Annotated in this window: 94 protein-coding genes and 2 tRNA genes (2 of these 96 running past the window's edge); 47 read left to right on the top strand and 49 right to left on the bottom strand. The window is 45.3% G+C overall.

The annotated features are described in order from the left end of the window. From tsaA to MN210_RS10395, 3 genes are all read left to right on the top strand, one after another. Positions 1–419 carry the 3' portion of a tRNA (N6-threonylcarbamoyladenosine(37)-N6)-methyltransferase TrmO gene (gene tsaA, locus MN210_RS10405; protein WP_241878501.1) on the top strand. 373 nt of this gene lie to the left of the window's left edge, so the window shows 419 of its 792 coding nt (coding positions 374–792); the start codon falls outside the window, past its left edge; the stop codon is at positions 417–419. Between the two features lie 152 nt (positions 420–571). Next, entirely contained in the window at positions 572–1360 is a 789-nt protein-coding gene (locus tag MN210_RS10400; protein WP_338412176.1) for a TatD family hydrolase, read from the top strand. 122 nt (positions 1361–1482) lie between these two features. Further along, entirely contained in the window at positions 1483–2163 is a 681-nt protein-coding gene (locus tag MN210_RS10395) for a TetR/AcrR family transcriptional regulator (RefSeq protein WP_011961130.1), read from the top strand. A 113-nt stretch (positions 2164–2276) separates the two neighbouring features. On the opposite strand, the gene MN210_RS10390 is transcribed toward MN210_RS10395, so the two are convergent. The 6 genes from MN210_RS10390 to MN210_RS10365 all read right to left on the bottom strand — a co-directional run bounded on the left by MN210_RS10390 (position 2277) and on the right by MN210_RS10365 (position 9605). Further along, a complete protein-coding gene (locus tag MN210_RS10390) occupies positions 2277–2984 on the bottom strand; it encodes a TetR family transcriptional regulator (protein WP_338412175.1) in 708 nt (235 codons plus the stop codon). A gap of 124 nt (positions 2985–3108) precedes the next feature. Next, complete coding sequence (locus tag MN210_RS10385; protein ID WP_338412174.1) at positions 3109–4614, bottom strand: deoxyguanosinetriphosphate triphosphohydrolase; 1506 nt, start codon at positions 4612–4614, stop codon at positions 3109–3111. A gap of 151 nt (positions 4615–4765) precedes the next feature. Then, entirely contained in the window at positions 4766–5383 is a 618-nt protein-coding gene (locus MN210_RS10380; protein WP_241878498.1) for a hypothetical protein, read from the bottom strand. A gap of 237 nt (positions 5384–5620) precedes the next feature. Next, a complete protein-coding gene (gene ychF, locus MN210_RS10375; RefSeq protein ID WP_011961126.1) occupies positions 5621–6712 on the bottom strand; it encodes a redox-regulated ATPase YchF in 1092 nt (363 codons plus the stop codon). Positions 6713–6909: 197 nt separating this feature from the next. Beyond that, entirely contained in the window at positions 6910–7839 is a 930-nt protein-coding gene (locus MN210_RS10370; protein WP_338412173.1) for a phosphodiester glycosidase family protein, read from the bottom strand. A 20-nt stretch (positions 7840–7859) separates the two neighbouring features. Next, positions 7860–9605 (bottom strand): FMN-binding glutamate synthase family protein, encoded by a 1746-nt coding sequence (locus MN210_RS10365; protein WP_155587519.1) that lies wholly within the window; start codon positions 9603–9605, stop codon positions 7860–7862. A gap of 840 nt (positions 9606–10445) precedes the next feature. Here MN210_RS10365 and ndk point away from each other — a divergent pair. The 8 genes from ndk to bamB all read left to right on the top strand — a co-directional run bounded on the left by ndk (position 10446) and on the right by bamB (position 19309). Continuing rightward, positions 10446–10877 (top strand): nucleoside-diphosphate kinase, encoded by a 432-nt coding sequence (gene ndk / locus MN210_RS10360; protein ID WP_011961123.1) that lies wholly within the window; start codon positions 10446–10448, stop codon positions 10875–10877. A 298-nt stretch (positions 10878–11175) separates the two neighbouring features. Next, positions 11176–12387 carry a dual-specificity RNA methyltransferase RlmN gene (rlmN, locus tag MN210_RS10355; protein WP_425605603.1) on the top strand — a complete coding sequence of 404 codons (1212 nt, stop codon included), beginning with the start codon at positions 11176–11178 and terminating at the stop codon, positions 12385–12387. A gap of 200 nt (positions 12388–12587) precedes the next feature. Beyond that, positions 12588–13406, top strand: a complete 819-nt coding sequence (locus MN210_RS10350; RefSeq protein ID WP_338412172.1) for a tetratricopeptide repeat protein — start codon at positions 12588–12590, stop codon at positions 13404–13406. A gap of 104 nt (positions 13407–13510) precedes the next feature. Beyond that, a complete protein-coding gene (locus MN210_RS10345; RefSeq protein WP_011961120.1) occupies positions 13511–14356 on the top strand; it encodes a RodZ domain-containing protein in 846 nt (281 codons plus the stop codon). 131 nt (positions 14357–14487) lie between these two features. Next, complete coding sequence (ispG, locus tag MN210_RS10340) at positions 14488–15612, top strand: flavodoxin-dependent (E)-4-hydroxy-3-methylbut-2-enyl-diphosphate synthase (protein ID WP_041773354.1); 1125 nt, start codon at positions 14488–14490, stop codon at positions 15610–15612. Between the two features lie 104 nt (positions 15613–15716). Further along, positions 15717–17027 carry a histidine--tRNA ligase gene (gene hisS, locus MN210_RS10335; RefSeq protein ID WP_338412171.1) on the top strand — a complete coding sequence of 437 codons (1311 nt, stop codon included), beginning with the start codon at positions 15717–15719 and terminating at the stop codon, positions 17025–17027. Between the two features lie 87 nt (positions 17028–17114). Further along, entirely contained in the window at positions 17115–17957 is an 843-nt protein-coding gene (locus tag MN210_RS10330) for a YfgM family protein (RefSeq protein WP_241878496.1), read from the top strand. A 155-nt stretch (positions 17958–18112) separates the two neighbouring features. Beyond that, complete coding sequence (gene bamB, locus MN210_RS10325) at positions 18113–19309, top strand: outer membrane protein assembly factor BamB (RefSeq protein ID WP_155587523.1); 1197 nt, start codon at positions 18113–18115, stop codon at positions 19307–19309. Between the two features lie 145 nt (positions 19310–19454). Here the strand turns inward: bamB and MN210_RS10320 are convergent, their stop codons facing one another. Further along, positions 19455–20459, bottom strand: a complete 1005-nt coding sequence (locus tag MN210_RS10320) for a DUF1853 family protein (RefSeq protein WP_338412170.1) — start codon at positions 20457–20459, stop codon at positions 19455–19457. 252 nt (positions 20460–20711) lie between these two features. Beyond that, complete coding sequence (locus tag MN210_RS10315; RefSeq protein WP_264755947.1) at positions 20712–21677, bottom strand: alpha/beta hydrolase family protein; 966 nt, start codon at positions 21675–21677, stop codon at positions 20712–20714. 239 nt (positions 21678–21916) lie between these two features. Here MN210_RS10315 and MN210_RS10310 point away from each other — a divergent pair, with 239 nt between their 5' ends. After that, positions 21917–22609 (top strand): LOG family protein, encoded by a 693-nt coding sequence (locus tag MN210_RS10310; protein ID WP_227535102.1) that lies wholly within the window; start codon positions 21917–21919, stop codon positions 22607–22609. A gap of 79 nt (positions 22610–22688) precedes the next feature. On the opposite strand, the gene MN210_RS10305 is transcribed toward MN210_RS10310, so the two are convergent. Beyond that, positions 22689–24398, bottom strand: coding sequence for an FAD-dependent oxidoreductase (locus MN210_RS10305; RefSeq protein ID WP_338412169.1), 1710 nt, complete (start codon positions 24396–24398; stop codon positions 22689–22691). Between the two features lie 316 nt (positions 24399–24714). On the opposite strand from MN210_RS10305, the gene MN210_RS10300 reads away from it, so the two are divergent. Continuing rightward, positions 24715–25119, top strand: a complete 405-nt coding sequence (locus MN210_RS10300; RefSeq protein ID WP_110816914.1) for a DUF1294 domain-containing protein — start codon at positions 24715–24717, stop codon at positions 25117–25119. 120 nt (positions 25120–25239) lie between these two features. On the opposite strand, the gene lspA is transcribed toward MN210_RS10300, so the two are convergent. The 3 genes from lspA to yihA form a co-directional block, all read right to left on the bottom strand. Continuing rightward, entirely contained in the window at positions 25240–25848 is a 609-nt protein-coding gene (lspA, locus tag MN210_RS10295) for a signal peptidase II (RefSeq protein WP_338412168.1), read from the bottom strand. Further along, positions 25841–28681, bottom strand: a complete 2841-nt coding sequence (gene ileS, locus MN210_RS10290) for an isoleucine--tRNA ligase (RefSeq protein ID WP_338412167.1) — start codon at positions 28679–28681, stop codon at positions 25841–25843. Before ileS ends, lspA begins: the two co-directional genes overlap by 8 nt. 268 nt (positions 28682–28949) lie before the next feature. Beyond that, positions 28950–29648: a ribosome biogenesis GTP-binding protein YihA/YsxC gene (gene yihA / locus MN210_RS10285; RefSeq protein WP_011961108.1), complete on the bottom strand. Its 699-nt coding sequence runs from the start codon at positions 29646–29648 to the stop codon at positions 28950–28952. Positions 29649–30360: 712 nt separating this feature from the next. Between yihA and MN210_RS10280 the strand changes: the two genes are divergently transcribed. From MN210_RS10280 to MN210_RS10265, 4 genes are all read left to right on the top strand, one after another. Continuing rightward, complete coding sequence (locus tag MN210_RS10280) at positions 30361–30669, top strand: c-type cytochrome (protein WP_011961107.1); 309 nt, start codon at positions 30361–30363, stop codon at positions 30667–30669. Positions 30670–31084: 415 nt separating this feature from the next. Continuing rightward, positions 31085–31750 carry a c-type cytochrome gene (locus tag MN210_RS10275; protein ID WP_011961106.1) on the top strand — a complete coding sequence of 222 codons (666 nt, stop codon included), beginning with the start codon at positions 31085–31087 and terminating at the stop codon, positions 31748–31750. A gap of 259 nt (positions 31751–32009) precedes the next feature. Beyond that, positions 32010–33119 (top strand): hypothetical protein, encoded by a 1110-nt coding sequence (locus MN210_RS10270; protein WP_338412166.1) that lies wholly within the window; start codon positions 32010–32012, stop codon positions 33117–33119. Further along, a complete protein-coding gene (locus tag MN210_RS10265; protein WP_011961104.1) occupies positions 33116–33454 on the top strand; it encodes an RnfH family protein in 339 nt (112 codons plus the stop codon). The genes MN210_RS10270 and MN210_RS10265 overlap by 4 nt, the downstream gene beginning before the upstream one ends. A 201-nt stretch (positions 33455–33655) precedes the next feature. On the opposite strand, the gene MN210_RS10260 is transcribed toward MN210_RS10265, so the two are convergent. Further along, complete coding sequence (locus tag MN210_RS10260; protein WP_011961103.1) at positions 33656–34030, bottom strand: outer membrane protein assembly factor BamE; 375 nt, start codon at positions 34028–34030, stop codon at positions 33656–33658. A 284-nt stretch (positions 34031–34314) separates the two neighbouring features. Here MN210_RS10260 and fur point away from each other — a divergent pair, with 284 nt between their 5' ends. Further along, the gene (fur, locus tag MN210_RS10255) at positions 34315–34746 is read left to right on the top strand and encodes a ferric iron uptake transcriptional regulator (RefSeq protein ID WP_110816909.1); all 432 of its coding nucleotides are present in this window, start codon (positions 34315–34317) and stop codon (positions 34744–34746) included. Between the two features lie 94 nt (positions 34747–34840). Here fur and MN210_RS10250 read toward each other — a convergent pair whose 3' ends face one another. After that, on the bottom strand, positions 34841–36142 hold the full coding sequence (locus tag MN210_RS10250; protein WP_338412165.1) for an IS4 family transposase: 1302 nt from the start codon (positions 36140–36142) through the stop codon (positions 34841–34843). Positions 36143–36282: 140 nt separating this feature from the next. After that, complete coding sequence (locus MN210_RS10245; protein WP_338412164.1) at positions 36283–37362, bottom strand: type IV pilus twitching motility protein PilT; 1080 nt, start codon at positions 37360–37362, stop codon at positions 36283–36285. Positions 37363–37519: 157 nt separating this feature from the next. Between MN210_RS10245 and MN210_RS10240 the strand changes: the two genes are divergently transcribed. Then, complete coding sequence (locus tag MN210_RS10240) at positions 37520–38236, top strand: YggS family pyridoxal phosphate-dependent enzyme (RefSeq protein ID WP_338412163.1); 717 nt, start codon at positions 37520–37522, stop codon at positions 38234–38236. A gap of 106 nt (positions 38237–38342) precedes the next feature. Here MN210_RS10240 and MN210_RS10235 read toward each other — a convergent pair whose 3' ends face one another. Further along, positions 38343–40001, bottom strand: a complete 1659-nt coding sequence (locus tag MN210_RS10235) for an NAD+ synthase (RefSeq protein WP_241878481.1) — start codon at positions 39999–40001, stop codon at positions 38343–38345. Positions 40002–40399: 398 nt separating this feature from the next. On the opposite strand from MN210_RS10235, the gene MN210_RS10230 reads away from it, so the two are divergent. Next, positions 40400–40849: a hypothetical protein gene (locus MN210_RS10230; protein WP_338412162.1), complete on the top strand. Its 450-nt coding sequence runs from the start codon at positions 40400–40402 to the stop codon at positions 40847–40849. 6 nt (positions 40850–40855) lie between these two features. Here MN210_RS10230 and MN210_RS10225 read toward each other — a convergent pair whose 3' ends face one another. Together MN210_RS10225 and MN210_RS10220 are read right to left on the bottom strand one after the other, a co-directional pair. Next, positions 40856–41371 carry a cell division protein ZapA gene (locus tag MN210_RS10225; RefSeq protein WP_011961097.1) on the bottom strand — a complete coding sequence of 172 codons (516 nt, stop codon included), beginning with the start codon at positions 41369–41371 and terminating at the stop codon, positions 40856–40858. Positions 41372–41540: 169 nt separating this feature from the next. Next, a complete protein-coding gene (locus tag MN210_RS10220) occupies positions 41541–42014 on the bottom strand; it encodes a hypothetical protein (protein WP_241878479.1) in 474 nt (157 codons plus the stop codon). 224 nt (positions 42015–42238) lie between these two features. On the opposite strand from MN210_RS10220, the gene MN210_RS10215 reads away from it, so the two are divergent. The 3 genes from MN210_RS10215 (at position 42239) to MN210_RS10205 (ending at position 45050) form a co-directional block, all read left to right on the top strand. Then, complete coding sequence (locus MN210_RS10215; RefSeq protein WP_011961095.1) at positions 42239–42895, top strand: UPF0149 family protein; 657 nt, start codon at positions 42239–42241, stop codon at positions 42893–42895. A gap of 187 nt (positions 42896–43082) precedes the next feature. Beyond that, positions 43083–44297 carry an acetylornithine deacetylase gene (gene argE / locus MN210_RS10210; protein WP_338412161.1) on the top strand — a complete coding sequence of 405 codons (1215 nt, stop codon included), beginning with the start codon at positions 43083–43085 and terminating at the stop codon, positions 44295–44297. A 78-nt stretch (positions 44298–44375) separates the two neighbouring features. Then, a complete protein-coding gene (locus MN210_RS10205; protein WP_338412160.1) occupies positions 44376–45050 on the top strand; it encodes a LysE family translocator in 675 nt (224 codons plus the stop codon). Between the two features lie 92 nt (positions 45051–45142). Here MN210_RS10205 and miaB read toward each other — a convergent pair whose 3' ends face one another. Then, positions 45143–46615 carry a tRNA (N6-isopentenyl adenosine(37)-C2)-methylthiotransferase MiaB gene (gene miaB / locus MN210_RS10200; RefSeq protein ID WP_011961092.1) on the bottom strand — a complete coding sequence of 491 codons (1473 nt, stop codon included), beginning with the start codon at positions 46613–46615 and terminating at the stop codon, positions 45143–45145. 537 nt (positions 46616–47152) lie between these two features. Here miaB and MN210_RS10195 point away from each other — a divergent pair. The 3 genes from MN210_RS10195 to MN210_RS10185 all read left to right on the top strand — a co-directional run bounded on the left by MN210_RS10195 (position 47153) and on the right by MN210_RS10185 (position 51214). After that, entirely contained in the window at positions 47153–49243 is a 2091-nt protein-coding gene (locus MN210_RS10195; RefSeq protein ID WP_110817370.1) for a lytic transglycosylase domain-containing protein, read from the top strand. A 465-nt stretch (positions 49244–49708) separates the two neighbouring features. Beyond that, complete coding sequence (locus MN210_RS10190; RefSeq protein WP_011961090.1) at positions 49709–50692, top strand: malate dehydrogenase; 984 nt, start codon at positions 49709–49711, stop codon at positions 50690–50692. Between the two features lie 282 nt (positions 50693–50974). Further along, positions 50975–51214: a DUF2789 domain-containing protein gene (locus MN210_RS10185; RefSeq protein ID WP_110816901.1), complete on the top strand. Its 240-nt coding sequence runs from the start codon at positions 50975–50977 to the stop codon at positions 51212–51214. A gap of 133 nt (positions 51215–51347) precedes the next feature. On the opposite strand, the gene MN210_RS10180 is transcribed toward MN210_RS10185, so the two are convergent. The 4 genes from MN210_RS10180 to hflX form a co-directional block, all read right to left on the bottom strand. Next, positions 51348–52193 (bottom strand): lytic transglycosylase domain-containing protein, encoded by an 846-nt coding sequence (locus MN210_RS10180; RefSeq protein ID WP_011961088.1) that lies wholly within the window; start codon positions 52191–52193, stop codon positions 51348–51350. Positions 52194–52530: 337 nt separating this feature from the next. Beyond that, positions 52531–53235 carry an LrgB family protein gene (locus MN210_RS10175; RefSeq protein ID WP_011961087.1) on the bottom strand — a complete coding sequence of 235 codons (705 nt, stop codon included), beginning with the start codon at positions 53233–53235 and terminating at the stop codon, positions 52531–52533. 11 nt (positions 53236–53246) lie between these two features. Then, the gene (locus tag MN210_RS10170; RefSeq protein ID WP_338412159.1) at positions 53247–53687 is read right to left on the bottom strand and encodes a CidA/LrgA family protein; all 441 of its coding nucleotides are present in this window, start codon (positions 53685–53687) and stop codon (positions 53247–53249) included. A gap of 404 nt (positions 53688–54091) precedes the next feature. Beyond that, on the bottom strand, positions 54092–55537 hold the full coding sequence (gene hflX / locus MN210_RS10165; protein WP_155587537.1) for a ribosome rescue GTPase HflX: 1446 nt from the start codon (positions 55535–55537) through the stop codon (positions 54092–54094). 587 nt (positions 55538–56124) lie between these two features. Here hflX and MN210_RS10160 point away from each other — a divergent pair. Together MN210_RS10160 and MN210_RS10155 are read left to right on the top strand one after the other, a co-directional pair. Continuing rightward, positions 56125–56943 (top strand): lysophospholipid acyltransferase family protein, encoded by an 819-nt coding sequence (locus MN210_RS10160; RefSeq protein ID WP_110816899.1) that lies wholly within the window; start codon positions 56125–56127, stop codon positions 56941–56943. Between the two features lie 330 nt (positions 56944–57273). After that, on the top strand, positions 57274–58146 hold the full coding sequence (locus MN210_RS10155) for a lysophospholipid acyltransferase family protein (RefSeq protein ID WP_338412158.1): 873 nt from the start codon (positions 57274–57276) through the stop codon (positions 58144–58146). 193 nt (positions 58147–58339) lie between these two features. Here MN210_RS10155 and MN210_RS10150 read toward each other — a convergent pair whose 3' ends face one another. Then, the gene (locus tag MN210_RS10150) at positions 58340–59380 is read right to left on the bottom strand and encodes an aldo/keto reductase (protein WP_011961082.1); all 1041 of its coding nucleotides are present in this window, start codon (positions 59378–59380) and stop codon (positions 58340–58342) included. Positions 59381–59474: 94 nt separating this feature from the next. Further along, complete coding sequence (locus tag MN210_RS10145; protein WP_241878467.1) at positions 59475–59987, bottom strand: FKBP-type peptidyl-prolyl cis-trans isomerase; 513 nt, start codon at positions 59985–59987, stop codon at positions 59475–59477. Positions 59988–60584: 597 nt separating this feature from the next. Here MN210_RS10145 and rpsL point away from each other — a divergent pair. The 5 genes from rpsL (at position 60585) to MN210_RS10120 (ending at position 66702) form a co-directional block, all read left to right on the top strand. Continuing rightward, a complete protein-coding gene (gene rpsL, locus MN210_RS10140; protein ID WP_011961080.1) occupies positions 60585–60959 on the top strand; it encodes a 30S ribosomal protein S12 in 375 nt (124 codons plus the stop codon). A 153-nt stretch (positions 60960–61112) separates the two neighbouring features. After that, positions 61113–61586 carry a 30S ribosomal protein S7 gene (gene rpsG / locus MN210_RS10135; protein WP_011961079.1) on the top strand — a complete coding sequence of 158 codons (474 nt, stop codon included), beginning with the start codon at positions 61113–61115 and terminating at the stop codon, positions 61584–61586. Between the two features lie 443 nt (positions 61587–62029). After that, the gene (gene fusA, locus MN210_RS10130; RefSeq protein ID WP_110816896.1) at positions 62030–64159 is read left to right on the top strand and encodes an elongation factor G; all 2130 of its coding nucleotides are present in this window, start codon (positions 62030–62032) and stop codon (positions 64157–64159) included. Between the two features lie 295 nt (positions 64160–64454). Continuing rightward, positions 64455–65645, top strand: a complete 1191-nt coding sequence (gene tuf, locus MN210_RS10125; RefSeq protein WP_011961077.1) for an elongation factor Tu — start codon at positions 64455–64457, stop codon at positions 65643–65645. Between the two features lie 250 nt (positions 65646–65895). Beyond that, on the top strand, positions 65896–66702 hold the full coding sequence (locus tag MN210_RS10120; protein WP_338412157.1) for a 2OG-Fe(II) oxygenase: 807 nt from the start codon (positions 65896–65898) through the stop codon (positions 66700–66702). 82 nt (positions 66703–66784) lie between these two features. Here MN210_RS10120 and MN210_RS10115 read toward each other — a convergent pair whose 3' ends face one another. Next, positions 66785–67621: a TrmH family RNA methyltransferase gene (locus MN210_RS10115; protein WP_338412156.1), complete on the bottom strand. Its 837-nt coding sequence runs from the start codon at positions 67619–67621 to the stop codon at positions 66785–66787. 190 nt (positions 67622–67811) lie between these two features. Then, a complete protein-coding gene (locus tag MN210_RS10110) occupies positions 67812–68816 on the bottom strand; it encodes a class 1 fructose-bisphosphatase (protein ID WP_155587657.1) in 1005 nt (334 codons plus the stop codon). A 649-nt stretch (positions 68817–69465) separates the two neighbouring features. Here MN210_RS10110 and MN210_RS10105 point away from each other — a divergent pair. The 4 genes from MN210_RS10105 to MN210_RS10090 all read left to right on the top strand — a co-directional run bounded on the left by MN210_RS10105 (position 69466) and on the right by MN210_RS10090 (position 73542). Then, positions 69466–70539: an aspartate carbamoyltransferase catalytic subunit gene (locus MN210_RS10105; RefSeq protein WP_041773349.1), complete on the top strand. Its 1074-nt coding sequence runs from the start codon at positions 69466–69468 to the stop codon at positions 70537–70539. Positions 70540–70658: 119 nt separating this feature from the next. After that, the gene (locus MN210_RS10100) at positions 70659–71810 is read left to right on the top strand and encodes a dihydroorotase (protein ID WP_338412155.1); all 1152 of its coding nucleotides are present in this window, start codon (positions 70659–70661) and stop codon (positions 71808–71810) included. Continuing rightward, the gene (locus tag MN210_RS10095; RefSeq protein ID WP_241878463.1) at positions 71803–72273 is read left to right on the top strand and encodes a DUF2127 domain-containing protein; all 471 of its coding nucleotides are present in this window, start codon (positions 71803–71805) and stop codon (positions 72271–72273) included. Before MN210_RS10100 ends, MN210_RS10095 begins: the two co-directional genes overlap by 8 nt. A 162-nt stretch (positions 72274–72435) precedes the next feature. After that, positions 72436–73542, top strand: coding sequence for an RNA-guided endonuclease InsQ/TnpB family protein (locus tag MN210_RS10090; RefSeq protein ID WP_241878462.1), 1107 nt, complete (start codon positions 72436–72438; stop codon positions 73540–73542). A gap of 32 nt (positions 73543–73574) precedes the next feature. Here MN210_RS10090 and MN210_RS10085 read toward each other — a convergent pair whose 3' ends face one another. From MN210_RS10085 to paeA, 6 genes are all read right to left on the bottom strand, one after another. Then, positions 73575–74366: an SGNH/GDSL hydrolase family protein gene (locus tag MN210_RS10085; RefSeq protein ID WP_241878461.1), complete on the bottom strand. Its 792-nt coding sequence runs from the start codon at positions 74364–74366 to the stop codon at positions 73575–73577. Between the two features lie 280 nt (positions 74367–74646). Continuing rightward, a complete protein-coding gene (locus MN210_RS10080) occupies positions 74647–76044 on the bottom strand; it encodes a nicotinate phosphoribosyltransferase (protein WP_338412154.1) in 1398 nt (465 codons plus the stop codon). Positions 76045–76171: 127 nt separating this feature from the next. Further along, on the bottom strand, positions 76172–77260 hold the full coding sequence (locus tag MN210_RS10075) for a bifunctional nicotinamide-nucleotide adenylyltransferase/Nudix hydroxylase (RefSeq protein ID WP_338412153.1): 1089 nt from the start codon (positions 77258–77260) through the stop codon (positions 76172–76174). Positions 77261–77477: 217 nt separating this feature from the next. After that, the gene (locus MN210_RS10070; RefSeq protein WP_011961067.1) at positions 77478–78107 is read right to left on the bottom strand and encodes a glutathione S-transferase family protein; all 630 of its coding nucleotides are present in this window, start codon (positions 78105–78107) and stop codon (positions 77478–77480) included. A 177-nt stretch (positions 78108–78284) separates the two neighbouring features. Beyond that, positions 78285–79277, bottom strand: coding sequence for an EamA family transporter RarD (gene rarD, locus MN210_RS10065; protein ID WP_338412152.1), 993 nt, complete (start codon positions 79275–79277; stop codon positions 78285–78287). 120 nt (positions 79278–79397) lie between these two features. Further along, a complete protein-coding gene (gene paeA, locus MN210_RS10060) occupies positions 79398–80672 on the bottom strand; it encodes a polyamine export protein PaeA (RefSeq protein ID WP_011961065.1) in 1275 nt (424 codons plus the stop codon). Positions 80673–81053: 381 nt separating this feature from the next. On the opposite strand from paeA, the gene nfuA reads away from it, so the two are divergent. Continuing rightward, complete coding sequence (gene nfuA / locus MN210_RS10055; RefSeq protein WP_011961064.1) at positions 81054–81704, top strand: Fe-S biogenesis protein NfuA; 651 nt, start codon at positions 81054–81056, stop codon at positions 81702–81704. A 241-nt stretch (positions 81705–81945) separates the two neighbouring features. Further along, entirely contained in the window at positions 81946–83259 is a 1314-nt protein-coding gene (locus MN210_RS10050) for an O-acetylhomoserine aminocarboxypropyltransferase/cysteine synthase family protein (protein WP_338412151.1), read from the top strand. Positions 83260–83384: 125 nt separating this feature from the next. On the opposite strand, the gene MN210_RS10045 is transcribed toward MN210_RS10050, so the two are convergent. Beyond that, positions 83385–84410 carry an adenosine kinase gene (locus MN210_RS10045; RefSeq protein ID WP_338412150.1) on the bottom strand — a complete coding sequence of 342 codons (1026 nt, stop codon included), beginning with the start codon at positions 84408–84410 and terminating at the stop codon, positions 83385–83387. A 604-nt stretch (positions 84411–85014) separates the two neighbouring features. On the opposite strand from MN210_RS10045, the gene MN210_RS10040 reads away from it, so the two are divergent. From MN210_RS10040 to MN210_RS10030, 3 genes are all read left to right on the top strand, one after another. Beyond that, on the top strand, positions 85015–85695 hold the full coding sequence (locus MN210_RS10040) for a histidine phosphatase family protein (protein ID WP_241878457.1): 681 nt from the start codon (positions 85015–85017) through the stop codon (positions 85693–85695). A 231-nt stretch (positions 85696–85926) separates the two neighbouring features. Further along, positions 85927–88953, top strand: a complete 3027-nt coding sequence (locus tag MN210_RS10035; RefSeq protein ID WP_338412843.1) for an insulinase family protein — start codon at positions 85927–85929, stop codon at positions 88951–88953. A gap of 142 nt (positions 88954–89095) precedes the next feature. Continuing rightward, the gene (locus tag MN210_RS10030) at positions 89096–89599 is read left to right on the top strand and encodes a hypothetical protein (RefSeq protein WP_338412149.1); all 504 of its coding nucleotides are present in this window, start codon (positions 89096–89098) and stop codon (positions 89597–89599) included. 2 nt (positions 89600–89601) lie between these two features. Here MN210_RS10030 and MN210_RS10025 read toward each other — a convergent pair whose 3' ends face one another. The 3 genes from MN210_RS10025 to MN210_RS10015 all read right to left on the bottom strand — a co-directional run bounded on the left by MN210_RS10025 (position 89602) and on the right by MN210_RS10015 (position 93615). Beyond that, positions 89602–91062: a WS/DGAT/MGAT family O-acyltransferase gene (locus MN210_RS10025; RefSeq protein WP_338412148.1), complete on the bottom strand. Its 1461-nt coding sequence runs from the start codon at positions 91060–91062 to the stop codon at positions 89602–89604. A gap of 122 nt (positions 91063–91184) precedes the next feature. Continuing rightward, positions 91185–92570, bottom strand: a complete 1386-nt coding sequence (locus MN210_RS10020; RefSeq protein ID WP_338412147.1) for a WS/DGAT/MGAT family O-acyltransferase — start codon at positions 92568–92570, stop codon at positions 91185–91187. A gap of 196 nt (positions 92571–92766) precedes the next feature. Then, positions 92767–93615: a thiazole synthase gene (locus tag MN210_RS10015; RefSeq protein ID WP_011961056.1), complete on the bottom strand. Its 849-nt coding sequence runs from the start codon at positions 93613–93615 to the stop codon at positions 92767–92769. A 476-nt stretch (positions 93616–94091) separates the two neighbouring features. Between MN210_RS10015 and MN210_RS10010 the strand changes: the two genes are divergently transcribed. From MN210_RS10010 to MN210_RS09995, 4 genes are all read left to right on the top strand, one after another. Beyond that, positions 94092–95423: a LysM peptidoglycan-binding domain-containing protein gene (locus MN210_RS10010; RefSeq protein ID WP_011961055.1), complete on the top strand. Its 1332-nt coding sequence runs from the start codon at positions 94092–94094 to the stop codon at positions 95421–95423. Positions 95424–95660: 237 nt separating this feature from the next. Next, positions 95661–96185, top strand: a complete 525-nt coding sequence (locus MN210_RS10005; protein ID WP_011961054.1) for a DUF2726 domain-containing protein — start codon at positions 95661–95663, stop codon at positions 96183–96185. 298 nt (positions 96186–96483) lie between these two features. Beyond that, on the top strand, positions 96484–98571 hold the full coding sequence (locus MN210_RS10000; protein WP_338412146.1) for a catalase: 2088 nt from the start codon (positions 96484–96486) through the stop codon (positions 98569–98571). 167 nt (positions 98572–98738) lie between these two features. After that, positions 98739–99527, top strand: coding sequence for an MBL fold metallo-hydrolase (locus MN210_RS09995; RefSeq protein ID WP_338412145.1), 789 nt, complete (start codon positions 98739–98741; stop codon positions 99525–99527). Positions 99528–99720: 193 nt separating this feature from the next. Here the strand turns inward: MN210_RS09995 and MN210_RS09990 are convergent. The 7 genes from MN210_RS09990 to leuS all read right to left on the bottom strand — a co-directional run bounded on the left by MN210_RS09990 (position 99721) and on the right by leuS (position 108691). Next, a tRNA-Lys gene (locus MN210_RS09990) sits at positions 99721–99796 on the bottom strand. 253 nt (positions 99797–100049) lie between these two features. Next, positions 100050–100125: transfer RNA gene (locus MN210_RS09985), tRNA-Lys, on the bottom strand. 181 nt (positions 100126–100306) lie between these two features. After that, positions 100307–102316 carry a MacB family efflux pump subunit gene (locus tag MN210_RS09980; protein WP_338412842.1) on the bottom strand — a complete coding sequence of 670 codons (2010 nt, stop codon included), beginning with the start codon at positions 102314–102316 and terminating at the stop codon, positions 100307–100309. Positions 102317–102605: 289 nt separating this feature from the next. Continuing rightward, the gene (locus tag MN210_RS09975; RefSeq protein ID WP_338412144.1) at positions 102606–104000 is read right to left on the bottom strand and encodes a permuted SH3 domain-containing protein; all 1395 of its coding nucleotides are present in this window, start codon (positions 103998–104000) and stop codon (positions 102606–102608) included. Positions 104001–104269: 269 nt separating this feature from the next. Further along, positions 104270–105337 (bottom strand): DNA polymerase III subunit delta, encoded by a 1068-nt coding sequence (holA, locus tag MN210_RS09970; RefSeq protein WP_241878445.1) that lies wholly within the window; start codon positions 105335–105337, stop codon positions 104270–104272. Between the two features lie 3 nt (positions 105338–105340). Beyond that, positions 105341–106030: an LPS-assembly lipoprotein LptE gene (locus MN210_RS09965; RefSeq protein ID WP_110816876.1), complete on the bottom strand. Its 690-nt coding sequence runs from the start codon at positions 106028–106030 to the stop codon at positions 105341–105343. Between the two features lie 3 nt (positions 106031–106033). Then, the gene (gene leuS / locus MN210_RS09960; RefSeq protein WP_338412143.1) at positions 106034–108691 is read right to left on the bottom strand and encodes a leucine--tRNA ligase; all 2658 of its coding nucleotides are present in this window, start codon (positions 108689–108691) and stop codon (positions 106034–106036) included. A 262-nt stretch (positions 108692–108953) separates the two neighbouring features. Between leuS and MN210_RS09955 the strand changes: the two genes are divergently transcribed. Then, a complete protein-coding gene (locus MN210_RS09955; RefSeq protein ID WP_338412142.1) occupies positions 108954–109319 on the top strand; it encodes an arsenate reductase in 366 nt (121 codons plus the stop codon). A 135-nt stretch (positions 109320–109454) separates the two neighbouring features. On the opposite strand, the gene argB is transcribed toward MN210_RS09955, so the two are convergent. From argB to MN210_RS09930, 5 genes are all read right to left on the bottom strand, one after another. Further along, positions 109455–110366, bottom strand: a complete 912-nt coding sequence (argB, locus tag MN210_RS09950) for an acetylglutamate kinase (protein WP_011961045.1) — start codon at positions 110364–110366, stop codon at positions 109455–109457. 51 nt (positions 110367–110417) lie between these two features. Beyond that, complete coding sequence (locus tag MN210_RS09945) at positions 110418–112028, bottom strand: phosphomannomutase/phosphoglucomutase (protein ID WP_338412141.1); 1611 nt, start codon at positions 112026–112028, stop codon at positions 110418–110420. A 75-nt stretch (positions 112029–112103) separates the two neighbouring features. Continuing rightward, the gene (dut, locus tag MN210_RS09940) at positions 112104–112568 is read right to left on the bottom strand and encodes a dUTP diphosphatase (protein ID WP_011961043.1); all 465 of its coding nucleotides are present in this window, start codon (positions 112566–112568) and stop codon (positions 112104–112106) included. 174 nt (positions 112569–112742) lie between these two features. Then, complete coding sequence (gene mgtE, locus MN210_RS09935; RefSeq protein ID WP_241878440.1) at positions 112743–114134, bottom strand: magnesium transporter; 1392 nt, start codon at positions 114132–114134, stop codon at positions 112743–112745. Between the two features lie 222 nt (positions 114135–114356). Further along, positions 114357–115343, bottom strand: partial view of a UvrD-helicase domain-containing protein gene (locus tag MN210_RS09930; protein ID WP_011961041.1) — the 3' portion only. It continues 1053 nt past the right edge of the window; 987 of the gene's 2040 nt are visible here — the last part of the coding sequence; the start codon falls outside the window, past its right edge; its stop codon occupies positions 114357–114359.

Below are 115343 nucleotides of genomic sequence, written 5' to 3'. Positions count from 1 at the left end.
TGGTGAAGGTTGAGGTAGTGTCAGGGGCAGTGCGGCTGCATATAACGGGCGCTGATATGGTCGACGGCACACCAATTATCGATATTAAGCCCTATATTGCTTATAGTGACGCGCTGACAGATGCGGTCAGTGGGTTTGCGCCTGATAAACCCAAGCTAAAACCTGTCGTTTTAAGCCCTCAGGCTGAGTCACAGCTTGACGACTTATGTCAGCAAGCAGGTAGTGGGATTGACTCAGAAGACAAACTGATTATTACCGGTTTAATTGCCCAAGACCCTCGTCCAGCTTATCGTCAACAAGATACAAAGCGCATTTATTTTATGCGCTATAAGCACTATGACATTGGTTTTCAAATGCAGTCATCGACACACAACTGCTCTGACTCAACGCTGTGTATTGTGTCTATCACGCCAGCTTAAGTATCACACCGTAGTTAAAACCAACTTCAGGATGAATGAGGTTAAATTTAAACATTAGTTACTGAGGCTGCCTTGAATTTGACCTGTTAATAACGATAATAGACACTATTGGCTGCTAGAAGCCATCCCATTTTACTAAAAAAAGAGTGTATATGTTTACCGATAGTCACTGTCATTTAAACCGTTTGGATTTGACACCGCACGATGGCAAATTAGAGGGTGTTATTACGGCCATGAAGCAGGCCAATGTGAGCCGAGCTATGGCCATCATGTGCGATTTTGCAGAATATGATGAGATTTATGACATTATTACCCAGTTCGGCGATGAGCAGCTTAATCTGGGCATGAGTGTGGGCATCCATCCTTGTGAGGACTTGGAGGTGCTACAGGCTGCTACCGTTGAGCGTTTGGTTCAGATGGCAGCACCTGATCATGTGTGGGCCATCGGCGAGACGGGTCTGGATTATTACTGGAGTGATGAGAATAAAAAAGAGCAGCAAGCAAGCCTTGCGCGTCACATTGCGGCCAGTCAGCAGTTAAAAAAACCGCTTGTGGTACATACTCGTGAAGCTAAGCATGACACCTTAGATATCTTAAAAGCAGAAAAAGCTGAGCATGGTATTATCCACTGCTTTACAGAGGACTGGGAGACTGCAAAAAAAGCCTTAGACTTGGGTTTTTATATCTCATTTTCAGGAATCTTGAGCTTTAAAAATGCGCAAAGCTTGCGTGATGCGGCGTTAAAAGTGCCAAAAGATCGACTGCTTATTGAGACTGACAGCCCTTATTTGGCGCCAGTGCCAAAGCGTGGTAAGTCTAATGAGCCGGCTTATGTGCCTTATGTCGCAACTTGTTTGGGTGATTTGTTTGGGATAAGTGCAGAAGAGGTTGGCGCATTAACCACAAAAAATTTCGAGGATTTACTGGCACAATGCTCATAAAATGGGTATCCTATGAGCTTATGACCACTCAGTCATAATCATCTTGTGTTTTGGCCTATGTGATTACAGGCCGGTTCGAGTAGATATTATTCATCAAAGTTTATACAAGGTTAGGAGTTTGCATGAGTAGGCAGCAGCAATTCAAGAACCGTGAAGAGAAGATCTTGGCTACCGCTGAGCAGCTCTTACTTGAAGCAGGAAGTGGTGACATTACTTTAGACAGTCTGGCCGATCAGCTAGATTTAGCAAAGGGTACGCTGTATAAGCATTTTTCTAGTAAAGATGAGCTGTATCTGCGCATAATTATTCGTTATGAAGAGCAGTTGTTTGACATTAACAAGATTGACGACAGTGCCTCAGCGGGTGTGTCACGTATGATTTTGCAGCAGCTTATGAATCCGCAAAAAGCCCTGCTTTTTAATCAGATAGAAGAGCGTCTGGCCGCCTCTGCACAAGGCCTAAACCGTATGTTTGGTGAGTTGTATGAGATTAGACGGGCGCGTATGAAACGCCTTATTGATATTAGCAGTCAATATCTACAAACCCAAAACAGTGGTCTAAGTACCCGCGATTACTTATCGACCATTTGGGCGATAGGGCAAGGCGGGGCAAGCTTGCTTAATTCAAGCTTTTATCAACGTTATTTAGGCCGTCGTGATACGCTTCGAGTGGCATTAATACAGCAAATGCTGGATTTACCCAAACAGTATCCAAGCTTGGATGAAGAGGACGATGACATGGTCGATCTGGTCAATCAGATTGATTCAGAAAGTGAAGCTCATATGCAGTCGCAGGCCTCTTAGTGTTATAAAGTATGCGGTAAAAAAGCCCTTTAACGATTAAAGGGCTTTTTCTTGCAGGGTAGATGATCGCAGATGTCCTAACCTATCAGATATTATCGCTTACCGATTAGGCACTAATCATTAGGCAACAAGGTGGCCTCATTAGAGCGCCAATTCTCTGCACCATAGAACAGCATTTGTGCTTGGCGTGTGCATTGTCTAAGCATCAAATCTTTTTTAGCACTGACGCCTATTAAGTCGCTTTCTTCATCGTGTGCTTGTGAATAGGTCAGATCCAGCCAATCAATAATCCACGTCAAAAATAAATTGAGCCCAGCCTCAGCCAACAAGCGTCTGTCTTCGGAGTTGATATGACTAAACGCCGGCTGTATGCCTAAATCTTCGCCCATAATTTTAGCAAATAGCTTAATTTGGGCAGCAATGGCGTTGCGCACTGACTCTGAGCCACCAAAGCGCTCACTGACTAAAAACTGCCAATAGCGAGGGTGCTCATCAATCGAGGCAAAAAATAGTTGAATGCTATGGGCAATTTGACGATCAAAGCTGCGCGTGCGCCCCATTTGCAAACCATTACGTAAGGTAGATAAGGCTTCACCAAGCTCTTCTTCTACTAAGCTTCTGCCCAAATTTTCCATATCATCAAAATGACGATAAAAGGCAGTAGGCACAACCCCCACCTCACGAGTCACTTGGCGCAAACTAATGGAGGCAAAGGATTGACCCATCATACACAAATCAAGCACCGCGTTAAAAAATGCTTGTCGGGTCTGCATCTTTTTTTGTTCGCGGGTATTTAAATTAAGGGTGTTAGGGGTGGTCATGATAAAACACTCTCGTGGCTAATAAACAAAAGGTTAGGCGAGGCAAGCTGCCTCTAGTTGAACGAATAGGTACGCCTTAAAGCCAACAACAAAATCATGCAAGCGGGCAGGTTGTGTGCTTAGACTACCATACCTTATCACCAATACCATTTAAATCTTGCGCCAAACGGTAGGCTTCATGGTCATTCATTCCGGTAATAAAGTCTAAAATGTTTAATGAATTATCATATACATTTTCACTAAGCTGTCGATTTAGGGTATGTAAATGTTGGTTGAGTAGATGTAATAAATGCTTTTGCTCAAAGTGTGGTGGCTGCTGGGTTAGGGGCAGTAATGCCAATGGCATAAAGGCATCCAGTAGGGTTTGTAGGCAGCGATTGGCCATAAGCTCCATCCGAATCTTGCTGGGATGGGCGAATATTTGGGTAGAGGCCAATGCTTTGGCCTGAGCAATGCCTTCACTGACACTGGGCTCACAGTGATCAAATAAACTGCCGCGCATATCGCCGGCCAACATGGCATCGGCATGGGTAACAAAGGCTTGGGTGACCTTATCTACTAAGCGCATCATGGCCCGGCCCCGCAAGGCTGCCAGTTTTTGGCCTACAGGCGCATTGTTTAGTACTTCAGGCGGTGCCCCACGTGACCCAATCAAACCCAGCATCAGCGGCTCAACTTGCTGATAATCCACCATATTAAGATGAATGCCATCTTCTAAATCAATCAGCGCATAGCAGATATCATCAGCAGCTTCTAGCAAGTAGGCTAGGGGATGGCGGGCGTAGCCATCGTGTTCTTGTGAATAGGGCAGCCTAAGTTGTCCGGCCAACTTATCGAGTAAAGGGGCTTCACTATTAAAGCAGCCATATTTTTTGATATTTAGGGCACTGATAAAAGGGGCCGGTGGCGTAAAAGGCTCTGCACTTTGAGCAGATAAAGCAGCGCTCTGGTTATGTTGTAGCTGATTGCTGTGTTTGGCCAGCCACGGGTATTTCATAAAGGCGCCTAAGGTCGCGCAAGTCAAGCGCATGCCACCACGATCAGGGTGATGCTCATTACAAGTTAGGAGCCTAAAACCTTGAGCATTGCCTTCATAGCCTTGCAAATCTAAGCGCTCAGCCGGTGTTAAATGACTTAAGAATTGTTGCTGACTGGGCTGATTAAACCAGTCACGGATGGCATACTCGCCGGCATGGCCGAAGGGTGGATTGCCGATATCATGCGCTAAGCAGGCTGCCTGTACAATTACCCCAACATCAGCGACGCTAACCCCACGCGGCAAGCCTTCAGGTAGCTTGTCTTGCAGCTTTTCGGCAGCCATCATGCCTAAGGAGCGGCCGATACTCGACACCTCAAGTGAATGGGTAAGCCGAGTATGAATGCCCATCTGATTGGTCAGTGGGTGTACTTGAGTCTTTTGGTTGAGTTGCCGAAATGAGTGCGAAAAGATTAAGCGGTCATAGTCTTTATGAAACGGCGTGCGTGATTTTTCTTGGGAGGGGCGTTTTTGAATACTGCCCAAGCGGCGGTCGGTAAATAGGTACGACCAGCGCTTATTGGCAGAGACTCGCTCAGGCTTCGGGGTATCTACTAAGTGAGGGTGGGCAGTAAAATCAACAGGCTGGGTCATAAGTCACCAAATCAACAAAAAAAACAGTGTTAATTAGCATACCAGAAAAACCCATGCCCCGTCTTATGTGCTATTTTTTATCACCGGGCACTAAAACCACCCACCGCTCATTTTATAGCTCGCTTATCTGTGATTGTTTATCAGAGAGCGGCTACATTTGGCCGGTTTGCTGACAGTTGTATAGTTTATTTTGCTGTTCAAGATGAGCTTGGTCGTTAATTGATTTGGCTTTAGCAAGTGCGGTAGGCACTGAAAATAAGCTCGCCTGCTTATCTTGTACTTGCCACACTAAGCCGTGGCTGTCATCTAGACCAAGGCTGCTGATATAAGTCTGTGCGGGCAGGTTGCTGTCTTCAACTAAGTCATACTCTAGGCCATCTAGCAGTAGGTGGGCGGTCTTTGGCTCATCATCGTTATGATAGTAGACGCTAATGTCGCCTTCAGGCTGACACTTAAAGGTGATACGTGGCTGGTCGGCATGGTCGTGATGATGAGCGGCTGCCTCATGGTCATGCTCATCGTGTTCGTCATGAGCCTGTTCGTCATGTTCGTCATGGCCATGCTCTGCGTGATCAGTCTGATGATCGTCATGTTCAGAATGTTCATGCTGCTCTTGGGTATCGGTGTTGGGGGCATTCGAGGGCTCATTAGGCTGGCAAGCCGTCAAGCCTAGACAGGCGCTAAGTAGTAATAAACCGCTCAAACGACCACCTGTCATTTGAGTAGCAGAGGCTAAAGTCAATCGATGGTAAAAAGACAAAGGTGACATAAAAAATCCTATAAAATAGCAAACGCAAGTTAGCGATAACAGGCTGGGTTAGATCCAGCCGAAAATACAGCCACAATAGTATGTTATATTATAACAATAATATTGTAAAATAAAGCCGACCGTTGAGTTATTTACAAGGTCGGCTTTTTTTAGGTCTCAGCATTAGGGCAAAATAAAGAGTCTTTTACCCTAAGTAACGTGAGCTGCTATTTACTTTTTATCAGCGTAAAGCTAAAGCTACACATTAAATCTAAAGTGCATCACATCGCCATCTTGGACGATATAGGTCTTGCCCTCTAAGCGAGACTTACCGGCAGCAGCTGCGCCTTTTTCGCCGCCATGCTCAATGAAGTCTTCATAAGCAATCACTTCGGCACGAATGAAGCCGCGCTCAAAGTCAGTGTGGATAACCCCAGCCGCTTCAGGTGCCGTGGCGCCCACTTTCACAGTCCAAGCACGTACTTCTTTAACACCAGCGGTGAAGTAGGTTTGCATATCGAGCAGTTTGTAGCCCAAGCGAATGACTTGGTCAAGACCTGCCTCTTCCATGCCCATGCCCTCTAAGAAGTCGGCTTTATCTGCCTCATCTAATTGAGAGATTTCTGCTTCAATTTGGTTGCATAAAGGCAATACGATTGCCTCTTCTTTGGCCGCATAGTCACGAACAGCGTCAAGATAAGGATTGTTCTCAAATCCATCTTCACTGACGTTGGCAATATACATGGTGGGCTTTAAAGTAATTAGGCCATAGCTTTTAATCAGCTTTTTCTCATCTTGATCTAAGTTGGCACCGCGCGCAGCTTTGCCTTCGGCCAATAAAGGTTCGATTTTTTTGAACACATCAAGGGTGGCTTGAGCATCTTTGTCATTGCCCTTAGCCTTTTTAGTCAAGTTCACAATAGCACGCTCAACGGCTTCTAAGTCAGCCAAAGCCAGCTCAGTATTGATGGTTTCGATATCATCAATAGGGCTGACACGGCCATCTACGTGGATGACGTTGTCATCATCGAAGCAGCGTACCACGTGAGCGATCGCATCGGTCTCACGGATATTGGCTAAGAACTGGTTACCCATCCCTTCACCTTGTGATGCGCCAGCTACCAGACCAGCAATATCCACAAATTCCATAGTGGTCGGCAATACACGCTCAGGCTTTACAATTTCGGCCAGTTTGTTTAGACGTGGATCAGGTACAGGTACGATACCGACGTTAGGATCTTTGGTACAAAATGGAAAGTTTTCTGCGGCAATACCCGCTTTGGTTAACGCATTAAATAAAGTTGATTTTCCAACGTTTGGTAAGCCCACGATGCCACAATTAAAGCCCATGATTTGTCTCTCTTAATTTGATGTGATTTAAGGTAATAAAATAAAGTGGAAGATCGCTCATCAATAACAATCAATAAAAACGACCCTTGGATATGAGGTTAAGTACGACTATTAAATAGAGGGTAAAATTTAGCGCACATTGTAGCAAAAATCCATGAAGAAAGGGTGGGCTATTGCGCTTAGTTGGCCCGTGAGGGTTACTGATCATGTTGTGAGTCAGGATGGGTCTCAATAAGTCCCACCATGACCCCCATGTTTTTTTCTTCTTGAGCAGCAACATCCGGCGCGTACAAAGCGGAAGCCACCCCACCATCTAAAAACAGAGCATTATCGCAGTGCAGATCCTCTTTAAAAAAACGGGCAAACTGATAAAAGTTGACCGGCTCACGACTGGTCACAAAATGGATTTGACTGCCGTCACAGACCCCCACACCATTACGGATTTTTTTGGAGGTGCTATCATTATTAAACTTGGGATGGATATGACCATCAATCACCAGCATAGGGCCAGATTGGGTAGCATACCAAGGTTTGGCTTCGCCACTTTTTAGCATCGCATCAAGCTGTGTGCTTTCTGTGATATGCACGTGATTGGCCTTATCCCACCACAATACGCCATTGGGTAATAAATGAAAATTACCACCTCCTTGCTTTAAATTGAGCGATAATATCTGTCGGCCTTGGATGACCGTATAGCCAATAGGAGCAAAGTTGCCATCATACATACCTGCATTGGCAGCAAACTTCAGCTCGCTGTCTTTGGGCAAATCTTTAATCAGGGTATCAAACTTATAAAGCGGCTCATGAGATTTATCTTGATCGACAATGGCGGCTTGTGGCTGATTTTCACCCGCTTGCCACTGGCCAGATTTCCAAAATAAGCGCAGCGATAAAGGCGCTTGTGCTTGCGATAGCTGGCTTTGTGAAATACTGCATAAAGCATGATTAAAAGGCTGTGAGCTTGAGTGACAAAACTGCTCGTCAGAGTCAGCGGCGCCCTTGACGCTTTGAATGAAATCATCAAGCTCTTCGTGTTTGCAGCCGGTTAAGGCCAATAATGTCCCTAACACCAGGCTCATCACCAAGGAAGGTTTACGCAAGTTGAGTGTGAGCTGGGTTAGGGTCATAAAGGGGCCTTTAAACAAGATTACATATCGGTTGGGAATACTAAGTGCTCAGTGTCCACCGCCGCATTTTTATGGGTGTGACGTGAGTCTTCATTATAAGCAATATAGGCTTCGTTATCGGCTTTGAAGCTATCGGGATCTGCCATTACCCACATCTGATTATAAATCTCTGAACGGGCATTCATGGTCAATAATGCCCCTTCATCTATAAAGTAAAAGCATCTAGACAATAGCTTGATGGAGCCATCATCCATACGACGTGCCACATGATAAGGGTGTAAGTCGTAAGGATGCGATAGACCCACAGCGCCGACGAAGTTGGCCAGTGATTTTAGCGTGTTTTTATGGAAGCTTGCCACACGTTCAGACTTGCTGGGCACGTCCAGTGCTTTTTCGCGATACGGATCTTGGGTTGCCACACCGGTCGGACAGGTGTTGGTATGACAAGAGCGAGATTGGATACAGCCGACTGCGAACATAAAGCCGCGCGCCGAGTTACACCAGTCTGCCCCCAGTGCCAACATTTTGGCAATATCAAAGGCTGAGACAATCTTACCACTGACACCGATTTTTATTTTATCACGAATACCTGCGCCCACTAGGGTGTTGTGTACAAATAAAAAGCCGTCAATTAATGGCATACCCACACTGTCCATAAACTCTACAGGAGCAGCGCCCGTACCACCTTCTGCGCCATCTACCACGATAAAGTCAGGATAGTTGTCCTCTTCAATCATGGCCTTGACTATTGCCATAAACTGCCAAGGCTGACCAATACATAGCTTAAAGCCCACAGGCTTACCACCAGATAACTCACGCAGCTGCTGTAAAAAATGAACCAGCTCGCGCGGAGTACTAAAGGCTGAGTGGGTAGAGGGCGATACACAGTCTTCTCCCATTGGGATACGGCGAGTTTGGGCAATCTCTTCTGTAATCTTTTCGGCCGGTAAGACACCGCCTTTGCCTGGTTTGGCGCCTTGAGATAATTTAACCTCAATCATTTTTACCTGATCTTCTTTGGCATGCATCTCAAACAGCTCTGGATTAAAGTTACCGTGATCATCACGGCAGCCAAAGTAGCCCGTGCCCAGCTCCCAAATTAGATCGCCACCAAACTTGCGGTGATAAGGACTGATGGCGCCCTCTCCGGTATCATGAGCGAAGCCGCCCATTTTAGCGCCTTGGTTCAATGCCATAATCGCATTGCCTGATAGACTACCAAAGCTCATCGCTGAGATGTTAAATACCGACATAGAATAAGGCTGTTTACAGTGCTCATTCCCCACGATAATGCGAAAATCCTCTACATCTAGAGGGTGGCTGGTTTGAGATTGTAAAAACCACTCTTTGCCTTGAGTATATAAGTCATCTAGCGTACCAAATGCATTTGTATCACTGACATTCTTAGCACGCTGATAGACCAAGGCGCGCTGCTGGCGTGAAAAAGGCACTTCCTCTTTGTCATTTTCAATAAAGTACTGGCGAATCTCAGGGCGATAGCTTTCCAAAAAGTAGCGGATATGACCGGCAATAGGGTAGTTGTATAGCACGGCATGTTTGGATTGTAATAAGTCATAGATACCGACCATGACCAGCACACCAGCCAAAAGGGCCAACCACCAAATCGACAATAACACGGCAATAACAGTAATTAATGAGACACCTATTAATAGGCCATATCTTTTTAGTACGCCCACTTGGTATTGGCGCTCATTACGTTCAATGCTTTGTGCTTTAGTACGTGGGGCAGTTTGAGATTGTGGCATGAAATATCCTTTGTCACTTTTATTGATATGTTAGTTTAAGGGGTTAGTATTTAAGGGGTTAGTATTTAAGCGGTTAGTATTTAAGCGTTAGTATTTAAGCGTTAGTATCAAGGTTTGTAATACGTTTTTTAATCGTTAGGTTTGCATATGAGCTTTTAGTACTGACTTGTTCATTATGAATACCGGCCTTTCACCTTTATTTATTGCGCCAAAAATCATATAAATAGTCCTCCCTGCCAAGAACCAAAAGCTCTGTGCATACATATAAATAGGAGACGGGATAGAATGGGACGGATTAAATGATATGGCTAGTGCTGTTACAGGTTTTGCTATTAACTCAGTGGGTGAAATTAGGGCGGATATGCGGTTGTTCTCTCTCAACCAAATCCACTAAATCATTAGGGCAGTGATGCGTCATCAGTCAGCTTTCTCTGGGCCTTAATTATACGGCGCCAATTATAGCTAATATTTGCTCTGAAACCTAATTTTAGGCGCACTTTCGTCCCGTATTTTGGTTAAAATTTAGAGGCTATAAAATAACAGCAAGGTTAGCGCAAGATTAGCACAAGGTTATGTGATAGTTGGGTCAAAATAGTGAGGTGATTTAAACACAGCAAGACTGCAGCCAACCCCTAAAATCGGCTAAAAAATAAGACATAAAAGTTAAGTCTTGGTGTCTAATTGTTTCTATTTTGCGAACGAGATTTATTTTTTCCTATCATTTAGAAGCTGAGCCGTTATAATAAGCGCAGTTTAAAGGCATAAGTGCTACTAAAGTGGCTGTGTCTTTTATACCCTGTTTTATTTGCAATCCCTTCACTTAATTTAAGGAGCTTAATCATGGCTATCGAACGCACTTTATCTATCATCAAACCTGATGCTGTAGGCGGCAACCACATCGGCGCTATTTACAGCCGTTTTGAAGAAGCGGGTCTTAAGATTGTTGGCGCAAAAATGCTACATCTTGACGACGAAAAAGCTGGCGGTTTTTATGCTGAGCACAAAGAACGTCCATTCTACAATGACCTAGTATCTTTCATGACGTCAGGTCCTGTGGTTGTGTCTGTATTAGAGGGCGAAAACGCCATCGCTAAGCACCGTGAAATCATGGGTGCCACTAACCCAGCGGAAGCTGCTGAAGGTACAATCCGTAAAGATTTCGCTTCAAGCATTGATGAAAACGCTGTACATGGTTCAGACTCTGCTGAATCAGCAAAACGTGAAATCGCTTATTTCTTCAGCGACAACGAAGTGCTAGACCGTACTCGTTAATTTGACTTATGTTGTCAGTGTTAGACAATGCATGTATAACACCGTATTTATCACACCCGTTGGGCATTAGCCTAACAAAAAGACGGCTGAGCTGAGTGCTTAGCCGTTTTTTCATTGTTAATTCACAGCCAGTGTATGTCGGGCTTGATAACATCTTGATAACATAGAGGCTTGTATCAATATAAGTCATCAAATTAAGTTATAATACGTCAAATAGAGTGACAACCTCTTATCAATCAGCCTTGATTGATCATCTGTATACCCATCCACACATCCAACTTAGGTTAGATAAGTCATCATGACCAAAATCCCCATGCAGCCTGCAGACAGCACGCCCGCTACATTCCATCCTAATGCCCCGACCAAAACCAATATCTTGGGTATGAACCAAGAGCAATTGGGTGCGTATTTTAAACACATTGGTGAAAAGCCATTTCGTGCCACTCAGGTTATGAAATGGATTTATCAGCATGGGGTCACAGATTTTGCACAAATGACCAACTTATCCAAGGGTCTGCGTGAGAAGTTAAGCGAGCAGGCGTGTATTGAGCTGCCTGAAGTGGTGCACAAAGAGTTTAGCGAAGATGGTACACGTAAATGGGTGTTTAAAGTGGCTGGCGGCTCATTGGTTGAGACCGTATTGATTCCTGCTGATGACAGCAAGGTCAATGGGCGAAAAACCCTGTGTATCTCATCGCAAGTGGGCTGTGCGCTCGATTGCAGCTTTTGTAGTACTGGCAAACAAGGCTTTGAGCGGGATTTGACCGCTGCCGAAATCATCGGTCAGCTTTGGGTGGCCAATGCGTCGTATATGGAAGGGGTTGATAGCACCGAGTGGCAAAACAATGTGACCAACGTGGTGATGATGGGCATGGGCGAGCCGCTGTTGAACTATACGCCTGTGGTGTCCTCTATGGGTCTGATGCTCTCAGATCATGCTTATGGGTTATCAAAGCGCCGTGTGACTTTATCGACCTCAGGGGTTGTGCCCAAGATGTATGAGCTTTACAAGGATATTGATGTGGCGTTAGCCATCTCGTTGCATGCGCCCAATGATGAGCTGCGCAATGAGCTGGTGCCCATTAATAAAAAATATCCACTAAGTGAGCTTATCGCTGCGGCCAAGGCGTATGTCCATGACAACAATCCGCGCCACAAAAAACATGTGACCATTGAGTATGTGATGCTAGCGGGCGTCAATGATAGCGATGAGCATGCACAGCAGTTGGTGGCCTTATTAGACGGCCTACCCAGTAAGATTAACTTAATTCCATTTAATCCGTTCCCGCATGCGCCTTATGACCGCTCAAGTAACAATCGCATCCATGCCTTTAGCAACATCTTAAATAATGCAGGGTTTGTGTGTACTATTCGTCAAACTCGTGGCGATGACATTGATGCAGCTTGTGGTCAGCTGGTCGGGCAGGTGGCAGACAGAACCCGCCGCTCGGCAAAATGGCAGCAAAGTATTAAACAGCTTGCAGCCAATGAGCAGCAAAGCGAGGGTTAGTAGCGGCAATAGATTAACTGTCATGAGTATTTATTAGTCTTTAAGCACTTGAAACCTTAAGCCTGCTTGCATTATGATAAAAAGTTTATATGTTTTAGGTGCACAATCTAGGCTAGGTCGTTACAATACTGTTTACAGGATGGTATATTAACGCTTAGCCATTAAGGTGCAATTGGCGCAAGCCCTTTATAAGGATATCGATGACAACCAGCAGGCAGCAGTATGGCTTTAACTCATCGAGTGCCCATAGTAGGTTGCGCCTGACGCACTTTAGATTGACCCGTTTGTGTTATGCAAGCTTGCTGCTTAGCGTACTGCTTTTAATGATAGGCTGCCAGTCTATCGGCTCAGTGACAGGCGTAAATGGGCCTGCTCATAGTGCGCCAACTGCGAGTAGGCAAGTGGCCGACATAAGAACACAGATGGCGGCGCAGTATTTAAATACAGGCCAGTTAGATGCCGCACAGCGCCAGCTTAATAGAGCGCTTGAGGCGGATAAGGCTTATGCGCCCGCTTATGATATGCAGGCACTGCTACTACAGCGTGAGGGCAGTGCGCACAATTGGGCTCAGGCAGACAGATTTTTTCGTCAAGCGATCAAGCATGACCCAAGCTTTATGCCGGCGCATAATAACTATGGGGTGTATTTGTCCCAAAGTGGCCAGTATCAAGCGGCGCTGGCGCAATTTAAAATAGCTGGCTTAGCCTTAGGGTATGAGGGACGTATAAAGGCGTTACAAAACCTAGGCCTTACTGCACGGCAGCTTGGCGACACCCAATTGGCCAGCCAAGCTTGGGTGCAAGTACTTGAGCTTGATCGCGGCAATGTTAGCGCACATTTAGAGTTGGTTGATCTCTTATTAGACAGTGGTGAGGTGGCTTATGCCCAAAATTTGTATAATGAGATGCATCTGCAGCTAGGTGACGACGCCCAAACCCCTCGTATGATAAGACAAGGGGTTAGGCTTAAAGCGCTACAAGATACAATCGGAATACCTATAAAACCGGCAGTAAGATAAAAATTATCCTTATAAAGACAACATTCGCGACAGCTTTGAGCTGACTTTTCGCATAGTAAAGAAGCCAAAAAGCTAAAAGTTTGGATTCGTAACCCAGAGGCATCATGGACATAGATAAAAAAGACCCGTCAACCGCTAATTTAGACACATCCAACCAAAATGTCGGCTCATTTGGTAATCGACTCAAGCAGGCTCGCATCAACAAAAATCTGAGCATAGATGATGTGGCTGCCGAGCTATTTATTCTAAACCGTCATTTAGAAGCCATTGAAGCTGAAGATTTTAGATCGTTGCCTCAAGCAGCTTTTGCGCGTGGTTTTGTGATTAATTACGCTAAGTTTTTAGGTTTAGATCCCGACCAAATCGTTGATAGCTTTAACCGTAACTATCCCGATGAGCTAAAGAAAAAGAGTGTCGATGATATTGAGTCGCCACTTAAGCCTATGGGTACATTACAACGCGAAGGCCGACGCTCTATTCGTATCAATCCTTTATTGGTGCTGGGGGTTATCGGTCTGATTGTGTTGGCGGTATTCTTAATTCGCACCGTCTCTAATGCGCAAGATGCGACTGCTGTTGAAACCGATGACAACGCTTTGGTCGATGACCTATCAGACAGCGAACAGTCGGCAGGCGCTGCCATTAATACCGCTGTGGTCAGTGGCGGTAGTGCCTTAGATAATACAGGCTCAGCGGTGGCAAGCAACACCACTGATGCCAATTTGGATTTGACAGTCAGTGCCAATACGCAGCTAAATGTGGTAGATGCCACAGGTAATACCTTATTAAGCGGCAATCAGTCTGCAGGTAGCTACAAGCTTGCGGGTAAAGCACCCTTTAAAATTCAAATTGATCAAGTTTCAAATGTGGCCTTGAATTTAAATGGTCAGCCCATTGAGCTAAACGATTTTGCTCAAGACAATAAAGCCAACTTTAGCCTAGCGCCATAAGAGGTCTTTATCATCTTTATTTTTGGCAAGCTTTAAAAATAAAAGCGGCAGCGACATAGACGTTTATGCGCTGCTGGCCGACCTACCTTGTAATACGCTTTTTATAAATGTCCAGTCAACTGAGAAGTCTTATGTCAACTCCCTCTCCAATAAAACGTCGTCAAACCAAAAAAATCTATGTCGGTGATGTGGCAGTCGGTGGAGATGCCCCCATTAGCGTACAAAGCATGACCAATACGGACACCTGTGATGTGGATGCTACAGTCGCGCAGATTGAGCGCTGTGTGGATGCAGGAGCCGATATGATGCGTATCTCAACACCGACCATGGACACGGTAGCTGCCTTTGCCGAAATCAAAAAGCGGGTCAATATCCCTTTGATTGCTGATGTACATTTTGATTATAAGATTGCATTGGCTGTGGCGGCAGCGGGTGCAGACTGTTTGCGCATTAACCCAGGCAATATTGGTAATGATGCCAAAGTGCGCGAAGTGGTGGCCTGTGCCCGTGATTACAATATTCCCATTCGTATCGGGGTCAATGCCGGTTCATTAGAAAAAGAGATTCAGCGCAAATACACCGAGCCTACCGGTGAGGCCATGGTCGAGTCGGCCATGCGTCACATTGACATCTTAGATCGCTTAAACTTCGATCAATATAAGGTATCGGTGAAGGCCAGTAATGTGTTTTTGACCTTAGATGCTTATCGTTTGTTATCGCAACAAATTGATAATCCACTACACCTAGGCGTAACCGAGGCAGGTGTTTATCGTACCGGTACGGTCAAATCTGCCATTGCTCTAGGCGGTTTGTTATTAGACGGCATCGGCGACACCATCCGCATTTCATTGGCAGCCGAGCCTGAAGATGAAATTAAAATTGGCTTTGATATTCTAAAGTCACTTAATATTCGTGCCAACGGCATTAACTTTATTGCCTGTCCCAGCTGTTCACGCCAAGAGTTCGATGTGATTCGGGTGATGAATCAGTTAGAGGCCCGTTTAGAAGATGTACGGGTGCCGATGGATGTGTCGGTTATCGGTTGTAAGGTGAATGGGCCTGGTGAAGCCAAAGAGGCAGATATCGGGGTGGTGGGTGCATCCCCCAATTCACTGGTGTATTTGCAAGGTGAGAAGAGCCACCTCATTGATACCAACACCTTGGTAGACAATATCGAAAAAATGGTACGTGAGCGTGTGGCGGCGGCCGAAAAACAAGCTGCCAATGAAATCCTACGTGTCGATGGTAGCCAGTAGCGAGCACTTTGGGCTAATGTAACGTGGCCATTTTGCGAATGGCTGCTTTGTTCTTATAAAACGCAAGATAAGCGTTTCTCAAAAAAATAATCTGGGCAATAAGTATGATCAAATCAATCAAAGGGTTTAACGATATTTTGCAGGTAGAGACCGCCACCAGTCGCCCCAGTAGCGAGTGGCGACAACTAGAGGCGATGTTAAAACAAGCGCTAGATCAGTTCGGATACGAAGAGATTCGTTTGCCTATCGTTGAGGAGACACAGCTGTTTGCACGCGCCATTGGCGATGCCACAGACATCGTAGAAAAAGAGATGTTCAGCTTCACCGATAAGTCTGATCCGCCGACCCTCATTACCCTACGTCCAGAAGGCACCGCTGGTGCTGTCCGTGCTGTAATTGAGCATAACTTATTGCGCGGCGACAGTCCGAAGCTTTGGTACATGGGTCCGATGTTCCGCTATGAGCAGCCGCAAAAAGGCCGCTACCGTCAGTTTCACCAATTAGGGGTGGAGGCCTTTGGTAGTGAGCATGTGGATGTGGAAGCTGAGCTGATTGCCATGACCTACTTAATGTGGCAGCGCTTAGGCATTGATCATGAGCTTAGCTTAGAGATTAACAGCTTAGGGGAGCTTGATGAGCGCAAAGCCTATCGCAGCGCGTTGGTTGAGTTTTTACAGACCAAAAAAGAGCAGTTAGATGAAGACAGTCAGCGCCGATTGACCACCAATCCGCTGCGTATCTTAGACAGCAAAGATCCAAACACCCAAGCTTTATTAATGGAAGCGCCTCGCTTGGCTGACTTCTTAGGCGAAGACAGTCAAGCGCACTTTGAGCAGCTAAAGACGTATTTGACCGCCTTAGGCATCGAGTATGTAGTCAATCCAAACTTGGTTCGCGGGCTGGATTACTACAACAAAACCGTATTTGAGTGGGTCACTGACAAGCTCGGCTCGCAGGCCACAGTTTGTGCCGGTGGTCGTTATGATGGACTTATCGGTCAGCTCAAATCTATCGGTAAGTCAGAAGACAAAGCCAAAGCGGTCAAATCAGAACCCGCCGTCGGCTTTGCTATGGGTCTTGAGCGCTTATTGTTATTGGTACAAGCCGTGAACCCTATTCAAGCACAACCTGCTTGTGATGTATTCGTTGTGGTGCATCCCGACTTATACCAGCAGGGACTGTTGTATGCTCAGTCGTTAAGACAGGCACGTAGTGATCTGCGAGTGAAAATGGCCAGTGCCAGCAGTCTAAAGGCGCAAATGAAAAAAGCCGACAAATCAGGGGCTCAGTTAACTGTGATTTTAGCGCAAGATGAAGTAGAAAATGGCACCATTAGTGTCAAGACCATGCACACTGGTGAGCAGGTGAGCCAAGATAAATTATGGCTACACAGCGCCGAAAACTTTCGTCTATAATCACCAAGCAGTTATTGCTCCTTGTTTTGAGATTTCGGCAGTACGCCGCAATTTAAATATTTAGTTATTAATATATTAGGTAGATTTATGGCCAAACGTCCCACGCCCACTTCACCAGACTTGAACAACAGCGGTGAGACCCCTTCAATGGACAAGCTAAAGCAGGCTGCCGGCTATATCATAGGTGCTATTTTATTGGCATTAATTGGTTACTTTGGCTGGACCTATCTACAAAACTCGGGTCTAAAAGCCGATACTGTAGCTGCCGATAAGTACTCGGCTATTGAGACGGCCAATGATGAGCTAATGGGTGCGCCACAAGTAGATGCCGATGCCGCCGCCAGCAAAAAGCTCAACTCAGACATTGATGATCTTGTGGCCAAGCATGGTTCAACCATTTATGCTTGGCAAGCGCTGATGATTAAGTCGCGTAATGCTGTGGATGCAAAAGATTATAAAACCGCCGCTGCGGCCTTAAAAAAGGCGATGGAGATTGATGTTAAAGACCCAGGTCTTCATGCGTTAACCCAGCTTCGTTATGCCTCTGTGCTACTGAGTGATGGGGATATCGATGGCGCATTAACTCAAGCATCTACCGATGTGCCTGTGGCCTTTGAAGCGACTCAGCAAGAGCTATTGGGTGATATTTATCTGGCTCAAAAAGAAGATGAAAAAGCGCTGCGTGCCTATCAAAACGCATGGAGCCTTTTGTCTAAGCGTCATGAAGAGCGTCCGTTTTTGCGCTTAAAGCTTGAAAGCTTAGGGGTAACGCCTGAAGCCATTGAACCGACGACTCCTGTTGTGAATATGCCTGAGAATGTGGAGCAGCCTGCAGAGGGTGAATCAGATGCTGCTCTTGAAGCCGCGCTCTCGCAGCTGGCAGCCGCTCAAGCGTCGGATGCACAAGGTGAGGCAGGTCAGGCTCAGTAAGCCTGCGTTACAATAAGTAAGTACAATAATAGGCCATTGGACTTTTTGTTTACAACCGAATTTGTTATAACATACACAACAATAAGATTAGTACCAAAAACCCTAAAGCCGTTTTTTAGTGTGCTATGACTTTTAACCAATTGAGCTGATCTAATATGCAGAACAACAAAACCCCAAACTCACGAGCCGGTGTTATAGCACAAGCTTCTAAAATTAGTCTTTTATGTGTGTCTATTGCCTTGGTTTCTGCTTGTGGCAAAACCATTAAGCCTGAACAGCATAAGCCCACCAAATTGGTGCAGCTAGAGCAGTCTGTTAATGTGGTGGAGCCAGTGCTACAGACCAATGTTAGCGGCCGCTCAAAGCTTGCGGACGTCAACCGCTTTGAGGTGGGATTTGATGGTAAACAAATCGTAGCTGCTTCAAACTCAGGCAAAGTCTCCAGCTATGGTCTTAATGGTCAGGCGTTATGGAGCACTGACTTAAAAGAGGATATCGTGGGCGGCGTGGCATTTGACGGCGCCAGTCAAACTGCCGTAGTGACCACGAAATCTGCACGTGTGGTGGCCTTAAATACTGCAGATGGCAGCATCAAATGGCAAAACAAGCTAAGTGGTACCGTACTAGCACCGGCGCTTATTCACAATAATCGAGTGCTGCTTTCTGCCAATGATGGCGTGATGCATGGCTTGTCACTGCAAACCGGTGAGTCGATTTGGAAATTCACCACTCAAACACCAAGCATCAGTGTGCGTGGCAGTGCGAAGCCTACCTTGCTAGATCAGCGTACCGCGCTGCTAGGCGGTGCAGATGGCCGTTTGCACGCTGTTGATATTGAGGCCGGTATTCCGTTATGGAACCGCCGTGTGGGAATCCCTTCAGGCGCCAGTGAAATTCAGCGCATGACGGATATCGATGGTACCCCTACAGTCGATCAAGGTCAGCTATTGGCAGTCAGCTATAGTGGCCAGCTGTTGGCCGCAGACTTAGCAAGCGGTCAGGTTACTTTTTTGCAAGAGGCCGCCAGTAAAAACAGCTTGGCTGTGACGGACAGAGCAGTGATCAGCACCACTTTAGACGGTAAGGTAAAAGCTTACAACCGTCAAACTGGTGAATTATTATGGGAAAATGATGACCTAGCGTATCGTCAGCTCAGTAACCCTGAGCGTGTGGGTAACTACATTGCTATTGGTGACTTGGACGGTGTGGTGCACTTCTTATCGCCAGAAGATGGCCGTATTGTTAGCCGCACTCAGACTAAAGGCGCTATTAATAAGCTCACCTCAGCTTCAGGCTATCTATTGACTCAAACCAAATCAGGTCAAGTTAGCGTATGGCGCATGGCCCGTTAGTGGCAGCTTATTCAGCTTAATTAACGGATTTAAATAATCAGTTGCTTTAAAAATCCTCTTTAACCGCCGTTAAAGAGGGTTTTTTATACTTGTGGGTTGTGGGTTGTGGGTTGTGAGTTATGGTTATAGCTGTCATGCATGGTACTTATTTCGGTCTTACCAACACCACGGGCTGCTGCTCATTAAAATATAAATTGGTATCAATGTGTTCAAGGCGTAACGGACTATACGGCCACTGGGCCAAACGGTGATGGCGCCGACTCAGCTCAGCCTTATTAAGCGTGGGGTCGAGTAGCAATGGCCTACCTTGAGTCAAAAATCCGGCCTCATAAAAGGGGCGATTGGTAATCCACTCAATATAATGTGCTGGCCGCAAATTGGGCATCGCTAAGGCGTCAAGCTCAGCTTCACTGTCAACCTGATACCAAGTGTGTAAGGGGAAGTGCTCATTTAGCCATTGTGGACGTACAAAACTGGCCTCATTGGGACGGAAAAACCGCCCCTTCATCACCACGTAACGTTTATCAATTTTTACCTTTTCATAAAAATCCAAATCTACCCATAGACTACGAAACGGCTTGGTCTGCATATGCGTCAATTTGCGCTCAAGAGTGTCCTTATTATTGATACCGACCCAATTGGCAAAGCCATAAGGTGCAGAGCCTAGATAAAACTTTATTGCCAGCTCCCAGTGCTCTATCTCATTGGTGTCTTTATTGTGCAAAATAAAATCCAGCTCGCCGGTGGTCTGCATGCCGTTATACAGCTGAACATTATGAGCGACGACCTCATAGGGGTGTAATTGCAGGCGATAACCATCTTCTAACCAAAAATGCATCAACCCCTCAAAGTGAAAGCCCAGACGATAAGGGCTTGGCCGTGACATAAGATAACGTGTTAACTCCTGATAAGCTGTGGTGTTATCTAAGTGATGCAAGCGCTCAGCATAAGTGGTGTATTGTGTGTACCAAAAATCAGGCGGATGTACATCAATCTTAGGCGATACCAGATTTGAGTTGGGGGATATCCAGTGGGTCAATGCATCAGGGCAGGCAAGCGCAAAGGCCAAGTCGCGAACAAAAGGGCGCTTATACTGCTGCCATGGCTCAGATGTCTGCAAGGATATCTGTGAAGCGCGAATATCAGTCATATCAGTTATATCAGTTATATTAATGGGCATTTATTAAAGTGATATGGCGAGTATAACAAGCGCCATGGTATAGGGTGTATCTATCATAGCAAGCACTTACCGAAATGATACTTGGCATCTTATCGAGATTAAATGTGGCAATACTCACCGATAAAGCGAGAGTGCCAGCTTACAGCAGAGACAAAAAAAAGCTTTCTAAGCGGCAGCCAGAAAGCTTTTTTATGGCATTAATCTTAACTTGTGCGAGCCATGCTAAGCCGATACATCACCATGCTCTACAATCCAGTCGGTTGCCATTTGCCAAAGCTTGGGCGCTTTAGCATGGGTTTTACTGCTAAAGTATTTCATATGGCCGATGTGGTTTAAGCCAAATTCCTTGGGGCTTATCATACGTTTTTTGGCTGGCATGGCTGTAAATACAGCGAGCATATCGTCCACGTTTTTGGCATTGGCAATGTCATCATCGGTGAAGTTAAGCCATAGTGAGGGGGTATCTAATTCATCATAATAATGGGTAAATACAGTTTTGCCAAAGGCGGTCTTGATATAGCCTTTGCCATTACACCAATCACGCCACTGCTTGGCCACACCACGCGGCAGTGGCTCACCCATATTAAATTTATCAGAGGGCGTGTAGCCCAAGATAAGATTGCCTAGCGGAATGGCGGCGTCCATAAAGACCATAGCTTGTGCCTTAAAAGGCAGCTCCATATTCTTAATACGGCCTGAGGAGCAGGCCACGTTGAATACAGAGGACAGTGCTTGATAATTGGGCATTAAGCCAATAAGTTGACCGCCTGCACTGTGACCCACCAGATGGTATTTGGCGTTTGGAAATTGTTGCTGCAAGGCATCTAGTACGGCGGTGGCATCGTGACGTCCCCAGCTGATTAATGACGCATCACATTTAGAGAGCGCAGAGGTTAATGAGTCACCAATGCCTTCATTGTCATAAGTAATCACCCCAAAGCCTTGACTGGCAAGATAGGTGGCAAAGCTGTTATAAAACCAGCGTTTAATGCCGGTGGCTGGCGCTATCATAATGGCGTTTTTGATGTCATCAGCTAAGGTCTGCTCAGGCAAATACAGCGTGGCGGTAAGTGGCTGATTACGCTCCGTCATAATGATTAAGGTGCTGGGTGAGTTTGAGTCAGTGGTATTAACGGCTTGATGCTTTAAATCGTTAATATTGGTGGTTTTCTCAAGAGATGTACTCATAATAACTGCCCTGTAAGTGAGTGTCTTAAGTTAAGATAGAGTTAATAGTTACTTATAATACTCAATTTTTATGGGTTATAGTGTGATCAATGTAGACAGACAAGTCACCTAATTTGCCGTTTTGTACAGCCGATAAACTAAATCAGAACACAGTGATAAATTGTGTTATTACAGACTATGTTATTATGGTTCATCTGATTATTTATACCGATATTTAATTCTTAACATGGCACTTATTTATGACACAATCCTTAAACACTCAAGCGAATAGCGCAACGAACATGAGCTATAGCACCACCATAACCAGTAAAGATGTTGAGCATGTGACACAGGTCGTAGACAAAGCCTCAATCAAGCAGCGTCTTGTGGCGGTATACTGTGGGTCACGCATGGGCAATAGCCCAGTTTATGAAGCAGCGGCTAGAGAGCTGGGTACTGCCTTAGCAAAAAATGACATGGGTTTGGTCTATGGCGGCGCAAGTATAGGACTAATGGGCGCTGTGGCTGATACCGTCATTGAAGGTGGCTCGCAAGCGGTGGGCGTGATACCAAGCTTTATGCTGGATCATGAGATTGCTCATAAAGGGCTGACGCGTCTTCATTTGACCGATACCATGCACACCCGAAAAGCAATTATGGCAGAGTACGCTGATGCCTTTATCACCCTGCCAGGAGGACTTGGCACTCTTGAAGAGATTATGGAGATTGCCACTTGGCGCCAGTTGTATCAGCACGAAAAACCTATGATTATTCTAAACATCAATGGATTTTATGATCCCCTGATAGCGCACCTTAATCACACCACTGAGCAAGGGTTTATGAAGCAGCAAGACTTAGAAAGACTGGTGGTGTGTAACCGCATTGATGAGGCCATTGATTTGCTCAATCAGTACGTGCACATTGATGATCCTGTGGCTACTCACAAGATCTGATATCACTCAGCACCCCAAAAAAAGGGCGGCTTATTCGTTAAATAAGCCGCCCTTTTTTTATCTTTTGGTGTCACAAGTTTTAGCGTGATAGGGGAGTCACCACACCTGACATAGCTGGCGGAAAGGCGCGCATTTTTGCAAACTTTAGCGCCAAGCGATCAATGTCTTGCTTTTGGGTGAGGGCCAGATAGGACCAGTGATGCTGTTGCCGAGCTAACTCACATTCAGGCTGGGGCTGTATCAAGCCTTGGGCAATCAACTGAGCCACGATATCATCTGAGGCTTCAAGAGCAGAGGAGGCTTTAACGTTTTCTGCTCGTGCATAGGCCAGCTCAGGGTATAAGCTCACATCAGCGACACGTAGCGTGTCATTATCGCCTGGGATTTGTTGGCCACCATATAAGGCATTTTCTGTGGGTTTGGCGGTAGCAAACTGCGGCACAAACTCGCTGACCTGATCAATGGCACGTTGGCTGCGCTTGTGTAAGGTATTGGGATTCCATCCCTCATCGATAAAGTCTAAGTATTTAGGCTCAAGCTCAGGCTGGGCATCATTATCGGTGGTCGCTACCAAGCCATCATTAAATAAAGTCACGGCTTTATTCATGCTGTGGATTTGATAATAGCCTTCTGGATAAGGGGTAAGCTGTACCATGCCATGCGGAGTGCCTCGCTTGCCATGAATGATAATCTCCGGTAAGTGAGTGTAACTGCTTGAGCCAATACAGTGGGCAAGATTATCAATAGCATCTGACTCATAAGTGTCGGTGTTTGGTTGTGGCCAATGGGTGACATAAGAGGCTTTAAATTCCACCATACGCTGCGCCGGCACGCCAAGCATATTATCAATAATGCCGGTTCTAAAACCGCAGGCATTGATTAAATAATCTACTTGTATCGAGTGCTGCTGATTTGGCCCGGTATTATCTAGCGGATGGTCACTGCTGTGTTGGTCACAATGCTCAAGCGTGTGATAATGAATCTCCCAGCGTGCATTTCGATGGGTTATCTCATCAAGGGCAGTTTTAGGTTCATCCTGATCACTGCGGTTATGAGCTACTTGCACTTGAGCTGTAGAGGCCACTTCAGTGACGTCCACCACTTGAGTATTGAGTAGGAGATGTGCATTGGGATAATAGTTTAGCGCCGTTTGTGCTGAAGCTGCCAGTCGGAAGATATTCCAACCATACTCATTGACTGCCACAATAGGAAACTTAAGTTTATTAAGATCCAATTGCCGCGCTGCCGCTGCTACCCATTGATCCATAGATTTTGGCGTCAGTGTCTCAGAGGCCATAAGCTGCTCTAAGCGCTGACGGTCGTATAAGCGGTAATATTCTTCGGGTTCACCAAGCACTTTGTTGGCGGGGTCGGCGGTAATCATTGCCTGATACTCAGCAGTGAGCAGCTGCAATCTGGACAACAAGTCATTGGGGTTTCCGTCATCACGCTTGGGGATGGCAATGACTGTGGGGCGCACATCTATACTGTGCGGATACATACGCAGCATATCAATGGACTGCTTTAGCAGTGCCACACAATCTGCGTCTGGGATTTCCCGGTACAAATTACCGCCAGCATGTAAATGACACATAGGGGGCCCATCGATCAAACTGGCTTTGGTTTCAAACAAATAGGTCTGTACACCCAGCGCCGCCAAGCGAATGGCAATGGTGGAGCCTGCTACCCCGCCACCTATAATCCCCACCTTTAGTGGTATCAAGGCAGAAGGTGCAGTCGGCGAGATGGAGGCTAAAGGATTATGCGATGCGCCAATATGATTTTGCATAGATGTGGTCATTATATTTGGAGGTATCATTATAGTCAGGTCTAGATAATAAGGTTAGCGCCGCCAAATCAAAGGGGCGATATAAACACGCTATAAACACGCTATAAACAAAGGATAGGCAAAAAATGGTTTTTGCTACAATATACTTAGAATAACAAATATCGGTGATGATCACTGTTGCCGCACCGTAGTGCAAAAGCTAATACACAGGCCACGACAAACGTATCAACGGGCAGGTATAGATATTTATGGTGATGACAGCAATGATATACAAGCTTGATTTCAATACAAAATACAGTAGAACAACAAGGCTTAAATGAAAAAAACTTCGATAAAAAAGCGCAGCCAATCTCATCGCAGCCCTCAATCTAAGCAGCCGCTATTTATGGGGCTTGGATTTTATGGGGTGCTAAGCTTATTAGTATTCAAGGGCAGTATTGGCTGGCATGTGTTAGGCTGGTATGTGGTTATCGGTGTGCTGACTTATGCTGTCTATGCCAAAGACAAGCAAGCGGCGCAGCAGCATAACTGGCGTATTCCTGAAAGTACACTGCATGTACTGAGCCTGCTTGGAGGCTGGGTGGGTGCTATGATCGCTCAACATCAGCTGCGTCATAAAACCCAAAAGCCCAAGTTTCGCCTGAGATATTATTTAACAGTGCTCATTAATTTGGCAGGCTTGTTATATCTTATCTCAGGCGGTGATCTCTCGCGTTTATAACAACTGCCGCAGCAAAAAGCAGCAAGCCCGCTATAAGCGGGCTTGCTGCTTTTGGTAAAAACTAACGCGTAAATAAAGCTAACTAATTATTGCAACGTAGCCGGTAAAGCGTAGCCGGGCCTAAGCCTGATATTTGGTGTTGCGTTTGCCCTCTAAAAATAGCATATCTATCACCACGATGGCCACACCCACACAAATTGCAATATCGGCGATGTTAAAGATGGGGTAATGCCACACATCAGCATAATGCACATGGATAAAGTCAATGACCTTACCGATGCGCACCCGATCAATTAAATTACCAATAGCACCGCCTAAGATAAGTGCCAGACCCACGTTAAGCAGCTTGGCTTGGCGCGGGGCGCGGGTCAGATAAACCACCAAAAACACAGACATCGCCAACGACAAGCCAGCAAAAAACCATTTTTGCCAGCCGCCTTGATCGGCCAAAAAGCTAAAAGCGGCGCCATAGTTATACGCCAAAGTCCAATTTAAAATCGGCTCAATAACCGGTACTGGCTCATGGAAATTAAGCTTGGTATTGGCAATCCACTTGGTCCACTGATCAAGACCAATAACCAGTAGCGATAACAAATACCACATCAGCGCTCGAGGCCCATTGGCAATCAGTCTGGGGCGCTTGCTAAGCCCTGGCGTGGCTGTCGCATAGGCCGGCTTGGTCTCTACGGCATCAGAGCTTGACTGGGTATTGCCTGAATTCTTAGGCATAATGACGAACCTCGCCTGGACCTTGGATGTTGCTGACGCAGCGGGTACAAATTTCAGGATGACTTGGGTCGGTGCCCACATCATCACGCACGTGCCAGCAGCGCACACACTTGGTGCCTTCGGCTGGGGTCACCGCCACACGTAGGTTGTCAAGCTCCGTCTCATTACCTACGGTATTGTCATCAAGCTTATGCAGCGCCGCTGAGCTGGTGATTAATACAAAGCGCAGCTCATCTTCTAGCTTGGCCAGACTGCTATAGACATCACCATCTGTATAAATACTGACGGCCGCTGATAAGTTGGCGTTAATCAACTTGGCTTCACGGGCGCCCTCGATAACCTTGTTAATCGCGTCTTTGGCCTCTAAGATAATTGCCCAGTCCGCTTCACTGATTTTTTGCATGCTAAAGTCAGGCAGCTGATACCACTCTTGAGTAAATACATAAGCGTTGTCGCCTGTTGCACACTCTTTTAGTAAGGCTTCCCAAGCTTCTTGAGCGGTAAAGCTTAAGATAGGGGCAATCCAGCGTAGCAAGGCATGAGCAATATGATACATGGCCGTTTGTGCTGAGCGGCGAGGTTTACCCTGCGCCATGGTGGTGTACTGACGGTCTTTGATAATGTCTAAATAAAAACCACCCAAGTCTTGTGAACAAAACGCGGTCACTTGCTGAGTCACTTGGTGAAAGTCCATCGCATCATAAGCGGTGATAATAGCTTGCTGCACTTTTTGGGCACGCAGCATGATGTATTTATCCAAGCTTACCAGCTCATCCATCTCTAGGCTGTCAGTTTCTGGATTGAAGTCATCGGTATTGGCCAGTAAGAAGCGCACAGTATTACGGATACGACGATACATATCAGTTGCGCCTTTGAACGCCTGTTTACCAGCATTCATCTCATAGCGGTAATCACTTGAGGCGATCCACATACGTAGCATATCAGCGCCGGTCTTGTTGATCTCATCTTGGGGGTTGATGATATTACCCAAAGATTTACTCATCTTGCGGCCATTTTCATCCACCACGAAGCCGTGAGTCAACACTTGCTTATACGGCGCTCGGCCATACATCGCCTCTGAGGTTAGTAACGAAGTCTGGAACCAGCCGCGATGCTGATCTGAGCCTTCAAGATACATATCGGCTGGATTGACCAGCGCATCATCTTGTTCTAACACGGCAAAGTGTGTGGTACCTGAGTCAAACCACACATCTAAAGTATCGGTCGATTTGACATAGTCATTGGCATCATCACCAATGAAATCTTTGGCATCCGCATCAAACCAAGCTTCCACGCCACCTTTTTCGATCAGCTGTGCAATGTCTTCCATCAGCTCAAGCGTATTAGGGTGCAGCTCATCGGTGTCTTTATGGGTGAAGAAGGGAATAGGGACGCCCCAAGTACGCTGACGTGAGATACACCAATCAGGGCGGCCTGCGACCATAGATTCGATACGGTTCTGCCCCCATGCCGGTGTCCAAGTGACGTTTGGAATATCGGTCAGAGTTTGCTCACGTAAGGTATTATTGCGACCGGCTACTTGATGGTCCATGCGGATAAACCACTGCGGTGTGGCACGGAAAATAATAGGGGTCTTATGGCGCCAGCAATGCGGATAGCTGTGCTCCATCTTATAATGTTTTAGCAGATGACCGCTGTCATGTAATTGGGCAATAATCTTTGGCTGAGCCTTATAAATATGCTCGCCCACGAAGACTTTGGCGGTGTCTAAATACACGCCATTGCCCGCCACAGGGTTTACGACAGATAGGTTGTAGCGTAGGCTGACAATATAGTCGTCGGCACCATGTGCAGGTGCTGTATGCACTAGGCCAGTACCACTATCAGTGGTCACATGATCGCCCAAAATGATGGGCACTTGACGCTCAGCGATAAGCGGGTGCTGCGCTTTTATCAGCTCTAGTTTATCGCCGCTTAGGGTGGTGATAACGCCTTGGTTGTCTAGACCAAAGGCTTGTAGGGCGCTATCCACCAGTTCGCTGGCAATAATAAGGTTGCCTTTGCTGGTCTTCACCACACTGTATTCAACCTCCGCGCTGACCGCGATGGCCTGGTTGGCCGGCAAGGTCCAAGGGGTAGTCGTCCAAATAACCGCTGAGGTTTTGTCGTTATTGCCCTCTGGCAAAACTTGACTTGGGTCCACTAAGTCAAAAGCCACATAGATAGCATCTGAGGTTTTATCCTCATACTCCACTTCCGCCTCAGCCAGTGATGAGCCACAATCTAGACACCAGTTTACAGGCTTCATGCCGCGGGTGACATAGCCATTGGCGTAGATCTTACCTAAGGCGCGTACAATGTTGGCCTCTTGGTGAAAGTTCATGGTCAGATAAGGGTTATTCCAGTCGCCAAATACGCCCAGACGCTTAAAGTCAGCCATTTGTAGCTCAACTTGGCTACGTGCATATTCACGGCATAGGCCACGAAATTCAGTGGCAGATACTTTTTGACCCACTTTGCCGACTTTAGCTTCTACTTTTTGTTCGATAGGCAGACCGTGACAATCCCAGCCCGGTACATAAGGCGCATCGAAGCCTGAAAGTGTTTTGGACTTAACAATAATATCTTTTAAGACTTTGTTTACTGCATGGCCTAAGTGAATTTGGCCATTGGCGTATGGAGGGCCATCGTGCAAAATGTATTTTTCACGTCCGGCTTTTGCTTGACGAATTTTGCCGTACACATCATCTGCTTCCCAAGCTTTTAGCCAATCAGGTTCGCGGTTGGCCAAGTTACCTCGCATTGGAAAGGCTGTGTCTGCAAGGTTTAGCGTGTCTTTGTAATCGGGGGTTGAAGTCGTTGAATCAGTCATAGAAGCCGTCTTATATGTTAAGTTAAAACAAAAGTTAAAATATACGCTCAATACCTTCAAAGGGGGCTATAAAATATGAAAAGCTTTGAAGCTATGGCGCAGGCTATGAGCGCTACCTTAATCTCAATAGGTCAATGTTTAAATAGGTTGGGCCAGCGTTATTAAATATCAAATCATAGGCCACTGGCCACATAAATGAGTCAAAACATCCTCATTATAAAATAAAACCTAGCTTAAGGGTAATTGGCACAAAATTCAGGTTGTAGATTTACTCAGCTTGGCCATCAATTCTTAACCAGCGGCCCATGACTTCAGACAGCTCATCGATACCTTCTTTTTTTAGAGAGGAGAAAAGCTGAATCGAAAAGGGCAAATCGAGTTTTTCAAGCTCTCGTTTGGTCTGTAATAAGATGTTTTTGGCCGGACCGTATTTAAACTTATCGGCTTTAGTGAGTAAAACATGCACAGGTAGTTCACCATCTTTGGCCCAGCGTAGCATCTGCTCATCGAAGAACTTTAGCGGATGGCGGCTGTCCATTAACAGTACCAAACCTGCCAAGCTCTCACGTGACACTAAGTACTCTTCAAGTTCAGTTTGCCATACCAGCTTCATTTTCTCAGGCACAGCGGCATAGCCATAACCTGGCAGATCCACCAACCGTGCTTCTTCATTACCTATGGTAAAGAAGTTAATCATCTGGGTGCGTCCCGGTGTCTTTGAAGAGCGGGCCAATTGGCGCTGATTGGTCAATACATTGATGGCTGAAGATTTGCCTGCGTTTGAGCGGCCAGCAAAAGCCACTTCATAGCCGGTGTCAGGTGGACACAGCTTAAAAGTAGGCGCTGACATCAAAAACTCAGTTTGTTCTAAGCGCTTTCTGGGAGACAAATGTGATAAGTCAGAAGCCGATTCTGGCGCAATATATTGAGGTGCTTTGGGTTTTTTGGTCTTTGGTGCATTAGCCATAGGGTGTCTCAAGTTTTGAACTAAATAATAAAAATAGATACATACTAACAGTTAATAAAGGCAAATTAGATATTCAATAAAAGGCAAGTATATAAGAATAGTTACCTATAAAGGCAGATAAGTGGGCAGTCAGCTCAAATTTATAACTATCCCCATTATAACCAGTCTTACGCTTGAATGATAATAGCCCCCCTTTATAGCTTGAATAATGAGGCATGTCAGTGCTGAGTTACCCGTCAAAAGTGTTATTTTTTTTGCTCGGATGTAACTTTGAAAAGCACAGTATTTAATAAAAATAAAATATAAGGTGTTAATATTTAGTTTTATTAAACCCATTGATTGACATTATAGACCTAAAAAGTGGCCATAAAATGCTATTATAAGTGTATTAAATAACTAGGTCGGCAAAGCCTCTTGCACAAAGAGGGGTTACAAAAAGTTTATCACGCTGGTCAGTTATTAATTGAAATTTAAACAAATGCCTTCATAATAGTATTTAAGTGAATATCTGTTTACTGATTTTAAAGGGTGCGATAAGCGATCACATAACATAAGCATCCTGTTCGATAAATAATCTCAGATATTCTAACCCTTTGTACGATACCTCGAATCCGTTAAAGCCAAGACATCACTCAAATTGAATACCTTAGGCCGAAACATTGACTCAAAGTCTGCCAGCACGCTGGTGCATTCGAAGGTAAGGAGAACAAAAATGAAATTTAATAAAGCCATGATGCCATTAATAGCCGGGATATTACTCAGCGGTGCCCCTATATTGGGCAATGCCGATGTTGCTCAGCGTTATGAAGCCAGCTGCGCCGCTTGCCACGATACCGGTGCACTTAATGCCCCAAAAACAGGCGATACTGCGGTTTGGGCGAAATTAAAAGCAGAAAAAGGCATGCCAGCTTTGGTACAGTCGGTTAGAAATGGTGGAAAACAAATGCCTGCAGGCGGGCTTTGCAATGACTGTAAGTCTAGCGCTGACTATGCCGCTTTGATTGAATTTATGTCCAAGTAGTGCTTTGTTTAGCCTTAAATAAAAACGGGGCAATAGTTAATTACAACTAAAACAATCGACCCTAAATATTATTTAAAAAATGCTGAGACTATCAGCTAAAGCCCTGATAATATCAGGGCTTTTTTGGGTGTTATTGCCCTTATGCTGTAGTATGGGCGCTAATTATTGCTGTGCTTTGACTAATATGTCACGGATGGGTAGCTATTTTTACAAAACTATTGATATAATAATGGTATTAATTATTCTCTGTGAGTGATTATAACTTAAACCATATGCTGAGCGCTTGGGCCTAAATTTGGCGTAACGCAGTCATTATTGTTGCTGCTGACACTGTAATTACTTCAGCAGCTTGGTTATGGTCAAGGGTTATAGTTATTTAGCTACCGCATGAAAGACTTAGTAGGATTAGACTACAATGAAAAAATTGCTCGTTGCCACCAGCCTATGTATTGCCAGTATCAGCGCCAGCGCAGCCCTTATTGTCCCTAAATATGATGTTGCGGCAGGTCAAAAAATTGTTGAAAACAACTGCGCTGCCTGTCATGGTATGACTGGCGTTAGTGTTGTGCCTACTCAGCCAAACTTGGGTGGCCAAAATGTGCGTTATTTGTTTAAACAGTTAAGAGATTTTAAAACCGGATATCGTGTTAACGGTATCATGCAGGCACAGATTTCTGCTTTGTCTGAGCAGGATTTAGCCAACGTAGCAGGTTATTTCTCACAGCAAAAACCTTGGGGTGCTTTCGCGGGTAACCCAGCAACTGCCGCTGAAGGTAGCAAGCTGTTCTTAGGCGGTGATAAAAAGCGCGGCGTTATTGCTTGTGCCGGTTGTCATGATCCTAAAGGCTTAGGTAATGGTTATGCAGGCTTCCCACGTATTGGCGGTCAGCATCCAGAATACTTAGGCATTCAGCTTAAAGCGTTCCGTGCAGCAGGTCGTGAAGATGATGTAACACGTGATCAAAAGCGTATTAACGACTCAGCCAAAGAGGGTGACAAAGGCATGATGCAGGTTGTGGCCTCTCGACTGTCTGACCGTGATATCAAAGTATTGTCACAGTTCATTGGTGCGGTTCACTAAGCCGATATCAGGACCTACTTGCTTATTAAGTTTGGCCTAAAAGATATCATCAAACATCAACCCCGTTCTTCGGGGTTTTTGTTATTATGGGTGTTATTATTTTCTGGCTTATTTTGTGCTTAAATTGGGATTTAAACCTCACTTAGTGGTTTAAATTGCGTAATTAGCCCCAACGTTTTAGGCTCTAGCTTACTTTTAAATTGGCTGGTTGTTAAATTAGCTTGCTCTTAATTACAAACTTTAATCCATGGATATCAGCATGCAAAACCGTTTTGCTTCTTTGTTTATTGCTGCACTACTGCCTTTATTGTTATTTAGATGGTTCGTTCCTAGCCCTGCCGGCCAATTAGACTTCTGGCTGATGTGGCTGGTGGCCATGGTAGTGGTCGGCCTACCGCTATTGTATGCAGAAATTGGCTTGGCACACCGCAGCCAAAAGACGCCCGCTCAAGGCATACAAGAGTTGACCCGCCAAGCAGATACCACACCAATATGGCGCAGCTTTGTCTGGCTAACGGTGCTATTGTCCTTGGTAGTAGCGGCTCTAAGTATCAATGCGGTCAGTAACAATGTGCTTGAAGCAACGGCACAAATGGGCATGTCCTTGGATATCCCAGGCTATGCGTTGGCGGTCGGTATGGTGGTGATAGCGGGACTATTAAGTCTGCTTGGCGCCACTACCTTGGTTGCGTCTTTGGCCCTAATTGCCATTGCTTTTGTGATGGCAGCGCTACCCAATTTATCTTCATTGGCGCTCATAATGACTGAGAGCAGCCTAGGAGAGTGGGCAAGAGCGGTGACTTTGGCGCTGGTCAGTGTCGGTGTCGGCACAGGTCTTTACTGGTTTAATAATCCTTTAGTAAGCCGTGACCCTAATCACAGTGCTGAAGCGGGCCGCAATACGCGAGAGATTGCGACCAAAACAGTGTTACCTATCTGGCTAACTCAGTTGGTTATCGGCAGTGTGGCGCTGATTTTTAGTAGCACCAGCTTTGCGCCTGTTACTGCTTTGGTATATGCGCTGGGCGTCTTGGCAGCCGGGGCATTTTTTATGCATTACGCCAGTAGCCAAATCGCCACCCGCTTTGGCCGTTTTGGATTAGGCATCGCAACTGTCATTAGTATAGTACTGACCATCTTATTGGTAGTGATAGCGACCCCTAAAGTATTGACGATGCTGTTGGTTGCGCTAAGCGTGTTAAGTGCTCTGGTTTTGGCAATATTCTCAGGCTGGTTGATGAAAATTAGCCACATGCGCAAATCATTGAACTTCAAGTCAGAAGGCATTTATAACTTATGGCGTGTGGCCATTCGTATCCTAGTGCCTGCGCTTATTATTGCCGCGGTGGTAGGTTGGTTTGTCTCATGAACACATCAATGAGTCTTATTCCCATCAGTCTTGCTTACTCGCCCAATCCAGCACAGCCCACTGACACGGTGTATCTTGAGATGCAAGTAAAAGCGGGCACCTTATTATTGCAGGCGCTGCAGCAGGCAGGGTGGCTTGAGGTGTATCCACAATTAAAGCTGTGGTGTGAGGCGCACAAAGACGATACCCAAGTGGACAATAAAAACTGGTGGGTTGGTGTGTTTTCTCAAAAAAAGCTGCTCAGCTATGAGCTACAAGCACATGACCGCATAGAAATATATCGTCCGCTGACCATTGATCCCATGCGCAAACGCAAAAAAAGAGCGGTGCAATAAATTGCCGCAACAACAATCAAACAAGAATAGAAAATAACTTTGAGATACTTGAGGCTAAACTAAGGGTATAAAGTTAGAGCAGCAAGTTAGACATGAGCCCACAAATGGTGTCGGCTTATTGAATATGAAGTCAGTGCTGTTAATCCAAGCTTTTTGGTTAACAGCACGTATGACACATTAATGGCCAAGGCGCAATAAATATTATGGCTTGGTTTGTGGTAAGCTCTCAACACCCTCTACTTTTATAACAGTATCGGCATCATCGAAATAAATGATAAGATGTTGACTGGCATTTTTGATTATTTGTTTGCCTTCACGTTTACCGTAAGTGCCTGGCTTATAATCATAGATGTAATCCCAACGATTTGGCGCAAGTGAGTCACGCATGGCGGGACTACCGATGTAGTAAAGCACTTGGTTTTTTGTCATGCCAGGTTGGATTTGCTGGGCTTGGCTTTGAGTGATCGGAGTGCCCTGAGGCAGGTCAATGGTATATACGCTAAACCAAGAACAACCGGTCAGTGTCAAAGTAGCAGTAAGAGCGATAGGATAAAGTAAGTGTTTTAATATATTCATAATTTCACGTTTTAGAGTTACCCATTGTGATCGCTAGAGTTGGGTCATAGCGATTAAAGACAGTGACTAGAATTACCAGTAGTTTGGTAATTATAAAATGATATTAAGTTTCGGTAAGATAACAAAGTTAGACCAGCGGATGTCATAAAAGCTGGATTTTGATAAATGATACGTCAATTACTTGCAATTGCCTACCACTTACGAGACTATTTAACTAAATTTTGCATTAATTGGTTATCTTATCTTAGGTTCCGTTCATCAATTATAACGTCATAAGGATCGCAATGAAATTTACCAATCAGGATTTACGTAAAGCAGGATTAAAGATTACTTTGCCTCGTATCAAGATTCTTGAGCTATTAGAAAGTGCTGAGCATCATCATATGAGTGCCGAGGAGGTTTATAAAGCTTTAATCGAGCAAGGTGAAGATGTGGGCTTAGCCACCGTTTACCGTGTGCTGACTCAGTTTGAGCAGGCCGGTATCGTTGAGCGCCATAACTTTGAAAATAATCTGTCAGTATTTGAAATCACTCAAGAAGAACATCATGACCATCTGGTGTGTGATGTGTGTGGCACCATTGTTGAATTCCATAACGAGAATATCGAACAAGAGCAATTAAAAGTGGCTCAGGAGCATGGCTTTAGGTTATCAGGTCACTCCTTGGTACTTTATGGCTTATGTCCGAATGAGGACTGCCAAGACTCTGCTAAATAAGCAGGTGGTGATAGCGCCGCTTGGCCCATAACTGAGTTGGCCTTTTTAAAAGCCTATTGCTAAAAGCCTGTTTTTAAACAGTAATGCCAGTCAGTTAACGCTGACTGGTATTTTTTTTGGGATATTTTTGTGGTTTCCCCTTAACTACCCTCGGGCAAGATCGCTTTCTACGTTCAGGAATAACAAACAATTTTCCCTCCTCTAAAACTGCATCTAACAGCTTAGGGAAGAGTCCTGCAGCCTGTAAAGGCGCAAACCGTAACAGATCAACAATCGTAATAGACGCCATATGGAAGCTAATTCGTAGAGGGCTAACCTTAGCTCTAAGGGCCATATAGCGCATCAAACGTCTTATTAGATTATAAGCAATCATAAGCCCCCAGAACTCTTGTAATACAAGCTGTGGCAGCTTACTTCTTAACAACAGCCCCTGCTGTAAATCAGACTTAATTTCCCTAAAAGCCATCTCGATCTCCCAGCGCTGCAAGTAGAGCTGTGCCACTTTATCCTTAGTAAAGCGTTTATCATCTATTAAAGAGGTGATGTATCGTCTTGTCTTGCCCTCATAACGACACTCAATTAATCGAGCTTGCCAAGTAGCAGGTAGGTTTGGATTTTTCTTTTGTGCCTGAGGAGAGACTGGCATTTGTATTAAGTAGTCCCCTTCACTAAAGGTCTCAATCACAGTGTAACGCAGATTATCTTTAGCCCGCATGAGCCAGTGACTGTTTGGATGGGCTTGTTGCCAACTAATCAGTAGGTCTGCTGAGAAATAGGCTCTATCAAAGAGCGTAATGCTGTTGTCTTGAACATTTAGCTGACGGGCTAAGGTGATCTCTCCTTGACCCATATCTGCAAGGGTTGTGTCAATGACCTCATGCGTGTCAGTATTGATCAGACATACTGAACGCATTTGGGGATAGGGCGCCTCTTTAGTTCTGCCTTTGCTTGAGCTAAAGTACTGAAGATTCTCATCAGTGGATGGGAGTGAGTATACGACGCCATCTACAGCGTGGACGCTAAGTCCCATGAAGTCTTGCTGCTGGGCTCGTGATTCTGTTTGGTAGTGAGCACTTAGTTGATGAAATAGCTGCTTTAGAGGCTCATGCCCGAGGCGTTGTCTTGCTTGTACCACAGCGCTGGGCACACAGGCCTGTGAGTCTAGATTAAGACGCATCTGCTCTGTGATATACCAAATTGAACGGTTTCGATATAAAGCTGTGCCGATGACTATCCAAACAACGTGTTCGGCAGGTAGCTTACGTCTTCTAATGCTCGCTTTGCCGGTATACTCTAAAGCTTGCTGTATCCACTCAGGGTCTATTAATTCACTAAATTGTTCTAGGGTGTCTGGAGTCCTTTTATGCGTCTCATTAATAGCGTCTTGTAGTCTCATAGTAAAATAGCCCATCTACTTATTAGATGGGCTATTTTATTACTTTTATTGAGTTTTTGCCTTAACTGACTGGCATTAGTTTTTAAACAGGCTTTTTTTATGGTAAATGAGACAAGATGCGCTTTCACGCTTTTTATCACCTAGCACAATTTGGCATGATGCTGAGCGCTATGTGGGCTAATAAGTTTGCGCTGGATTAGATCGGTGAGCGCTTGGTCTAGAGTCTGCATGCCTTGGCTGTGACCAGTTTGAATGGCGGAATACATTTGTGCCAGTTTGTTTTGACGAATCATGTTACAGATGGCAGGGGTGGCCACCATAATCTCGTGAGCGGCTATTCGTCCGCCCTCAGGGCGCTTAATTAATATTTGCGAGATCACAGCTTGTAGCGATTCGGACAACAAAAATCGGATCATGTCCTTTTCATCGGCCGCAAATACATCCACAATTCTGTCGATGCTTTTAATCGCAGAGCGGGTATGTAGCGTTGCCAGTACCAAATGCCCGGTCTCAGCTGCAGTAAGCGCCAAACGTATACTGGCCAAATCACGCAGCTCACCAATCACAATAACGTCGGGATCTTCACGCAAAGCTGAGCGTAGGGCCTTCGTATAATCTGCGGTATGACGCGCCACTTCCCGCTGATTGATTAAGCTTTTTTTGGCGTGATAAATAAATTCAATGGGGTCTTCGATGGTCAGAATGTGGGCGGCGCGTGTTTGGTTAATATGATCAACCAAAGCGGCCACTGTGGTTGATTTTCCGCAGCCGGTGGGGCCGGTGACCAATACCAGCCCATGATTGAGCTGGGTTATTTGTTGCAAGGTGGCCTTATTATCACTGGATAAGTCGAGCTGCTGTAAAGACAATAGGGCATCGGGGATGGCACGAAATACAGCTGCAATACCTCGGTGCTGCTGAAATATATTGACCCGAAATCGCCCTACATCGGCCACATCCAACGCATAGTCCAATGTCATGTGCTGTTCAAATTCACTCATTTGCGCAGGGCTTAAGGTGCTGGCAATATACTGCTGAATTTGGGTATGCGTTAAGGCGGGTAGACTGGTCGAGGTTATCTCCCCATCGATTCGCAGCATGGCGGGCATTCCTGCTGACAGGTGCAGATCTGAAGCCTTTAAGCTTTGAGTATGGCGTAGTAGCGCAGTGAGCGAATCTAAAGCGTGAGCGTGTGTCACCTCATCTATCCCTTGAATCATGTGGACACCCACTATAACAAGCTTGGAGTACTTAGGAGCAAGTATTTGTGTTCATTTATAAAATAGAGCGCACCACTTATAATAGAGCGCACCACTTATAATGGTAACGCAGACACAAGTTAGGCGACGCCCATTACAATAAATAAGAGAGTAGATTATGACACAGTCAACACTGATACAAAACTGGCAACAGGTCACACAGCAGATTGAGGCGGCTCGGCAACACTGCGCTGGGCAGCCGGTCACCTTGCTGGCGGTTTCTAAGACGAAGCCTGCAGATATGATTGTCACGCTTGCTCAAGCTGGTCAGAAACACTTTGGTGAAAACTACCTACAGGAGGCGGTGGATAAGCAGCATCAGGTGGCCAAGCTGCTCACTAAGTCTGAGGATGGGGATGTAAGCTCGGTACCCCCTATTGTTTGGCATTATATTGGTCATATTCAGCGCAACAAAACCAAAGATATCGCTGAGGCTTTTGACTGGGTACACACCATTGAGCGCGATATTATTGCTAAGCGCTTAGATGCTCAGCGCCCAAGCCATTTGCCTAAGCTTAATGTATTAATTCAGGTCAATATTGATCATGAAGAGAGTAAGTCGGGTTGCCTGCCTGATGAGCTTGAGGCCTTGATTACGTCTATAAAGGGCTATGGCAATCTGTGTCTGCGCGGCTTGATGATTATTCCCTCCAAAGAGGGCAGTGATGCCTTTGAACGCACCAAGCAATTGTTTGAACAAATTAAGCAGGCACATCCAGATTTGCCTAACTGGGACACACTGAGTATGGGTATGAGTGCAGATATGGCCGACGCCATTGAGCAAGGTTCAACTATGGTTCGGGTGGGCAGTGCCATCTTTGGCGCTCGAGACTAAAAGCTGAGACAGACGCAAAATTGGCATGTTATGCATATAATAAAAGAGCCACCAGGGCTCTTTTATTATAGTAATAGAGGTCATTTACTGAACAGTTTTGGGCCCGTTAGCCTTCAATGCTCCAGCCATTAACTAAGGGATAGCGGCGCTCACGACCAAACGCTTTGTGGCTAATCTTAGTGCCAATGGCTGCTTGCCGGCGCTTATATTCGCTTCTATCTACCAACTTGATAACATGACGCACTACCTCAGGGTCAAAGCCTTTAGCAGTAATCTCATTAAAGCCTAAGTCATTGTCGATATAGTCTTTTAAAATGGCATCTAATAGGTCGTAATCGGGTAGGCTGTCTTGGTCCACTTGATCTGGACGTAGCTCAGCGGAAGGAGGACGGGTAATAACACGCTCAGGAATAACATTGGTATCTTCTAGGCGATTGCGGTAATTGGCCAGAGCGTATACTTGAGTTTTATACACATCTTTTAAGACATCAAAACCGCCGGCCATATCCCCATACAAGGTGGCATAACCCACTGCCATTTCTGATTTATTGCCTGTGGTGATGACTAAATGGCCAAATTTATTTGATAGCGCCATCAGTACCATGCCGCGTGCACGGGCTTGGATGTTCTCCTCCGTGGTATCTGCTTTGGCCTTGCTAAATAATGGGGCTAACGTATGACGCATGCCATCTACCGCATCATGGATGGGGCATACCGTATAGGAAACATTGAGTCGGCGCGCTTGAGCCTGGGCATCCTCTAAGCTGATTTGAGAGGTGTACTCATAGGGCATCATAACCGCATATACTTTATCAGAGCCTAGCGCATCCACGGCCACGCATAAGGTCAGTGCCGAATCAATGCCACCTGATAGGCCCACAATCACGCCTTCAAAGCCTGAGTGATTGACATAGTCACGTAGACCCACCACTAAGGCTTGATACGTCTCAGACTCTGAGCTGAGCTGTAAAGGTGCTTTGGCTTGGCTATCAAAAGTGTGATTTTTTATATCATAAGTAGCATACAGCATGTGCTCTAAGAATCTAGGGGCTTCATGCGCCACGCCACCATTGGCCTGAATGGCCATCGAGCCGCCATCAAAAACCAGGTCATCTTGGCCGCCCACTGCATTGACATAGATGATTGGTAACTGGTTATCTGTGGCACGCTTATTCAATAGGGCTTGACGGGTGTGCTGCTTACCGGCCTCAAATGGCGAGGCATTGATGGTAACCACTAAGTCGGCACCTTGGTCTTTTAGAGCCTTGATGGGCTCTTCTTGCCATAAGTCTTCACAGATCAGCAGGCCAATGGTCACGCCTTGGTAGTCGAATAATACTTGATTGCGGCCTTTGTCAAAGTAGCGGCGCTCATCAAAGACGCCATAGTTTGGCAGATACTGCTTGTGATAAAAGCCCTTTTGTTGGCCGTTTTGGATAATGGCAGCTGAGTTAAAGGTGCCATGATAATCGACATGCGGATAGCCGATAATCATTACGATATCATTAATATCGCTCAGTGAGCTAAGGGCAGCTTTTACGCGGTCTGATAAACTTGGGCGAAGCAGCAAGTCCTCTGGTGGATAGCCAAGCAAAGCCAGCTCTGGGAAGACGATGACGTCAGCACCATTGTCGCGGGCTTCAATAGCCAAACTACGCATTTTATCGATATTGGTTTGAATGTCACCGACCATAAAGTGGGACTGTGCCATTGCAAATTTCAGCGAACTTCCTTTTGCTGCCGTGCTACTGTTATCATTAGACATTATTGGGTCCTATTCGTAATGGGTCTTATTGCTAATAATCACCGGTCAAATGCAACTTATTGAGTTTTGTTGGTGTCACATTTTTAGGCAAGCTATTAGCATTAAATAAAGGTTAGTGGGGTAGCTTAATCCATTTGCATTTTGCAGATTATTGGCTACTTTGTTTGTCATACTCAGCCCGGCATAAATGCATATGCCCAAGCTTAAATCTGGGTATTTATCGAGTTTTATTGTATTTTATCTTGCTAAATAGAGTATCGTGTCAGCTTGTTTTGGGTGTTTCTATTGTTAACGATTTTCGTAGTCGAAAATAAATACAATTACCTTTAGTATAACATCAAAACTTTATTGTGATATCCAAGCGGGTCTATTTTGACCGCAAAACTAGGAAATGGGTTATGTTTGCATTTGTGTTTACGCTGTTAATTACCGCGCTTGCCATGTGGGCGTTTTTTAAATTTATGTACCCCAAGCCGCCAAAAGCTTTTATGCCACAAGAAGGCGATGTGATTACCCCTAGAGATTGTAGCTTATGTGGCTATCCCTTGGCTGAATATCGCGGCGTATTAGAGCCTAAGCCTGAGGGCCGCATATCTGATGCTGAGCGTCAAAAAATACAGCAGTTAACAACTGAGATTGATGACTTACAGCAGCGCTTACAACAAGACGCGCTAGAGGCGAATCTGACGCGTCAACAAAAAAAGCACGCTAAATTGGCCAAAGAGCAGCAGCAAAAGCAGCTGTTTGAAAAGCAGCAGGCGCTAAAGCAGCTCACCAGCTGGTTTTTTTGTAACTATGACCATCAAGCCGACTTCCATGCACAGTCTACCAAGCCACCATCTCACTAGCGCTTTTTAGTCGCTAAGCTGCATCTCACGAATCATATGCTCTAACAGCTCATTGGCCTGCGCGATGTCGCTTTCATTAGCGGCTGCTTGTAGCTTGGCTTGTTGCATTTTTTCATACAGATTTAAGCAGCACAGTACCAATAGATTCTCTTGGGGCAGCTGCGGGGCATTGGCCTGTAGATCTTGGATAAAACTATTGATAAATTGGCTGGCTGAATACAGCTCGCCTTCTTCACCCACTGGGCAGTTAATAGTATAATTTTTTTCTAAGATGGTAATATCAACTGGCATGAATTGAGGCTCTTGTGGGGCCTCATCTTGTGTCTGCTCAGGCTGATTTTCAAAAGCGCTTGAGGTATCAGTTAGGTCATCTGGGGTAATAATTTCGATATCAGAGTTGTGCCCAGAGTCCGCGGCTTCTAGCTCAGCACCACTAGTTGCTTCAAAGGCCGTGTCGTCGTCAGTGTAAGAAGTATGTTCAGAGTCTAATGACTCGTAATCAGAAGGGTTATGAGTTGACATGATGTTCTCTTAAATAATGGACCAATAAAATAAAAGGCAAAAAAAGGTCAAATAAAATACAGTTAATTTAGCCGGTGGCCATAAAAGGCACTGAACAGACTAATGTTTTTTTATGGTGTAAATTTCAAGCCAAACGGTTATAAGCTGATGTGCGACATAGCCACAATGACTAGTCAGCGGCTTGGTCAATAAGGGTCAATCTGTGCATAACGACTTTGGTGTGCTCACGGGCCAAGCGGTTCTTTTCTAATAAAGCATGATTGGACGCCTCTAACGCCTCACATTTTTGTAGCAGCTTGCTGTAGCTGTCATTTAGATTGGTGTGCGCTTCAACCAGACTTTGATGCTCATCGTTAAGTTGGTTATAGACTTGCTCAAGGCTTGAATGCTCTTGCTGCGCTTGTTCAAAAGCGCTGCGGGTATCTGATAACTCTTGTTCAAGCTGCTGCTGGGTTTGCTGGGCCTGCTCATAAGCGGCTTGAGACTCAGTAAGCTGCTGCTGTAGGCGCTCAACTTCATTGGGGTCAATTTGTGGCCCGTTTTTTAGTGACAGCAATTCATTGTGAGAGGCATCATAGCGCTGGCGGATGTCGTGCAATATAGAATCTAAGTGGTGCAGTTTTTCAATTAAAGGTTGGGTCATAGGGAGTCACTTCTGAGAAAGTCGGAGAAAAATTAAATGCAAGGTTATGTAATAGTACCTTTAATAATGCCACAGATGCCCACATTATATCTAGCATTAGGATGTTAATGAATGTGTTTGGATGGACTGTATAATCGGTAAAAAAACCAAGTTTAATCACTTCATAAGCCACTCACTTAAAAAACTACTTAACAAGCAACTTAACAAGCAAAAGGGTACGTGTAATGAATGACGATATTTCAGGCTGGAACGAATGGTCAAAAGTGTTTGCCGATTGGACCGATGTCAGCATAAGTGAGCTGCACGGGCTGATGACTGGCCTGATGACAGTGTGTCATGCGCCCAGTAAGATTGAGGACTGGGAGCAGCTATTAACCGAGCTAAGCTTCTCTATTCCAGATGAAGCGGCACTGACCTTATTGGCCGAAGAAGCAGAAGATACCTCTTTTCAGTTAAAAGACAAAGATGACGCTTATCAATACTCACCCTTAGTGCCAGATGACGAACATGACTTATATGAGCGAGTGATGGCTCTTAAGCAGTGGGCTAACGGCTTTATGACCGGATTTGGGGTGACAGACTGCACCTTAAGCGCTGAGGAAACGGTGATGTTCTCAGATCTGGCAAAAATTGGCAGCATTCGTATTGAGCCTGATGATGAGTTTGAAGGCGGCGAGGAGTCGTATTTATATTTATATGAGTTTGTGCGCATGGTGCCAGTCAGCTTAGCGATTCGCCCTCGCAAAGCTATGATGAGCCTGCCACTAATTGCAGGTCTATCCCCCGATGCCAAGACGGCCAAAGAGCTTGAGCAGCAAGGTGTCAAGCCTAAGCCTATGCCACCGGTGATTGATATTATGAATCAAAACCGTCCCTCTTAACAAATCTCAAAGACGCCACAGCGCAGTTTGAGGCGTTAAGCTTTAGTGCGAGCAAAAAGCCAGTCCAGATAAAAACGGGCTGGCTTTTTATGTTAAATTAAAGGCCAATGAGCCCCTATTATGAGCAGACCAAATGCCAGTCTGAGTGTGGATGGGGCGCATCCTGCTAACTTTGTAAGGAAAATCCATGACCTCGCCAAATCACAGCCTCACTTACCCCCGTGACAGTATCGCTTGGCTCAAGTGCTTAATTGGTCTTGATACTGTGAGCCGTCACTCCAACTTAGCCCTTATTCAACAGATACAAGCATACTGTGAAAGCTTGGGACTAGGGCCGGTATTGACTTTTAATGAGGATAATAGCAAAGCCAATTTATTTGTGACTGTTGGTGCAGGTAACGATGCACAGCAGCCAATAATCAACGGTGGTATTGTGTTGTCTGGGCATACCGATGTGGTGCTAGTTGACGGTCAAGACTGGGAATCAGACCCTTTTGAAGCAGTCATTCGAGGTGATAAGCTCTATGGACGCGGCGCTTGTGATATGAAAGGCTTTATTGCTTGTGCTTTAAATTTACTGCCTAAAGCGGTGGCACTGTCGAAGCAAGGCGTTTTGGCGAAGCCGCTGCATCTGGCATTGTCCTTTGATGAAGAGGTCGGCTGCCTAGGCGCCCCGTTAATGCTAGAGGAATTAAAGGAGCGCGGTATTTCTCCTGATTATTGTATTGTCGGTGAGCCATCATCTATGAAAATGGTGATTGCTCATAAAGGTATCTCAGTATTTCGCTGCTCAGTGCACGGTAAATCAGCCCATTCCTCATTGACGCCGCAAGGGGTGAATGCCATTAGCTATGCGGCGCGATTGATTGGGTTTATTGATGATCTGGCAGAGCAGCTGGCAAAAAATGGCCCAACCGATGGCGCATTTGATGTGCCGTTTTCTACCTTGTCAGTCGGTACTATTGAAGGTGGAACGGCCACCAATATTGTGCCCAATTTATGTCAATTTACCTTTGATTATCGCAATTTACCGATGATGGGCACACACGATATTTTGCCCGCGATTGAACAAAAAATCAGCGAGCTGAACCAGCAAATGCAGCAAGTAGATAGCCAAAGCGGTATTCAGCTTGAGCAATTAGAGAGCGTACCGGCCATGACCGACAGTGACAGCGCCGCTTTGCAGCAATTAATCGTCGGCTTAGTGGGTGCGGCTGCTCGTCATAAGGTGGCCTACGCGACCGAAGGTGGTCAATTTACCAATGCCGGTATTCCAACTGTAATCTGTGGCCCTGGTAGTATCGAGCAGGCACATAAGGCCAACGAATTTGTGGCACTTGATCAGCTCACTAAATGCGATATGTTTTTGGACAAGCTACTTCTTTCATTGCAGGGCAAATAACTTTTATAGACTGACTGGTTGTTTGCCTAAATAGCCTATTTAATAGTTTTTATAGCCCCATTTCAAAGGTCGTGCTGCATGAGCCTGTCTGTATTTTTATTGTTCTTTTTTAGCACTTTTTTAATCTCAGCCACACCCGGTCCTAATATGCTGTTGGCCTTTCAATACGGACTTAATCATGGGGTGCGACAGACACTTTGGGTATTGGCTGGGCTCAGTGTGGGTCTGTTTGCCTTATTAATTTCGGCGCTGCTAGGCATTGATATCATCAGCCGTAAATTGCCTTGGCTACTGACAGTGATGAAGGTGGCGGGGGCATTATATCTAATTTATTTGGGTATTCAGTCTTGGCGACATGCCGATGATAATGTGCAGTTTGCCAAGGGATCAGGGTCAACAAGTGCTAACACAGGTTCAACGAATGCTAGCAATAGTCTAAAAACTGCCGGCCAGCGATTTCGCCAAGGCATGTGGGTGTCACTGTCTAACCCGAAAGCCATTTTGTTTTTTGCCGCTTTTTTCCCCAAGTTTATTAATTTTAGCGCGCCGCTGTGGCCACAATATGTGTGGCTGACTTTAGGGTTTTTTGTGAGTGAGACTACTTGGCAAATAGTCTATACCTTAGGCGGCACTAAGCTTTCAGGCTGGTTGGGGCAGGGCGCAAGACTGCTTTGGCTCAATAGAATCTGTGGCCTGATATTTATAGTTATCGCCGCCGCTTTGCTGTGGGAAGTGGTCAGCGTGGATATCTAGCTAAGTATTAGCCATCATAAAAAACAGCCCAATGATGTCATTGGGCTGTTTTTTGTCTTTTATGCTACTGAGCGGATACGGCGCAGCAACAGCTAATCTAAGATATCCACCAACTCACCACGTACCATATGCGGGCTTACAAAGTCAGTGATTTTGACCGTCACAAATTTACCCATCAAGTCTGTTTTTTGCTGCTCAGTGGCTTTAAACAGTACTGAGCGTGTGTTGTCTGCTGTACCCAGCAATTGATCAGGATAACGATCGGCAATCTCCTCAACCATTACTCGTAGAGTTTTGCCCACCATTTCTTCGGTTTTCTTAAGCGTTGAATCCCGAATGACTTTTTGGAAAATGGCCAAACGCTCCTTTTTGGTCGCCAAGCTTACATCGTCTGGTAACTCTGAAGCCGGTGTGCCCGGACGTTTTGAGTAGATAAAGCTATATGAGTGATCAAAATCTAGCGCTTTGGCTAAATTTAAGGTGTCTAAGAAGTCCTCTTCTGTCTCTCCAGGGAAGCCAATGATAAAGTCACTTGATAAGTGCATATCAGGGCGCACAGCCATCAGCTTATTAATCTGATTGATATAAACATCAATGGTGTGATTGCGTTTCATGGCCGCCAAGATTTTGTTGGAGCCACTTTGTACCGGAAGATGCAGGTGCGATACCAATTGTGGCAATTTAGCATAAGCTTCAATGATGTCATCAGTGAATTCAAGCGGGTGGCTGGTGGTGTAACGAATACGTTCAATACCATCCACGTGGGCCACATAGTGTAGCAGCTCAGCAAAGCGGCAGATGCTGCCATCGTCTTTTTCACCGCGATAGCCATTGACGTTCTGGCCCAATAAGGTGATCTCGCGCACGCCTTGCTCAGCGAGGCTATCAATCTCAGCCAATACGTCATCTAAAGGACGTGACAGCTCCTCACCACGGGTATAAGGCACGACGCAAAATGAGCAGTACTTTGAGCAGCCTTCCATGATAGAAACAAAGGCACGGTAGCCTTCTACTTTTGGCTCAGGCAAGAAGTCAAATTTTTCAATACTTGGGAATGACACATCGACCGTACCAATACGATCTTTGGGTTTGACATTGCGCTGAGTCGTCGATTTATCATATAGCTCAGGCAATCTGTGTAAGGTTTGTGGGCCAAATACCATATCCACATAAGGGGCTCTTTTTTGGATATTGTCACCTTCTTGAGAGGCCACGCAGCCGCCCACACCGATAACCAAATCTGGTTTTTCTTCTTTTAACTTACGCCAGCGGCCAAGCTCAGAGAATACTTTTTCTTGGGCTTTTTCACGAATGGAGCAGGTGTTCATGAGCAACACATCGGCCTCTTCGATATTATCAGTAACCACCATGTCATGGGAGTCACCTAGAACGTTGCCCATTTTTTCTGAATCATAAACGTTCATTTGACAGCCTTGGGTGGCAATATAAACTTTCTTTTTGGCTTGTCCCGTAGGCTGGCTGGCATGCGCCAAGCTGGCTTGAGTTGAGGTATCGACTGGATTTGAGACAGCGATAGATTTGGGGTCAAATAAAGTAGCACTCATATTAAGCAGTCCAAGGTGATGTGTGGATTAAAAGAAGGTATAGGGTAGATACAACGAACCGTTATCGAGATATATCAAGCAAAGAGGGTGTTGCCTTTTTTGAGGCAATAATGGGAGGATATTATATCATAAGCTGTGCTTTGGTGAGTGTTAAAGCAACATCCTATTGTTTGACATCATGAGCATAAGCTTGGTTTTACCCAATGAGTTTTAGCCGATGGCTAGTTGGTTAAGTAAAGTAGCAACATCAGCTTACATAAAGCATTTTGGTCTAGCCTTGATTGTTGCCTATAATCTAGACGAAGGCGTATCTTGCTTTTTTGAGTCACGGCATGGCACTGGGGATTTTTTTGTCGCGTAACATTTACTGATATAACCCAAAGCTACTGATATAACCCAAAGCCTAACACTGCAACATTGCTAAGATAGCTCACACAATTTTAGGATGGCTTGGATGCTATTGGCCTTTTGCTGCTTTATTTTATTTCACTATGTTTACTGTTAATAATGTTTACTTTTAATAATAAGACTGTCTATATGCTAAAAAATATTTCTACTGATACTCTCACCTCGACGACCCAGACCTTGTCCAAAGCGGGCCATGTCTTGGTAAATAAGCTGGGGCCCAAAGCGCCACTTGCTGTCTCATTACTCGGTCTAATGGGCATGACTCAGATTGCCTGTGCGCAGCTGTCTTTTCAAGAAAACACTCAAAACTATGCCAATGACACCAGCATCAATTATTTTAATGAAGCTATGGCAGCAGGTGATCGTAAAGACTCTGGCGCCTTGTATCAGTATGAGCAAATGATGGGCAATGGCTTATTTGCTATGTATCCGGCCTATTGGCGCTTGAACAATGATTTATCGACCTTAAACCCTGCTGTGGTGACTCAGTTTGCCAAGCAATATGCCGGTAGCGTTATGGCTGAGAAATTGACCGCTGACTATGCTGAGGTAAAAGCGCAGGCGGGGGATTACAACGCAGTGCGTCAAGTGGCCAACTATGTCCATAATCCTGATGACAGTGAAAAATGTGCGGTGGCCTTGGGTTTCAATAATGGCGGTGATGCCATGCGTGCCATGTCGCTTAAGACTGAGGTGTGGCTCACCACCAAAAAACAAGCTGCCCTGTGTTCGCAATTGGCGACAGAGATGAACAACAACCCTATGATTAGCAACAATGATCGCAAAGAGCGGTTACTGCGCATGCTAAGGGTGGGCAGTACCGGTGATATTATGATCCTATCACAGTCGCTCGGCACGCCCATTGCCTATAGTGAGCTGAGCGAAATTCAGCTTAATCCTACTGGATTTATTAGCCGCTTTGCTAGTCTGCCCAATAGCGTAAAAAATCAATATTTATATCTTTATGCCATTGGTCGTATCGCCGATAAATCTTATCGAGAGGCGGCCATTCAAGTAGATTATGATATCAACCAAGACAACAACCGTGCTCAGAAGCTGCTGAACGAAGAGACACGCCATTATGCCTATCGTATTGTGGGTGTGAAGCGTATGAACTACAACACCGATGATGGCTTTAATGATGAAGCGGTGACTTGGTTTCGTAAAAGTTTGGGCGTAAGCTTTAACTATGAAGAGGCAGAAGACTATGCCATGGCAGCCATCCGCTTTAGCCAATGGGATGACTTAATCCATGCCCTTGGTACGATGGATAATGCCACTCAAAAAGAGAACATCTGGCAGTACTGGTTGGCTCGTGCTTACGAACAAGTGGGTGATAGCAGCAAAAAAAGCTTAGCGCGCCAGATGTATCAGCGCTTGGCCAATAGCAGCGATTACTACGGCTTGCTTGCAAAGGATAAAGTGGGCCAACGCTTTAATGCCGGCTCTACCGCTTTACCCAACGTTTCAAGCGGTGATACCGCACGTATGCTTAATGATCCGCATTTTGCCCGTGCCTTTGCGCTTTATAATTCAAGCGCCAGCCGTACTTATGCCAACCGTGAATGGAACTGGGCGGTAAAAAAAGCGCGTGACAACAAGGATAATAAATTGATTTTAGCTGCTGCAAAATATGCCCACGATATGGGCTGGCTAGATCGTTCTATTTATGCCATTGACAATACGGATGGTTTAGATGCCTTTAGTCTGTCACACCCTATGCCGCACCAGAGTGAAGTGGTGACTTACAGTCGTCAAGTCGGTATTGACCCAGCTTGGGCATATGGCATCATGCGCCAAGAAAGCCGCTTTGTCAGTAATGCTCGCTCAGGTGTGGGCGCCAGTGGCTTAATGCAAATCATGCCCGATACTGCCAAATACATTGCTCGCAATCTGGGTGAGACTTATAGCGCCACTCGTGCCAATACTGGGGATACCAATATTCGCTATGGCACCTGGTACATGAGTGATATCATGGGCAAATTGTATAATCAGCCAGTACTGGCCACAGCTGGCTATAATGCTGGCCCCAATAAGGCCAAGCGCTGGCAGCCTGTGTATGGCTCATTGGCGGCCGATCAATATGTAGAGACCATCGCTTATCCTGAGACTCGAAACTATGTCAAACGGGTCATGGAGAATGCCACCATTTATAGCAGTTTGCTTGGCGCTAACATGCCTATCACTCAGCGTATGGGGACGGTTCCTGCTGGCTATTAATGGTGCCAAACAGCGTTCAAGATGAAGGGATGCAACCAGAAGTGATGTGGTGTCAAATATTTATCTTCTGGTTTGGCATAATTAGGTTTGAGCAAAATTTTGAAAGGTGCTACACTTTTACCGCGCTAAATTTTGAGCTTTAATTGGATTGACCCTTTGATAAAAGACCAGTTAAAGCCAAGCTTTGGCGGATAAATGGATGGCATAAGCCAAACTCTTATTAGTTATTACAAATAGTCGTTAATTCCAAATTAGGTGCGTTTGGCGAACTGACAAGCCGTAACGGCTGCATTAAGTTTGCCAATACTGTGGTGTTAAAGTGGTGCTTTTATTGATTTTTTACTGATATTTTAACAATAGACTCAAAATTTAAATAACAGCATTGCTGCTAACGAATAGTTGCCTAAGTATGACGAGTAAGTCATAACCATTATAATAACCTCACTAAATCACTAGGAGAATTAAATGAAACAACCTGTTCGCGTTGCCGTTACTGGTGCTGCTGGTAATATTAGCTATGCTATGCTGTTTCGTATTGCTTCAGGCGAAATGCTAGGTAAAGATCAGCCTGTTATTCTACAGCTTTTAGAAATCACACCAGCACTTGACGCCCTAAAAGGGGTTGTTATGGAGCTTGAAGATTGTGCTTTCCCACTGTTAGCGGGCGTGGTACAAACTGACGATGCTACTGTTGCATTTAAAGACGCAGACTACGCTTTATTGGTAGGTGCACGTCCTCGTGGTCCAGGCATGGAGCGTAAAGACTTACTTGAAGCCAACGCTGCTATCTTCTCAGCTCAAGGTAAAGCCTTAAACGAAGTAGCCAGCCGTGATGTTAAAGTATTGGTTGTGGGTAACCCAGCGAACACCAACGCTTTAATTGCTCAGCGTAACGCACCAGATCTAGACCCACGTAACTTCACTGCTATGACTCGTCTTGACCACAACCGTGGTATGGCGCAGCTTGCTGAAGAGACCAACAGCACCGTAAATGATGTTAAGAAAATGATCATTTGGGGTAACCACTCTTCAACTCAGTACCCAGATCTAACTGAGTGTACAGTGAACGGTAAGCCAGCTTTAGAACAAGTAGACCGTGACTGGTACGAAAACAGCTATATCCCAAGCGTTCAAAAACGTGGCGCAGCCATCATTGAAGCGCGTGGTGCTTCATCAGCTGCTTCTGCTGCTAACGCTGCCATTGCTCACATGCGCACTTGGGCACTAGGTACTGATGAGAACGATTGGGTATCTATGGGTGTTTACTCACAAGGTGAGTACGGCATCGCTAAAGGTCTAATCTACTCATTCCCATGTACTTGCAGCAATGGCGATTGGAAAATTGTTGAAGGTCTAGACACCTCATCTGACTTCTCACAAGAAAAAATGAAAGCCACTGAGCAAGAGCTTAGCGAAGAGCGTGACGCAGTAGAGCACTTACTTCCATAGTCAGCCAGCTAGAGGCTTAATTTAATTTTAAGCCTATTTGTTACCAAAAAAACCTGTAATCCAATTACAGGTTTTTTTATGGGCGTTTGAGAGGTTTAAAAATAGATGACAAATAACAGCCTTGGTTTACATAACAGTAAAGCTTCTAAATAGTAATAGCACAGTACCTGAAGCAGACTTTGCTACAATGATAGCGTGAACGATAGCGTGGAAAACAATTAGACCAAGGATTGCGTAGCAAGCCAAAAATAACAAACCAAATGTAAGTTTTAAGGAGACCATATGTTAGGCGAACCAGAATACACCATCAACGATTTATTTGCTCAATTGGGCCTAGATAGCTCTGATGAAGCCATTGATAAATTTATTGCTGAACACCCACTAGATAAGAATACTTCATTGACAGATGCAGATTTTTGGACAGAGTCACAGCGCGCTTTTTTGAAAGAAGAGTGGAAGCTAGATGCCGCTTGGGTAGAAATTATAGATGATCTTAATGTTCGCTTACATCCTACCGCTTAATGCCTCAGATTTGAATTTTGCCTACAGGCAAGCAAAAAAAGGACGCCTTAATATTAGGCGTCCTTTTTTTGTGACGTTTTAACGCATACATCTGGCTTAACTGATATATCTCATCAGGTAATGATGGGCGTGATTAACGTAAGGTGGTCTCAAACGATGCTTGAGTATATCCATTGCTCGTGGTACCAAAGGAGGTAGCACCTGCACCATACGTAGCACGTTGAATGCCCACTTCTGAAGATACGGTAGTTGCACCAGCTCTAAATAAGGAGCTGTCATTTTTGTACAAAGTATTATAACGATTGAGCACTCTTTGAACGTAATTACGCGTCTCTCTAAACGGAGGCACACCGCCATATTTATCCACATTGCCTTCACCTGCATTATAGCCTGCTAAGATGTGCTCAATCTTGCCATTAAAGCGCTTACTTAACCAAGCCACATATTTGGCTGCGCCTTCAATATTCTCTGCAGGATTCCAAGCATTTATGACCGAAAAGCGGCGGGCAGTGGCTGGCATAAGCTGCATCAAGCCTTGAGCGCCAACAGGAGAACGGGCGTTGGGGTTAAAAGAGGATTCGGTATGCATCATGGCTTTTAATAGGCCAGGATCAATACCATTTCGATTGGCAGAGGCCAAAATATAATGGTCATAGGCATTGTTGCCTGAGCCAATAGTATTTAGGTTTGAGCTGCTGTTATTACTATTATTACTGTAATAACTAGGTGGATTAAGGGTTAGGGTATTGGATTGCATAAGGGTGTCAGTTTGCGACGCGGGGGCGTAAGTGACTTGTACCTTCTTGGCGAACTTACTGTTATCTGAAGGTTTTACATTGGTCAATAAAACCTGCCCTGAATCATCCTTGTAGACGTACATGTTGCCTGCATGAGCGCTCAATAAGGGAGAGGCGCATAATAACGTTGTGGCAACCAAACTGGCTGAACGAGCTAAAACTGTATTTAACAATTCAGTCATAAGTATTTTCACTTTTTAGAGGCTATATAATTTTTTATGGTAAGGCAGTAGGAAGGGGCAAGTGCTATATCAGACACTGCCTGCACTTAACTTTTAAGCAAGCCACTAAAACTTGCTTAATCCATAAACCTGCTTAATTCATAAGTTAATTACTAAGGTAAACATAAAATAAGCCAGCGTAATATAGCACTAATAAAATGTGATATCTAACGGTTAGTGGCTTTGGTATCTTATCAACAGCAGTTTAGAAAGAATAAGTAATATTGTTACTAAATATCTTCTGCTGTATAACTTGTCCAGATATTAGGGCGCGTTAACCCTCACTTTTTGAGCGTTTTTATAGTATAGCGGCTAAAAATATCGGCACCCATACCGCAGTGACTAAGCCATTTACCGCCAGTCCAAAGGCGGCATAGCGCCCAGCAGTATGGCTAATTTGCCACGCCTCTACCGTACCAAAGGCATGAGCTGCCAAACCCAGTGCCAAGCCTTTGGCTCGATCGTCTTGTACGTTTTTAAACAACACACGAGCCACAGCGCCACCGAGCAAACCAGAGACGATGATGATTAAGTTGGCTAAGGCCAAAGGTGCTTTAATAATTTCGGCCACACTTAGCCCAATAGGGGTGGTCACCGAACGCGTTGCGAAGGCTAAAATAGTATCGTGACTCAGTGAGAAGCCATAAGCCATAGACATAGGCAGTAGGGCACCTACCAAGCTTGCGATCACCACTATGATGCTAAGTTTTTTTACTGGTAAGCCAGAAAAATTCATCGTAGCTAAAGGAATGGCGAGTAGTACGGTCACATAGCCCAATAAATGATCAAAAACCGGCTTGGCCACAGCATAATAGTGATCGTAATCCCAACTAAATAGATATAAAAATACCAGTACCAGTACCAAGGCTGTGATGACCATGGGCAGCCCTGAGATGCGCTTGGATAAGATACGTGCCATCACATGTGCCACTAAAGTAAGAACAAAAGCGGCAAGTACAGTCAACAACGTGGTGCCTTCAGGCATTTGATTGAGTAAAGTCATAGCTTGAGGCCTTATTTTGATTGAGTAGAAGAGGTGCTGGTATCGCTCTCATTAGAGCCCTCAGGCTGGCGGCTTAACCAATAGTTGGCGAGTCGTGCCAAGCCCCACAAGGGCAGTAAGGTGCTCACTACCATGGTCACTATAATACCCAAAAGCTCATCACCAAGCCCAAACATTAACAGACCAGCGCCAGCCGATACTGGCAAAAAAGCAAACCCACTATCCACCAACAATGTATTGCTGGCCGGAGTAAGCCACTCAGGTAGCCCCCGAGTAAAACGCCACAGCATTAGCAGCGAAAATAAAGTAATCAGCCCCACAATATTCGCTGCACTGGGATAGCCTAACATTTGACAGACCCATACTGAGCCTTCTCGAATACTAATGACAACCGCTAAGGTGAGTAAGATTGCCACAGGCAAGGGCAGTGTTTTTTTGACAGCAGAGGGCATGGCTCATCCTTTATTTTGGCTATGGCCTAATGTAGAGCAAGCTTACATAAGCAAGATACAGGCGCAACTATAAATTTTTGGCAAGGCGTAATATCCTGATATAGCTAATAAATGCTACTCAATGTTTAATTATAATACACCATTATTGCTGATGCACGACACGCTATCCTCGCGCCTTTAGTCTAAATTAATCACAGACAGCTATGTTAAGTCTGAATCTATAAGCTCTGGCAGAGTTTGGTAAGCTTGAGGTTTGTGATCATATTTCGCCAATATTTTGTATCAATGCTTTAATATTCTTTAATATTGTTAGCCAGATTAATTGAATTTTTGACAAAAAAATAGGAGCCTAAAGGCTCCTATGTTGGATGTCATCATCACTCGGTCAAGATAAAATAAAAAGCTTAGCGCAGAATATCATCGTCTTCAGGCCAATCTGCTGCTGGCTCAAAATCAGGCGCCTCAAAGTCTGCCTCTAAATCCAGTAGGGCGGCTTTGGCTTCTTGATCGGCTTTTAGCTGTTTTTCAAAAGGCTCAAGAGTAGGTATCAGCAGCTCAGCTTGGTCTTTAGGCAGCACTGAGAGAGGATCAATATTGGCTTGACCCAACAATTGCTGCAACTTATCAGAGGGCAGACGTAGGGTAAGTACTTCATGGCCCTGCTCATCATAGCTTTCTTGTTCGACCACATCCAAGCGGTATAGCTCATTTTTTAGATTGCCGGCATTGAAGGGTAGGGTGATCTCAAACGTGTTGAGTTTACCGGTCAATAACTGCTGTACGGCAGTGTGCAGCATACTCATGCCAAGGTCAGCCTTAGCGGAGACATACACACGACTGGGCACGCCAGGACCACTATAGTTAATTTGTGCCGGCTCACCAGTGATATCGATCTTGTTGTAGACATTGAGCACAGGCACATGGTTATCAATTTCGCTCAATACCTCTTTTACTGCTTTGATTTGCTCATGCATGTCGGGGCTTGAAGAGTCAATCACATGTAATAACAAGTCAGCCTCTAGCGTCTCCTCCAAAGTTGCATGGAATGACTCTACCAACTCGTGCGGTAAATGACGCACGAAACCTACCGTATCGACCAAGACCACTCGGCCCACGCCTTGCCAGTCCATACGTCTTAAAGTAGGATCTAAGGTCGCAAAAAGCTGGTCAGCAGCATAAATATCCTCATCGACCAAGCGGTTAAATAAAGAGGACTTGCCGGCGTTGGTATAGCCCACCAATGAGATGGTCAATACATCTGATTTTTGACGCTTGGCTCGGCCTTGTGCTCGGGTCTGTTTGACTTTATCGAGGCGTGCTTTTAACTGAGACACTCGAATTTGTAGCAAGCGTCTATCGGTTTCAAGCTGGGTTTCACCTGGTCCGCGTAGACCAATCCCCCCTTTTTGACGCTCCAAATGGGTCCAGCCGCGTACTAGGCGGGTCGCCAAGTGGTTAAGCTGAGCCAATTCCACCTGCAATTTACCTTCATAAGTACGGGCACGCTGAGCGAAAATATCCAAAATTAGACCAGTACGATCTAAGACGCGGCATTGCAGCAAGGTCTCTAAGTTACGCTCTTGTGAAGGCGTTAAACTGTGGTTAAAAATAACAATATCTGCCTCAAGCGCCTGTACCTGCTCGGCAATCTCTTGTGCTTTACCACTACCAATAAAATACTTGGCATCCGGCTTCTGTCTTGACCCTGTGATGACCGCCAATTGCTGCGCACCTGCAGAGTCTACCAATAATTTAAATTCCTCTAAATCATCAGGGTCTGCGATTTGTCTAACCTCTAAGTGTACTAAGATGGCGCGTTCGCCACCTTCATGTCTACCAAAATAATCCAAAAATATTCACCTGTGTTGTCAATTTAAATGGTCTTGTTACCAAAATGGTTATTGTAACGAAAAGCTCGGTTGTTTGTTTATGCTGAGCTGTTTGTTAAAGCTGATTTGTTTGTGTAAAAAGTCACTTTAAAGAATCTAGCAGCCTAAGTGTCTGGTAGCCTATCTAGTAGCCTAAGTATGTTGGCTTTTATTTACTGGGCTTGCCGATGTCTATGTCATAACTACTGCGATTTTATAATGCGCTATAGACTATTAATGACGCTATTTGCTCCAAATTAAAAGGGGTAGTGCGCAAAATAATACAAATATCAGACCCAGCTTAAGTTATTGCTACAAAACCAGTGAACGATTGATTACTGATTGGGTTATATTTGCTATAATCTGCCTTCATCAAAATCCGCTAAGGTAGTTGCTTTAGCGAATCGATAAACTACCCAAATAGCCCAGCAGATAAGGATAGCTAAGCACACACAAAGCCTGGCGCATCAATACGGGTCTAATCAAGCTTTGAATAAACTATTTTCCTTTATAAATAAAAGCCATAGCATAATTCATAGGGCTAATCTAAGGTCATTAAAGGCACTATCATGAAATACACATCAAAATTGGGACAAGCGTTAAAGCAGACAGTGCAGCGCAATACCAAACGCAGTAAAACTGTGGTGGGCTTGGTAGATACTGTCATCGGTGGTTACCGAGCTGCTACCAAGATTGGCGCTTGGCGTGAGCCGCCACGTGACATATTACCTAAATATATCCAAGCATTTTGTCGCAAGTCAGCGCGTGCGCTGGGGGTAGAAATTGTAGAGGTTGAGCCACTACCCAAGACTCACGCGCTTTGGGTTTCAAACCACGTGTCTTGGATGGACATTCCGGTCATTGGTAGTGTCAGTCCCGCATTTTTCTTGTCTAAAGCAGAAGTTGAAAAGATGCCACTAATGGGACCGCTGGCAAGAGTGGCGGGGACTTTGTTTATTAACCGTGGCTCAGGCGATGCTTCAACGGTAGCAGAGCAGATGACGACCTTCTTAAAAAAAGGCTACTCGGTGGTGTTTTTCCCTGAAGCGACCACCACAGATGGCAAAAAAATAAAAAGAATACATGGCAAACTTTTGCAGTCTGCAATAGATGCCAATAAACCTGTACAGCCGGTGGTGCTGTGTTATGTCAATAGTAAAGGCGAGCTTGATGACACCGTACCTTATTATGGGGGTATCAGCCTTAAGCAGAGTCTGATGGGCGTAATAGATGGCGAAACAGTGACCGCTTATGTGTTGCCATTAGCTGAGTTAAGCACCACAGGCAAAACTCGTTCTCAGCTTACCGACGAGCTACAAAAGCATATGCAACAAGGTTTACAGGAGCTGCACAGCCGAGTGCTGACCCAGCAGCCTAAAGCCGATTAAGCTGAGAGTTACACAATTATCCTGCCAACCTTGAAGACTAAAGTGAACAGTATGGAGCGTATGGTCAGATAAAGTGTGGTAGGATAATTATCACAAACCCCATCAAATTAAGTAAAAGTGTCACATAAAAATTAGGCATAAAAGATATAGTATCTAGAAGATTAAAAGGCGTGACAGGTCAATTGATCAAGATTGTATTCATATATTTGTCTTCATATATTAAGTTACGGTAGGCGTTATGCTAACCTCTAACTTGAGCATTTAATGCGGGTATGATTGAGTATCAACATGACATCGTGCGCCATCCGAAAGATTTGAACAAGGACTTTTATGACCGACCACGCCTCACCGACACCAGCCTCGCAAGACAAAATCTCTGGCCGAACCTTGCCACATCGCTTAAGAAAGCATAAGGTAAGCCGGCTGTTACCCAAGCCTGTGACTACTCAGTTTAAACGGGCACAGATACTCAAAGGCATGACCAGCACTATGGTGAACGGCTATCGTGCCATTACCAAGATTGATGGCTGGAGCGGTGAGCCCAAGCGTGATAAGGTGCTGCGCTACAATCAGATATTTTGTGGCAAAATGGCAGAGGCCTTTAACATTAAAGTGGTGGCAGTTGAACCCATGCCAAATACTCAAGGCTTGTGGGCTGGCAATCATGTGTCTTGGATGGATATCCCCGTGATGGGCAGTGTGGTGCCCGCTTTTTTCTTATCAAAAGCAGAAGTTGAGTCTATGCCTGCTTTTGGCAACTTAGCCCGAGCTTGTGGCTCGCTATTTATCAAACGCGGCTCTGGGGATTCGGGTAAGGTAGCCGGTCAAATCACTGAGTTTTTGGAAAAAGGCCATTCGGTATTGTTTTATCCAGAGGGCACCACTACGGATGGTAGCCGTATCAAATCTTTGTATGGTAAATTGCTGCAAGCGGCGATAGATGCCAATAAGCCGGTACAGCCTTTGGTGGTCTGTTATGTGAATGCACAAGGTGAGCTGGATGATAAGATACCTTTTGTTGGAGATACCTCCTTTACCAAGAGCTTCTTAACGGTGATGGACTGTGAGCAGGTCACCGCCTACATTCTACCTCTTGATCCGATTAGCACCACAGATAAAAGCCGAGATGAGCTTACTGAGGAGCTATACCAGCATATGCAGCAAGGTTTGGAAACCCTAAAAGCTCGAGTACTCAAAGCTTAACGATAAATTGGCTTGACTGAAATTAAGTGACTGAAGCTAAGTGACTGAAGCTAATTCATTAAACCTCAGTTCAGTTAAGATGCTCAGTTAAATCAGTCGGTTAACTCAATAAGTAAGACCAAACGCTGCATAATAAAAAAGCTCTCAATCACTGATTGAGAGCTTTTTTTGTGCCACTATCGGTTTATGTTGCTTAGGGTGAGGGGTTGGGCTGCTGAGTATGCACCGCCTCAATGGCCTGCAACACATCATCACTTAGCTCAATATCAACACTGTCAATATTAGACTTCAACTGCTCAATAGAGGTGGCACCAATGATATTACTGGTCACAAAATGACGGCTGTTCACGAAGGCTAAGGCCATTTGTGCCATATCTAGACCGGCATCTGTAGCGATACGCGCATATTGCTCAGTGGCCCACTTGGCTTCGTCATTGATGTAACGTTGGAAGCGGTCATACATGGTTAGACGTGCGCCCTCAGGCTGTTTACCGTCTAGGTATTTACCAGATAATACCCCAAAGCCAAGCGGTGAGTAGGCAAGCAGACCGACATTCTCACGATGGGCCACCTCTGCCAATCCAACCTCATATAACCGATTCAATAAGCTATAAGGGTTTTGGACTGTGATGGGACCTTTTAAGCCATTTTTCTCAGCTTCCCACAAATAGCGCATAACGCCCCAAGCGGTATCGTTGGAGAGTCCCCAAGCTCTAATGCGGCCTTTTTTAATCTCGTCATTTAAGGCCTCGATGGTCTCTAAAAATGGAGTGAGCTGAGATAAATCTTGCTGCGCCATCTGTTCGGTATAGCCGCGGGTGCTAAAAAAGTTAGTCTGACGCTCAGGCCAATGTAGTTGGTACACATCGATATGATCGGTTTGCAACCGCTTTAAGTTGCCATCGATTGCGTCACTGATGTGTTTGGCATTAAAACGGGTTTGACCGTCGCGTAAGAAATCCATGGGAGAGATTTTACTGGCCAAAATCACCTCATTACGCTTTTTGGTCTTGGCAAACCAAGTGCCGATAAAACGCTCGGTATCCCCTTGTTTTTCTTTGGCAGGCGGTGAGGGATACATCTCTGCGGTATCCCAGAAGTTCACGCCTTCGCTTAATGCAAAGTCCATTTGTTGATGCGCCTGATCTTCGGTATTTTGCTGACCCCAAGTCATGGTGCCCAAGCAAATTTTGGAAACCTTGTCACCAAGTTGTGGGAGGGTGGTGTATTTCATAATCGATACCTTTTTCGTGGTTGTATGTTTTATTAGCGGTTTAGCTATACCTAAATAGGCCACATGATTGATGTCCTTATTTAGATCAGTTGCATCATATTAATTGCACGGCCACTTGACCTGGCGGAGTCACTTTAAATATCTGAACTTTAAACAGTAGCGATTGACCGGCTAAGGGATGGTTGAAATCCACTTCAACGTCTTCTTGGGTCACTTTGCTAATAACGCCTGGTAAGGTGTTTTTTCCCTTGTCCTCAAACTCAATCATCATACCCACTTCAGGATTGGCTTCAGTCAATGCAAATTGAGTGCGGCTAAAGGTCTGTACATTATCTTTGTTCCACTCGCCAAAAGCTTGCTCCGGCTCTAAATGCGCTGTACGGGTATCACCGGCACGCAAGTTATTAAGTACATTCTCAAAGCCTGGCAGTAAGCTTTCATCGCCTATGGTCAAACGTACCGGCTCTGGGCGGCTAAAGGTAGAGTCAATAACCGTTCCATTTTCTAAAGCCACCTCAAAGTGTAGCGCTACTTGGCTGCCTTGGGTGATGCGGGTGTCTTGGTTTGGATTAATGAAATCTGCGGCGGTATTATTTGAATTACTCATGGGCAATCACTTATTTATCAAAGATGGGAGAAATTAAAAGAGTTGTGTACAGGGGCTTTATAATAAGGATATAAAGACTAAGGGGCTGATTAAAACGATGTGCTTAGTTTATCACAAACCACGAATCACATCGTAGTAGGCTAGGGTAAATGGCTGTGGCGCCAATCTTAAAATACTGGCTTTTTTGTAACGGTCTAAATAGCAGTATTCGATATGACTTCACGAGGCTGAAGTCATTGATATGACTTGTTATGGCTGCAAAGTGGTCACCAATAGATCCAGGTTTAGTATACAAGGTGAGTGGCACAAAAAACTTATATTACAGCTTAGCCCTTGAAAGTTATTAAAAGTGACCTAAAATAGGCAGCCTAACATTGATTTATTGTCCATTATAAGCGTCAATATGTACTTGAGTGTTTTACAATAAGTCTATATAATATAGTGTCCGAAAAATGGGTAAGCTATCGTAGCAGTTTTTAGGAAGCAATAAGACGATAAGCTTCTTTTAGAGAAACTTAATGTTCTATTGGCTCCAAACCGTAGCGAGGGCTTAGTAACCCATTTTTTTGTATTTAATAAACGGGAGAAGGATGCCTTATGGCAACAACTAACCAATTGATTCGTAAGGGTCGTAAAGTATTAAAGGAAAAGTCTGGTGTTCCTGCTTTACAAGCGTGCCCACAACGCCGTGGTGTATGTACTCGCGTATATACTACCACTCCAAAAAAACCAAACTCAGCCATGCGTAAAGTATGCCGTGTACGCTTAACTTCAGGTTATGAAGTATCAAGCTACATCGGTGGTGAAGGCCATAACTTACAAGAGCACAGCGTTGTACTAATCCGTGGTGGTCGTGTTAAAGACTTACCAGGTGTACGTTACCACACTGTTCGCGGCGCACTTGACTGTGCAGGCGTTAAAGACCGTAAGCAAGGTCGCTCTAAATATGGTGCTAAAAAGCCTAAGGCTTAATTAGCAAATTACTAAATAACATGCATGGGCTTGGTGTCTCATCAATAGACATACCACCATGCAGTAAGGCTGGCTGGTAACCACTTAATTATTAACTCATATTTTATATATGGTTATGAATGCCAGACAACCCTGAAGACAAGGAAATTTATTATGCCAAGACGTCGCGTCGTCGCTACCCGTGAGATCCTACCGGATCCTAAATTTGGTAGCCAAACCATCGCTAAATTCATCAACCATGTAATGGTTGATGGCAAAAAATCTACCGCTGAACGTATTGTTTACGGTGCATTAGAGCAAGTTGCTGAGAAACGTAACATCGAAGATCCAGTTGCATTCTTTGAAGAAGTACTTGAAAACGTTCGCCCAATGGTTGAAGTGAAAGCTCGCCGTGTTGGTGGTGCAACCTATCAAGTTCCTATGGAAGTACGCCCCTCCCGTCGTACAGCTTTAGCGATGCGTTGGCTTGCCGATGCTGCTTCTAAGCGTTCTGAAAAATCAATGGCACACCGTCTAGCTGGTGAGCTAGGTGATGCTTCAGAAGGTAAAGGCAGTGCTGTTAAAAAGCGTGACGAAGTTCACCGCATGGCAGATGCTAACAAAGCATTCTCACACTACCGCTTCTAATTTTAGCGACAATGCTGCTTAATCATTGGCTTAAGTTCTCTATAAAGTGGGCTTAAGCCATCGGCAAAAGCAGTGCAGTATACATTCAGAATTGGGCCATTAAGAACCTCGGTTAATAATGGCTTCCTGCAAGATAAGTAACAAAGTTACATAAATTATGGTTTGCTTTGGTGCCTAATTTGGTAAATTAGAGCAGACGATATGAGAAGTACCCGTTAAGTTTTTGATAAGTGCTGGTGAGTTGGGACAACTGCCTTAAAACACAGTCAGTTTTCTTCTAACTAATCGATGGCTCATCAATTGGTACACAGCAGACTGATGTTTATATGGCAATCAGTATTTGTATCATAAAAATGTCATCTTAAAAAGCTATTGTAGCCTCCTGCCTATCATCAACTCATAGAACGAAATAAATTATAAAGACATTCCATTAGGAAAAAATTATGGCACGTGCAACCCCCCTAAACCGATATCGTAATATTGGTATTTCAGCACACATTGATGCTGGTAAAACAACCACAACTGAACGTATCTTATTCTATACCGGTGTGAGCCACAAAATTGGTGAAACTCACGAAGGTTCAGCAACCATGGACTGGATGGAACAAGAACAAGAGCGTGGTATCACTATTACCTCAGCTGCGACCACTTGTTTCTGGTCAGGTATGGGTCAACAGTTCCCACAGCACCGCATCAACATCATTGACACCCCAGGCCACGTTGACTTCACAATTGAAGTAGAACGTTCAATGCGTGTACTTGATGGTGCATGTATGGTTTATTGTGCGGTTGGTGGTGTACAGCCTCAGTCTGAGACTGTATGGCGTCAGGCTAACAAATATAAAGTACCTCGTTTAGCGTTCGTTAACAAAATGGACCGCGTTGGTGCTGATTTCTACCGTGTTAAAGAACAAGTTAAAACTCGCCTAGGCGGTAACCCAGTTGCTATGGTTATCCCAATTGGTAAAGAAGATGACTTTGAAGGTGTTATTGACTTAATCACCATGAAAGCTATCTACTGGGATGTTGAATCTCTAGGTATGAAGTATGAAGAGCGTGAGATTCCTGAAGAGCTTCAAGAAAAAGCTGAAGAGTATCGCAGTGAGCTTGTAGAAGTAGCTGCTGAAGCTAACGAAGACTTGATGAATAAGTACTTAGAAGGCGAAGAGCTAACTGAAGACGAAATTCATGAGGCTATCCGTCAGCGTACTATTAATAACGAAATCATTCCAATGTACTGTGGTACTGCCTTCAAAAACAAAGGCGTACAAAAGATGTTGGATGCCGTGATTCAATATATGCCAGCACCTCAAGACGTACCTGCTATTAAAGGTATCCTTGATGACAAAGCAGAAACTGAAGGCACTCGTGAAGCGTCTGATGATGCGCCATTTGCTGCCCTTGCGTTCAAAATCATGAACGACAAATTCGTTGGTAACTTAACCTTCGTACGTGTTTACTCAGGTGTTATCAAGCAAGGTGAGAGCGTTTATAACCCAGTTAAGATGAAGCGTGAGCGTATCGGCCGTATCGTACAGATGCATGCTGACTCACAGCAAGAGCTTGACGAAATCCGTGCCGGTGACATCGCTGCCCTAGTTGGTATGAAAGATGTTGGTACTGGTGACACGCTATGTGATGAAAAAGAAATCATTACTCTTGAGCGTATGGAATTCCCAGAGCCAGTAATCAGTCTAGCTGTTGAGCCTAAGACTAAAGCTGACCAAGAAAAAATGTCTATCGCTCTTGGCCGTTTGGCTAAAGAAGATCCTTCATTCCGTGTTCACACCGATGAAGAATCAGGTCAGACTATCATCAGTGGTATGGGTGAGCTTCACTTAGAAATCCTTGTTGACCGTATGAAGCGTGAATTCAAGGTTGAAGCTAACATCGGTGCACCACAAGTTGCTTACCGTGAAACTATCCGCGGTACAGTTGAGCAAGAAGGTAAATTTGTTCGTCAGACAGGTGGTCGTGGTAAGTTCGGTCATGTGTGGTTAAAACTTGAGCCTCTAGATCTAGACTCAGGTGTTGATTACCAATTCGAAGAACAAGTAGTTGGTGGTGTTGTACCTAAAGAGTACCATGGCGCAGTTGATAAAGGTATTCAAGAGCGCATGAAGAACGGTATCCTTGCAGGTTACCCAATCGTTGGTGTTAAAGCGACATTATATGATGGTTCATACCATGATGTTGACTCTGACGAATTATCGTTCAAAATGGCCGGTTCTATTGCCTTCAAAAAAGGCTTCATGAACGCCAATCCAGTACTTCTTGAGCCTGTGATGAAAGTTGAAGTTGAGACTCCAGAAGAATACATGGGTGATATCATGGGCGATCTAAACCGTCGTCGTGGTATGGTTCAAGGTATGGACGATCTACCTGGTGGCACTAAACAAATCCGTGCTGAAGTACCATTAGCTGAAATGTTTGGCTATGCAACTAACGTACGTTCTATGTCTCAGGGCCGTGCAACATACTCAATGGAATTCCAAAAGTATGCTGAAACGCCTAAGTCTGTAGCCGAAGAGATTATGAAGAAATTCTCTGGCAAGGATGATGACGAAGAGTAGTCTTTGTTAGTTAAGTAGAGGGTAGGGAGAAGGGTGACTCAGTCAGCCTTCTCTATAAGAAGTTTAGATGAAGACAGGCTTTACCATTCCTTAGGGGAATGGGTTGTAATTAGTTGATGAATTTATAACCAATTACGTATCAAGGGCTTGTCATTGACTAAGGTTTTCTTATATCATTTACCACTGACTTGATCACCATTTTCAAGAATATTATTATCTGACAGTAGATAAATAACCTTAAGTTATTGCTCCCATCTGTCTTAATTGAATTTAGAATTAATAAGAGGATACACTCATGGCAAAGGCCAAGTTCGAACGTAACAAGCCGCACGTAAACGTCGGTACCATTGGTCACGTTGACCACGGTAAAACCACTCTAACAGCTGCTATCGCAACTGTAGCTGCAAAAACTTTTGGTGGCGAAGCCAAAGACTACGCTGCAATTGACTCAGCACCAGAAGAAAAAGCCCGTGGTATTACAATCAACACCTCACACATTGAGTATGACACTGCTGACCGTCACTACGCACACGTAGACTGCCCAGGTCACGCTGACTATGTTAAAAACATGATCACTGGTGCTGCTCAGATGGACGGTGCTATTCTAGTCGTATCAGCTACTGACGGCCCAATGCCACAAACTCGTGAGCACATCTTGTTATCACGTCAGGTTGGCGTACCATACATCATGGTATTCATGAACAAATGTGACATGGTTGACGACGAAGAATTACTAGAGCTAGTAGAAATGGAAGTACGTGAATTACTTTCAGACTACGACTTCCCAGGTGATGACACACCAATCATCAAAGGTTCAGCTTTAGAAGCACTAAACGGTAAAGATGGCAAATATGGTGAGCCAGCAGTTATCGAATTACTACAAACTCTAGACACTTACATTCCAGAGCCAGAGCGTGACATCGATAAGCCATTCTTGATGCCTATCGAAGACGTATTCTCAATCTCAGGTCGTGGTACTGTTGTAACTGGCCGTGTTGAGTCTGGTATCGTTAAAGTTGGTGACGAGATTGAAATCGTTGGTATCCGTGACACTCAAAAAACCACCTGTACAGGTGTTGAGATGTTCCGTAAGCTACTAGACGAAGGTCGTGCTGGTGAGAACTGTGGTGTACTACTACGTGGTACTAAGCGTGAAGACGTACAACGTGGCCAAGTACTAGCTAAGCCAGGTTCAATCACTCCGCACACTAAGTTTGACGCTGAAGTATACGTACTATCAAAAGAAGAGGGTGGTCGTCACACACCATTCCTAAACGGCTATCGTCCACAGTTCTACTTCCGTACAACTGACGTAACTGGTGCTATTTCTCTACAAGAAGGTACTGAAATGGTAATGCCAGGCGATAACGTTGAGATGAGCGTAGAGCTTATCCACCCAATCGCTATGGACAAAGGTCTACGTTTCGCAATCCGCGAAGGTGGCCGTACTGTAGGTGCTGGTGTTGTTGCTAACGTTAAAGACTAATCTCTTTAAGTGTTAATAACGCTATCAAGCAAAAAAACCGCCTCATATGAGGCGGTTTTTTTATGGGCAATTTTTGGATAGGTGTTCATTTGCTTTTAAGCGTATCTGTATTGTGGCGTTGGAAATATGGTTAATATCAGCTAAGATATTAAAGGACTAAAGCTTATGAGTTTAATATCTTCAATGAATCACAGTAGATGTCATAAGTATCTAATAGCGTACAAGGCTCAACAAGACTATGGAGTGGTAGATGAGCGCATTAAAAAGTTTAGAAAAAGAGTGGCAGGAATGGTTGAAAATTAATCTTGCTCGAGGGGTGCCTGCCAATAACTTAGCTGCTTCTTTATTCGAAAGAGGATGGGTAGATGCAGCTTATGAGTTGATTAGTAAAAGCAGTAATCAAAAAATCCCTCATATAAATATGACCAATAATTATGTTGAGCTGTCTGACAAAAAGGTCTCCCTCTCCTTTGTGTGTTATAAGCCATTTGTAACGGTTATTAATGACTTTCTTAGCCCAGAAGAGTGTGATGCCTTAATTAGCGATGCAGATCAGAAGTTAAAAGCCTCTAGAGTGGTTGACCCTGAGGATGGAAGCTTTGTCGAGCACAGTGCCCGCACAAGTACTAGTACAGGCTATCATAGAGGCGAGATAGACATAATAAAAACCATAGAAGCGCGTATTGCTGATTTAATAAATTGGCCTGTCGATCATGGCGAAGGGCTACAAGTACTTCGATATGAAGATGGCGGAGAATATCGTCCTCACTTTGACTTTTTTGACCCTGCGAAGAAAAGCAGTCGCTTGGTCACTAAGCAAGGTGGACAGCGCGTTGGCACATTCTTGATGTATTTATCTGAAGTAGACTCTGGCGGTTCCACCCGTTTTCCAAACTTAAACTTTGAGATACGACCTAACAAGGGCTCAGCCTTATATTTTGCCAATACTAATTTAAAGGGAGAGATTGAGCCATTGACATTACATGCTGGTATGCCTGTCACCGAGGGCGTTAAGTATCTTGCCACAAAATGGTTGCGCGAAAAACCCTACATTTGATGAGTGCATAGATCTAAAAAATGGCGCCAAACGGCGCCATTTTTTATATCTACCTAGCATGACCTGACAAAGACATGAAAATCTAGTCGACATAGTGTCTTTGGCGCAAGGTCTCATACATACATAGAGCGCCTGCAATGGCCACATTTAAGCTTTCTTGACCATTTGGTTGAGGCAGCGCTACTGGTGTGGCAAGCTTCATGATATCGTCACAGACACCTTGTCCTTCATGACCCATCACCCAAGCCACAGGACGATTTAGATTCTGCTTATAAATAATGTTATCAGTATGTGAGCTGGTAGCAAATACTGGAAGGCGCAAATAAGCCAATACTTCATCCGCCTCAATACCTTCATAAATGGTCAGGCCAAACTGCGCGCCCATACCGGCACGCATCGTCTTTGGTGACCAAGCTTGGGCGCTACCTTTAGTACAGATTATGGTTTTGATACCGACGGCTGCTGCAGTCCGCAGTAAGGTGCCCACATTGCCATTGTCTTGTACGTCATTTAATATCAAGCAATCTGTCGTAATCGGAGATTTTAGAGCTTGTAGATCATGTTGTGGTACTGTCACAATGGCCATAATCTCAACACCACTGCCTAAGGTGGTTATACCTTGATAGACACTATCGCTAACCACAGTTACCTTGTTATCGAGGTTATAATTACTCAATGAGCTTAATAGTGTTTGTACTTCTGGATGTGATAGACCGCTATAAGAGATGATAATTTGTTCTGGCAGGAAGTCGGCCTGTAGGGCAGCTTCGATAAGATGAACCCCCTCAAGTACCGTTTGGCCTGTTTTTTTACGCTGACGTGATTGCGTTAATAGGGCTTTAGCCAGCTTGGCTGTTGGGTTTTTGTCTGAGGTAATAACAGGATAGTTAGAAAACTTATTGGTGATAATGTCGGTCATTATTTGCTCGTTTGGTTTAAATATTAAAGTATATCTCTGAGGTTAAGGGCAGTGTCTTTAAAACAGAGATATAGGCCAGTAGGGTAACACACCTTGCTCGATATTTAGTTACTCACACGAAAATAAAAAGACCAAACTGCCTGAGTTTGGTCTTTTCATAGGGCGCTTATAGCAAATAGTGCTCAGTTTATTAGGCCTGCTGATGTAGCTTTTGGACATACTCAACTTCGTTTTTTGCGCCCAGCACCACCGCCACGCGTTGGTGGATATCGGTAGGCTCACAATCCATAATACGATTTAGGGCATCGGTTGAAGCACCACCTGCACGTTCAATCAGCAGGCTCATGGGATTAGCTTCATACATTAAGCGTAGTTTGCCCGCTTTATTGGGGTCTTTGGTGTCTTTGGGGTAAATGAAGATACCGCCGCGGCATAAGATGCGGTGTACATCGCCTACCATGGCCGCAACCCAGCGGGTATTGAAATTCTTACCGCGTGGTCCGGTGCTGCCTGCCAATAGCTCATTAATATACTGCTGCATGGGTGGTAGCCAGTGACGAGCATTTGAGGCATTAATGGCGTATTCTTTGGTGTCTGCATCGATAGTGATGTTGTTTTTAACCAGCTCAAACTCCCCCGTGCTTGGGTTTAAGCTAAACATAACCACACCCTCATTATTGGCGTCTAGTGACTCAGATAAAGTAAAGGCAAGCATCGCTGATGAGCCGTACAGCAGATAACCTGCCGCCAATTGCTCAGTACCTTTTTGTAAGAAGTCAGCGTTTTGTGCTGCTTGGCCTTTGTTATTGTGCGGTAAGATAGAGAAAATAGTACCGGTAGGCATGTTAATATCAATATTTGATGAGCCATCCAGTGGGTCGAATAATACTAACAGCTCGCCTGACTCATTGGCAGGAGTGGCATCATCTAGCTCTTCACTGGCCACGCCGGCGCAGTGTTTATTTGCCGTTAGCGCCTCTAGTAATAAGTCATTGGCAATAACATCTAGCTTCTTTTGTTGCTCGCCTTGGACGTTCTCAGCACCCGCTTCACCATGGATGTCTGCTAGCGCACCTTGACGTAGCAGGTCCGTGATTTGTTTGCCGACATTGGTGATGGTGGTTATAACATCTATCACCGCTTGGGTTTGCGGAAGCTTAGGGTGTTGCTCAAAGTACTGGGTAAGGCTGGTCATAAAAACTCCTAAAAATGGGACAATATCAAGGGAATAATCGGCTAATATAAAAGGCGATAGGTAATTTATACAAGCTCATCTATACATAGGCCGCATTGAATACCTAATGTTGAATACCTCAAGTTGAATAGATACCGTAGATGCAGCATAGAGCTTGGCACAAAATATAAGGCCAGATCAAAGTTTAAGCGTCTGGCCAAGGTTATAATTTCAATACCGCTATGCGCCCGACAGTTAGCCATAAAGTGAATGTGCATGACATACGACCACCAAATACGATTAAGTCGGCGAATAGGGCGATAATTGACCGAGCGACGTAAAAAGTTAGCTTTTTGAGCCCGCTTAAATCCGCTAAACTATAGCGGCAGATAGCCGCCAAAAAGTGGCTTAACGTGGTCCAAACACTCGAGTATTAAAATTCTTAATTAAAGTGCACAAAGTGTAGCAAAAACCAACCAATATTTCTTGTGCTACTTCATTATAATAGCGGACAAAATGACGATATCAGCAGCCAAGTCCCTTAAACTAAGGTCGGATTTAAGAGAAATAAAATTTGGGTTTGATTTATTATGGATTTGGCTTGATACTTCACCCGATTACAGATTCCCCAGTTTATATTCACTGCTCATAAAGGATGCCTAAAACTGCCATGACTGATTCTACCTCCAAGACAAGCACTAATACCGCAAGCTCTGATATGGCTGCTGAATTTGACTCAACCACAGCGCGTTTAAATGCCTCGTTGAGTAAGCCGCAGCTTAATGCTGATGGTCACTTGCGTCATTTTTTGGGCATTGAAGGCCTAAGCCGCGCACAGTTGCTGGCGATTATTCATAAGGCCGAGAGTTTCTTTGATGACAAGGGACAGCTGATTAACAGCCCAGAGCTTGAAGGCTGTACGGTGATGAACTTGTTTTTTGAGCCATCAACCCGCACTCGGACCACCTTTGAGGTGGCCGAAAAGCGTTTGGGCGCGAATGTATTGAACATAGATATTGCCCGTTCAAGCACCCAAAAGGGAGAGAGTCTGCGCGATACGTTATGGAACTTGCAAGCAATGACCGCTGATATCTTCGTGGTACGCCATTCAGCTTCAGGTGCAGCACATTTTATGGCGACAGAGGTAACCCCCGATATTGCCATTATCAATGGCGGCGATGGGTGGCATGCCCATCCCACGCAAGCCATGCTAGATATGCTAACCATTCACCGTGAGGCACCACGTCCTTTTGAAGAGTTGACGGTGGCCATTATCGGCGATATTAAGCACTCTCGTGTGGCACGCTCTGATATTGCCGCTCTAAAAATACTAGGTGTCAAAGAGATTCGAGTCATCGCCCCTCGTACCTTACTGCCTAAAGGTATTGAGCGTTATGGGGTAAAAGTATTTGAAAACATCGATGAGGGGGTGGTGGACTGTGATGTGCTGATGGGTCTGCGCATTCAAAATGAGCGTATTGGTTCGCCGCTTATGGCCGCTTCAAATGAGTATTTTAAAAAATATGGCATTACCCCAGAGCGTGTGGCCAAAGCCAAACCTGATGCCTTGGTCATGCACCCAGGCCCTATGAACCGTGGGGTTGAGATTGCCTCTAGCGTGGCAGACGGTCCACAGTCGGTGATTTTAAAGCAAGTAAATAATGGTATTGCGGTTCGTATGGCAGTGTTGTCGATGGCAATGCAAGGTCAGCGTGAATATCAAGCCCTACGCTCAAGCACCTAGCGCAGCGTACTTAAGTCAGCTGCCTATTTTTGGCCTGTTAACTTAGCCCAAAATGATCAAGCTTTGAGCCATTTTATAAGCAATTTTATTCTTCTTATCAAAAATAAACGGGATGTGTCATGCTAAACCTATTGCCTAATACTTTTACTCAGCCCAACATCGAAACAAAAAAAGACCACTGGTTACTGCCACCTTTAGTAGATTTGTGTGCACGCTTACGTGAGCCAGGTCTACAGCAGCACGGTACGTTAGAATCTGAAGGCTATGCTGCTCGTAGCACGGGCTTTTTGCACGTCATTACTCCGCCAGATACCAATCCTATTTTAGAAAATGGCTCTTTACTAAAAGGCTTACGTGAGCGTGCTAAGCAAGATGGCGGTATTCATCTGCACATCTTAGGGGCGCTAACGGCAGGCCTAAAAGGTGAGCGCCCTGCCAATGTGGCGGGTCTAAAAAAAGGGGGCTGTATTGCGGTCACCAATGCAGGGCGTGCCTTTGAAAATGACTTGGTGATGCTAAGAACCTTAGAGTACGCCGCCACTTTTGGCTTAAAGGTATTCTTTTATCCCAATGAGCCCAGTCTCTCAGCCGGTGGTGTGACTCATGAAGGTTATATTGCTTCATTTCATGGCCTACAAGGCATTCCTTGGTTGGCAGAAACGGTAGCATTATCCACTCAGCTGCTTATGGTGGAGGAGACGGGTATTGCCGCTCACTTTAGCCAGCTGACCTGTAAGTCGTCTGTGGAGCTTATGCGCTGGGCCAAAGGCAAAGGCCTGCCAGTCACTTGCGATGTGGCGATGCATCAGCTGCATTTAACCGATGATAATATCGAGGGCTTTAATGCTCAAGCCTTTGTCTTGCCACCGCTGCGTAGTAATACCGATCAAAAAGCGCTGCGTAAAGGCTTACAAGATGGCACCATTGATGCCATCTGTAGTCATCACGAGCCGTTAAATGACTCGGCTAAAAAGGCACCTTTTGCAGAATCTACCCCAGGGATTTCAACCTTCGATACCTTTATGGCTCTAGGCTGCAAACTGGTTAGAGAGGGGGTGTTAACTCCTGAGCAGTTGGTTGACAAGATTTGCCTAGCGCCGGCACGTATTGCTGGTATTGAAGCGGTGTACAATGACGTGGGCGGTGCGGTGTTGGTTGACCCGAACTTGCAGTGGCAATTGACCGCCGAAACGATGTTGTCAAAAGGCAAGAATACGCCGTTTTTAAATCAAACACTGCAAGGCAAAGTAGTGGAGACTTATTTTGACTGAGTCGCCACAGGTAAGTGGCTCTATTAAAGCCGTTACCTTATATGAGGTGGCCAAAGGTGTCGGGGCAGTATTGGCTGCCCTTGCTTTATGGGCGTGGCACAGTGATGTGACAGACTTTATTAGCTTGGCTAACACGGCTTGGGTTGAGCGCTTTGGTACCTTGTTTAGTGTACAGGTGGCTGCACTGACTCAAGCGGCACATCAGGCTTCCCAAAACTGGCATATTTTTACCTTGATTATCCTAGGGTATGCCAGTTTACGCTTTATTGAGGCGTATGGTTTATGGAAAGACAAGACATGGGCGTATTGGTATAGCGTACTCGGCTATGGGATATTTATCCCTGTTGAGGTGTATTATCTGATTGTGCGCCCCTTTGACTGGATCAAGCTTGGGGTGTTGCTGCTCAACGTGGTGGTGGTCATCGTAGTATATAAGCAGATGCGCCGCAAGGGCCTTCTGTAAAGCCCAAGCACCACAGCCTCTGCTAGTAGCGTCTGATGCACTGATTTATCACCGGTCGCCGTAAAACCACCCACTTCAGGGGGTGGATATAAGGCGACACACACTGTCGTGATCAGTACTTAAAGTATTGCAAGTTAAAATTAACCTCGCCATACTAACCCTATGAAAACACTCAAGCTACGCATCAAAGACAAACATGCAAACCAGCTAAACAAACTAGCTGGGAGTGTTAACTATGCGTGGAACTATGTTAATGCGTTAAGCTTTGAGCATGTAAGACGCACAGGTAAGTGCTTTTGGGCCTATGATTTAAGCCAATACACCAAAGGCAGTGGTGAGTATTTAGGCTTACACTCGCAAACTTTGCAAGCCATCAACGAAACTCATGCCAAATCTCGTAAACAGTTTAAAAAAGCTAAACTCAATTGGCGAACCAACCGACCTGATGCCAAACGTAAAAGCCTAGGCTGGATACCCTTTAAAAAGTCTGCTATCAAGTATCTAAATACAAGACAAACGGGAAAGAAAGCACTTAAATCAACCATACAGCTATCGCTCTGTAAAGGTCAAAAGCTTATCATAGACGTATTCGATAGCTATAATCTAAACCTATATCAAATCAATACGCTTGAGATAGTGCAAGACAGTCGTAACCGTTGGTATGCCTGTATTACCGTCAAAGATTTTCCTAGACAAGCAAGTGGCAAAGGCAGCGTTGGTATTGACTTAGGCTTAAAGGAATCTGCTACCACATCAAACGGTGACAAGCTGACAACTAAACAAACTCAAAAATGGGCGAATAAATTAGCAGTCGCCCAGCGTGCAAACAATAAAAGCCGGGTAAAGGCAATCCATGCCAAGATCAAAAACTCAAGATTAGATGCCATACACAAATTCACCACCCAATTAGTTAAGGATAATGCCTTAATTGTGGTTGGTGATGTTAAATCACGCTCATTCACTAATTCGATGACCAACCTAGCTAAATCGACATACGATGCAGGATGGTTTGAACTTAAACGACAACTGGAATACAAATGCAAGTATGCAGGTTGTCAGCTTGAGATGGTGAATGAGAGTTACACTACCCAGACCTGTTCGCACTGTCTTAAAATAAGTGATAGTAGTCCAAAAGGTAGAGCAGGTCTTGGAATAAGAGGATGGAGGTGTGCTGAGTGTGGCACATGGCATGATAGAGATATCAATGCTGCTAAGAACATCCTTGCGGTCGGGCTTGACCGTCTAGCTGTAGGAATCCCCTCGGTTTAGCGAGGGGAGGAAGTCAACTCTTGATAGAACAATTACTTGTGCGTGTCTATACCGCTTGAAACCATAAGCTTAGTAATGTTCTTGGCAATTTTAAGCGCCAAGAATGAATAAGCTTGAGAATTGGGGTGAAAGCCATCTTCAGCAAATAAATCGGCATCACTTAAGCCGGTATTGGCAAACTCAATAGGCAGTGCATATACCTGCTGATACGACTCACACACCTCGATAAGCTTATCATTCATCAGCTGACTCTTGCTGCCTAATAGCTTATTTAAGGGGCTTGGAATAGCGGGCATGTTTTGCATCGGTGGTAAGCAAGCAAATAAGATATATTTCGCCCCAAATTTACGTTTGCCCAGCTCAATAATTTGATGGAGCTGTGCTTGCCATTGGCTCACAGACACATTGCTGGTGGTGTCATTAACGCCAATCAGAACCACCATTACATCCACTGGCCGCTGCGGGGTGGGCAATACGTAAAGTCTACGCAGCGCATCAAAGCTGGTGTGGCCCGAGGTGGCGTGCAGTGCCCAGTCGATTTGATTAAATTGAGCAGTAATCTCAGGGGTCTGCTGTAAGTGACCTAGCAGATGACCGGCCAGCGCTTCTTGCTGTGACCCAACCCCAACTCCTGCCGCCGAAGAGTCGCCAAGCAGCATTAAGCTTAGGGTATTGGCATCATTCAGATGCGCATCAGACAGTAGCAAGCGGCCATGACGCTCACCTTGCGCCTCTGGCAAGCGTAAAGCGGTACGTTTGAGCTTTAGGCCTTGGTATAAATAGACTGGTGCTAAGGCGATGTGCTTGGGCTGTAATGGAATCATAAAAACCTACTGTCGTAAAATGATTAATGAAGATATTGAGAGTCTAATACATTTAAAAATGGCTGAACAGTATAGGCACTTGGTAAATAGGCACTTGGTAAATAAGCACTTGTTAAATAAGCACTTGCTAAGGTAAGTATCGACAGTGTGAATGATGGTGCCATGTGCCTAACTTTTAGCCCATCAAGCCCCAAAAAAGCCCGGAATAAGCCTTAATCCGGGCTTTATTTATTTTATGGGCTAGGCTGGAATAAAAGCACCATAAAAATGAGTGTTGACGCTACCAGCCAGTACGTTGACGGATGGTGGTCAGATTATCATCGACTAACAGCTTACCATCGACAAAGACATCGCGTAGTAAGTTGTCCTCGGGGGAGTTTAAGCTGTCCTCTTTGATGGTGGTGAGCGTGCCATTGGTCTGCTTAATTAATGCCAAGCGGCCTTTTTTCGAGCGCTTTGAGCGGCTAGTGATGGGGTCTTTAAAGATATCTTTCCACTCACCATCGATGCGAATGGCACTGGCCTTCATTGCCCAGCTCATGGTATCGCGGTTGACTTGTTGTAATAAGCCGCCGCCCATGCCAAAGGTGACATTATCGGCACTAAAGCCTGCTTGCATAATGGTGTCTAAAATTTTACCTAGACTCTGCGGACTAATGCCATCACCTTGAATTAGGCGTACATAGTCTGGCAAAACCTTGTAGCCTTTACTATTAACACGGTATCCAAATTTGACCGATAAGCGCTCGAGTGCCTCTCGCACGACTTTGGCTGGATCACCACTGTCTGGACGGACCACTAAGGTGCCTCCCATAGTTTCTACCTGCTGTTTAAGCGCATCACCCCAAATATTATCAATGGCATTCCATAAGTCATAGCTGTCAGACACCACAGCGACCATGTGACCTTCACCGCCGAATTGATCGAGCATATTGGCATAGGCCTGAGTCTCACGCTCACGGCCCCAGGCGGTCATAGTACTGTGCTCAGCGGCTGGGATTGAGAAGGCTGGCATGTTATCGCTCATGCCATACCAGCGGCTTGCAGCAACCAGTGCCGTCATACTGTCAGTACCTGAGAAATTAACCAAATGTGCAAGGCTACCTAATGCCACAGACTCCATGCTAGAAGCTCCGCGAGCACCAAAATCATGCAGCTTAAAGGGCAAGCCTGCGCTGCTATCTGCAGATTTTTCTAGGGCAGCTTTAATAATATTTTTGCAGTAATACGATAAGCTGGCCACAGTCGAGGGGTACCAAATGGCCCTAAGCAAAGTGGTCTCAAGATAGCTTGGCAGCCAATAAAACTCAGGATCGGTATTAATGATTTGGCACACCACATTAGATACAGGAACCAAGCTGCCTTCGGGCACTGCTTGAATCCGAATGGGTAAGTAGCCGTTATGTTTTTCGACTAGGCGCTCCCAGCCGCTGCGATTAAAAGGCAGGCCATGCGCTTTAATCACCAGCTCAGCGTCATCGATATCCGCTGTGGTAATCGGCTTATTAAGGTATTCTTTTATAAAAGCTTGTAGACCAAAAAACACCACATCATAGTCGCCTTTACGCGCCTCGACATAGCTTGACATATACTCACTACCAGGTGGATATTGTAGCCAGTGTGAGGTCTTATAACTATCAGAATTTAAAATCAAATTATTAAAATTTGCGGTAAACATCACAGAACTCCTCTGCTTGATTGTAAGACACTCGATAATTGAGTGCCGTCTAAAAACCCACTGCGTCTATCGCTTGGGGCAAAACCATAAAATAGCCATCTATACAGGTCTTTATGGATACTAAACATCATAAGCCCACCATCTTGGTAATAATGGCATAGTGATCTTCAAACATTTTTTTGGGATCAAGCTCGGCCAACGGCAACCAAAATGCTTTGGCCGCATCATCACCACCTTTTACCTTTGGCAAACCTTTGGCGTCATTTTTTAGCTGAAAATAAAAGGCTTGGGTAATAGTACGGCCACGTGCTGAGCGGTAGGGGTCATCAAAGGTATGCTGGGAATGACGTGAGCCGCGCAGTACAGGTTCAGGCACCTTAAGCTTGGTCTCCTCTCTTAGCTCACGCACGCACGCATCTAATAGGGTCTCTTTTTGGTCAACAAAGCCACCGGGCAATGCCCACAGTCCACGGCCAGGCATACTGCGGCGCTCGACCAATAAAATATGCCCTGACTGTACCACCACCGCATCGGCAGTCATAAAGGTGGGCGGATAGGGGGTGTCTTGCCACTGTTTTTTATAATTATCAACGAACCAAGCCTCTTCATGCAGCTGCTGATACTCTTGCGTCTGTTTAAAGGCTTCGAGTACAGCACGGGTAGAGGCAGGCGTGCGCTCTTTGGTCGGTGTAGCGCCCATTAAGTAGCCTTCGCGAATTGGTGTGGCGGAAAGCTCTTTGTAATTGGGTACTGAGATGGACTCCCATGTAGGAAAGAGCGATAGATAGTAAGACGAGCTGTCTTTTGAGTGGCCAATTAAGGCAATGTCTTCTTGCAAGTTTTTGGTGACTGAGTACACCGATTGCTGCACGCATTGTAGCCAGCGAGTGTCATTATATAAGGCATCATCCAGACCCACGCAATGGATACGGGCGGCATCTTTATCAGAGTAGGCGCCTTCAATCATTTCAGCTCTTTCTTCCACGCTAAAAGGATTGCGTAGACTACGGGGTAGGTTGGCTGAGCCAATCAGCATAATCACATTATCGGCACGTTTTAATGCCTCATCGACTACCGCTTTATGGCCCATGTGAAAGGGCTGAAAACGACCAATAAACACCAAGTATTTATAACGACGGGTGGCAGCAGACTTAGTCGCACCACTATTGGTTGGGCTATTAGATTCAATAGGGCGGGATTCGGGTGTCACACTCATTATAAGGCTCCTGCGCAGACTTTGAACATACTATAAAAGATATCAACATTAATAAGGACGAATATAGTGACACACTCATAAGACCAATAACAATATTTAAAGCGTACCAAAACGTATTAAAGGGGTTAAAAAAAGCCCCTCTATTTTTTAGAAGGGCTTGTTTTAGCGAGTGTTGAACGAAGATGATTGATCTGTTTTACTGGCCAAAAAGGCTTTGTTATAACGAACCGATCTTTTCTAGCCCTTCTTGTTGCAGTGCTTTGGTAACGCCTGCATCCGCTTCGATGCGCTCAATGAAGGCATTAAAGTTGCTGTATTGTGATAGATCAAGCTTAAAGTTTTTTGACCAGCGTAAAATCACATATAAATATAAATCTGCGGTGCTTTTGCTGCCTACGAGATAGTCGTTTGTTGCTAATTGCTCATTGGGCAGTTTGAACAGTTTGACCAGCTTGTCTTTGGCTTTAGCCACCAAGTCTTGCTGAGCTGACTCATCGCTTACAAAGCCCTCGGGCGCAAATAAAGGCGCAAATCCTTTATGCGCATCTGAGTTCAAAAATGCCAGCCAATGTAGAATCTGCGCTTGTTCGGCAGGGGTGGCGTAGTTGCCGAAGATGTGCGCCTTTGGATAACGGGCATTGATATAGGTCTGTACCGCAATATTTTGGGTAACCACCGTATCCCCATCGACAAGCGCAGGCACTGAGCCTTGCGGATTAATCTTTAGATAGGCTTCTGACTTGATAGAGTCATGGTCCATAATCTGTAACTCATAATCTGCGTTGGCCCATTCTAAAGCGGTATGAGGAACGAACGAGCAGGCGCCGGGCAATACATATAACTTCATAACAACCTCTATTTATTGTTTTATTAAGTGACAGTAATGAGTCTAAACACTAAGCTGTGAACTTGCCGTTTTATTGTGTGAAGTTAGGTTCAAGCTCGGTATCTTTTTATTTTTTAATGTTTGCTGATATGGGGCATCTATATTGCTTAGATCACTGACATGAGCAAGCGAGCTGAACTAACTGACCCGAGCCCCTTTTTGCCAAGGTTTGGGGCTGCGTCTATTGGCGCGTATTTGTTGTATACCATGAGCAATCAAGAACATAATGCCCAGCCAAATAAAGCCATAGCTATAGAGCATACTGGTCTCAAAGCTATCACCGAGCACGGTAATTGCCAATACAAACAGCACTAAAGGCTCTAGGTAACTCATCATACCAAACACATTGACTGGCAGTATTTGGCTGGCATCAATATTGGTCTTTAAGGCTAATACGCTAATTACCCCTAAGCTTGCAACCAACATAAAATACAGCCCAGATCCGGTCACAAACATAAAGTTACCAGGCGCTGCTATTACCAGATAGCCTATTGCAATGGGCAAAAATAAACTCAAATCGACCAGCATCCCCGTCATCGCCGTTATGCCCTGCAAGCGGCGCAGGATGTAGTAAATAGGGTAGGTGCCGCACACCCATAGCGTGGCCCAAGACACACTTTGGGTACGTAGCATTTCAAGGCCAATACCCAGCATGGCAAACAATACCGCCAACCACTGCAACCGGCTTAAGCGCTCACCAAAAAAAATAAAACCAAACACCACCATCATTAGCGGAAACAAAAAGTAGCCCATGGCCACTTGCACCCCTTGATCATTGACCGGTGCCCACATAAATAGCCACAGCTGACTAAAAAATATGGGTGTGGGTAATAGTAGCCACAGCCACTGCTTAAAGCTGCTTAGCTCACGCAAGCGATTGATATGAAAGCTGAGCCTGCCAGTTATTGCCAAAAAACCAACCAACACCACCCACATAGACAGCATGCGCCAGATAAATACCTGAGTGCCGGTTAATGGCTGCAAAAGACTGCTATAAAAATAAAGCACGCCGAATAATAAGTTTGAAACAATGGCCAAAACCACGCCCTTTAGCGCCGTACGCTGCTGAGCATCGCCGTCGGCCCAAATCGAGATAAAGGGCAGGCGGGAGATTAAGGGTGATTTTGACATAAAGGCACTCAACTAAAAAAAGCATTGTGGTAAAAGCAGGCTGTCTTAAAGAGCGACCATCTTCAAAGGGCACTGTCTTTATTTCACACACTAAACCTGGCTTTAGCGGTGTGGCGTAAGTTAGCTATCACTTTCGATCTTGGTCACCAATAGCTGGTTGATTTTGAGGTTTTCGGTATCTAAAATCTCAAATTTAAAGCCGCCATGCTCAATGACATCGGTCTTTTTTGGAATTTTACGCAGCATATACATCATAAAGCCACTGATGGTCTCGTAGTTCTCCGACTTGGGCAAATCTATGATGCCTACGGTGCGGATCACATCTTCAATCGGCGTCATGCCATCGACCAGCCAAGAGTTCTCAGTACGCTGTACAATAGGCTGCTCATCCATCGTTACCAGCTCACCCATCACGATACTCATGACATCTTTTAGGGTGATGACGCCCACCACAAGGGCATACTCATTGACGATAATCGCGAAGTCAGAGCCGGTGGTTTTAAAGGTTTCTAGAACATCAAAAAGCGATAAGGTGTCTGGAATAAATAGCGCAGGACGTAGAATGGTTGGATCTGTCAAGCGCACCTGCTCTTTTTGTAGCACCAAGGCCAAAAAGGCACGTGACTCAACATAGCCAATGGTTTGCTCTAAGTCATCTTCTAAACACACCAAAAACTTATGGTGTGGTTCACGAATCATAGTCTCGACGATGACATCATGTTTTTCATTAGAATCGAAATAAATAATATACTCACGCGTGGTCATTACTGAGGTAACGGTACGCTCTTGCATCTCAAAGATATTGGCAATCAGATGATGCTCTTGATGTTTTAATACCCCTGCCTCAGCGCCTGCATCCATGACCGCATAGATGTCCTCTGATGTCATGTCGTCTCGGCGAACGGTGGAGATGCCCATCAGTTTAAACAGTAAATCTGCCGCGCCATCAAATACCCAGATGATGGGTTTGAATATAAAAATAAGCATCATCATCGGACGTACAAGGCGTATGGCAATGGGCTCAGCGTAAGTCATGGCAAAACGCTTAGGCATGAGATCGGCGAATAACACAAACACACTGGTGACCAAAATAAAGGACAAAACCGACGCTAAGGTTTCATGACCAATGAGCGCGAGCAGATAGGGGCTGACGGCAGACTCACCAATGACACCGGCCAAAATGGCCACAGCGTTTAACAACACTTGTACGACGGTGATAAAGCTACCGGGGTTTTCTTGCATACCGAGCACATCGAGGGCTCGTACTTCCCCTTCTTTGGCGAGTATTTGCAATTTTATTTTTCGGGCAGAAGCTAAGGCAAGCTCAGAACTTGATACGATAGCGCTTATCGCTATCAATAAAAAAATAGAGATAACCGCACTAAATAAGGTCATGATATTCAACTCTACACTTTTTATACTCAAAAATTTGGCAAACGTTACCAATAATAAATGAAAATATAAAAAGCTGGATAGGGGGACTACAAGTTTTGTTAGTGGCGGATTAGTAGAAATAACCGCGCCTAGGAAATAATTATTTTTGATGTGCCATATTATAAGCCATATTGTAAAATTTAGCTTGTAAATAAGCAGCACCATCCTCTCAAACCCATTTAGATTCTAGGGTATTTAATAGCATCAAGGTTACTAAGATATGCTTATTGTTATACGTATTTGCCTTGATTAATTTGCAATCAGCGCCATAATAGAGTCATTACAAATGCATATTAAGCGTTATATTTCCGTTTTATTCTTCACAACACAAGAGGTCATCTTATGACTGATAATGCTCCAGTCTCAGCAATTGATATCGAACAATCCGACATTAAAAGCAACATCACCATTACCAAAGCTGCACAAGATTATTTGGCCGAATTATTAGCCAAACAAGAAACCCCAGGCATTGGTGTGCGTATTTTTGTTGAGCATCCAGGGACGCCGCGTGCCGAGTGCTGTATGGCTTACAACCAGCCGGGTGAAGAAGATGAAGCTGATTTACAAATGCCATTTGAGCCATTTACTGCCTATATTGAAGCGTCTTCTGTGCCTTACTTAGAAGATGCGGTGATCGACTATAATAAAGATCGTTTTGGCGGTCAATTGACCTTCCGTGCGCCCAATTCAAAAGTGCCTAAAGTGGGTGCTGATGCCAGCGTAGAAGAGCGCATCAACTATGTTCTACAATCTGAGATTAACCCAAGCCTAGCGGCGCATGGCGGTGATGTTCAGCTACTAGAGCTTATCGAAGAAGAGGGCGTGGGCCTGACTGCGGTATTAAAATTCGGTGGCGGCTGTCAGGGCTGTTCAGCGGTGGATATGACCCTGCGTCAAGGTGTAGAAGTGCAGCTTAAGCAGCAAATCCCTGAGTTGACTCAAGTGGTCGACGATACGGACCACACCCGCACCGAAAATGCTTATTACAAGTAAACACTATAAATCGATCTGATTAATATGAGGGTCGGTAATAAGTATCATAATAATTAGTCATTATATTTATCAATTAGCTGGGTTATCATTGGATAATCCAGCTTTTTTATGGCTTAATCTAGGGTGGGCAAAAGTTTGGTAAGCTTAGATGGCTAAGCTTACATAAGATAAAAAATAAACCAAGCTATGCATCCTTTGTGGAGTCACACTCTTCTATCCCCCCATAAACTAAGGAAATGTTATGAGCGAAACGGACAGTCAAAATAGCCAACTTGAGAATAATCAGCGCCTAGAAACCTTAGCGATTCATGCTGGCTACAGTGTAGAGCCGACCACCAAAGCGGTTGCCGTGCCGATTTACCACACCAGCTCTTATGCCTTTGATGATACTCAGCATGGTGCAGATTTATTTGATTTAAAAGTGGCAGGTAATATCTATACCCGTATTATGAACCCCACCAATGCGGTACTAGAAGAGCGGGTAGCGGCTTTAGAAGGTGGTATTGGGGCATTGGCTGTGGCCTCTGGTATGGCCGCCATTACCTATGCGGTACAGACCATTTGTGAAGCGGGCGACAACATCATTGCCGCCTCTACCTTGTACGGCGGCACCTATAACTTCTTCGCCCACACCTTGCCGCGTCAAGGCATCGAAGTGCGCTTTTTTGATCACAAAAATCCAGCGGCCATTCATGACTTAGTCGATGAGAAAACCAAAATGGTTTTTGCTGAAAGTATCGGTAATCCGCTAGGCAATATCATTGATATAGAGGCCATCGCAGACGCGGCGCATAAACACGGTGTGCCGGTCGTCATCGATAACACCGTAGCAACCCCTGCCATTTGCCGTCCATTTGAATTTGGGGCGGATATCGTGGTGCATTCATTGACCAAGTATATGAGTGGTACCGGTACTTCAATTGGGGGTGCTATTGTTGACAGTGGTCAGTTTCACTGGGGCGATTATCCAGAGCGCTTTCCTTTATTAAATCAGCCTGATGTCAGCTATCATGGCGTAAACTTCGTTAAAGATGTCGGCGCTGCCGCTTATATTGCCCGTGCTCGCGTGGCACCGCTGCGTAATACTGGCGCTGCCCTGAGTCCCTTAAATGCCTTTAGTATTTTGCAAGGTATCCAGACGCTAAGCCTACGCATGGAGCGTCATGTACAAAACGCTCAAGCCGTGGCAGAGTATCTCAAAGGTCACGATAAAGTGGCATGGGTAAAATATGCCGGCTTAGCGGATCATCCTGACCATCAGTTGGCACAAAAATATATGAAGGGTACGCCTTCTGCCATCTTAACCTTTGGGGTAAAAGGCGGGCGCGAAGCGGGTGCTAAATTTATCGATGCACTCAATCTGATTACCCGCCTAGTCAACATCGGTGATGCCAAATCATTGGCCAGCCACCCCGCCACCACCACTCACCGTCAATTAAATGATGAAGAGCTTGCCAATGCAGGTGTGAGTGAGGATATGATTCGTCTGTCGATTGGCATCGAGCATATTGAAGATATTAAAGCGGACTTAGCACAGGCATTGGCCAAGGCTTAATATAACACTGACTTTAAAATACAAAATCCCAGACTAGTCTGGGATTTTGTATTTTGTTATTTGCCTTTTTATTTTTACTTTGACTGCTTATTACTTTAACTCATTAGTACTTTAATACTAAGCTACTAAGAACGGGCAGGCAGTACTTGCTGAGCAATACCTTGATACTGCTCAAGGCTCAAACGTGGACCAAACTGTTGTACCACTTGGCTTGCCACCTGACCGGCTAATTGACCGCACTGAGTTAATGTACAGTCATTGGCCAAAGCATATAAAAACGCGCCTGAATAATTATCGCCTGCACCATTGGTATCGATGACGGTATCGACTTTAGGGGTGGCGACTTGAATTAGGCTTAATTGGCCCGCTTCGCTGCGCTCACAAATCATGGTATCTTGCGCGCCCGAGGTGACCACTGCCAACTGGCAGAAGTCGGTCAGTGCTTGGGCTGCCGCTTTAATATCGTCTGCTCCAGTAAAGAGCTTGGCTTCTTCAACATTACAAAAAATCACATCAACGCCATCGCCCAGCATTTGTAGCAGGCCATCTTTGGCAAAGTTGACTACCGCAGGATCAGCGAAGCTTACCGCAATTTTGGTATGGTTGTCTTTGGCCTGTTGACGTAGCTTTTGTAGGGCAGGGTGTAGGCTGGCTGACATGGACAAATAGCCTTCTAGATACAACCACTTACTTTGGGCCAAGGCTTCAAAATCGATATTGGCGTCATCAATCTCACTTGAGGTGCCCAAGAAGGTCTGCATGGTGCGCTCGCCATCTGGAGTAATGGCCACCACACATGAGCCAGTCACGCCGCCTTCTACCGTAGATTTGGTATTGCAGGTGGCGACACCAGCTTGATTTAAATCATCTAAATAAAATTGGCCGGCGTGGTCATTACCAACACGGCAGCCATAAAAGGCTTTGCCACCAAGGCAGGCGAAAGCAAACATGGCATTGGCTGCCGAGCCACCGCCAGTTTGTTTTGAAGGCTGTAGGTCGTTGGTTTCAAACTCAGACAATAACTGGGTTTGCTCCTCCAAACTGGCCAAGGTCATGCTGCCTTTGGCCAAGCTGGTTGAGGTCAATTGTTCATCGCTTAATAGATATTCGTGGTCTACCAAAGCGTTTCCTACAGCCATAACGTCGTACATAATAATTCCAACTTATATTGTGTCAATGAGGGTTTAAAAATCGTGCCGCTATCATACTGCAATTTAGCCAGATTGTGGAGGGCATAGCGGCAGTAGTCTGTGAAACATTGCTGCATTTTTAAGGTGATTAAAAAATAAATAAAAAAAATTAGCAGTTAAACGGTATGGTTGTAAGTACTTGATTTTATTATAATTTTAAACTGTTTAAAAAACATACAATTTAAGGTGAGGCCTTGCTGAATCTGTGTTAAATCTTGTCAAGTTTTGAGTTATACACAGAGTTATCCACAGGTGATGGGGGTAACTTTGATAGCCCTTGATATCACAAGGGCTGGCTGAGAAGCTTTTAAAATAAGGGCGCAGCAGAAAAAGCAGAAAAATATAAAATTTGGCTTTGGGTGACTGGCGCGTCTGGTGATGTTCCACAAAATAAGACGCTGCCTTTGTACTTGTTTTAAAATGAGTTTGAATTTTCGACCGACTCAAGTAGACTGGCGGTTACTGATTAATAAAGCTTAGCAATACGCTTAAAAAGACAGTCTACAGGCTACTTCTAAAGATGATGTCTAAAAATCACATCCAAACCATCTAAGTATACCTATCTATGAGAAAAATTTATTTAATCCGGCATGGCCAAAGCACAGCTAACGCCGGAGGCGAGGCGCAGCCTAATTCACAAATTCCTTTAACGCAATTGGGACACAAGCAGGCGCATTCTGTGGCACAGTGGGTGCAGCACACATTAGGTGATCACATTGAATCCATCAGCGTGTCAAGTTTTTTGCGGACTCAGCAAACAGCGCAGCCGCTATTGGAGAGGGTGGCAATGAGCGCCCAAATCATTGAAGGCTTGCAAGAGTTTAACTATCTGAGCTTTAGCTGTATTGAGGGCAGAGATTTTGCAACTCGGCTGGCCTTAATGGATGAGTATTGGGCAAGCGCACATCCTGAGTACTCGCAAGGGGCTGATACCGAAAGCTTTGCTCAGTTTTATCAACGTGTGGCAAAAGTACTTAACGACTTTGAGCAGTTTGAAGATGGCAATCATGTGGTCTACACCCATGGCTTTTGGATAAGTATGTTAATTTGGCAGCTACTCGGTCAAAGCTCACAAAGCGATCGAGATGTGGTCAAATTTCGTCAGTTTGAGCAGTCTATTCGTGCCCAAAATGGTGAGGTGTTTTGTTTGACACTGCCTGCCAAACACAGTGGCCAATCCTATCCGCCCAGCATTACTAAAGTGCGCAGCTGTCCGAATCAAAACTCTGATTTGTCAGCGCAATAACCTGTCAGGTAGCTTTATGTCATTAAAGTGACTAGAAAGTGACTGGCTTGGCTTTAAAAAAGTGCAAACGACTCCATTAACTAATATCAGCACGCCCAAAATGCAGCACTTGTCAAAAAATGATTTGACCCGCCTACTAATAAAAATACCATAAATAATATGAGCTCCTCTATGCAAACAAATTCCGCGCAAACACCACCTGCAAAAACACCAGATGCAAAGACAAAACAGATGCAAGCCACCAGTGCTACGCCAGACTTGACCTTACATCCAAGCTTTAAGCTGCTTGAGCAGCGTAAAATTGAAGCGCTGTCTTTAGATGTCCTTATTTGTCAGCACATCCAAACCGGCGCCATGCACTACCATTTAGCGCATCCTAGCGATGAGAATGCATTTTTGGTGGGGTTTCGCACTCAGCCTATGGACTCAAAAGGTGAGGCACATATTCTTGAGCACACCGCGCTGTGTGGCTCAGCCAAATATCCGGTGCGCGATCCTTTCTTTTCTATGATTAAGCGTTCATTAAATACGTTTATGAACGCCATGACAGCAGCAGATTGGACCGCTTATCCGTTTGCTACTCAAAATAAAAATGACTACTTTAATCTGTTGTCAGTCTATCTTGACGCTTCATTTTTCCCAAATTTGCACCCACTGGATTTTGCCCAAGAAGGTATTCGCGTTGAACTAGACGACAGCGATAAGCCGCATTTTAAAGGCATTGTTTTTAATGAAATGAAAGGTGCCATGAGCGGTGAGATTGACCAACTGTATCATAGCGTGGCGCACCATTTATTCCCAACCACCACTTATCATTACAACTCAGGCGGTGACCCTGCAGATATTCCAGATTTGACCCATGCAGAGCTGGTGCAGTTTCATCAAAGCCATTATCATCCCTCAAACAGTGTGATTATGAGCTTTGGTAATATCCCAGTCTATGAGACTCAGGCGAAGCTTCATGACGATGCTTTGGCACAATTTGAGACAGGAAAAAAACATCAGTCTCGCCCTGAGAAGCGTTTAACGGCACCCATTCAAGTCACTGAGACTTATACGGTCGATGAGATTGATAAAGCACAAACACATCATGCCATCGCTTGGCTGCTGCCTGAGATTACCAATCCCAGACAGCGTTTGGCGCTGCGCTTGTTAGAGGGGGTGCTTATAGAGCATGCCGGCTCGCCGCTGCGTGCCTATTTAGACAGTCATCCTCTGGCCACAGGGCCAAGTCCTTTGTTGGGTCTTGATGACAGTCATTTTGAGATGGTGTTCTATGCTGGTGTGCGAGGCTCCGAGCCTGAGCATGCGGATGCTATTGAACAAGGTATTTTAGAGCTATTGCAGCAAGTGGCAGATAGCGAGATTGATCCTGAAGCCATCGAAACCATTTTGCATCAGATCGAAATAGATCAGCGCCACATAGGCGGCGACAGTATTCCTTATGGCCTAAACTTAATGCTTGAAGGCTTTAGTACGGCCATTCATGATGGCAATCCAATCGATATCTGGGAGGTGGATGAGCATTTGCAGTGGCTGCGTGAGCAGGTCAAAGACCCCACTTGGCTGCCTGGTTTATTAAAGCAGCATTTATTAGACAACCCGCATCGTGTGCGTGTCACCTTGGTACCTGATGCGAGTAAATCTGCTCAATTGGCCGCTGCTGAGCAGGCCCGATTAGACCGTATTGAAGCCAATTTAACCGAAGAAGATAAGCTTAAATTAAAGCAGCAAGCGGCTGCGTTAGCTGAGCGCCAAGCGGCGCCGGATGATTTAAGCTTACTACCAAAGGTGGGGCTTGAGGATGTGCCAGAGTCAATTAGCTTTATCCATGGCAAGCAGGTAAATATTCAGCTGGCGGGTGACGACAGTGTCTTGTATCAATATGAGGCGGGTACCAATGGCTTATATTATTATCAAGTGATTATGCCGCTGGCGGATCAAGATGAGCTGATTAACCATCCGCTATTGCCGCTTTATTTGGGGCTAATATCTGAGCTGGGTACAGATGAATTGTCAGCGCGTGATTTTCAGGCGCTGCAAGCCGCTCACTCATCTGGGGTAACTGCTCGGGTAAGTCAGCGCACCTCTCCTAAAGATCCGGACAGCTTAAGCAGTTATTTTGTGGTGGCCACGCGCGCCTTAAACCGTAAGCCTGAGGCCATTGACTTGGTGAAGCAGGTGCTTGAGCACAGTATCTTTACTGAGCATGACCGTATCAAAGAGCTACTACAGCAAAGACGTGCCGGCTGGCAATCTCGTTTAGCCAGCTCAGGTCATGCTTATGCGATGCAAACGGCCAGCCGTCACATGAGCCGCCAAGCAGAGCTTGAATATGTACGCAGTGGCTTGCCCGCACTTAATGCGTTAAAAGAGTTTTTGGAGCAGGCCAGCAATGATGAGCGTAAATGGGATGATTTGGCTCAGGCATTGATGGTACTGCATCAGCGCTTGGCGAGCTTACCAAAACAGGCGCTGATTGTGTGTGAGCCTGAACAAACTGAGAACTTCAAACACTTAATTGAGCAAAGCTGGGCACAGTCACGCTATACTGGCAAGGTGGCACAAGACTCTCAGGCACTTGCAGCCAGCATTCCAAGTGAGTACACACAGCTACAATTGTCCCTGACCTCACCTGACACTGAAGGCACGCAAGACAACAGTATAGATAGACAAGCGCCAGACTTAGCGTGGTTAGTCGCCACCAATGTCTATCACAATGCGGCTGTGTATCCTGTGGTACCGGCTGATCATCCAGACAGTGCTGCACTCATGGTCTTAGCCCCTTACTTACGCAATGGCTACTTACACAGTGCCATTCGTGAGCGTGGCGGCGCCTATGGTGGCGGTGCAGGCTATGACGCTAATGCTTGTGCCTTTAAGTTCTTTAGCTATCGTGACCCGCATTGTGCTGAGACCTTTGAGCACTTTGAGCAAAGCGTGGTGTGGCTATTGACCGAGCCGCAGCAGCCTGAGCAGCTAGAAGAGGCCATTTTAGGGATTGTCTCTAGCATGGATAAACCTGGCTCACCGGCTGGGGAAGCGGTGAAATCTTGCTTTGCCGACTTACATCACCGCGGCGAGGCTTGGCAACAAAAAATGCGCGCTAATATTTTAGCGGTAACGTTAGAGGACTTAAAGCGTGTGGCCACCACCTATCTACAAGGCAAGCCAAGCAGCAAAGCTGTGCTTGCGCCGCATGATAAAGAAGAAACCTTAACATCTTTAGGTTTTGCCGTAGAAAAAGTGGCCAGCTAGAGCCAACTAAGGTCAGTTAGATGGCTATCTGCGTTACTAAATGCTAGCTTAGAGGTAAGCGGCCTAGCGTCAAAAAGAGGTGAGTCTTAGGACATCACCTCTTTTTTTGGCAGTATTTATTACTTAATCCACTGAGATGTCCATGCAAGATGATTTATTCCCCGCCCAAGACCCTACCGATTATCCTGATCCTGTGGGTATGCAACAAACCGCGCATACCAAAAGCTGGATAAGCACAGTGGGCTATGCGCTACCTTATGCGCTGGCGTATGTGTTTGCGCCCTCGCAGCTGACTCAAGTTAATTTTCCATTGAGTGGCATTGGGCTATCGCTGGCAGTATTGCTGTTATTGAATATAGTGGTACTTGGGATATTTAGAGCCACTCAAAAACGGCCCCTAGAGAAGATTGAATGTCACCGAATTGGGGTGCTTACGGCATTGTTGACGCTGATGGCCACCTCATTGCTGATGCTGCATACCTTATATGACATTTCAGCTGGCGAGATGAGTATGGCTGCTCTGCAGCAAAATGGGGTGCTCCCCATGTTGGTGATTAGTGGCGCCATTGGCTTATTTATTAATTATATCGCAGTCACTTATGGCTTATGGCTGCTACAAAAGCTTGGCTTAAAGCTGGGTTTTTAATCTTAGGCAGATCGCTCTTTACTGTCTGCCTCAAGTACCAATAGCGCTTGCTCCAATAAAGGCACCAGATTTTGAATATTGGGCAGATTTTTACCACAGCCAATAATTCCAAAATGCACCTGATTGAGATAACTGGTAAAGGTTATATTTAGCGCTTGACCATCAAAAACAACGGAAGCCGGATACAGTGCACTCAGCGCAGCACCATCCCAATACAGTTGCTGTTTGGGACCAGGAACATTGGATATGAGAATATTAAAAGCCTGCTTTTTGGGGTAAGCGCCGGTTAATAAATTAACCCCCTCCCAGGCATAAGTTATGGCACTGTAGTTGATGACTTGCGCCTGATCTAAGCGCCCAAACTTATCTTTACCGATGGTCATACTGTCATGAATGGCTTGTAATCGCTGCTTGGGGCTGGCCTGATCGGTCCCCAAGTCACACAATACCAGTGATGTTTGATTGCCCGAGGCGCTTTGATCTTTTCGAAGCGATACGGGCACAAAGGCAACGAGTGGCTCTTTGGGCAGCGCATTTTCACTGATTAAATAGCTGCGCAGTGCTCCAGAGCATACCGCCAAGGCCACATCATTAATACTCACATCGAGCTGCTGGGCTAGGCTTTTAAACCGGCTCAAAGGGAAGGTATGCGCCATGAATATGCGTGAATTGGATATGCGCTGATTAAGCAAGCTGCTGGGTGCTTGCAAGGTTGAGACATGGCCGGGATCTGTGCGCTGCCTGAGGCCATTTTTGAGTTCAGTAAATACCGGTTTGATGCTGCCCACCTGCTCTTTAACAATACCGCTAACCGAGCGTTTTTGTGGGGTAAGGGCGGCCAGATGCTTTTTATCTCGGCGCATTAAGGCCCAAGGTGGCAAGCTCATCACCTCATGCTGTGAGGCAGATAAAGACCTCTCAACCAAACGCATGGCTGCCACCCCATCCACCAAGGCATGGTGAATCTTAAAATACAAAGCAAATTGCTTTTTTGGCGCAGGCTTTTGAGAGGACTTGGGCTTTGGCTCTGCCTGATTTATAGGTAACTGGTTTGGGTGTAAGGGCTTAGAGGGGGCGCTGACATCGACATGGTCGGCTTCAATACCCTCAATAATATGACATTCCCACAGCGGGTAGCCCTTATCTAGCATATTGGCATGCACATCCGACACATAACTATATAGGGCCTGTTTTGAATAAGGCTTTGGCAGTACCATGTGGTGAAAGTGATAGTGAATATCTACCTTGTCTGCACTTTTCCAAAAGGTTTGATTGTGCACCACTTGATCAAATGGAAAAGTCGGCGGTGTGGTAGAGCTGCGCATTTGACGCACCAAATCTGCGACAAAATGATTGTCACTATTGTCTGGTATATCAAACAAAAACAGCCCACCGACGTGCATAGGCTGTTTGTGCTTTTCTAATAAAAAAAATAGCTGCTCTACCAAAGATAAAATTCGCATAAAAAACCTTATTAACAGTCTTTAGTAAAACCCGATAAGCCAGCCCTGCCTTATCGCCATTTGTCTTGATGTTCTTAGTCATCATCTAACAGTAAGCTACAAGGCAAGTGGGCTGCAGCGGTTTATTCGCGAATGCCCAACTCTCTTTCGGTACAGATGGTTTCAAGTTGGCCCAACTCATCTTCTAGCATCTTTAGCAGGCTTTGAATCTTGGGCAGAGTTTTACTACACGCCACGATACCAAACTCGATGCGGTCCAAATAACTGGCTAAAGTAATGTTCATTGCCTGACCATTAAATAAGATAGAAGCTGGATACAAGGCTCTTAATTCCGCACCGTTCCAGTATAGCTTTTTTTGTGAGCCAGGAACATTGGAAATAATTAAGTTAAACGCATGTTTTTTGGGATAAGCATTGGTAAAAATATTCACAAACTCCCAGCTGTAAGCGACCAAGCTATAGTTGACAACCTCCGCTTGTGACATACGACCAAAGCGCTTTTTGCCATCATTCATGCTGTTATGGACAAGCTTTAAGCGCTCTAGAGGACTGGCCAAATGCGTGCCCAAATTACATAAGATAAAGGCAAACTGATTGCCCGCGACTGTCTCATCTTTACGCATAGAGTAGGGTACCCATGCGATTAACGGATCCTTTGGTAGCTCATTGATGGATAATAAATAGCGTCTTAATGCCCCTGAACATACAGTTAGTACCACATCATTAATACTCACCCCCAAATTATCTGCCACTCTTTTAAAGCGAGCAATGTCATAGGAGTCAGCAATAAAGCGGCGTGAGCTTGAAATGCTTTGGTTTAAGATGCTGGGCGGCGCCTGAGTGGTGCGCACATAGCTACTGTCTTTATCGATTTTTAGAGCACTAAGCAGCTCGCCCATCACCGGCTTGGCGGTTTGTAATTGGTCTTTGATGATACTGCCAATGCCACGCTCTTTTGGTATCACCGACTCAATTTGATGGCGGTGGCGCATCATTAACGCCCAAAGCGGTAAGGTGATGGTCTCATTGGGTGACTGTGATAACGACTTTTGAACCAAGCGCATGGCCGCAATGCCATCTACCAAAGAGTGGTGAATTTTAAAATAAAGCCCAAATCTTTTGGGGCGACCGTCACTCTCAGGCTCAATACCCTCAATAATGTGGCATTCCCATAGCGGACGCGCCCTATCTAGCAGGCGACCATGCTCTTTTGAGATATAAGATAATAGCTCGCGCACTCGGGCAGGCTTAGGCAGCGCAATATGGCGAAAATGATGCTCAACATCAAACTCGTCATCGTTTTTCCAGTACGTTAAGTTGTGCAACACCTGATTAAACGGAAAAGTAGGGGGGACTGTAGAGTTTTGCATTTGCTGCACCAAAGACAGCACAAAATCCTCTTGAGCATCTTTGGGAACCTCGAATAAAAACAGCCCACCGACGTGCATAGGCTGCTTTCTTTTTTCAACCAATAAAAACAGTAAATCTACCAATGATAATAGACGCATGACATTCCCTTGCTGTATCAAATACAATAGACGGTCACATAAAGCCGCTTGTACACAGAATAATAATTCATTAAAACACGCTTAAGCTACAGATAGTAAATCAAAAATTAAGTCAATGAAATCTATTTATGAGTCATTAGGTCATTAAGAGATTTGACTTTCATAGTGTTTTTACATTCACCCAAACTCTATCAGATTATTGAAAGAAATAGCCGGTTTGTGGGGAGCTTGGCACCGCCATTTTACGCTTAGGCATACGGCCTGCCAAATAAGAGGCACGCCCAGCCCAAATAGCATGTTTCATAGCATGCGCCATCATTACTGGGTTTTGGGCATTGGCAATGGCAGAGTTCATTAATACCCCATCGCAGCCAAGCTCCATGGCAATCGCGGCATCAGAGGCGGCGCCCACGCCAGCATCGACCAAAACTGGCAGATTATAAGCTTTGGTTTTTTCGACAATCAAACTTAGTGTATGTGGGTTTAATAGGCCAAGTCCCGACCCAATTAAGCTGCCTAGAGGCATAATGGCCACACAGCCCATAGCGGCTAATTCTTGGGCGACAATAGGGTCATCTGAGGTGTAAACCATGACCTCAAAACCATCGTCAATGAGCTTTTTGGCTGCGGTTAAGGTCTGAGTGACATTGGGATAAAGCGTATCTTGATCTCCCAGCACTTCTAATTTTACGAGGTTGTGACCATCTAATAACTCACGAGATAGCTGGCAAGTACGGATGGCGGTTTCAGCGTCGAAGCAGCCGGCTGTATTGGGCAAAATCGTATATTTATCTGGTGAGATGACCTCTAACAGGTTAGGCTGGTCTTTATGTTGACCGATATTGGTGCGACGAATGGCCACAGTGACAATCTCAGCACCAGAAGCCTGAATTGCTTGAGCGGTCTGGGTTAAGTCTTTATATTTTCCCGTACCCACCAACAGCCTTGAGTAAAAGGTGCGGCTACCAATAGTGAACTTATCTTGCTGTAGCACGTCAGTGTCAAAATCTGTGGTACTGTGAGGTAATGTAGAATCCAGGGTCATTGCAGTTGCCTTGTCTTTGAACTTGGTTTTTAGGGTTAAGAGGGACGTCAATCTTGTCAGGTAATGGTGGTTATCGATTTAAAATTATAAGCCGATACCGCGCTCGGTGAAACAGTTTTTAATTAATAATGATCTAAACCAGTTGATTATAATTAATAAGTTTAAATAAATAGACTGTAAAATATTTTGTAGTTATCATAAATTATAACAAAATACACACGCACAAAAGAAATAAAATTGGCTTCTTAGTATAACAAAGGTATCTGGTTTTAGGAGCCAAGCAAATAGCCGATAACACGCAGCGAGTTTGAATTAAACTTGTTGGTATTTAGCACAAATTGTTTTGAGTGTACGGGGCAGTATATTAGGTGATGTGATAGCAGACATAAGAGGCGTAATCCTTTATAATCTTAAAATATATTAATGGTTGTGTATAACCGTATGAATAAAGCTTTAAATATAAAAAGGGTGTGACTATGGATTCATCACGACAATTATTATTGGGTACTTTGGTATTTCTGGGAGGCGGCACTTTACTGTTTGCCATGGTGAATCAGATGGGTACCCCAAGTGACAGTCAAGTAGAGCAAACACCGGTGGCGCAAGTAAGCACCGATAAAAGCACCGCGCAGTCACCAATGACAGCAGATGTAGCCACTGAAGAGCGTATCTTGGCCCAAAAGCGTCTTGAGCGTGAAAAAAAGATGTCTGAGCTTGATCAGCGTACCCGCGAGTTCTTGACTGAGCAAGAAAAAGCAGAAGCGTTGGCGATGCAAAAAGCGCGCCTTGAAAACGAACAGTATCGCAATAACAGCGCTGCTGAACCGGTCACTGATGGCTCACCTGCCGATGAAGCGGGCTCTGAAGTTACGGTGACCAAACCTGTGGTAAAGGCCCGACCGGTTGAGACAGTAGTCGCTCAAGTCACTCCAACGCCGGCAACGCAGACCCAAGCTACCTCCGCGACGCAAACAAATACGGCTAAGGCTCAAGACAGCTCAAAGCCTGAACCCAAAAAGGTGGCCACTCAACAGGCACCAAGTAGCACCCAAAAGCATACCGTACAGCGTGGAGAGGGGCTTATTAAATTAGCGCGCCAATACAATGTGCCGGTTGAGGCCATTTCACAGGCCAATAAATTATCCCATAATGCCTCTATTCGAGTGGGTCAAACCCTTACCATTCCTTCACGCAGTCAAGTTGATCGTTTAGTAAGTGAGTACAATGCCAGCAGTAATAAGAGCGCTGCTGCACCTACCAAAGCGGCTGTGACCTCTAAGCCGGTGGTAACCAGTACTGGGCCCACCAGTCAAAAAGGTCATGAGGTCAAAGCAGGTGAGGGACTTATTAAGCTGGCGCGTCAATATAATGTACCGGTAGAGGCCTTAGCCGAAGCCAATAACATGAGTACTAATACGTCGCTTAAAGTGGGTCAGACAGTTACCATCCCCTCGCGTAAGCAAGTAGAAAGACTGCAGCGTGAAGCGCAGCAAAAACAAGCCGCAGAGCAAAAAAAGCGTGAGGCGCAGCAGCGTCTAGCAGATGCACGCCGTAAAGCTGCCAGTGGAGAGGCTAAGGGTACCTTTGGAGTGCAAGTGGCGCTGGCTGATAATCAGAAAAAAGCCGATGACATCGTCAAGCAACTGCGTGCTGCCGGCTACCGAGCAACCACCAGTAATACCAGTAAAGGTGTGCGGGTGATTGTTGGTCCCGAAAAGGGTAAAGAAGCGGCCTTGGCGTTAAAAGACAAAATCAATGCCGACTCGCGTACGGATGTGGACAATGCTTGGGTGCTTTATTGGCGCTAAATAGAGGATTTCTGCAGATCCTAACAGGCATCTAGTTGTTACCGTTAATAACCCTAGTTAGCCGTTATATTAAGCCAACTCATACAAACACGACACTAGATGTCGTGTTTTTTTGTGGCTGTGATAAAAGGTTAGGGGCGTTGGGTCAAGAAGTGCGATAATACCTGAATCGGTATTTATAACCGTCTGTTTTGAAAGTAGTTTTTGTTATATTTGAGGGAAGTATTCGTGGATTTTATGATTTTGGGCATCATGGTGGTGGTGGCTTTAGTAATTGTACTAAGTATGCTGGGTCAGCGCCGCCATGACCAACAAAAAAGTCAGGCCAAGCCAGTCAAAGGCGACGAGCTGGCCATCTGGCCCTTTGAGCCGATGCCTATTATGACAGACACAGAGGTGCTGTTCTTTGCCAAATTACAAAAGGCTGTCCCTGAATATCATATTTTTAGCCAAGTGCAGTTGTCACGTATTATTGCGCCCAGTGATGACGCGGGCCGTGATAAAAACTTTTGGTTCAACCGTATCTGCCGTCAAAGTGTGGACTATGTCTTGGTGGACCGAGATGCGCAAACCACGCTATTGGCCATTGAGCTTGATGATTGGACTCATGACAGTCCAGCGAGGGTTAAGGCAGATGAAAAAAAGGACAAGGCATTGGCCAGTGCTGGTATTCCAATTTTAAGATTTCATGCTGAGCGTATGCCTAGTGTGCCTATTATTCGTCATGATATTGAAGCGGTTATTAGTAAGTACAGCCGTTGATGCTAAAAGAAGATAGTCAGTTACTAAGCCACCTTACACCATTTTATTAACGTAGCTTATACACATATAACCAAATCTAAACAGGCACTTTAAACACGGTTCGTTACTATATCTAAAGCTAGGATTTAAAGTTTTAAAACAAAAAGCATTTATGAAAGCGTTAAGGTGACAGTGTAAGACAACAAATAAAGAGAATAGACCTTTAAAATCAACGTGTTTTTAATTGGAATCAATGCCTGTTGTCTATGTCTTTTGGATTAAATACGATAACAATTACACACCCAGCAAGGATATAATAATGAAAGATAATATTGATCATAAAGACCCAGCTAACCAAATGAATCCCGCTGTCGGTGAAGGCGGTGAAACGCATCAAAGAGCTGATAAAGACGGTGCGGTATTAACCACCCAGCAAGGTGTGGCCATATCAGATAATCAAAACTCATTAAAAGCAGGACCACGCGGGCCTTCCTTATTAGAAGACTTCATTTTACGAGAAAAAATTACCCATTTTGACCATGAGCGTATTCCAGAGCGTATTGTGCATGCACGCGGTTCAGGGGCGCATGGCTATTTTGAATTAACCGAGTCGCTAGAAGACTACACCACTGCAAAAATATTAACTAAAACGGGTAAACAGACGCCTTTATTTACCCGCTTCTCAACTGTGGCTGGTAACAAAGGCTCAAAAGATACGCCACGTGATGTGCGCGGCTTTGCAGTCAAAATCTACACCGAAGAGGGTAACTGGGATATTGTGGGTAATAATATGCCCATTTTCTTTATTCAAGATGCCATTAAGTTCCCCGATTTAATTCATGCAGTAAAACCTGAGCCAGATCGCGGCTTCCCCCAAGCAGCGTCTGCGCATGACACTTTTTGGGATTTTGTGTCATTGAGTCCAGAGACCATGCACAACTTGATTTGGCTGATGAGTGACCGTGCCATTCCACGTAGTTTACGTATGATGGAAGGCTTTGGTATTCACTCCTATCGCTTGATCAACAAAGAGGGTAAGAGCACCTTTGTTCGTTTTCATTGGAAGCCAAAGTTAGGCGTGCAGTCTTTGACTTGGGATGAGGCCGTTAAAATCTCAGGCGCAGACCCTGATTATAATCGCCGTGACTTATTTGAAGCCATTGAAGCGGGCGACTATCCTGAATGGGAGTTTGGTGTTCAATTATTCACAGAAGAAGAAGCAAGTCAGTTCCCATTTGACCACTTAGATGCAACTAAATTAATTCCAGAAGAACTGGTACCGGTGAAAATCGTCGGTAAGATGGTCTTAAACCGTTATCCAGATAACTTCTTTGCAGAAACTGAGCAAGTGGCATTTTGTCCTTCACATCTACCGCCTGGTATCGACTTTAGTAATGACCCATTATTACAAGGCCGTCTGTTTAGCTATCTAGATACTCAGCTGTCGCGTCTGGGGTCACCTAACTTTGCACAACTGCCCATTAATGCACCAAAATGTCCGTTTGCTAACATGCAGCAAGATGGTCATATGCAGATGCAAGTGCCTAAAGGCCGCGTGATGTATGAGCCACAAAGCTTAGATCCAAGTAAGCCTCGTGAAAGCGAGAAACAGGGCTTTAGCTCCTTCCCAGAGCAATTAGATGATGGCGTTAAAGGCCGTGTGCGTAGCGAAAGCTTTGCAGATCACTACAGTCAGCCACGTATGTTCTATCGTAGCCAGACGCCGGCAGAACAGGCGCATATTGCCTCAGCTTTTGCCTTTGAGCTGGGTAAAGTAGATACCGCTCACGTCCGTACTCGTATGCTGGGTCATTTAATTAATATTGATGAAGACTTGGCAAACCGAGTAGCCACAGCACTGGGCATGGAGTTACCCAAAGCGCCTGAGCCACGTGCGCCCATTCAAGATTTACCTAAATCGCCTGCCGTGCAAACCATAGGTCTTAGTCCCAAAACCTTGCAAGGCCGTCAAATTGGCATCTTAGTTGGTGAAGGCTCAAGCAAAGATCAGATTGGCAAGTTTGAAAAAGCGGCCAAAGCGGCTGGCGCCACAGTTAAGATAGTCGCTCCAAGTAAAGAGGCGTTACTTGATGACGGTACCCGCATTCAAGCCGATGAGCGTATCGCTGGGGCACCTTCTGTGTTATTTGATGCGGTAGTAAGTATCATCATGCCTGATGTTGCCAAAAAGCTTGCTAAAGATAGCTCAGCGCTAGATTGGTTCAATGATGCTTATAATCACTGTAAAGCGATTGCCTACTGCCCAGCTACCGAGAAGCACATCTTAAGTAAACTTCCCGTTGAAAAAGATGAGTTTGTTACCCCATTAGATGAGGTGGATGCCTTTATCGAAAACGCAAAAACCCGTCTGTGGGAGCGTGAGCCCAAGGTGCGTGATTTAGCCTAAACAGCTTATTTGAAACCGAAGTTACTTACCCAATGATGGCCCAAATATGCAGTATGCATATTTGGGCTTTTTGTTGTAAAACTTATCGGTCAGCTTGGCCACTTAAAATCATAGACCAAGCAGTTTACTATACAGCCTGCTTTTTCGATTGGATTTATAAGAAAATCATGAGTTTACAACAGATCGTTGGTATCAAGGGCTATATTCAGACCACCTACCTTGCCGTTTATCCTGACAAATTGCTGCTATTAGATGCCGGTTGTCGAGCCGATGTAGATACTATTTTATCTTATATCACCGATACCCTACAGCGGCCCATACACCAGCTAAAGACAGTGGTAGTCACTCACATGCACCCCGACCATGCAGGCGGCGCTGCAATATTAAGACAAAAGACAGGCTGTCAGATTATTACCTCAGCCAAAGCTACTACGTGGTACAAAGGCTTAAGTGGGCGCAAGCAGCATTTAAAAGACTTGGCTTTGACCTATTATGTGGCCAGCCGCCGAGCAAAGCCGCTTATTAATCAGTGGTACAATCCAGTCGTGTCTGCTGATGTGATTGCCGAAGAAGGCGATAGAGTAGTGGGCTTTGAAGATTGGGTCATTTTACAAACGCCTGGGCACACCAGTTGTGACATATCGCTGTGGCATCCCGATACCAAACAAGCTTACACCGGAGATTTGGTTTTAAAGATCAATAACAAATTGCTCTCGCCCTTGGTGATTCACTTCCCCGATTTATATAAAGCCTCGTTGAGCAAGGTGCAAAACTTGGCGCTAGATACGCTTATCTTGGCACATGATGGCAAGGTGGCGATTGGTGCAGCAGATTTTGATCAATTAATCGCTAAAGTGCCTGATCAGCCTCGAGATATGAAGCTACTTGATGTACTAGGTATTAAATGGCCTAGAGGCGTTGGTAAGGTAGTAAAAAGGCTAGGCGCATCCTTATAGGGTGCTTTGTAATACGGCGATATGACAACAGTTATCCTATGCCTACATCTGCAGCCTAAATGCTCTGCCTAAACACCGCTGGAGCTATCAAGGGTAATAGCGGGCAACACCCTATAAAAATATACAAAACTCAGGCGCAACGTAGGCGCAAAGAAAAACCCCGATAAATCAGATTTATCGGGGTTTTTGAATTTGGTGGGCCGACCGCGACTCGAACGCGGGACCAATTGATTAAAAGTCAACTGCTCTACCAACTGAGCTATCGGCCCTAAAGAGGTGTTCGCTCTAAAGGTGAAGTGGGGTATGCCCCAAGCTTCTTTCTACATTAAGGATAAGTGTTGCCCCTTAATGAGAGTGGCATATTATACATATAAAAATTGATAATGCAAGCAAAAAATTAATCTAAATGAAAACTTTATCAAAAAGTTAATTCTTAATAGTGGTTATCGAAAAATACGCAAACCTACCAAGTTAAATAAAAATCCCGATTAACCAGCGGGGTTGAATCGGGATTTTAGAATTTGGTGGGCCGACCGCGACTCGAACGCGGGACCAATTGATTAAAAGTCAACTGCTCTACCAACTGAGCTATCGGCCCTAAATAGTGTCTCAAAGCTAAGCTTTTTAACGCTATAGGTAACGTTAGTGGGTTACTGTATCCCCTTAACGTGAGAGCACATTATACGCCTCAAAAATGAGAATGCAACCCTAAATATTAATTTTTTCACATTTTTTTTGATTAATCTGCTTTTATGCACTGTGGTTGCCTTTTTTTGGGTCTAATCACGTGACAAAGCTTCCACAGGGTTAAGCTTGGCCGCATTGCGTGCTGGTAAGAAGCCAAATACCACACCAATAAGAGTAGAGCAGATAAAGGCGGCAACAATAGAGGTTGGAGAGTATATGACGCTAAAGCTGTCTGAGCCTAAGCTGTTAATCGCCTCACCAATCATAAAGGCCAATAATACCCCGAGCGCACCGCCAAGCACACACACCAGTACCGCTTCAATCAAAAACTGTTGCATGATATCGCTTTGGCGGGCGCCTACCGCCATGCGCACGCCGATCTCATTGGTGCGCTCAGTCACCGACACCAGCATGATATTCATCACGCCAATACCACCGACCACTAACGAGATAATAGCAATAGATGAGATGAGCAGTGTCATGGTGTTGGTGGTGGATTCAATGGTCTGACGGATAGAGTCTGAATTACGGGTTCTAAAGTCATCGGCGCCATGGCGGCCTTCAATAAGATCTGAGATGGCAGATTCGGCGGCACTGGTTGAGATTTGATTGTCGATAAGTACCACGAAACGGTCAATATGTTCGCCACCCACGATACGCGACATCATCGTGGTATAAGGCATATAAATCGTTGGGCTGTCACTTGAGGGACTAAAGCCGCCCTCATTAGGCTCAAGAACCCCAATGACTCGGCCTGGGACATTGCCAATGAGGACCACTTGACCAATGGGATTATCCACATCTGCAAAGAAGGTTTTTTTGGCATTGTCATCGATAATAATGTCTTGGGTACGTAACGCGATACTTTGTTCATCGAAGCCTTGACCAAGTGCCAGCTTCTCGCCTGTAACTTCCAAATAGCCTTCACCCACACCACTGATGCTGGCTGATTCTTGAATATTTCGATAGCGCACACTGGCGCTGGTATCTAACTGCGGGCTCACACTAACCACGTAAGGCTGATTGGCCACAGCCTTGGCATCATCGGGCGTCAGATTATCATCATTATAGCGCCGTCTGGGGTCGCCATAGGGGTAGCCATCGATGACAGTAATGGTATTGGTACCAAGAGAGCTAATGTTGGATAAGATTTGCTGCTGTGAGCCTTGACCTAGACCGACTACAGATACCACAGAGGCAATACCAATAATAATACCCAACATGGTCAATAACGTGCGCATTTTATGGGCACGCATGGCCAGTACAGACATTCTAAAGGCTTCAGATAAACGGTCGATAAAGGAGCCGAAACGGCTTTTTTGTTTTTTATGCAGCTCAGATGAGCTTTGTGCTGAGGCATTAGATAAGCTTGGTTGATTGTGTGAGCTATGAGTGTGATCGCTATCGATGCCCTTTGAGCGGTTAAAATGCTCATTGCGATAATCAGCGATAATATGACCATCTTTTAACTCAATGACCCGCTCAGCTTGATCCGCAATAGAGGGGTCATGCGTCACCATAATAACGGTATGACCTTGCTCATTTAAATCACGTAAGATTTGCAGCACATCTTTACCTGACTTACTGTCGAGAGCACCGGTCGGCTCATCGGCTAGGATAATATCCCCGCCGTTCATCAGTGCCCGTGCCACAGAGACCCGCTGCTGCTGACCACCTGAAAGCTGACTGGGGCGGTTATGAATCTTATCGCCTAAGCCAAGATCAGTCAGCAGCTTCTCGGCACGTTGGGCACGCACTTGGTTGTCCATGCCGGCATAAACTGCAGGCACGGCCACGTTATCACGGGCATCAATATCGCCTAACAAATGATAGCGCTGAAAGATAAAGCCAAAATGCTCACGGCGTAGTTTGGCCAGTTCATCGGCATCGAGCTGTTTGACTGATTTACCAAAGATAAGATAATCGCCAGCAGTGGCTTTGTCTAAGCAGCCTAAGATATTCATTAAGGTCGATTTGCCTGAGCCGGATTGACCAATAATGGCCACCATCTCACCTTGATAAATGGTCAGGTCTAAGCCATGTAAGATGCGAATGGTTTGCTCACCGGCGGCAAACTCACGTATCAGATTGGACACCTGCATGATAGGCACAGCACCTGGCTTAGGCTTAGGTGTGCTCACGTGTGAGGTCGGGTCAGCGGGTGGTAGCTGGGATGTCATCATAGCTAAATCTTCAGTCTAAGCGGTCATACCCTAAGTCAATTTAAAAGATAAAATTAACAGGTAATGTGAAATACGTTGGCAAGACAGTCAGTGGGTTATCCACGCATATCTTGCCGCTTTGCGCCGAATATGGCTTACGCTTATCGGCGCATTTTATGGCAGATAATGGGCAGCAGCGGTGATAAACACCAAGCGCCTGAGTCGATTATTACATGCCAGGTGGGCGACTACGTTGGCCTCTGCCACTGTCCTTGGCGCCTGAGTTTTCACCAATAATGACCGTCTCTCCTCGTTTTAGGCCGCTTAAAATCTGGGCGTTGACTCGGTTATCAATACCTACTTTGACCGCACGATTTTCTACACTACCATCGGCATTAAGCACGCGCACATAGGGACCTTTGACTGGTGCTGGAGCGGCTGAAGCTGCCTTATTGTTGCCGCCAGCGCCAGATCTAGATCTTGCTGCGCCAGAAGCGCCTTTGTTAGGGCCTTTTTTGATCGCAGCAGAGGGTACAAGCAAGGTATTGGTGGCCTTATCAATGATCACATAGACCTGTGCGGTCATATCAATACGAAAACGACGCTCGGGGTTGGGCACTTCAATATAACCAACATAGTAAATCGCCGAGTCGGTGGAGCTGGTATCACTGATTTGTTCCGGTGCAGGCTCAACAGCAGTTAAGATCGCATCGTATTTTTTGTCCGGATCACCGATGGTATTAAAGTACACAGGCATACCGGCTTTTACGTTAATGACATCTGCCTCCGAGATTTGCGCATTAATACGGACGGTTGATAAGTCGGCTAATTTGACGATGGTGGGTGCCGCTTGATTGGCATTTACCGTTGTACCTTGTTCGGTGACCACAGCCACGACGGTGCCATCCATGGGTGCACGAATGGTGGTGTAGCCTAAGTCTGTACTGGCAGTGTCTAAGTTGGTTTGGGCTTTTCGCACGTCAGCTTCACTGCTTGCGATATTGGACTGAGCGGTAATGAGTGCCGCTTGGGCGGTTTTAATAGCTGCTTTTGCGGCGGCCACACTGGCTTGAGCTTTTTCGACAGTGGTACGGGCATTCTCCACCTCTTGCTGACTGATGGCATCCATCGCAAGTAGTGGACGTAGTCTGGCATAATCAGATTGAGCCTGTTTTAAGTCTGCCTCTCGGCTGGCAAGATCGGCCTGGGCACTCTCTAATCCTGCTTTGCGACTATAGTAGTCTGCTTGAGCACTTTGAAGCGCGGCGCGGCCTTGCTCTAAGGTGGCCTGCTGATTTGAAAGATTGTTCTTTTGAGTGACTTGGTCGATTTGGGCAATTAAGTCGCCTTTTTTGACCTCATCACCCACATCCACAAACAGCTTAGTCACTTCACCTGAGACCTGGGCACCTACATCTACTGTATTCAAGGCTTTGACCTTGCCTGATGCCATGACATTATTTTCAACATCACCCATCTCAGCGGTGGCAGTAATATAATTGGTTTCTTCTTGTTTGGGTTTAAATTTGTTATAAGCTAAGACAGCCAAAGCGAGCGCAATAAGGGCAATAATGGTCCATTTAATAACAGACTTTCGAGTTTTTTGATTGGAAATGAAGGCCATAACACAGTCCGGAACCAGATTTTAAAAGGATTACTAAATTTTAAATAACCTAATATAGCGCACTGGTCAAAAAAGACCATGGCATTAAGTTTAAGAAAGGTTACAGCATAAATATGTCTGAATAATAGGTAAACTATTATCCAGAATAAGTTGTACATTGAATATATCAGATTGAGGACATAAAGGAGGTAAACAAGGAAGGTGTATCAAAGATAGAGGGTATGATAATGTTAACGTACAAATCCTCACGATTTATGATAACTAATGTTTCAAGCAAACAACCGCACGCCGGTTACCCGCAAGGCAGCTTGTAAAATTAGCTCCCAAGCTGGCTGACGCACCAAGCCTTTAACTGCTTTGTCACATTGATACAAGATATCCGGCCAATCTGCAATACTGTGTAAGCTTTGGCGACGACAAGCAGAGTGATATAACGCGTGCTTGCTGCTCCAAATCCCTAGGCTTTGTGCATCTTGCCCGCTCATGAGCTGCATGATAAGGCGCATATCTTTGCTGATGGCCCACAATACCAAAGGCGTAGGTTCTTCAGTAGATTTTAACTGCTCAATAATTTTGACCACTTGCGCTGCATTACCGGCCAGCATGGCATCCGACAAATCAAAGACACTGTACTGAGCGTCACTGACCAGCGCACTTTGTAATGCCTCGACATCTATGGTAATCAGAGGCGGGGCAGGGGTATCTTGAGCATTCAATTCGCGCTCTGCTTGGGATGGAATTTGCGGTGAGAATAAATAAGATAGGCGCCAAAGGGCTTGATAAGCGCTGAGCAGATGATGCTCTGTTTGCATCATTAAAAACTGCCACGCTTCTGGCACCAAAGCTAAGCCAAAGCGATGAGCGTGAATCTGCAACAGTTGCTGGCGCTGATTTTCATTGTATAAGTTGCAATCGATAACATGACCTAATTGAGCAAATGGCTGATACCACTTGCTTGATTTGGCTCGGTTATCGACTTTGGCGGTGAGCCATAACACGCTGTTTGGGTTATTACCTGTGTTGGCATCAGTGGCAAAAGCAGTCAGTTCGTCTTGTACCGACTTATCTGGCTTGTGATTGCCAGTGACGATAATCGCCGTAGCGTCATCGAATAATGACAAGCTATTAAGCTCGCTTAACACCTCTTGCCACGTTTTGGCAGAGACCAGTTCAACGCGTTTGACCACTAAGCTTTGAGACTGCCAAATAATACGCATGGCATCAATGAGCCACTGCTGTAACAGGGGCTCATCACCATGCCCCAACCACAGTCCGGTGGGCCGGATGTTGCTAGGTAGCAAAAGCTTAGGATAAACGTTTAAAAAGGTATCTTGCATGGCTTAAGGGACAAGCTCGGCATTGGTACTAGCATCAGATTTTGGGGCGACTACCAAAGGCTTAGGGTTTTGTTTAGCGCTCGCTTCAGGCGCTACCCTAGGTAGGCTTAAGGCCACATATTGATCTGCAATACGCTGAGATAAGTTGTCATACAGCCAATCTTGAATTTGAGCACCTTGCTTGTCCTCAATACTCACAGAGGCCTCATCGAACTGATAAGTACGCTCTACCTGCACCTTGTTTTTGACAATCATGGGTGCGCTTGAAGCGCCATCGCTATTATTCAAGGTCTCGTAGATGACATCGGCTGATAACACCAGACGTACCTCGGTCAGTACCCCGACCAGCTCATAACGTTTAAGCTGTACGTTACTGACCTTAATGGTCGAGGTATAAAGCTGATTACTGCTATTGATCTGGCGGCCAATATCATCGACCACATTGATACCCACAGCATTCAAGCGCTGCTTTAAGGGGCGCTTGATACGAAAGCTTACGATATCATCTTCATTGATACTAAGCACTGTACTACCCACTGAGTAGGCCATAGGTGCATCGTAGCCACGCAGATGAAAGCCGCAACTGCTGAGCAAAAGCGGTGAGCCCAGCAGTACAGCAGTGATAAGCATAGTGGATAGACCACGATGCTTATCACTTTGCTTGTGAGTTGGGGCTGTTACCAAATGAGTCATGAGTTAACCTGCCACTACAATGTTGACCAGCTTATTGGGCACCACGATTTCTTTTTTGATGTCGCCTGTTAAGTATTTGGCCACACTCTCAATCGCTTTGGCTTGAGCTTTTAGTGACTCAGCATCAGTGCCTGGTGCTACTTCCATCTTACCTCGTACTTTACCGTTGACCTGAACTACCATGGTGATGGTGTCTTGTACTAAGGCGGCGCTATCGGCTTCAGGGTAGCGTAGGCGAGTGGTATCTACGCCTAGTTTTTCAAGTAAATGCTCGCCAATATGCGGTGCATAGACTGATAATAGGGTTAATAAGGTGACTAAGGCTTCATGTTGTACTGCCAAAGTGTGCTCATTAATTTGTTGGTTTTTGCTGATAAAAGTGCCAATTTCATTGGCCAATTCCATTAAGCTTGAAACCGGCGTGTTCAATGACAGGCGCTCACCCAAGTCATTATCAATCTTAGTAATTACTTCGTGTGTCTTACGGCGAAGGCCTTTGGCTAGGCTGTCTAATTGACTGGCATCAATGCTCGAAGCAGCTGGCAAATTGGCGACTTGTAGGCCTAACTCTTGGGTGGCTTCTAGGTGCGACTGTGTCTCACGCCAGACTTTTTTCAAGAAGTTGTAAGGGCCTTTTAATGAGTCATCTGACCACTCAAGAGTTTGATCGGCAGGGGCGGCAAATAAGGTGTATAGACGCACGGTGTCTGCCCCATACTGATCAATGGTGGTTTGAGGGTCTACGCCGTTGTTTTTCGACTTTGACATCTTCTCAATTTTACCAATGGTCACCGGCTGACCGTCAGCTTTTAAAATAGCCTGAGTGGGCTGGCCACGATCATCATAGCTGATTTCTACATCATCAGCGAAGTAGTAGGTCTTACCCCCTTCAGGATTGTCACGATACAAGGTGCCCGCCAATACCATGCCTTGGGTCAGCAGGTTTTTGAAAGGCTCATCGCCTGAGACCAAGCCCTCATCACGCATAAGCTTATGATAGAAGCGGGCATATAATAGGTGCATAACCGCGTGCTCAACGCCGCCCACGTACTGATCTACAGGCAGCCACTTATCTGCAGCAGCTTTTTCGACCATTTGGGTGTCGTCGTTGGGGCTGGCAAAGCGTGCGTAGTACCAGCTTGATTCCATAAAGGTATCGAAGGTATCGGTCTCACGCTCAGCAGGGCCACCACATTTTGGACACGTGGTATTCACAAATTCAGGGATGTTTTTTAATGGGTTACCACGGCCATCAGGCACAACATCGGTAGGCAGCTTAATCGGCAGATCAGCTTCGTCCACCGGCACGTTGCCACAATATTCACAGTTAATCATTGGAATTGGGCAGCCCCAGTAGCGCTGACGAGACACGCCCCAGTCGCGCAGACGGTACTGAATCTTACGAGCGGCCAGCTTTTGTGGCTCAAGTTTGGCCAACATCGCTTCAAATGAGCCGTCAAAATCCAAACCATCAAACTCACCTGAGTTGACCAAAGTTCCACGTTCAGTATAAGCGCCTTCGTGGTCTTCAGGTGTTTTGATAACAGTTTTTATCGGTAGGTTGTATTTTTTGGCAAACTCGAAATCACGCTCGTCATGAGCAGGAACTGCCATCACCGCACCTGAGCCATAGCTCATAAGCACATAGTTGGCTACCCATACCGGCACTTCTTCACCGGTCAAGGGGTGAGTAACAGTCAGGCCAGTATCCATACCGATTTTTTCAGCTTTGGCAAGGTCGGCCTCTGCCACAGAGCCTTTTTTGCACAGCTCACAAAACTCAGCAATTTTTGGATCTTTTTCAGCAGCTAATTTGGCCAAACGGTGCTCAGCGGCTACCGCCACGTAAGTCACACCCATCAATGTATCGGGACGAGTGGTGAACACATCTAACGTGCTGATGTCATCGCTGTTTTTGTAAGGGAAATGCACCTCCATACCTTGGCTGCGACCAATCCAGTTGCGCTGCATAGTAATCACATCGCTTGGCCACTGGCCTTCAAGCTTGTCTAGATCATCTAGTAGCTCATCGGCATAGTCGGTAATCTTGAAGTAATACATAGGAATGTCGCGCTTTTCAACCGGTGCACCACTGCGCCAGCCTTTGCCATCAACCACTTGTTCATTGGCTAATACTGTGTTGTCGACGGGATCCCAGTTTACTGTGGCCAATTTTTTGTATACTAAGCCTTTTTTGTATAGTTGTAAGAAGAACCACTGCTCCCAGCGATAATACTCAGGGGTGCACGTAGCAAACTCACGTGACCAGTCAATTGATAGACCCAAAGTCTTTAACTGGGCGCGCATGTTATCAATGTTGGAGAAGGTCCATTTAGCAGGCGCAACTTGGTTGGCAATGGCGGCATTTTCAGCAGGCATACCAAAGGCATCCCAGCCCATAGGCTGTAGAACCTGATCGCCTTTTAGACGGTAGTAACGGCTTAATACATCTGAGATGGTGTAATTACGCACATGTCCCATGTGTAGCTTGCCACTTGGATAGGGAAACATAGAAAGCATGTAGCGGGTGTTGGCATCTTTACTGATGTCGTTGCTCACCTCGAAGCGTTTGTCAGCCGCCCACTTGGCTTGCTGCTCAGCTTCAATGGCTTGAGGGTGATAATGGTTTGGATTGTTTTGTTCAGGTGCTGTAGTGCTCATAATAGGCTCTAGGTTAGATGTTTTTTATGAAGGTTTTGAGAATTAATAATAAGCAAAAATAGATACGCTAGAATAGCGCAAATTGACCAAAATTGCGATGGTAAGCGCCAATTTTAACCGGATATTGGCTTTGTGAGCTATGAAGTATTAAGCTTATGCCACCCTTAACCCTAATTTTGAGTGTTTGCAATTAAAGGTTGCAAGTCAAGCCCCTTTATTTTTAACATCACTGTATCCCATTAACACTTTAAAGGAGAGCCTTATGGCCATTGTTATTTATGGTATCAAAGCCTGCAGTACCATGAAAAAGGCATTTAGCAAACTTGATGAGCTGGGCGTTGCTTATGAGTTTCATGATTATAAAAAACAAGGCATTGATAATGCCACTGTGCAGCGCTGGGTGAATGAGCTGGGTATCGATAAAGTCCTTAATAAACGCGGCACCACTTGGCGTAAGCTCTTTGATGAACAAAAATTGGCAGCCGATGCCAGTACTGAGGCAGCCATTGAGCTATTAATAGACAACACCAGTATGATTAAACGTCCTATTGTCGAGGGGGAGCATAACGGGCAGTCTCTATTATTGTGCGGTTTTAATGACGCTGAGTTTGAGGCAGCCTTTAATTAATAGGCACTCAAGCGTAGCTTTTATCTGTCTACACGCGCTAAGTAAGTCACAAAAAAGACGCAGTCTAAGGATGCGTCTTTTTTACAGTGATACCCTTTTACAGTCATAACTTATTACAGTGAGACCAAGGCTAAATTAGCTGAGCGCTGCCCCTAAGTCGCGGCTGATAAGGGTACCGACCCCCTCATTGGTAAAGATTTCAAGCAATGTGGCGTTGGGCACACGACCATCGACAATAACCGCACTTTTTACGCCGCCGCGTACCGCATCTAACGCGCACTGAATCTTAGGAATCATGCCGCCTGAAATAGTACCATCTTCAATCATTTCATCGACCTTTTTGGGGGTAAGTCCGGTGACTACGTTGCCAGATTTATCCATGACGCCTTTAATGTTGGTCAGCAGCATCAGCTTCTCAGCCTGCAAAAACTCAGCCACTTTGCCCGCCACAAGATCGGCATTAATGTTGTAGCTGTTGCCCTCGCTATCTACGCCGATAGGGGCAATTACTGGAATAAAGTTTGAGCCGATAAGCATCATGATCACATCTTTATTAACGCTCACCACCTCACCGACGAAGCCTAAGTCAATGTCACTGGTTTGGCCATTAGCATCGGTTGTGCTCATCAGTAGCTTTTTGGCACGGATTAAGTTGGCATCTTTTCCGGTTAAACCAATAGCGCGCCCGCCATGCTTGTTAATTAGACTCACAATAGATTTGTTCACACTGCCGCCAAGTACCATCTCTACCACATCCATGGTCGACTTGTTGGTGACGCGCATGCCATCGATACGGTCCGATTGACGGCCCAATTCTTTAAGTAGATTGTCCACTTGTGGACCACCGCCGTGCACCACCACCGGATGTAGCCCCACTGTTTTTAGTAGCACAACATCACGCGCAAATGAGCTTTCAAGCTCGGGGTCAGTCATGGCATTGCCGCCATATTTCACCACAATGATTTTATCTTCAAATCGCTGAATGTAGGGTAGGGCGGTAGTTAAGACTTCAGCAGTGGTTTTGGCTTGAGCAAGATTTAATGACATGATTGACTCGTCTGGGTTGTGAGTGAAAGATAAATCGTGGTTAGGGTTAGTTTAGGACTTTATCTGAATGTTGGCTACCTGCTTGGCCAAATCATCATTAATAAAGTGACACAATTTAACAAAGTAGCCTTGCACGCTTTTTAAATCAGATAGGGAGTCGCCTGCGAAGCGTACGGTTAAGCTGTTACTGGTATTTGAGGGTCTAATGATCCCAAATCCATGCGCAAAATCTAGACGCAAGCCATCAATACAGGTCAACTGCGCACCTTTAGGCAGCTCAATGCTTTGGCTGAGCTTATCGCAAAGAGCCATCAGCTTATTTAATAAGGGCGTGTTTTGCTGTAGCGGTGACGCTTCATAGGCATCAAGAGGCAAATACACATCTGGGGTGCTGACCATGGGCGGCAGAGTTTTAAGAATATCAGTTAACTGAGCTGGCTTGGCATGTTGCGCTTGGTATTGTAGCCAATTAAGTAGGCGCAGCGCTGCATACATGGCATCATCATGTAATAAAAAATAGCCGTCATTGAATAAAAAATGTCCCGACAATTCACCGGCAAATAAGATGGGTGCGTGGTCAGGATTATTGTCTTGTTTGGTCTGAAGCGTACGGCGCAAGATACTGCTGCCGGTCTTACTCATTTGCGGCACAGCTCCTAGTGCTGTGATAAGCTGCGGCATGTGATGGGTACATTTAACATCAAACAGTACGATAGGTGCAGGTGCATTTAGGCAGGCTTCAACAGGTTGGTGGTCTTCGATAGAGACGCGCGCCAACAGATATAACAGATGGTCTGGCGCCAAGCAGTGACCTTGATTGTCCACCACCATCAGCCGATCCCCATCACCATCAAAAGCCAAACCTAAGTCAGCTTGATGTTCAATCACCGCCTGACTTAATTCGGTAAGGCGCTTATCCTCCATAGGATCAGGGTTGCCCTTAGGGAAGTCCCCATCTGGGGTTTTATTGATTAAAATAATATCGCACAACCTCTGATGTGGCTCAAAAAAAGCGGCGACATAGGGGCCAGTGGCACCATTTAAGCTATCGATAACCACCTTAAGGCGGTCAGGCGTTTTTTGGCTAAGCGAGTGTTGCACTAACGCTAAGCTGCGAAACTTACGTATGTTGTCAAGGGCGATGGCTGCGCTATTGGCATAAGTGTGTCCCACTTGGTTGGGCGCAATGACTTTGGGGGTAGCAGCTGGGTTTGTGCTCGTAGCTGTGCTAGCATCGGCCGGCTGTTGAGAGATTAAGCGCTGGTACAGCATTTGTATCCTCTCATAGCTGGGCGACTCGCCTGAGATTAGCCATTTAATACCCAAGATATGACCCTCAGAATGACTGGCTGTGACAATAAGCCCATGGCCTTGGTATCTATTGGCCCAAAACGCCATGATAGGTGTGGTCACAAGTCCCAGCCAAATCACCTCGATGCCTCGCTCGCATAAGCTTTGCACAAACTGCTCGGCAATACTTTTGCTGCCATGACGCACATCATAGCCTATGACCACCTGGCGCGCCTGGGCAGTTTCGGCTAAATCCTGAGCAAAGGCGAGGCCCAGTGCTTTAACAAAATCTGGGGTAAATAAAGCAGCATTACCACGGATATCGTAAGCTTTAAATAAGGCTCGCTGTGCTAAAAATGAGGTCTTGGGCAAAAGGGACGGCTCCAACAGAATTGCTTTTCTGTCTCATCATCTTATATTTTTTTAACAAATACAAATCAAACTGGCTTACTGACGACCCGAATGACCAAAGCCGCCGGCACCACGAGCACTTAATTCATTAAACTCTTCGACCACTTGAAAGCTTGGACGTACTACGGGCACTACCATGTATTGCGCCATACGCTCAGCAGGGTTGAGTACAAAATCTGTATCGCTGCGATTCCATACACTCACCATCAGCTCGCCTTGATAGTCGGCATCAATTAGGCCCACAAGATTGCCCAAAACGATACCGTGCTTATGACCTAAGCCTGAGCGTGGTAGGATAATACCGGCATAATTGGGGTCAGCGATATAGATGGCCATACCGGTACCAATTAATTTAGTTTCGCCCGCTTTAATGGTAATAGGCTCATCGATACAAGCACGTAAGTCGATACCGGCTGAGCCATCGGTGGCACGAGTAGGCATAGGAAAATTAGCATCAGTACCAATTTTTGGGTTTAAAATTTTAACTTGTACAGCGTTCATAACTTATCCGTTATCTATTTTATGTTTGGGTAATTCGCCTATGGCGGCACTGAGCAGTTGAGTTAAAGCGCAATTAGTCTAATCTATAGACACAAAAAAGCAACCCTAACATAGAGGGTCTCAGCCTGATATGAATGGGCGTATAATATGACATAGCTTAAAAAGGCAGTTGGCTTATAAAATAAGCAAGCTGGCCAGTCCTAAGAACGACATAAAGCCGACAATGTCAGTGACTGTGGTTAAGATAACTGAGGCTGAGAGCGCAGGGTCAATATCCAAGCGCTTTAAAAATAGCGGAATGCCAATCCCTGCTACATTGGCAGCAGTCATATTAATGGCAATGGCGCAGCCGATAACCAAGCTAATCTTAGGGTCATGGAACCAAAGCTGAGCGATAGCGGCCATAATCACCGCCCAAATGACCCCGTTAATAGCGCCCACCCACAGCTCTTTATTCATTAGCCATAAGCGGTTTGAGCCCCCGATTTGGCCCATGGCTAGGCCGCGGATAACCACAGTGAGGGTTTGGCTACCAGAGATCCCGCCCATACTGGCCACTACCGGCATCAATACCGCCAAAGCAACGACTTGCGCCAATACTTCTTCAAATTGCCCGATCACCGCAGCAGCAAGCAGCGCAGTTAATAAGTTAATCCCCAACCAAACGCTACGGCTTTTGGCACTACGCAAAATAGGGGCAAACAGCTCTTCGTCATCACTCACACCCGCTAAGTGCTTCATGGTGCTGTCGACATCATCTTGAATAATCTCCATGATGTCCTCGGCATTAAGCTGACCGACCAATTCACCAAAGCTATTAACCACGGGTGCATAGCGGATATCTGAGGAGCGAAATACTGCAGCAGCATCTTGAATGTCCATTCGGTCATTGATGGTGATGGCTGGATCAATCCACTGCTCAACTAAAGATTGCTGCGGATATTTAATTAAATCCACCAAGCTTAATAAGCCTAACAACTGATGGCTGGCATCGACCACGATAAGTTCTTGGGTTTCATCATCGAGCAGATCCTCATCTTGGCGCAGCCAGTTTTGGACTTGCTCAAGCGTAATATTGCCTTGAATCTGGATGGTGTCGGGGTCCATATAGTCACCGACTTCATACTCTTCATAGGTATTTAGCTGGCTGACTTGCTGGCGAATTTCTTCATCAAGATTAGACATCACCTCGGAGCGCACCTTGTCATCAACGGTATCTAGAATCTCAGCAATGTCTTGAGCATCTAGATCTTCAGCAAGCGTCTCAATTTCTTCTGCTTGCATGTTTTCCATCAAGGAGGGGCGAATGTCATCGACCACTTCAGCCAGTACCTGGCCTTTAAGAGCAACAGGCACTTGCTCCCAAATCAATTGGCGCGAGTCGTGAGGGAAGGATTCTAATAGACTGGCAATTTCATACTCAGACTGGTCGTTTAAGAACTCAGCCATGGTAGACAAATCTTTGTCTGCCACCAGCCTCTGTAGATAAATCAGCTTATCTTCAGCACGATCATAGCTCTCTGGTAGGGTATCTTGTTTGACGGGGTTCTCGCTTTGACTGGTCATAGGTGCCCTTAGATTGCTTGATGAGGTGGGAGAGGGATGGTATACCGTTTTTATTGGGCTTTATAAAGACAAAGTATCTATATAGGATAAGCCTGTTAAAAACTGTAAAAACAAAAATGACAGGAGTGCATCCTGCCATTTTTGGTTTATTTTACTAATATTTTTAGGGTTTTGCATGGCCAATCTGTGATTTGATGTCAGTCTGACGTCATCACCTGCCTGCTATTGGTTTTTTCTTTTTAGCAGCGCCTTAATATTAGACATATATTCATTGGCCACCACAGTAGGATCACGCTCAGCCTTTTTCTTTTTGGCATTGGCGGGCCAGTCTAAATGCTCCTCAGGCAGCTCTTCTAAAAAGCGGCTTTGGGTCGTAGTGCGCATTTGACCACCACCACGGCGCTGTGCAGCCAAGGTTAGGGTTAGCTCACGGCGGGCACGGGTGATGCCGACGTACATCAAGCGGCGCTCCTCCTCAATAGTCTCAGCAATGATAGAGTTGCGGTGCGGCAGCAGCTCTTCCTCAAGCCCCATAATATACACGAAGTCAAACTCTAGCCCTTTGGCAGCATGCAGGGTCATGAGGTTTACCTTGTTGGTGTTCTCTTCTTCTTGCTGCTGCTCGAGCATGTCTAGTAATACCAATTTGCGAATTACCGCATCAATGGTTTTGTCATCGTCATCTTCTGCACGGTTGATAAGTGCTTGGATACTGGTGTAGAGCACTTCAATATTGTCTAGGCGCCCTTTTTCCTGATGCGGCGTTTTTGAGTCGCTGCGCACAAAGTCAATATAACCGGTCTCATCAATCATTTGACGCACCAAAGGCACCGGATCTGGGTGCTGATCCAGCTCACGGGTATAGTGCTCGATAAAGTCACCAAACTCTTTTAAAGTACTATAAGCCTTAATGGGCAATACATGTGATAAGCCGCCATGGGTACAAGAGGCCAATAAAGAGATGCTGTGCTCTTGAGAGAACAGTCCCAACTTCTCTAGTGTGGCTGGGCCCAGACCACGTTTGGGCGTATTCACAATGCGCAAAAAGGCACTGTCATCTTCTGGATTTAAAATAAGGCGCAAATAACCCATCACATCTTTAATCTCGCTACGGGCGAAGAAAGATTGGCCGCCTGAGAGCTTATAAGGGATCTGTAATTGACGTAGCTGCGCCTCTAACATACGTGCCTGAAAGTTACTGCGGTACAA

The organism is Psychrobacter raelei (genome assembly GCF_022631235.3).
Taxonomy (GTDB): Bacteria; Pseudomonadota; Gammaproteobacteria; order Pseudomonadales; family Moraxellaceae; genus Psychrobacter; species Psychrobacter raelei.
This window is presented reverse-complemented; position numbering and strand designations above follow the sequence as displayed.

Bases quoted from the DNA above. Each gene is read 5' to 3' on its own strand.
- MN210_RS10370 (WP_338412173.1), bottom strand. From the start codon at position 7,839: ATGACCCTAACCCAGCTCACACTCAACTTGCGTAAACCTTCCTTGGTG.
- MN210_RS10115 (WP_338412156.1), bottom strand. From the start codon at position 67,621: ATGACCGACATTATCACCAATAAGTTTTCTAACTATCCTGTTATTACC.
- MN210_RS10170 (WP_338412159.1), bottom strand. From the start codon at position 53,687: ATGCCCTCTGCTGTCAAAAAAACACTGCCCTTGCCTGTGGCAATCTTA.
- MN210_RS10315 (WP_264755947.1), bottom strand. From the start codon at position 21,677: ATGAGTACATCTCTTGAGAAAACCACCAATATTAACGATTTAAAGCAT.
- MN210_RS10240 (WP_338412163.1), top strand. From the start codon at position 37,520: ATGACACAGTCAACACTGATACAAAACTGGCAACAGGTCACACAGCAG.
- nfuA (WP_011961064.1), top strand. From the start codon at position 81,054: ATGACTGATAATGCTCCAGTCTCAGCAATTGATATCGAACAATCCGAC.
- bamB (WP_155587523.1), top strand. From the start codon at position 18,113: ATGCAGAACAACAAAACCCCAAACTCACGAGCCGGTGTTATAGCACAA.
- hisS (WP_338412171.1), top strand. From the start codon at position 15,717: ATGATCAAATCAATCAAAGGGTTTAACGATATTTTGCAGGTAGAGACC.
- argB (WP_011961045.1), bottom strand. From the start codon at position 110,366: ATGTCATTAAATCTTGCTCAAGCCAAAACCACTGCTGAAGTCTTAACT.
- MN210_RS10280 (WP_011961107.1), top strand. From the start codon at position 30,361: ATGAAATTTAATAAAGCCATGATGCCATTAATAGCCGGGATATTACTC.
- MN210_RS10050 (WP_338412151.1), top strand. From the start codon at position 81,946: ATGAGCGAAACGGACAGTCAAAATAGCCAACTTGAGAATAATCAGCGC.
- MN210_RS10250 (WP_338412165.1), bottom strand. From the start codon at position 36,142: ATGAGACTACAAGACGCTATTAATGAGACGCATAAAAGGACTCCAGAC.
- MN210_RS10380 (WP_241878498.1), bottom strand. From the start codon at position 5,383: ATGTCACCTTTGTCTTTTTACCATCGATTGACTTTAGCCTCTGCTACT.
- MN210_RS10330 (WP_241878496.1), top strand. From the start codon at position 17,115: ATGGCCAAACGTCCCACGCCCACTTCACCAGACTTGAACAACAGCGGT.
- MN210_RS10310 (WP_227535102.1), top strand. From the start codon at position 21,917: ATGACACAATCCTTAAACACTCAAGCGAATAGCGCAACGAACATGAGC.
- MN210_RS10150 (WP_011961082.1), bottom strand. From the start codon at position 59,380: ATGAAATACACCACCCTCCCACAACTTGGTGACAAGGTTTCCAAAATT.
- MN210_RS10110 (WP_155587657.1), bottom strand. From the start codon at position 68,816: ATGACCAGCCTTACCCAGTACTTTGAGCAACACCCTAAGCTTCCGCAA.
- MN210_RS10185 (WP_110816901.1), top strand. From the start codon at position 50,975: ATGTTAGGCGAACCAGAATACACCATCAACGATTTATTTGCTCAATTG.
- MN210_RS10030 (WP_338412149.1), top strand. From the start codon at position 89,096: ATGCAAGATGATTTATTCCCCGCCCAAGACCCTACCGATTATCCTGAT.
- MN210_RS10145 (WP_241878467.1), bottom strand. From the start codon at position 59,987: ATGAGTAATTCAAATAATACCGCCGCAGATTTCATTAATCCAAACCAA.
- MN210_RS10300 (WP_110816914.1), top strand. From the start codon at position 24,715: ATGAAAAAAACTTCGATAAAAAAGCGCAGCCAATCTCATCGCAGCCCT.
- tuf (WP_011961077.1), top strand. From the start codon at position 64,455: ATGGCAAAGGCCAAGTTCGAACGTAACAAGCCGCACGTAAACGTCGGT.
- MN210_RS10225 (WP_011961097.1), bottom strand. From the start codon at position 41,371: ATGTCAACTCATAACCCTTCTGATTACGAGTCATTAGACTCTGAACAT.
- rarD (WP_338412152.1), bottom strand. From the start codon at position 79,277: ATGTCAAAATCACCCTTAATCTCCCGCCTGCCCTTTATCTCGATTTGG.
- MN210_RS09975 (WP_338412144.1), bottom strand. From the start codon at position 104,000: ATGGCCTTCATTTCCAATCAAAAAACTCGAAAGTCTGTTATTAAATGG.
- MN210_RS10260 (WP_011961103.1), bottom strand. From the start codon at position 34,030: ATGAATATATTAAAACACTTACTTTATCCTATCGCTCTTACTGCTACT.
- MN210_RS10235 (WP_241878481.1), bottom strand. From the start codon at position 40,001: ATGTCTAATGATAACAGTAGCACGGCAGCAAAAGGAAGTTCGCTGAAA.
- MN210_RS10245 (WP_338412164.1), bottom strand. From the start codon at position 37,362: ATGATTCAAGGGATAGATGAGGTGACACACGCTCACGCTTTAGATTCG.
- MN210_RS10155 (WP_338412158.1), top strand. From the start codon at position 57,274: ATGACCGACCACGCCTCACCGACACCAGCCTCGCAAGACAAAATCTCT.
- MN210_RS10090 (WP_241878462.1), top strand. From the start codon at position 72,436: ATGAAAACACTCAAGCTACGCATCAAAGACAAACATGCAAACCAGCTA.
- MN210_RS10000 (WP_338412146.1), top strand. From the start codon at position 96,484: ATGAAAGATAATATTGATCATAAAGACCCAGCTAACCAAATGAATCCC.
- MN210_RS10005 (WP_011961054.1), top strand. From the start codon at position 95,661: ATGATTTTGGGCATCATGGTGGTGGTGGCTTTAGTAATTGTACTAAGT.
- ndk (WP_011961123.1), top strand. From the start codon at position 10,446: ATGGCTATCGAACGCACTTTATCTATCATCAAACCTGATGCTGTAGGC.
- MN210_RS10190 (WP_011961090.1), top strand. From the start codon at position 49,709: ATGAAACAACCTGTTCGCGTTGCCGTTACTGGTGCTGCTGGTAATATT.
- MN210_RS10020 (WP_338412147.1), bottom strand. From the start codon at position 92,570: ATGCGTCTATTATCATTGGTAGATTTACTGTTTTTATTGGTTGAAAAA.
- MN210_RS10100 (WP_338412155.1), top strand. From the start codon at position 70,659: ATGCTAAACCTATTGCCTAATACTTTTACTCAGCCCAACATCGAAACA.
- MN210_RS10270 (WP_338412166.1), top strand. From the start codon at position 32,010: ATGCAAAACCGTTTTGCTTCTTTGTTTATTGCTGCACTACTGCCTTTA.
- MN210_RS10080 (WP_338412154.1), bottom strand. From the start codon at position 76,044: ATGTTTACCGCAAATTTTAATAATTTGATTTTAAATTCTGATAGTTAT.
- ychF (WP_011961126.1), bottom strand. From the start codon at position 6,712: ATGGGCTTTAATTGTGGCATCGTGGGCTTACCAAACGTTGGAAAATCA.
- fur (WP_110816909.1), top strand. From the start codon at position 34,315: ATGAAATTTACCAATCAGGATTTACGTAAAGCAGGATTAAAGATTACT.
- MN210_RS10075 (WP_338412153.1), bottom strand. From the start codon at position 77,260: ATGAGTGTGACACCCGAATCCCGCCCTATTGAATCTAATAGCCCAACC.
- MN210_RS10265 (WP_011961104.1), top strand. From the start codon at position 33,116: ATGAACACATCAATGAGTCTTATTCCCATCAGTCTTGCTTACTCGCCC.
- MN210_RS10395 (WP_011961130.1), top strand. From the start codon at position 1,483: ATGAGTAGGCAGCAGCAATTCAAGAACCGTGAAGAGAAGATCTTGGCT.
- dut (WP_011961043.1), bottom strand. From the start codon at position 112,568: ATGAACGCTGTACAAGTTAAAATTTTAAACCCAAAAATTGGTACTGAT.
- MN210_RS10345 (WP_011961120.1), top strand. From the start codon at position 13,511: ATGGACATAGATAAAAAAGACCCGTCAACCGCTAATTTAGACACATCC.
- MN210_RS09965 (WP_110816876.1), bottom strand. From the start codon at position 106,030: ATGACTCATTTGGTAACAGCCCCAACTCACAAGCAAAGTGATAAGCAT.
- yihA (WP_011961108.1), bottom strand. From the start codon at position 29,648: ATGGCTAATGCACCAAAGACCAAAAAACCCAAAGCACCTCAATATATT.
- MN210_RS10180 (WP_011961088.1), bottom strand. From the start codon at position 52,193: ATGACTGAATTGTTAAATACAGTTTTAGCTCGTTCAGCCAGTTTGGTT.
- leuS (WP_338412143.1), bottom strand. From the start codon at position 108,691: ATGAGCACTACAGCACCTGAACAAAACAATCCAAACCATTATCACCCT.
- MN210_RS10045 (WP_338412150.1), bottom strand. From the start codon at position 84,410: ATGTACGACGTTATGGCTGTAGGAAACGCTTTGGTAGACCACGAATAT.
- MN210_RS10160 (WP_110816899.1), top strand. From the start codon at position 56,125: ATGAAATACACATCAAAATTGGGACAAGCGTTAAAGCAGACAGTGCAG.
- MN210_RS10105 (WP_041773349.1), top strand. From the start codon at position 69,466: ATGACTGATTCTACCTCCAAGACAAGCACTAATACCGCAAGCTCTGAT.
- MN210_RS10320 (WP_338412170.1), bottom strand. From the start codon at position 20,459: ATGACTGATATTCGCGCTTCACAGATATCCTTGCAGACATCTGAGCCA.
- fusA (WP_110816896.1), top strand. From the start codon at position 62,030: ATGGCACGTGCAACCCCCCTAAACCGATATCGTAATATTGGTATTTCA.
- MN210_RS10195 (WP_110817370.1), top strand. From the start codon at position 47,153: ATGCTAAAAAATATTTCTACTGATACTCTCACCTCGACGACCCAGACC.
- ileS (WP_338412167.1), bottom strand. From the start codon at position 28,681: ATGACTGATTCAACGACTTCAACCCCCGATTACAAAGACACGCTAAAC.
- MN210_RS10400 (WP_338412176.1), top strand. From the start codon at position 572: ATGTTTACCGATAGTCACTGTCATTTAAACCGTTTGGATTTGACACCG.
- MN210_RS10120 (WP_338412157.1), top strand. From the start codon at position 65,896: ATGAGCGCATTAAAAAGTTTAGAAAAAGAGTGGCAGGAATGGTTGAAA.
- ispG (WP_041773354.1), top strand. From the start codon at position 14,488: ATGTCAACTCCCTCTCCAATAAAACGTCGTCAAACCAAAAAAATCTAT.
- lspA (WP_338412168.1), bottom strand. From the start codon at position 25,848: ATGCCTAAGAATTCAGGCAATACCCAGTCAAGCTCTGATGCCGTAGAG.
- MN210_RS10010 (WP_011961055.1), top strand. From the start codon at position 94,092: ATGGATTCATCACGACAATTATTATTGGGTACTTTGGTATTTCTGGGA.
- MN210_RS10070 (WP_011961067.1), bottom strand. From the start codon at position 78,107: ATGAAGTTATATGTATTGCCCGGCGCCTGCTCGTTCGTTCCTCATACC.
- MN210_RS10040 (WP_241878457.1), top strand. From the start codon at position 85,015: ATGAGAAAAATTTATTTAATCCGGCATGGCCAAAGCACAGCTAACGCC.
- paeA (WP_011961065.1), bottom strand. From the start codon at position 80,672: ATGACCTTATTTAGTGCGGTTATCTCTATTTTTTTATTGATAGCGATA.
- MN210_RS10275 (WP_011961106.1), top strand. From the start codon at position 31,085: ATGAAAAAATTGCTCGTTGCCACCAGCCTATGTATTGCCAGTATCAGC.
- MN210_RS10365 (WP_155587519.1), bottom strand. From the start codon at position 9,605: ATGCCACAATCTCAAACTGCCCCACGTACTAAAGCACAAAGCATTGAA.
- MN210_RS10350 (WP_338412172.1), top strand. From the start codon at position 12,588: ATGACAACCAGCAGGCAGCAGTATGGCTTTAACTCATCGAGTGCCCAT.
- rpsG (WP_011961079.1), top strand. From the start codon at position 61,113: ATGCCAAGACGTCGCGTCGTCGCTACCCGTGAGATCCTACCGGATCCT.
- MN210_RS10230 (WP_338412162.1), top strand. From the start codon at position 40,400: ATGTTTGCATTTGTGTTTACGCTGTTAATTACCGCGCTTGCCATGTGG.
- rlmN (WP_425605603.1), top strand. From the start codon at position 11,176: ATGACCAAAATCCCCATGCAGCCTGCAGACAGCACGCCCGCTACATTC.
- MN210_RS10015 (WP_011961056.1), bottom strand. From the start codon at position 93,615: ATGACCCTGGATTCTACATTACCTCACAGTACCACAGATTTTGACACT.
- mgtE (WP_241878440.1), bottom strand. From the start codon at position 114,134: ATGACCAGTCAAAGCGAGAACCCCGTCAAACAAGATACCCTACCAGAG.
- MN210_RS10035 (WP_338412843.1), top strand. From the start codon at position 85,927: ATGCAAGCCACCAGTGCTACGCCAGACTTGACCTTACATCCAAGCTTT.
- MN210_RS10220 (WP_241878479.1), bottom strand. From the start codon at position 42,014: ATGACCCAACCTTTAATTGAAAAACTGCACCACTTAGATTCTATATTG.
- MN210_RS09995 (WP_338412145.1), top strand. From the start codon at position 98,739: ATGAGTTTACAACAGATCGTTGGTATCAAGGGCTATATTCAGACCACC.
- MN210_RS10085 (WP_241878461.1), bottom strand. From the start codon at position 74,366: ATGATTCCATTACAGCCCAAGCACATCGCCTTAGCACCAGTCTATTTA.
- MN210_RS09955 (WP_338412142.1), top strand. From the start codon at position 108,954: ATGGCCATTGTTATTTATGGTATCAAAGCCTGCAGTACCATGAAAAAG.
- MN210_RS10390 (WP_338412175.1), bottom strand. From the start codon at position 2,984: ATGACCACCCCTAACACCCTTAATTTAAATACCCGCGAACAAAAAAAG.
- holA (WP_241878445.1), bottom strand. From the start codon at position 105,337: ATGCAAGATACCTTTTTAAACGTTTATCCTAAGCTTTTGCTACCTAGC.
- MN210_RS10215 (WP_011961095.1), top strand. From the start codon at position 42,239: ATGAATGACGATATTTCAGGCTGGAACGAATGGTCAAAAGTGTTTGCC.
- MN210_RS09980 (WP_338412842.1), bottom strand. From the start codon at position 102,316: ATGCAGGTGTCCAATCTGATACGTGAGTTTGCCGCCGGTGAGCAAACC.
- argE (WP_338412161.1), top strand. From the start codon at position 43,083: ATGACCTCGCCAAATCACAGCCTCACTTACCCCCGTGACAGTATCGCT.
- MN210_RS10025 (WP_338412148.1), bottom strand. From the start codon at position 91,062: ATGCGAATTTTATCTTTGGTAGAGCAGCTATTTTTTTTATTAGAAAAG.
- miaB (WP_011961092.1), bottom strand. From the start codon at position 46,615: ATGAGTGCTACTTTATTTGACCCCAAATCTATCGCTGTCTCAAATCCA.
- MN210_RS10305 (WP_338412169.1), bottom strand. From the start codon at position 24,398: ATGCAAAATCATATTGGCGCATCGCATAATCCTTTAGCCTCCATCTCG.
- MN210_RS10385 (WP_338412174.1), bottom strand. From the start codon at position 4,614: ATGACCCAGCCTGTTGATTTTACTGCCCACCCTCACTTAGTAGATACC.
- rpsL (WP_011961080.1), top strand. From the start codon at position 60,585: ATGGCAACAACTAACCAATTGATTCGTAAGGGTCGTAAAGTATTAAAG.
- MN210_RS10175 (WP_011961087.1), bottom strand. From the start codon at position 53,235: ATGACTTTACTCAATCAAATGCCTGAAGGCACCACGTTGTTGACTGTA.
- MN210_RS10205 (WP_338412160.1), top strand. From the start codon at position 44,376: ATGAGCCTGTCTGTATTTTTATTGTTCTTTTTTAGCACTTTTTTAATC.